Source organism: Variovorax sp. IB41 (assembly GCF_016405905.1).
Taxonomy (GTDB): Bacteria; Pseudomonadota; Gammaproteobacteria; order Burkholderiales; family Burkholderiaceae_C; genus Variovorax.
On sequence record NZ_JAEFCB010000002.1, the window covers coordinates 1 to 110,778 of the forward strand.

Genomic DNA, 110,778 nt, shown 5'->3' on the forward strand with positions numbered 1-110,778 from the left:
AGGCCGTCGTCGCCGAGCACGCCGCCGAGGAGACCGCCTTCGCCGCCGAGCAAACCGCCCAGCAGGCCATCGTCACCCAGCACACCGCCGAGCAAGCCGCCGTCGCCGAGCAGTCCGCCCAGCAAACCGTCGTCACCCAGCAACTGCCCGACCAGGCCGTCGTCGCCCAGCAGTCCACCCAGCAAGCCGTCTTCGCCCAGCAGGCCCTCGAGCACCTGGCCGACCACGCCGTCGTCGCCGATCAGTCCGTCCACCAGGCCGTCGATGCCCAGGCCCGTGGTCACGCCGCCGAGCAGGCCGTCGCTGCCGAGCACGTTGTCCAGGATGTTGCCGAGCGCGTCGGTCAGGTAGTCGACCTGGCCGATCAGCGAGCCGACCAGCGCGTCGGTCAGTCCGTTGCCCAGCAGGCCGTCGACCACGGGGGTCAGGACGCCGCCGAGGTCGACCACCAGGTTATCGACGGCGTCGTCCACCGGATCGAATTCGTTCGGGTCGTTGGCCGTGAAGTCGTTGCCCGCGATCGGCGAGAGCACGTTGTCGACCAGGTCCGTCAGGCCATCGACCGTGGGCATCAGCGATCCCAGCGTGCCGGAGGAACTGGCCGCCGCACGGGCGGCCGCGCCGCTCGCGCCACCCAGGCCGAGGAGGTCGTCCAGCGCGCCGACCAGATGGCCGACGGCGCCGTCGCCTGGATCGAGCAGGTGGTCTGCATCGGCGTCGGCGTCTGCGTCCGCATCTGCATCAGCGTCCGCGTCGGCGTCGGCGTCTGCGTCGGCATCTGCATCCGCGTCCGCATCTGCGTCCGCGTCGGCATCAGCATCAGCATCAGCATCCGCGTCGGCATCAGCATCCGCATCCGCATCTCCGTCCGCATCCGCGTCGGCATCGGCATCCGCATCGGCGTCCGCGTCGCTGTCGCCGAGGCCCGGCGCGAGGAAGGAAACACCGCCGCCGCCGTCGCCGCCACCGCTCAGCGCGGCGCCCAGCGCAACGGCGCCCAGCGCACCGAGGGCGAATTCGCCCAGGCCGATGCCGCTGCCGCCCGCGGCCTTCTTGGTCACGGCCACGGCGGCTGCGTCCGCATCGCTGTCGGCCGGCGTGACTTCCAGGTTGCCCGCGGCCACATCGACATTCACTTGTTCCAGGCCGCCGGGCAGCTTGGTCGAGCCGATGGTGGCGTCGGTGCCGCCCTCGAAGACCCCCGCGAGCGGCGCCTTGTTGGCCGTCGAGCCGGGGAAGAGCACGTTGGCGTGGCCGCCGTCGGGAACGATCACGCGGTCGCCCGCCATCAGGGTCTGGGTGCCGTCCACCGGAATGCGCACGCCGTCGCGCACGACGACCGTGCCGGGCGTGGCGTTGGACAGCGAGCCCAGGCCCGCGGGCATCGAGGGCGAGGCCATCGCGCTCGAGCCCATGGGGGCGATCGGCGTGGTGCTGGCTTGCGCCAGGACCACGGGGGCGGCACCGTTCTCGGCCATGCCTGGGGTCGAAAGGATGGGTGCTTGGGGGGTGATCATGGGCGGCCTCCTCGAGGGAATAAGTGACTACGAAGCGCAACATGCGTGCCGCCTCCGCGCCTGCGCTTCGCCGCGCCACTGCCCGCGATCTATGTTGTTGATTTGAAAAGGTTTTTTCGCGCGGGGAGGGGCAAACCCGGGAAGGCGAAACAGGCTGCTTTCGCGATTCGTTACGTAACGCCGCGCGCTTTTCGCCCGGAACGCCGGCCGCGTTCATGGGCGATGAAACATGCCCGGCGCCCCGACCGTTCCGCTGGGCGGAAAAATCATTTGCGCCGCGGCGCTTCCGGCGGCGCGGTGCGCGGCCTACAGTCCGCAGCACCCCCCGAGACGGACAGTCACGCAGACAGCGACGGCAGCACAAGGAGACAGCCACGATGCGCAACCTCAACCAGGACAACATCACCCAGGCCGTGCTCGCGCGCCTGGCCGACACGCCCGACCCCCGGCTGCACGAGATCCTTACCAGCCTCGTGCAGCACCTGCATGCCTTCGCGCGCGAGGTGAAGCTCACCGAGGCCGAGTGGTTCCAGGGCATCCAGTACCTCACGGCCACCGGCCAGATGTGCGACGACAAGCGCCAGGAGTTCATCCTGCTGTCGGACGTGCTGGGCCTGTCGATGCTCACCATCGCGATGAACAACGGCAAGCCGGACGGCTGCACCGAGGCCACGGTGTTCGGGCCCTTCTACGTCGAAGGCGCGCCCGAGTACGCGCACGGCGACGACGTGGCCAACGGCGCTGCGGGCGAACCGTGCGACGTGTACGCCACGGTGCGCGGCCTCGATGGCGCGCCGGTGGCCAACGCGGTCGTTGACGTGTGGCAGGCCGACGAAGGCGGCCACTACGACGTGCAGCACGCGGGGCTCGACCACGCCGAGAACCGCGGGCGCCTGCGCACCGGGCCCGACGGCGCGCTGCATTTCAGGAGCGTGCTGGCCCAGGCCTATCCGATTCCGGTCGATGGCCCCGTGGGCGATTTGCTGCGCGCGACCAAGCGCCATCCGTGGCGGCCCGCGCACCTGCATTTCAAGATCGAGGCGCCGGGCTACGAAAACCTCATCACCCACGTGTTCCGCGAGGGCGACGAGTGGCTGGATTCCGACGCGGTGTTCGCGGTGCGCCAGTCGCTGGTCGCGCCGTGGAAGAAGCAGGCCGACGGCCGCTGGCGGCTCGATTTCGACTTCGTGCTGAATCCGCTGAAGCAGCCCGCCTGAAGCCGCAGCTTGGCCCGCGCCCCCGGCCTGCTACGCTCGCCAAGCCTGCCCCCTGACGGCAGGCTTTTTTCTGCGCCCCGTCACACCCCATGGCCTTTCCCCTCATCACCGATCCGCATTTCTATGCGGTCGCCGTCCCCGCCGTGCTGCTGCTGGGCATCAGCAAGAGCGGCTTCGGCGCGGGCTTCGGTTCGCTCGCGGTGCCCTTGATGGCGCTCGCGGTCACCGTGCCGCAGGCGGCCGCGATCCTCATGCCGCTGTTGCTGCTGATGGACGTGCTGGGGCTGGCCGCGTTCCGGCGCGACTTCGACCGGTCGCTGCTCAAGTTTTTGATTCCGTTCGGCCTCATCGGCACGGTGGTCGGCACGCTGCTGTTTCGCGTGCTGTCGGCGCACACGGTGGCGGGCATCGTCGGGGTGTTCACGCTGCTGTTCCTCGCGCAGCGGCTGGTGTTTCCGCCCAAGCCCGACGATCCGCTGCCCTCGCGCGGCGTGGGCGCGGCGCTCACGGTGGTCTCGGGCTTCACGAGCTTCATCGCCTACGCGGGCGGGCCGCCGATCAATGCCTACGTGATTCCGCTGCGGCTCAAGCCGGTGGTGTTCACGGCCACGATGGCGTACTTCTTCTTCGTGGTGAACCTGAGCAAGTGGATTCCCTACGCGTGGCTCGGCCTCATCGACTTCACCACGCTGGCCACCTCGGTGGCGCTGATGCCCCTCGCGCCGCTGGGCGTGTGGGTGGGCATCCGCATCGCCAGGCGCATCGATGCGACGTGGTTCTATCGGTTCGTGTACCTGGGGATGCTGCTCACAGGCCTGAAACTGGTCTACGACGGCTTCATCGGCTGAGGCCGGCCGCAGGCCAGGCACCTTCGTGAAACACCGAGGAACCGGCTTTGCCGGGCCTCAGGTGTTGCCCCCGGTAGGGGGTTGGCGAAGCGACACGAAGTGCGCGTAGCCTGGGGGCGAGCTCAGAGCTCGACGATCGACTTGAAGCCGCCGAAGATCATCCGCTTGCCGTCGAACGGCATCGTCTTCGGGTCCATCGATGCGATGCGCGGATCGGCCATCACCTTCTTGTTCACCGTGTCGCGGTGCTTGCGCGACTTGTAGACGATCCACGAGAAGGCCACGGTCTCGTCGGCCTTGAGCTTCACGCTCTGCGGGAACGAGGTGAGCTTGCCGGGCTTCACGTCGTCGGCGATGCACTCCACGTATTCGAGCGCGCCGTACTCCATCCAGACCTTGCCGGCCTTGCGCGCGAGCTTGCGGTAGGCCTCGACGTTCTTGGTGGGAATGGCAACGATGAAACCGTCTACATAGCGAGCCATGGGAGATCTCCTGAAAGAAAGATAAAAACGTTGGAGGAAAAACAGCGGCGGCTGCATGGCGTCGTGCACATCACGATGCCGATTCGCTCGCCGCCCCGCGGGGTGCCGCTTCTTCGTTGTTCTGCATCTGCATCTCGATCCGCGCCGGCGGTGCGGTGCGAAGCAGCAAGGCCCCGATCAAACCCGCCAGTGCCGCGAATACGGCGCCGACGAGAAATGCAAGGTTGTAGCCACCGGTGAGCGCGAGCGGCATCTGCGCGCCGGCCGCTTCCATCGAACCGGTGCGCGCCGCGGCGGCGCTGGCCAGCACCGCGAGGCCCAGCGCGCCGCCCATCATGAAGGCGGTGTTGACCACGCCCGAGGCGAGGCCCGAATCGGCCGGATCGACTTCGCTCATCGCCGCCAGCAGCACCGGGTTGAACGCCATGCCGGCACCCAGGCCCAGCAGCATCATCCCGGGCAGCACGTCGACGACGAAGCTGCCGTTGACCGGCGCGCGCGCGAAGAGCGCGAGGCCAATGGCCGCGAGCCACAGCCCCACCGCGAGCGGCTTGCGGATGCCAAAGCGCATCACCAGCTTGGCCGAGAGGCCGAGCGAGAACACCGCCATGATGATGTTGGCCGGCAGGAACGCCAGGCCGATCTGCATCGGCGTGTAGTTCAGCACCAGCTGCATGTAGAGCGCCGAGATGAAGAACCACGCGAACATCGCCGCCGCCCACAGCACGCCGACCACGTTGGCCACCGACACGCTGCGAAGGCGAAAGAGGCCCAGCGGCATCAGCGGATGCGCCACGCGCGCCTCGATGGCGATGAAGATGGCCAGCAGCACCACCGCCGCGCCGAGCAGGCCCAGCGTTTGCGTGGAGCCCCAGCCGGCCTCGTTGCCGTTGACCACGCCGTACACCGCGAGCATGAGCGACAGCGTGACGGTGACCGCGCCGGCCACGTCGAGCTTTTCGCCATGCGCCTGGCCGCGCGCGTTGGGCAAGAGCGCCACGCACAGCGCGTACACCGCCACGCCGATCGGCAGGTTCACCAGGAAGATCCAGTGCCAGCTCAGCGAGCTCGTGAGCAGGCCGCCCAGCAGCACGCCGATGCTGCCGCCGCCCGCGCAGACGAAGCCGTAGACGCCCATCGCCTTCGCGCGGTCGGCCGGCTCGGTGAACAGATTCATGATCAGCGAGAGCGAGACGGCCGAGACCACCGCGCCGCCCAGCCCCTGCACCGCGCGCGCGGCAACCAGCAGCACCTGCGAGTTCGCCAGGCCGCAGGCGAGAGACGCGACGGTGAAGAGCACGAGGCCGATGAGGAAAAGCTTGCGGTGGCCGTACAGGTCGCCCAGCCGGCCCCCGAGCAGCAGGAAGCCGCCGAAGGTCAGCATGTAGGCATTCACCACCCACACGAGCGAGGTCTCGGTGAAGCCGAGGTCGGTGCGGATCGAGGGCAATGCCACGTTCACGATCGTGGTGTCGAGCACGATCATCAGGACGCCGAGGCAGAGCACCATCAATGCGAGCCAGCGCTTCCGGTTGTCGAGGGTTTCGGTCATGGAGTGGTTTCCTGAAAATTCGCCGATGCGGCGTTCTGCTTTTTTTAGACCAGGGGCTTGCCGCCGTTGATGAGCCAGGGCGTGCCGAAGCGGTCGGTCACCATGCCGAAAGCTTCGACCCAGAAGGTCTTCTCGAAGGGCATGGAGACGGTGCCGCCCTCGGCGAAGGCATCGAACACGCGGCGCGCTTCGGCGACGGTGTCCAGCGTGAGCGCGACGCCGAAGCCCTTCATGCCTTCATAGGGCTGGCCGGGCATGGTGTCGGAGGCCATGAGCATGCCTTCGCCGTAGGCGAGCGAGGCATGCATGATCCGCTTCTTGACGTCGGCCGGCATCTCTTCGGTGTCGGGCGCTTCGCCGATGGTCATCATCATCTGCATGGTGCCGCGAAGCGTCTTTTCGTAGAAGCGCATGGCTTCCTGCGCGTTGCCGTCGAAGGTGAGGTAGGCGTGGATGGGGGACATGATGGTTTCCTTTGGAATGCGGTTGAGGTGATTACTTTTCGGTGGCTGTCTTGAGGTTGGCAAGGCCCGTTTCGAAGTCCTTGCCGATCATCTGGTCCATGTCGAAGAAGATGCCCATGAGCTTGGCGATGTAGGGGCTCGGGCCGTGCATGGCCCAGGTGACCTCGGTGGCGTCGCCCTGCGGCGCGAGCGTGAACTCGGCGATGTTGTGGCCTTCGAAGGGCTTGATGAAATCCAGCTTGATCGCGACCTTCGAGGAAGGCGACGATTGCGCGATTTCCATCTTGCCCGCGCCCGCCTTGTCGTTGCCTTCCCAGGCGTAGGTGGCGCCCTGTCCGGCCGCAGCGCCGCCGAAGCTGCGCTTCATGGCCGGGTCCAGCTTCTCGTAGGGCGACCACTCGCCCCAGCGGTGGAAGTCGTTGATCAGCGGAAAGATCTTCTCGGCCGGCGCGGCGATGCGCGCCGTGCGCTCCACGCGGAAGGTGTCGGGCCGGGTGGCCGCGTAGATGAGCACGATCGCGATCAGCGCGAGGATGACGAGGACGATTTTCTTGAACATGAAGTGACTCCTGGGGCAGGGCGGGCGGATGGCTGTAGGGGTTACTTCGCGGCGTCCACCACCATCAGCCAGGCCACGCCGAAGCGGTCGGCCAGCATGCCGAAGCTGCTGGTGAAGAAGGTCGGCATGAGCGGCTGCATGACCATGCCGCCATCGGCCAGCGCATCGAACCACTTGCGGGCGTCGGCGTCGGTGGCGGCGGTGATCGACAGCATGATTCCCTTGAATTCCGGCTGGCCGGAGCACCGGCCGTCGGAGAACATCAGCTCGGTTTCGCCGACGCGGATCACGGAGTGCATCACCTTCTGCGGGTCGGGCATGGCGCCGGCGCAGCCATCGCCTTTTTCCATGCCGGCATCCGCGGGCGCCTCGCTGAATCGCATGAGCTGCACGACTTCGGCACCGATCGCTTTCTTGTAGAAGGCGATCGCTTCGTCGCAACGGCCTTCGAAGGACAGGTAAGACTGGACTTTCATGGCAATTCCTTTTCGCGGATGAGGTTTCGAGGTTTCACGGATGCGCAGCGGCTTCTGCGCGAATACGATGGAACTACTTTGTGTACACCGTCCACAAAGAATAGCAGGGATAATGGACACTGTCCACATGGAATTGCAATGAAGCTCAACAACGTCCCCGAAAGCCTGCCGCCCGCCCGCAGCACCTACCGCCACGGCGACCTGCGCCGCGCGCTGCTGGAAGCGGGCGTCGAACTGGCGCGCGACGGTGGGCCGGACGCGGTGGTGCTGCGCGAGGCCACGCGGCGCGCGGGCGTGGTGCCCAACGCAGCCTACCGCCACTTCGGCAGCCGGCAGGAGCTGCTCCTGGCGGTGCGCGCCGAGGCGCTCTCGGCCGCGGCCAAGGCGATGGAAAGCGAACTGGCCGTGCTGCATTTCGACCAGCCGCCCGCCGAATTCGCCCGCGCGCAGGTGCGCGCCATCGGCACGGCCTACCTGCGGTTCGCGCAGGCCGAGCCGGGCCTGTTTCGCACGGCGTTCGTGGTGACCGAAGAGGGGGAGGGAGAAGTGGGCCCGACGGCCGCGGGCGCGAGCGGCATGGGCCCGTTCCAGCTGCTCGGCGCGGCGATCGATCGCCTCGTGGACGCCGGCGTGCTCGATCCGGCGCGGCGCCCGAATGCCGAATTCCTCGCGTGGTCGGCGGTGCACGGGCTCGCGCTGCTCATCATCCACGGGCCTCTGCGCACGCTCGATGCGGAGACCACGCATGCGCTGGGGCAGCGGCTCATCGACATGGTGGAGCGCGGCCTGTAGCGGTCGCCCGCGATTTCAAGCCACGTCGAAATCAGAAAAAACCGTTCACGCTGAGCTTGTCGAAGCGCCGCGCAAGGCTTCGACAGGCTCAGCCCGAACGGTTCGTGCTCAACTCGAACGGTTGGTGTCAGCCCTAACGGTTGGTGTCAGCCCTAACGGTTCTTCTCGCTCAGAGATAGATCTTCTGCAGCAGCTTGATCAGCGTCTCGCGCTCGCGCGCCGTGAGCTGCGCGCTCGCATCGGCTTCGAGCTGCACCACAGCCTGTTCGGCCTCGCGCACCAGCGCTTCGCCGGCGGCGGTGAGATGCAGCCCCACCGCGCGGCCGTCGTGCGGATGCGGGCGGCGTTCGATCAGACCCCGGCTGTCCAGCGTGGCCACCAGGCTCACGAGGTTGGGCGGCAGGATGTCGAGCGTGGTGCACAGCTGCCGCGAGGTGGCGCCCGGGTTGTGCGCCAAGAGCGAGAGCACCGAGAAATCGATCTGCTTGAGCCCGTAGGGCGCCATGCGCTCCGAGAAGACGCCGCTGATGATCAGCCAGGCGCGGCGGGCGTTGTAGCCGACCAGGGTTTCGAGCACGCGGGCATCGAGCCGGTCCGAACGGCCCGATGCGGCGGCAACGGGCTCGTTCTTCGTGGAGGTTTTCTTGGCGGGAGCAGGCATGGCCCCGAGCGTAACCGGCCGTGGCGGCGCGGGGAATCTACCGCGCGACACCTTCGGCCGCGGCGTGCGACAGGGCGATGCCCTCGCAGGCGCGCTTGACGATGCCCAGGCGCATCTCGAATTCGGGCAGCACCCAGCGGCGGAACGCGGCCGCCGCGCGCACGCGTTCGGCCGAGGCGCCGCCCTCGGTCGCCTCGATGCGCGCCCAGGCCCACGCCATCATCGTGAGCATCACCACGCGCAGGTAGTCGTCGGCCACTTCGTAGGGCAGCACGGGGTTGGCGTGCGCGGACATGGCGATGGTCGTGCCGAGGTAGCGCAACTGCGCGAGCCGGCGCTGCACGTCGGCATCGGCCTCGCGCGATGCGTCGAGCGTGTCGCGCAACTCGAGCAGCACGGCCGACATGGCCGCGCCGCCATCGGGCAGCACCTTGCGCACCAGGAGGTCGATGGCCTGGATCTCGTTGGTGCCCTCGTAGATCATCGTCACGCGCGCGTCGCGCACCACCTGCTCGATGCCCCATTCGCGCACATAGCCGTGGCCGCCGAACACCTGAAGGCATTCGCTCGCGCCGTGGAAGGCCTGGTGCGTGCAGGCCGCCTTGAGCACCGGCGTGACCAGCGAGCACCAGCGCTGCGCGCGCTCGCGGGCCTTGGGGTTTGCGTCGTGCGCGGCGACGTCGAGCATCAGCGCACTGCGATACGCCAACGTGCGCGCGCCGTCGATCCACGCGCGCTGGGTGTCCAGGATGCGGCGGATGGCGGGGTGCTCGGCGATCAGGTCGGCTGGCTCGCCGCCGCGGCTCGCGGGCACGGCGCCGGGGGCGCGCATCTGGCGGCGCTCTGCGGCGTAGGCGTCGGCCTTCTGCCAGGCGGCGTCCAGCAGGCCGATGCCCTGCAACGCCACATGCAGGCGCGCCGAATTCATCATCACGAACATCGCGGCGAGGCCGCGGCCGGCCTCGCCGACCAGCCAGCCGGTGGCGTCGTCGAAGCGCATCGCGCAGGTCGGGCTGCCGTGCAGGCCCAACTTTTCCTCGATGCGTTCGCAGTGCACCGCGTTGCGCGTGCCGTCGGGCAGCAGCTTGGGCACGAGCGCGAGCGACAGGCCCTTCGGCCCGGCAGGCGCATCGGGCAGCCGGCACAGGACGAGATGGACGATGTTCGGCGTCAGGTCGTGCTCGCCGCCCGAGATGAAGATCTTGCTGCCGCTCACGCGCAAGCTCCCGTCGGCTTGCGGCACGGCGCGCGTGCGCACCTGGCCCAAGTCGCTGCCCGCGTGCCCTTCGGTCAGGCACATGGTGGCGAGCCATTCGCCGGTCGCGATCTTCTGCAGATAGCGGCTCTTGAGTTCATCGCTGCCGTGGTGCTTGAGGCAGGCGTAGGCGCCGTGCAGCAGGCCCGGCGCCATCGTGAGCCCGTGGTTGGCCGCGCTGAGCCATTCGTAGAGCACGGCCTCGAGCACCGAGGGCAGGCCCTGGCCGCCGTCTTCGGTCGCGGCGGAAAGCGCGGGCCAGCCGCCATCGACGAAGGCCTGGTACGCCTCGCGAAATCCCGGTGGCGAAATGACTTCGCCTTTGTCGAACCGGCAGCCGACTTCATCGCCCTCGCGATTGATCGGCGCCACCACCTCGCCGACGAAGCGCGCGGCCTCCTCGAGCACCTGCGATTGCAGCGCCTCGTCGACCTCCGCGAAAGGCGCGAGCGATTGCAGGCGCGCGGGCGCGTCGAGCACCGCGTTCAAGAGAAAGCAGACGTCGTCGGGACGGGGGCAGTAATCCATCGGCTGCTTCAGGACTCGGCGGTGAAGCCGATCTTCTTGACCAGCGGACCCCAGCGTTCGTATTCCGATTGCAGCGACTTCTTCATCTCGTCGGGCGAGGAGCCGTGCGCGATCAACCCGACCGACAGCAGGCCGTCGGCCACGGCCTTGTCCTTGAGCGCGGCCTGGATCGCGGTGCTCGCGGCATTGACGACGGGCGCGGGCGTCTTGGCCGGCGCGAAGAAGCCGAACCATTCGTCGGCCACGATTTCCGGAAAGCCCTGCTCGGTGAAGGTAGGCACATCGGGCAGGTAGGCCGGACGCTGCGCGCCCGAGGTGGCGAGCACGCGCAGCTTGCCGGCCTTGGCGAACGGCAGGCAATCGCCCGCGGGCGTGAGGCACGAGGCGATCTGGCCGCCCACCACGTCGTTGATGCCGGGCAGCGAGCCGCGGTAGGGCACGTGGCGCAGGTCCGCCCCGGTGCTCAGGCCCAGCAGCGCGCCCAGGAAGTGCGGCGTGGAGCCCGCGCCCGGCGAGCCGTAGCTCGCCTGCCCGGGGTTGGCCTTGGCCCAGGCGATGTAGTCCTTCAGCGTCTTCACGCTGGCCGGCACCATCGGGCCGACGGCCAGGCCGTGCGTCATCACGGCGCCGATGGAGATCGGCGCGAAGTCTGGAATCGCGTACGCCAGCTTGGTGTAGATGTGCGGATAGATCGACAGCGCCGAAGCCTGCGCGAGGCACAGCACCGAGCCGTCGGCCGGCGAGGTCTTGAGCGTGTCGAGCGCGATGCGCCCGCCCGCGCCGGGCTTGTTCTCGACCACCGGGTTCGTCTTGGTGAACGGCGTCTCGCCCACCTTGTCGGCCACGCGGCGCGCCACGCTGTCGCCGGCGCTGCCGGCCGGGAAGCCGTAGTAGATCTTCACCTGCTGCTGCACCAGCTGGGCGAGCGCGGCGAGAGGGTGCAGGGCACCGATGGCGGCGGTGCCGCCGAGCAGGTTCACGAACTGGCGTCGGGTGGTCATGGTTTGTCTCCTGGTTTTGCTGCTGGGGCTGGAATCAGCGAGGCGCCATGCGCAGGGCGCCATCGAGGCGGATCACTTCGCCGTTGAGGTGGCCGTTCGTCACGATGTGGCAAGCCAGCTCGGCGAACTCCGAGGGCTGGCCCAGGCGCGGCGGGAACGGGATCGACGCGGCCAGCGATTGCTGCACGGCCTCGGGCAATTCGAGCAGCAGCGGCGTGGCGAAGAGGCCGGGCGCCACGGTGCACACGCGGATGGCGTGCTGCGCGAGGTCGCGCGCCATCGGCAGCGTCATGCCGACGAGGCCGCCCTTCGAGGCGCTGTAAGCCTGCTGACCGACCTGCCCGTCGAAGGCCGCGACCGAGGCGGTGAAGAGCATCACGCCCTTCTCGCCGTTGGGCAGCGCGTCGAGCTTGGCGCAGCGCGCCGCGAACAGGCGCGCCATGTTGTAGCCGCCGATGAGGTTGATGTTGACCACGCGCGCGAAGTCTTCGAGCGGCGCCGGGTTGCCGTCCTTGCCGACGATGCGCTTGGCGCTGCCGATGCCGGCCACGTTCATCAGGATGCGCGCGGGGCCGTGCGCGGCCGCGGCCTTGTCGAGCGCGGCGGTGACGCTGTCGGTGTCGGTGATGTCGCAGGCGCATGCAACGCCGCCGATGTCCGCGGCCACCTTCTCGGCGAGCGCGGCGTTGCGGTCGAGCACCGCGACCTTCGCGCCCAGGCGGGCGAGCTCGCGCGCGGTGGCTTCGCCCAGGCCCGATGCGCCGCCGGTGACGAGGGCAGCTTGTCCTTCGATCTTCATGTGTGTGTCTCCTGGAGAAAGTTAGCGGGGCGTCAGCGTGAAAGGCAGCGTGCCGGCGTGCATCGCCTCGGCGAGCGCCGCGCGGTGCTTGAGCACGGCGCGCTGGTTGATCGAGCCCTTGTCGGTCACTTCGCCCTTGTCGATGGAGGGCGGCTCAGCCATCAGGTGCAGGCGCGCGATGCGGTTCGCGCTGCCGGTGCCCATGGCGGCCAGGTCGTTGGCCACCTGCTGGAAGTGCGCCTGCACCGAGGCGCTTTCGAGCACCTGCTGCATCGTTGCGTCGGCAGCCAGGCCCGCGAGCTGCCGCACCTTCTGCGTCGGGAAGATCAGCGCGCCGACTTCCTTCAGGTTGATGCCGGTCAGCACCGCGTCCTGCACGTAGGGTGCGCCGGCCGCGATGATCTTCGCGCGCAGCGGCCCCACGCTCACGAAGGTGCCGGTGGCGAGCTTGAAGTCTTCGGCGATGCGGCCGTCGAAGCGCAGGCCCCGGTGGATGTTCGCGTCGTCGATCCACTTCACCGCATCGCCGGTCGAGAAGAAACCTTCTTCGTCGAAGGCCTCGGCCGTGGCATCGGGCGCGCGCCAGTAGCCGGGCGTGATGTTGGGGCCGCGGTAGCGCACCTCGGTCTTGCCGTCGACCTCGATCAGCTTGAGCTCGATGCCGGCCGCGGGCAGGCCGATGTCGCCCGACTTCACTTCGGGGCCGGTCACGTAGAGCGCGAACGGGCCCGACTCGGTCATGCCCAGGCCCGTGCCCATCACGATGCGCTCGCCGACTTCGGCCTCCTGCGTCTTGTGCAGGCTGTCCCAGATCGGCTGCGAGAGCGCCGCGCCCGAGTAGAAGAACATCTTCACGCGCGAGAGGAGGTTGCGCCGCAGCACCGCATCGCTTTCCATCGCGTTGGCGATCGCCTCGAAGCCCGTGGGCACGTTGAAGTAGATGGTGGGCGCGATTTCGCGGAGGTTCCGCAGCGTCTCGGCCATGCCCGCCGGCGTGGGCTTGCCGTCGTCGATGTAGAGCGTGCCGCCGTTGTCCAGCACGATGCCCACGTTGTGGTTGCCGCCGAAGGTGTGGTTCCAGGGGAGCCAGTCGACCAGCACCGGCGGCTCGTCGCCCAGCGCGGGAATCGACTGGCGCAACTGCTGCTGGTTGGCGCACCACATGCGGTGCGTGTTGATTACTGCCTTGGGCATCTTGGTGGAGCCCGAGGTGAAGAGGAACTTGGTGATGGTGTCGGGGCCGGTCGCGCGCATCGCGGCGTCGATGGCGGGGGTCGCGGGCGTGGCGGCCAGCGCGCTGAAGGGCGTGGTGGCGCGGCCTTCGATGGCGCCCTCGGCGAGCACGACCTCGGTGCCGGCCGGCACGGCCGCTTCGATGGCGCGACCGTAGCGCGCGGCATCGGCGGCGAACACGAGGCCCGGCGTGAGCGTGTCCAGCACGTGGCGCAGCTTCTCGAAGTCCTGGCTCACCAGCGAGTAGGGCGGCGAGACGGGGCAGTACGGCACGCCGGCATAGAGGCAGCCGAGCGCGAGCAGCGCGTGCTCGATGCCGTTCTCGCTGAGGATCGCGACGGGGCGCTCCGCATTCAGGCCGCGGTCGAGCAGCGCCTGCCCGATGCCGCGCGCTTCCTGCAGCGCCTGCGCATACGACACGCGCAGCCACTCGCCCGTGCTGCCGTCGGCCAGCCGTTCGCGGCGGGCGATGAAGGTGCGGTCGGGCGCGTGTTCGGCCCAGTGCGCGAGGCGGTCGGTCATGCGCTCGCGGTAGGCGTCCAGCTGCGTCTCGGCCTGCAGATACTGCGTGCCCGGCGCGCCGTCGCGCAGCACCGCGCGGGTCACGCCGAAGGCGAGCGGGCGGTAGCGGATGGCGGTCATCCCTTGCTCACTTTCGCGCCGCGGCCTTCGAGGAAGTCGCGCACGCGCGCCTTCGCCTCGGGCGCGGCCTGCACGATGCCGGACATCAGCGCCTCGGTGAAGAAGCCGTGGTCGGCCGACTGCTCGGCGATGCGCGGCAGCGCGTGCATCAGCGCGTAGTTGGTCAGCGGCGCGTTGGTGGCGATGCGCTTGGCGAGCTCGAAGGCCTTGTCGAAGGCCGCGCCCTCGTCGACCAGGTACTGCGCGAAGTTGGCGCGCTCGCCGTCTTCGGCGTTGTAGACGCGGCCGGTCATCATCATGTCGGTCATGCGGGCCACGCCGATGAGCTTGGGAATGCGCACCGAGCCGCCGCCGCCCACGAAGATGCCGCGCGAGCCTTCGGGCAATGCATAGAAGGTGGAGCGATCGGCCACGCGGATGTGGCAGGCGCTCGCCAGTTCGAGCCCGCCGCCGACCACCGCGCCGTGCAGCGCCGCGACCACCGGCACCGGGCCGTGCTGGACCACGTCGAGTGCCGCGTGCCACAGGCGCGAGTGCTGCATGCCCTGGCCGGCGTCGCGCTCCTTCAGTTCGCTCAGATCGAGGCCGGCGCAGAAGTGCGGGCCTTCGCCGTCGAGCACCGCGGCGCGCACGGTGGAGGGCAACTGCTCGAAGGTGTCGCGCAACGCGAGGATCAGGCCGTCCGACAGCGCATTGCGCTTGGCGCCGCGCGCGAGGCGAACGATGGCGACGTCGTCGCGAATGTCGAGTTGGAGGTCTGGAGTGGTCATGATGTGTTGGGGGTTGCGTTCGATTATGGTTATGAGAAATAATCAATTCAAGGCATTTGAGCCCGCCGAATACTAGGGACTTACCCGTACTGGAGACAAAGAGATGGACCACCGGAACCTGATCGCCATCGACATCCACACCCACGCCGAAGTGAGTTGCTGGAACCCGTTCGACAACTATGGCGAGGAGTACGACCGCGCCGCCGACAAGTACTTCGGCTCGAGCGGCCGCCCCACCATCGCCGAGAGCGTGGCGTACTACCGCGAGAGAAAGATCGGGCTGGTGATGTTCATGGTCGATGCCGAGTCGAACATGGGCCGCCGCCGCATCCCGAACGAGGAAATCGCGGAGCACGCGAAGAACAACAGCGACATGATGATTGCCTTCGCCAGCATCGATCCGCACAAGGGAAAGATGGGCGCGCGCGAGGCGCGCAGGCTCATCGAGGAATACGGCGTGAAGGGCTTCAAGTTCCACCCGACGGTGCAGGCCTTCCACCCCTACGACAAGATGGCCTGGCCGATCTACGAGGTGATCGCCGAATACGGCTTGCCGGCGATCTTCCACACCGGCCACAGCGGCATCGGCTCGGGCATGCGCTGCGGCGGGGGCCTGCGCCTGGAGTACAGCAACCCGATGCACCTGGACGACGTGGCCATCGACTTCCCCGACATGCAGATCGTCATGGCCCACCCCAGCTTCCCCTGGCAGGACGAGGCGCTGAGCGTGGCCACGCACAAGCCCAACGTGTGGATCGACCTTTCGGGCTGGAGCCCGAAGTACTTTCCCAAGCAACTCGTGCAGTACGCCAACACGCTGCTGAAGGACCGCATCCTCTTCGGCAGCGACTACCCGCTGATCACGCCCGACCGGTGGATGAAGGACTTCGAAGTGGCGGGGTTCAAGCCGGAGGTGATGCCCGGAATCCTGAAGGGCAATGCGGTCCGGCTGCTGAAGCTGGAAGGCTGACGAAGAGAAGGTCGATACCGAGAAGGCGGCCTACGAATCCGCCTCTTCCTTCTCGTCGATCCGGTCCCAATCGCGCCCCGAGCGCCGCTGCCGCTCCTCGCGCTCACGCGCCATCTGCTCCTCGAACTGCTGGCGGCCTTCCTTGTTGGCCGCGATCAGCTTGGCGCGGTCCTTGTAGTGCGGGTAGATCTCGTCGCTCAGCTTGATATTTCGCGTGCGGAACCGCATCGTCGATTCGCGCGCCTCGTGCGCGGGCCAGCCCAGCGCCTCGAGCGTGGCGCGGGCGCTGCGCAGCGACGACTCGAACACCTCGCGCTCGATGTCCTTCACGCCGCGGTCGCGCAGCTGGAAGAGGTGGGTCACGTTACGGGCCCGCGCGATGATGCGGGCCTGCGGGAAGTTCTCGGTCACGAGATCGACGATGTCGAGCGACTGCTCGATGTCGTCCACCGCCACCACGATGGCCTTGGCCGAGCCGGCACCCGCGGTGCGCAGCAGATCGAGCCGCGTCGCATCGCCGTAGAACACCCGAAAGCCGAACTGGCGCAGGCCCTCGACGGTGTCGGCGTCGTGGTCCAGCACCGTCACGCGCAGGCCCTGCGACATCAGCATGCGCCCGACGATCTGCCCGTAGCGGCCGAAGCCGCAGATGAGCACCTTGGCGTCCTGCTGCTCGGAAATTTCTTCCATCTGCGGGCCGTTGTTGCGGCTGTAGCGCGGCAGCACGAACTTGTCGAGCAGCACCAGCAAGAGCGGCGACAGGAGCATCGACAGCGCCACCGCGCCGATCAGGAGCGACGTGATCTCGGGCGGCAGCACGTCGGGCCCCGCCGCCTGGAACACCACGAACGCGAATTCGCCGCCCTGCGCGAGCAGCAGCGTGAACACCGGCCGCTCCTGGTAGGCCAGGCCCATCGCCTTGGCGAGCGCGTAGATCACGACCAGCTTGATGACCATGAAGCCGATCACCAGCGCGGCCATCACCCAGGGGCTCGCGATGAGCACGCCGAAGTTGATCGACATGCCCACGGCGATGAAGAAGAGGCCGAGCAGCAGGCCCTTGAAGGGCTCGATGTCGGTCTCCAGCTCGCGCCGGTATTCGCTTTCCGCGAGCAGCACGCCGGCAAGGAAGGCGCCCAGCGCCATCGACAGGCCCACCAGCTGCATCAGCGCCGCGATGGCCACCACCAAGAGCAGCGCCGCGGCGGTGAAGATCTCGGGCGTGTCGCTGCGCGCGATCCAGCGCAGGATGGGGCGCAGCAGCAAGCGGCCGCCCAGGATGATGCCGGCGATCACGCCGACGATCTTGAGCGCCTCCAGCGCGCGGTCCAGGCCGCTGAGCGATTGCTCGGCGGCGGTGGCGCCGGCCAGGAGCGGCAGCAGCGCGAGGATCGGGATGGCCGCCACGTCCTGGAACAGCAGGATCGAGAAGCCGGCCTGGCCGCTGGGCGTCTTGAGCAGGTTGCGCTCCCCGAACACCTGCAGCGCGATGGCGGTGGACGAGAGCGCAAGGCCCAGCGACGCCACCAGCGCCACGCGCCAGTCGGCACCGATGGCCCAGCCCGCGGCGAACAGCACCGCGGCGCAGCTGAGCACCTGCGCGGCGCCCCAGCCGAAGATGGGCCGGCGCAGGTTCCACAGGCGCTTGGGTTCGAGTTCGAGGCCGACGAGAAACAGCATCAGCACCACGCCGAATTCGGCGAAATGCAGCACGTCCTCCACGCTGGACACGAGGCCCAGCCCCCAGGGGCCGATCGCGATGCCGGCCACGAGGTAGCCGATGATCGAGCCGAGCCCGAGGAACTTCGACAGCGGCACCACCAGCACAGCGGCGCCCAGGTAGATCAGGCTGCTGGTCAGCCAGGCGGGTGCGTGTTCCATGCTCAGGCCGTGCCTTCCCGGTGGTTGTCGTCGTTCTTGGGTTCGTTGGCGGCGGACATGGCGGCGATGCCCCGGCTCATCGCGGAATGGAAGGTGCTGGCCACCACCTTGCCCATGTCGTCGGACTCGGCGGGGCGGTCGGCCTCGGGCACGGGGCAGGCGATGCAGGCGTCGATCTCCTCGATCTCGGGCCAGTCGGGGTAGCTGCCCAGGCGCTGGGCGTAGGTGTCGACATGCGCCGTCACCTCGGCCTCGTCGGCGCTGCGCGCGCCATAGAAGACGAGCGGCGGCAGAAAGCGCATGCCGCAGAGCGCGGCGGTCTGCTCGTAGGGCGGCAGGAAGGCGTCGAAGAAATAGCGGTGGTAGCTCTGCGGGTGGTAGCTCGGCTCGGGGCTGCCGGTGGTGGCGACCAGCCAGAAGTCCTTGCCCTGCAGGGCGGTGCCGCCCGGGCCGTAGGCCCAGCCGTAGGTGAGCACGTCGTCGACCCAGAGCTTTTGCAGCGCCGGCATCGAATACCACTGGATCGGATGCACCAGCACGACCAGCCGGGCCTTGGCGAGCCGGGCCTGCTCGGCCTCCACGTCGATGGCGAAATCGGGGTAGCTGCCGTAGAGGTCGTTGACCTCCACGCCCGGCACCGCGCGCGCAGCGGCCAGCATGCGGCGGTTGACGCGCGAGTCGCGCCAGTGCGGATGGGCCGCGATCACGTAGATGCCGCCGCTGTCGGCGGCAGGGTTTCCCGGAAGTGTTGTTGTCGTCATGCCGCGAACATAGCGCAACCGGCGGCGATTTACCGGCCCCAAAAGGGCGAGGCACTACGATGCTGCCCTGATCCAGCTCTGGAGGAGATTCCCATGCCGGTGGTTCTGGTCGCCAACCCCAAGGGTGGCGTTGGCAAGTCGACGATCGCGACGAACATCGCGGGCTACTTTGCGAGCCGCGGCCATGCCGTGATGCTGGGCGATGTGGATCGCCAGCAGTCCTCGCGGCTCTGGCTGGGTTTGCGCCCGCCGATGGCCCGGCCGATCTCCACCTGGGAAGCCTCGGGCGACAGCGCCGTGGTGCGGCCCCCGCGCGGCACGACGCACGCGGTGCTCGACACGCCCGCGGGCCTGCACGGCTGGCGCTTCAAGGAGGTGCTGGCGCTGGCCGACCGGGTGATCGTGCCGCTGCAGCCGAGCATCTTCGACATCTACGCGACGCGCGATTTCCTGGACCGGCTGCTGGAACAGCGCAAGGCCGACAAGACCAAGATCGGCCTGATGGGCATGCGCGTGAATGCGCGCACGCTGGCGGCCGACCGGCTGAACGAATTCATCGCCGGCCTGGGCGTGCCCGTTCTGGGCGAGCTGCGCGACACGCAGAACTACGTGCAGCTCGCGGCGCGCGGGCTCACGCTGTTCGACATCGCGCCGGGCCGCGTGCAGCGCGATCTCGAGCAGTGGCAGCCGATCTGCCAGTGGCTGGACTGAACCCGCGGTTTTCCCTAGCCCGGGTTGTCGCAAGCCCGACAGCCGCGCCCGCATCCTCGGCACCAGAATGCCCCGCATGACCAAAAAGACATTCCAGACCCTTCAGGATCTCGCCGCCTGCGTCGGCCAGGAAGTCGCCGTGAGCGACTGGATCACCATCACGCAAGAGCAGGTCAACCAGTTCGCCGAGGCGACGGGCGACCACCAGTGGATTCATGTCGATATCGAGCGGGCCAAGGCCGGGCCTTTCGGCGGGCCGATCGCCCACGGCTTCCTGACACTCTCGCTGCTGCCGAAATTCTTCGAGGTGGCGATCGACGTGGTCGAGTCGCGCATGGGCGTGAACTACGGGCTGAACCGGGTGCGCTTCATGTCGCCGGTGCCGGTGGGCAAGCGCCTGCGGGCGCGCATGAAGCTGCTGACCGCGGAGGCGATTCCCGACGACGGCCTCCAGATGACCTGGGAAACCGCCATCGAGCTCGAAGGCGCGGCCAAGCCGGCCTGCGTCGCCGAGTCGGTGGTGCGCCGCTACCGCTGAGCGCGCGGCTTTCTTCTTCTTTCTTACATCCGGCGGTCGGTCACTTCGCCATAGGTGGCGGCGCCTTGGCGCGTGATGCCCAGGGCGCTGGCGCGGACCGCGGCGCGGTCGGTGCTGCCGTTGGTCTGCTGGGCGACGCCGGTGCCGCCGTTGCCGATCTTCAAGGGCTGGCGGGCCTGGGCCTGCACATCGGCGCGCGAGAGCGTCGACTGGAAGGGCGCGGGCGGCAGCGGGTTCTGTTCACCCTGGAAGGCCTGGGCACCGGTGCTGAGGGCGAGCGTGGCGAAGGTCGCGAGGGCAATCGACTTGGCATTCATGATGAAACTCCTTGAGGCAATGCGTTGAGGGACTCGATGCCGGAGCGGGTGCAGTAGCTGCTTTTCGCGCCGGCATGACATCCATACGCTTGGCCGCGCCGACCGGATGCGCCCTTGTCGCCCGAAGGGTCAGCTGAATCCGTTTTGCCGCCAGGCTTCGAACACCGTCACCGCCACGGCATTGGAGAGGTTCAGGCTGCGCTGGCCTTCCCGCATCGGCAGCCGCAGGCGCTGGGGCTCGGCGAAGCCGTCGCGCACCGCGGGCGGCAGGCCGCTGGTCTCGGAGCCGAACACCAGCCAGTCGCCAGGCTGGAAGCGCACGTCGTGCACGGCGCGCGTGCCGCGGGTGGTCAGGGCGAACATGCGATCGGCGGCGGGGCTTTCCGCATCGATCAGCGCCTGCCAGTCGGCGTGGCGCTTCACCTTGGCGTACTCGTGGTAGTCGAGCCCGGCGCGGCGCAGCAGGCGGTCGTCCATCGAGAAGCCAAGCGGCTCGACCAGGTGCAGCGTGCAGCCGGTGTTGGCCGCGAGCCGGATCACGTTGCCGGTGTTCGGCGGAATTTCGGGGTGGACCAGGACGATATGGAACATGCGCCGATTGTCGGCGGCGCGCGTGGGGCGGTCAGCGCGGCGGGTCGGTGCGGGCCAGGACCACCGCGGTGATGTGCGCGGCGCCGGCCAGCCGGAGCGTTTCGGCCGCGGCGAACAGCGAGGCGCCGCTGGTCATCACATCGTCGACCAGCACGACGCGCTTTGTGCGCACCTTGTCCGCGCGCAATGGCTCCACGGCGAAGGCGCCGCGCAGGTTGCGCAGGCGCTCGGCGCGCGCCAGGCCGCTCTGCGCCGGGGTTTCGCGGGTGCGCAGCAGCAGCGTCGCGTCGGTCTTGGCCGGTGCCATGCGGCGCGCGAGCTCGAGCGACTGGTTGAAGCCGCGCTCGCGCAGCCGGCCGGGCGCGAGCGGCATCGGCAGCACGATGTCGCACTGCTCCAGCGCCGGCTCCACCCAGGGCGCGCTGCGCAGCAGCGTTGCGAACGGGCCGGCCCAGCCGGCATCGCCGCGGAACTTGAAACGCGCGATGGCATCGGGCCAGGGCCATGCATAGGTGCAGGCCGCAAGGCAGGCGTCCAGCGGCGGCGGGTGCAGCACGCAGTCGCCGCAGCGGGCGACGCCGTCGGGCACCGGCAGGGCACAGCCGCCGCAACGCGCGGCCGGCGGCGCGAAGCGCGCGACGCAGGCATCGCACACCGGTTGCGAAGGCCAGGCGCGGCAGACCTCGCACTGGCTGGGCAGACGCGCGAGTCCCGCAAAGAGTGAGGTGAAAGGCCTCAGGGCCCGGTGGCTGAACATGGGCTCAATATACTCACGGCCCCATGGCCACCGACCCCGCAAGAAGACCGCCGACCATCGATCCCACGGCGGCCGCACGCTGGCGCCGGCTGGCGCCCGCCGAGGGCTCGCCGTGGCTGCACGAAGAAATCGGCCGGCGCATGGAAGACCGGCTGCAATGGATCAAGGCGCAGCCCCGCACCTGGGCCGATTGGGCGCCCTTGCGCGGCGGCCTCGAGGCGCACGAACTGGTGGCGCGCCGCTACCGCGATGCGGCTTCCTATGTGATCGAACCCGAACCGTCGCTGGCCGGCAAGACCGGCGAGGCGCTCGCCGCACCCTGGTGGAGCGCGCGCCGCTGGCAGGGCGGCAAGGCCCGGTTCGATGCGCCGCCCGAGGACGGCGTCGACCTGCTCTGGGCGAACATGTCGCTGCACATGGCGGCCGACCCCGAGGCGCTGATCTCGCAGTGGCACCGGCTGGTCGCAACCGACGGCTTCCTGATGTTCTCGTGCCTGGGCCCCGACACCGTGCGCGAACTGCGCGCGCTGCATGCGCGCCTGGGCTGGCCCGCGGCCGGCCACGAATACACCGACATGCACGACTGGGGCGACATGCTGGTGCACGCCGGCTTCGCCGAGCCCGTGATGGACATGGAGCGCATCGTGCTCACCTGGGCCACGCCCGAGGCCGCGCTGGCCGAGCTGCGCACGCTCGGGCGCAACCTGCATCCGGCGCGCTTTGCGGCGCTGCGCGGCAAGACCTGGCACAAGGCGCTGAAGGGCGCGCTGCCCGAACTGGCGCCGGCCGAGGGTGGCAACGGCCACATCGCGCTGACCTTCGAGGTCATCTACGGCCATGCCTTCAAGCCGGCGCCGCGCGTGTCGCTCGCGGCCGAAAGCGCGGTGTCGCTGCGCGAGATGCGCTCGATGCTGCAACGAGGTCGGCCAGGCGCCTGATTGCCTAGTAGTAGTGACCCGTAGGCGTCCCAGGTGCCCCACGGGGGCCTCGCGAGCGCCGGTATCTACCCGCTACAATCCGCCGTTGCGTGAAACTCGCGGGTATTGTCCCGCGATCGAGGGCCTGTCGGATCCCGTTTGTACGAGGGCGTACGAGGGAGTTGGCGACCATCGACGCACCGATTTGCTGAACTCGCCCGTGTCGAATTCCGTGTTTCGTTTTGCCACCGTTTCAGGCCAGAGCATTCACTGGTTCCTGAAGCGGAACTGCTCGGTGACCCCGAGCCAGCTGGGCTGGCTCTACGCGTCGCTGTGCGTGGTATCGCTCGGTATCGGGACGGTGTTCTGGCTGCACGGTGCGCCGCTGGTGCTGCCATTCGCCTGGCTCGAGCTGGCCGCGGTGGGTTTCGCATTCATGCTGTACGCGCGGCATGCGACCGATGGAGAACGGATCGCATTGCAGGGCGGACGGCTGGTCGTGGAGCTCGAGGACGGTGGGCGCTACGAACGCACGGAATTTCTTCCGCACCAGGTGCGGATCGAACCGCAGACCAGCGATCGCTCGCTGATCGAGGTCTCGGGGCAGGGTCGATCAGTCAGGGTGGGGCGCTATGTACGCCCGGAGTTGCGTGCGGCACTGGCGCGCGAGATTCGCATGGCGTTGCGTGGCGCTTGAAGCGGCTTGCGCAGCGTTGCACGGTTGGGTTTGTCGAAAAAATTGAAGAAACGTGAACACGATGAAGAGCATTTGGCGCAACAAGTACAGGCCGGCGAATCTGTTGCTGGCGGCCGGCGCGGCTTTCAGCAGCGCGGCGCACGCAGTCAACGATCTGCCCGGCGGCCCTTCGGTTCGCCAGTTGAATCTTCCGGTCGGTGTGACCAAGATCGCGCAGGAGCAGCATCTGCTCCACACGATCATGATGATCCTGTGCACGGTCATCTTCGTCGCCGTGTTCGCGGTCATGTTCTATTCGATCTGGAAGCACCGCAAGTCGGTGGGCCACAAGGCCGCGAACTTCCATGAATCGGTGGTGGTCGAGGTCATCTGGACCATCGTTCCCTTCCTCATCGTGATCGTGATGGCGCTGCCCGCCACCAAGGTGCTGGTGGCCCAGAAGGACACCACCAACGCCGACCTCACGATCAAGACCACCGGTTACCAGTGGAAGTGGGGCTACGACTACCTGAACGGCGAAGGCGAGGGCCTGGCCTTCATCTCCACGCTGGACAGCTCGCAGCGCGCGATGTCCGATGCCGGCGCCAAGGGCGTGATGCCCGACGACTACCTGCTCAAGGTCGACAACCCGCTGGTGGTGCCGGTCAACAAGAAGGTGCGCATCATCACCACCGCCAACGACGTGATCCACGCGTTCGCCGTGCCGCAGCTGGGCTTGAAGCAGGACGCGATTCCCGGCTTCGTGCGCGACACCTGGTTCCGCGCCGAGAAGGTGGGCGACTACTACGGCCAGTGCCAGGAACTGTGCGGCAAGGAACACGCCTACATGCCGATCCACGTGAAGGTGGTCTCGGCAGGCGACTACACGACGTGGGTTGCCGCCAAGCGCAAGGAAGCCGCGGCCAAGCTGGACGACCCGACCAAGGTCTGGGCGCTGCCCGAGATGCTGGTGCGCGGCGAGAAGGTCTACGCCGCCAACTGCGCCGCCTGCCACCAGGCCAACGGCAAGGGCGCGGGCCCGATCAAGCCGCTCGATGGCTCGCCCAAGGTGACCGACGCCGACCACAAGGTGCAGCTGACGGTGCTGCTCAACGGCCAGAACAACGGCGCGATGCCTTCCTGGAAACAGCTGAGCGACACCGACCTCGCGGCCGTGGCCACGTACACCAAGAACAGCTGGTCGAACAAGACGGGCCAGCTGGTGCAGCCGGCCGAAGTGCTGGCCCTGCGCGGCAAGTGATACGGCAGCGCCCCGCGAAGAAGAAATTGCAAGGAACAACGAAATGAGTGCAGTCCTCGACCCCCACGGTCACGCCCACGGCGACCACGCACACGACGGCCACGACGAGCATCACGCAGCGCCCACCGGCTGGCGCCGCTGGGTCTTCGCGACCAACCACAAGGACATCGGCACGCTCTACCTGCTGTTCAGCTTCACGATGCTGATGGTGGGCGGCATCCTGGCCCTCCTGATCCGCGCCGAGCTGTTCCAGCCCGGGCTGCAACTGGTGAACCCCGAGCTCTTCAACCAGTTCACCACCATGCACGGCCTGATCATGGTGTTCGGCGCCATCATGCCGGCCTTCGTGGGCTTCGCGAACTGGATGATCCCGCTGCAGGTGGGCGCCTCCGACATGGCGTTCGCGCGCATGAACAACTTCAGCTTCTGGCTGCTGATTCCCGCGGCGCTGATGCTGGTGGGTTCGTTCTTCATGCCCGGCGGCGCACCGGCCGCGGGCTGGACGCTCTACGCGCCGCTCACGCTGCAGATGGGCCCCTCGATGGACGCCGGCATCTTCGCGATGCACATCATGGGCGCCTCCTCGATCATGGGTTCGATCAACATCATCGTGACCATCCTGAACATGCGCGCTCCCGGCATGACGCTGATGAAGATGCCGATGTTCTGCTGGACCTGGCTCATCACCGCCTACCTGCTGATCGCCGTCATGCCCGTGCTCGCAGGCGCCATCACGATGACGCTGACCGACCGCCACTTCGGCACCAGCTTCTTCAACCCCGCCGGCGGCGGCGACCCGGTGATGTACCAGCACATCTTCTGGTTCTTCGGCCACCCCGAGGTCTACATCATGATCTTGCCGGCCTTCGGCATCATCAGCCAGGTGGTGCCGGCCTTCGCCCGCAAGAAACTCTTCGGCTACGCCTCGATGGTGTACGCCACCTCGTCGATCGCCATCCTGTCGTTCATCGTGTGGGCGCACCACATGTTCACGACCGGCATGCCGCTGACCGGTCAGCTGTTCTTCATGTACGCGACGATGCTGATCGCGGTGCCCACGGCCGTGAAGATCTTCAACTGGATCGCCACGATGTGGCAGGGCTCGATGACCTTCGAGACGCCCATGCTGTTCGCGGTCGGCTTCATCTTCGTGTTCACGATGGGCGGCTTCACCGGCCTCATCCTGGCGGTCGCGCCGATCGACACGCAGTTGCAGGACACGTATTACGTGGTGGCCCACTTCCACTACGTGCTGGTGGCCGGCTCGCTGTTCGCCATGTTCTCGGGCTTCTACTACTGGGTGCCCAAGTGGACCGGCGTGATGTACAACGAGACGCGCGGCAAGGTGCACTTCTGGTGGTCGCTGATCTCGTTCAACGTGACCTTCTTCCCGATGCACTTCCTGGGTCTCGCAGGCATGCCGCGGCGCTACGCCGACTACCCGATGCAGTTCGCCGACTTCAACGCGCTCGCGTCGGTCGGTGCCTTCTTCTTCGGTTTCGCGCAGGTGTACTTCTTCCTCTTCATCGTGCTGCCGACCATGCGCGGCAAGGGCGAGAAGGCTTCGCAGAAGCCGTGGGAAGCGGCGGAAGGCCTGGAGTGGGAAGTGCCCTCGCCGGCACCGTTCCACACCTTCGAGACCCCGCCCAAGCTCGATCCGACCGCCACCAAGGTGATCGGTTGATCGACGGCACGACGATGACGACACCCGAACAAAGAAAGAACAACCGTCGCATGGGGCTCACGCTGGCCTCCATCGCGGTGATCTTCTTCATCGGCTTCATCGTGCGCATGGTCTTCTTCAGCGGTCGCTGACCGCCCACCGAACGGGAGCAGCATCCATGAGTCTCGGCCAACGCATCCGCCGCGCCAATGTGCGCATGGTCGGCAAGCTCGCCGTCGTGACCTGCGGCATGTTCGCCTTCGGCTACGCCCTGGTGCCGATGTACCGCGCGATCTGCGAGATGACCGGCATCAACATCCTGGCGCTCTCCGAGCTCGAGGTGCCGGGCGGCGCGAGCGGCGGCAAGAACGTGCGCGTGCCCGACAACACGCAGGTCGACATGACCCGCACGATCAAGGTCGAGTTCGACTCCAACGTGCGCGGCGGCCTCTGGGACTTCAAGCCCGCGGAGCGGACCATCGAGGTGCACCCGGGCCAGCTCAACACGGTGATGTACGAGTTCCAGAACGTGCAGAACCGCCGCATGGCCGCGCAGGCCATTCCGAGCTACGCGCCGCAGCAGGCCGCGCCCTATTTCAACAAGCTCGAGTGCTTCTGCTTCAACCAGTACACGCTCGATCCGGGCGAGAAGAAGCAGTGGCCGGTCGCGTTCGTGATCGACCCGAAGATCTCCAAGGACGTGAAGACCATCACGCTGTCGTACACCTTCTTCGAGGTGGGCGGCAAGACGCCAGCGGCGCCGGTGGCCGCAGTCACGAGCACCGCCAATGAGCCGCGCTCGTGATGGCCGCTGCGCCATCGAACAAGCCGAAGGCCACGCTGTGGGACACGGTGAAGGCGGTGGGCTGGTCGTTCTTCGGCGTTCGCAAGAACAGCGCCTACCGGGAAGACCTGGGCAAGCTGAATCCGTTGCACATCATCGCGGTGGCATTCGCCCTGGTGATCGTCTTCGTCGTCGGGCTGGTGCTGCTGGTGCGGCATGTGGCTGGCACGGCCTGAAGAAAACCCACGACACACTGAATCCATTGAATCGAGAGAAGAAAGAAAGCCAGGAGCTGATATGAGTTCAACCACCCACGGCACCACGCCCTACTACTTCGTGCCCGGACCATCGGCCTATCCGGTCATGGCGGCGACCGGCCTGTTCTTCGTGATCCTCGGTGCGGCGCAATGGATCAACGGCCACGAATGGGGCGCCTGGTCGCTCGCGGCCGGCATGCTCGGCTGGCTCGGCACGCTCTTCGTGTGGTTCCGCGCGGCCATCGGCGAGAGCGAAGGCGGCCAGTACGGCCACAAGGTCGACCTCTCGTTCCGCTGGAGCATGAGCTGGTTCATCTTCTCCGAAGTGATGTTCTTCGGCGCCTTCTTTACTGCGCTCTGGTGGGCCCGCACCCACTCGCTGCCGGCACTCGGTAGCCTGGACAACGCGATCCTCTGGCCGGACTTCAAGGCCGTGTGGCCGAGCGTTGCCGCCGGTGCGACTGCATCGCCGGCCGACATCGTCGAGCCGTTCCAGACCGTGGGTCCGTTCTGGCTGCCCACCATCAACACCGCGCTCCTGCTGAGCTCAGGCGTGACGCTCACCATCGCCCACCACGCGCTGCGTGCCGGCCATCGTGCGCAGACCATCCGCTTCATGTGGCTCACCGTGCTCCTGGGCGTGATCTTCCTGGGCGTTCAGGGCTACGAGTACCACCACCTGTACACCGAACTGAACCTGAAGCTCAGCTCGGGCACCTACGGCTCGACCTTCTTCATGCTCACCGGCTTCCACGGCCTGCACGTGTTCATCGGCATGCTGATGCTGCTGTTCATCACGCTGCGCCTGCAGAAGGGCCACTTCACGCCCGAGCGCCACTTCGGCTTCGAGGGCGCGGCCTGGTACTGGCACTTCGTGGACGTGGTGTGGCTGGGTCTCTACATGCTGGTCTATTGGCTTTGAGCGAAGAACCTCGCGGCATTCCAGAAAAAAGGCGCCGTAAGGCGCCTTTTTCATGGTTCTCGTGGAACGAGCACCATCTACTTGCCGAGCGGGAGCCCGGTGGGCTGGATGTAGCCGAGTTTCCAGGCGAGCAGCATGCAGAGGAACAAAAACACCGACAGGCCGATCCGAAAGGTGAGCGCGCGCGCCATGCCGCCGCTCTTGGCGCGCCCATTGCGCCCGTCCTTCAGCATGAAGTACAGCGCAAATCCGAGGCTCGCGAAGATGCCCAGGAACACCAGGGCGACGAAATATTTCATGACCCGCATTATCGGCCGCACGCCCCGTCCTCTCCAGTGATCCCTGAACCCCTGAACAGCGAAGCGCCGCGCCGCCCTGGCCGCTTCTGGCTCGTCACCATCGCGGCCGTCCTGACGGTGGCCGCCACCGTCTCGCTGGGCCGCTGGCAGCTCTCGCGCGCCGCGCAGAAAGAAGCGCTGCAGGCCAGCATCGACGCCGAAAAGCAGAAGCCCGCGCTCGACCAGGCCGAGTTCCTGGCACTGCCGCAGGCCAGCGATTCGCTGCACCGCCCGGTGCGCCTGCGCGGCCTCTGGCTCACGCCGCAGACGGTGTACCTGGACAACCGCCAGATGCACGGCGTGCCCGGCTTCTACGTGCTCACGCCCTTCGCCCTCGAAGGCACCGAGCAGACGGTGATGATCCAGCGCGGCTGGGTGCAGCGCAATTTCGTCGACCGCACGAAGCTCGGGGCGGTCGAAACGCCGGCCGGCATCGTCGAGGTCACGGGGCTGATCGAGCCGCCGCCGAGCCACCTGCTCGAGCTGGGCACACCGTCGGGCGCCGCCGCTTCGGCGCCCGCTCTGGCGGCATCTGCTGCCGCGCCAGCACCGGCCGCCGAGGGGTCTTCGTCCATCCGGCAAAATCTCGACCTGGAGGCGTTCCGTGCCGAGACCAAGCTGCCGCTGCGAACCGATGTGTCGCTGCAGCAGACCGGGCCGGCCTCCGAGGGCCTGCAGCGCGACTGGCCGGCCCCGGCGCTGGGCTTGGAGAGGCACTACGGTTACGCATTCCAGTGGTTCGGCCTCTCGGCCCTCGTCGTCATCCTCTATGTCTGGTTCCAATTCATCACCCCCTTCCGCCGCTCGCGGCGCCGTGCACGCGATGAACGCCGCCTCTGACGAACCGCTGGGCCTGACGGTGCATTCGATGCCGTCGCCGAACCAGGCGCTCGACGGCGCCGAGGGCCGGCGCACGGTTGTCGGACGCTGGAAGATGATCGCGGTGCTGCTGATGTGCGCGGCGCCCGTCATCGCGTCGTACTTCACCTACTACGTGATCCGCCCCGAGGGCCGCAGCGTCTACGGCGAACTGATCAACCCGCAGCGCGAACTGCCCCGGCTGACCGCCACCGACCGCAACGGCGCGCCGGTCGACGTCGCCACGCTCAAGGGCCAGTGGCTCCTGGTCGCGGTGGCCGATGCCGCCTGCGACGCGCTGTGCGAGCAGCAGCTGTACCTGCAGCGGCAACTGCGCGAGAGCCTGGGCCGCGAGAAGGACCGCATGGACCGCGTCTGGCTCGTGAGCGACGCCGCCCCCATCCCCGAGCGACTGAACAACGGCCTGCATGGCGCGACGGTGCTGCGCGTGCCGGCCGACCAGTTGGCCAAGTGGCTCGCCCCCGTTTCCGGTCACGCCCTCACCGAGCACCTCTATGTGGTCGACCCGATGGGCAACTGGATGATGCGTTTCCCCGCGCGCATGGACGCCGCCGGCGCGAGCCGCGCCAAACGCGACATCGATCGCCTGCTGCGCGCGTCCTCGTCGTGGGATGAACCCGGCCGCTGACTTGCCCATGACGGACACGAGCTCCCTGTACGACCTCGCACCGATCGCCTGGCTGATGGCGGCCGGCGTGCTGATCGCGCTCGGGCCGCTCATCTGGGTGTGGCGCCGCAACGCGGGGCACGGCCCGGCGCGGCGGTTGCATGCGCTGACGGTGCTCACGCTGTTCCTCACCTTCGACCTCACGCTCTTCGGCGCCTTCACGCGCCTGACCGATTCGGGCCTGGGCTGCCCCGACTGGCCCGGCTGCTACGGCAATGCCAGCCCGGTCGGCGCGCGGCACGAGATCGCGATGGCCCAGTCGGCCCAGCCGACCGGGCCGGTGACGCACAGCAAGGCGTGGGTGGAGATGGTCCATCGCTATCTGGCGACCGGCGTGGGCGTGCTGATCCTGACGCTGGCCGGTGCGACCTGGATCGTGCGGCGGCGTCAGTCGCGCCAGCCCGCGGCGCCGACGGATGGCGACCATGCCACGCTCAGCGCATGGTGGCCGGCGGCGACGTTGGTCTGGGTGTGCCTGCAGGGCGCTTTCGGCGCGATGACCGTCACCTGGAAGCTCTTCCCCGCGATCGTCACGTTGCACCTGCTCGGCGCCGTCGTGCTGCTCGCGTTGTTATGCATTCAGGCGGTTCGCTATCGACAGGTTGCCGCAGACCGTTTGCCGACCCCGGTATCGCCGATGCTGCGCAACGGCCTGATCGCGACCACCGTCTTGCTCGTGCTGCAGATCGCGCTCGGCGGCTGGGTCAGCACCAACTACGCGGTGCTGGCCTGCACCCAGTTCCCGACCTGCCAGGGCAGCTGGTGGCCGCCGATGAATTTCGCGCAGGGCTTCGAGATCTGGCGCCACCTGGGCGTGACCGGCGGCGGCCAGCCGCTCGATTTCTCGGCGCTCACCGCCATTCACTACGCGCACCGGTTGATGGCCTACGCGGTCTTCGTCGCGCTCGGCGTGCTCGCCTGGCGCCTGCGCCGCAGCGACACGCTGCGCCCGCAGGCCCATTGGCTGGCCGGCCTGGCGCTGCTCCAGCTCGCCACGGGCCTGGGCAACGTGCTGCTCGGCTGGCCGCTGGCCGCAGCGGTGCTCCACACCGGCGGTGCCGCGGCGCTGGCCGTGGTGCTGACCTGGGCGCTGTGCGAGAGCCGCCGCGAGGCCGCCGCAACGGCCACGGCGCGTGCCGACGACAATGCACGCGGTACCTCCACGACCCCCACCTCGAAGAAAGCCCCTGCGTGAGCACCCCGATTCCCGTTCAGCACACCAGCACCGCGAACGTGCTGCGCCAGTTCTACGCGCTGACCAAGCCGCGCGTGGTGCAGCTGATCGTGTTCTGCGCGCTGATCGGCATGGTGCTCGCCGTGCCCGGACTTCCCTCGTGGTTCGACGTGCAGCGTGCCGTCCTCGCGTGCATCGGCATCTGGCTGGTGGCCGGCGCGGCGGCGGCGTTCAACTGCCTGGTCGAGAAGGGCATCGATGCCAAGATGAAGCGCACCGCCTGGCGGCCCACCGCGCGCGGGCAGCTGAGCGACATGCAGGCGCTGGTGTTCTCGGCCCTGTTGTGCGCGGCCGGGTCGGCGCTGCTTTGGTTCACGGTCAACCCGCTCACGATGTGGCTGACCTTCGCCACCTTCGTCGGCTATGCGGTGATCTACACGGTGATCCTGAAGCCGCTGACGCCGCAGAACATCGTGATCGGCGGCGCCTCGGGCGCGATGCCGCCGGTGCTGGGCTGGGCCGCGATGACGGGCGACGTGGGCCCCGAGGCGCTGATCCTCTTTCTCATCATCTTCCTGTGGACGCCGCCGCACTTCTGGGCGCTCGCGCTCTACCGCGTCGAGGACTACCGCAAGGCGGGCCTGCCGATGCTGCCGGTCACGCACGGCAACGAGTTCACGCGGCTGCAGGTGCTGCTCTACACCTTCATTCTTTTCGCGGCGTGCCTCATGCCCTTCATCTACGGCATGAGCGGCTGGCTGTACCTGGCGGTCGCAGTGGCCGTGAGCATCGGTTTCACGGGCTATGCGTTCGCGCTCTGGCGCAACTACTCCGACACGCTCGCGCGCAAGACCTTCCGGTTTTCGCTGATCCACCTGAGCGTGCTGTTCCTGGCGCTGCTCGTGGATCACTACCTCCATTGAATTGAACACTCCTCGTCCCATGAACAAGCGCAACGCTCTGAAACTGATCGCCGGCGGCCTGGCCGTGGCAGCGCTGGGCGTGGGGCTCGCGGCCTGCAGCGAGACCAAGCAGAGCTTCAATGCGGTCGACATCACCGGCGCCGACTACGCCAGGGACTTCTCGCTGAAGGACGCCGACGGCAAGGTCCGCACCATGGCCGACTTCAAGGGCAAGGCAGTGGTGCTGTTCTTCGGCTACGCGCAATGCCCCGACGTCTGCCCGACCACCATGACCGAGATGGCGCAGGTCAAGCAGCAGCTGGGCAAGGACGGCGACAAGCTGCAGGTGCTGTTCGTCACCGTCGATCCGGCGCGCGACACGCCCGAGGTCATGAAGGCCTACATGGGCGCGTTCGACCCGAACTTCGTCGCGCTGATCCCGACGGCCGACGAGCTCGTCGCGACCGCCAAGGACTTCAAGGTCTACTACAAGAAGGTGGACGGCAAGACGCCCACCAGCTATTCGATGGACCACTCGGCCGCCAGTTTCATCTACGACCCGCAGGGCCGGCTGCGGCTCTACGCGCGCTATGGCGCGGGCGTGCCGTCGATGGTGTCGGACCTGAAGACGCTGATCGGTTCCTGAGGAGGCCGGCCCGTGGACGCTGCTGCTGCCGCTGGCGTGGTCGTCGCATCGGTCGATCACCTGAAGGCGCGCAAGGGCGCCTTCCGCATCGCGCTCATTCCGCCCGAGGTGCTGCGCGCCCTCAACGACGGGCTGCTCGAGACGGTCAATCTCAACGAATTCATGGCGCTCGAGTTGCCGCAGCTGGCGCGCAGCATCGCGGGCCATGTCGGGCTCGATGGGGCAAGCGAACGGTTGGCCGACACCATCGCCATGCTCGGCGCCTTCAAGCCGATGCAGCGGCACACCCACATCGCCCGCGCGCTCTATGACCTGACAGCGCTTCATGCCGAGCGCGATGCCGTCGCGCACCGGCTGGCCACGCATGCGAGCGACGTGGCGCGCTGCTGGGCGGCGCAGTGGGTCACCCTCTCCGGGCTGCCTTTGCCGGCACAGCTCGAAGCCGTGCGCCGCTTCGCCGCCGATTCGCATTTCGGCGTGCGCGAGATCGCCTGGATGGCGGTGCGCGACGCGGTCATCGCCTCGCTGGATGAGGCGCTCGCGCTGCTGCAGCCGTGGGTGTTCGATGCCGACCCGAACATCCGCCGCTTCGCCAGCGAACTCACGCGGCCGCGCGGCGTGTGGTGCGCGCAGATCGAGGCGCTCAAGGCCGAGCCCTGGCGTGCCTTGCCGCTGCTCGAGCCGCTGCGGGCGGACGGCAGCCGCTATGTGCAGAACTCGGTGGCAAACTGGCTCAACGACGCGAGCAAGACGCAAGGGGAGTGGGTCGACAAGCTCTGCAAGCGCTGGGTCGCGGAATCGGACACCGATGCGACGCGATACATCGCGAAGCGGGCGTTGCGGACGCTGTCCAAAGGCCCATGAAAAAAGCCCGGCAGTGCCGGGCTTTTTGCTGGATGGAAGAGGGTGGCTTACGCGTAGTCGGCCAGTGCCTTCTTCATCTTCTTCATCGCGGCGACTTCGATCTGGCGGATGCGCTCGGCGCTCACGCCGTACACCGCAGCCAGGTCGTGCAGCGTCATGCCGCCCGAGCCGTCGTCGTTCACCTTGAGCCAGCGCTCTTCGACGATGCGGCGGCTGCGGTCGTCCAGCGCTTCGAGCGCGGTGGCGATGCCGTCGCTCGACAGGCGGTCGCGCTGCTGCGATTCGAGCAGGGCAGTGGGTTCCTGCGTGGCGTCGGCCAGGTAGGCGATCGGGCCGAAGGCTTCGTCGCCATCATCGGACGGACCCGGATCGAGCAGCACGTCGCCGCCCGACAGGCGGGTTTCCATCTCGAGCACTTCCTCGGGCTTGACGTTCAGCCGGGTCGCCATCTGCGACACCTCGTCGGGGCTGAGCGTTTCGCGGTGCGTGCCGTTGTCGGACGCAGCCGAGTCGGCCTTGAAGCCCTGCTTCATCGAGCGCAGGTTGAAGAACAGCTTGCGCTGGGCCTTGGTCGTCGCGACCTTGACCATGCGCCAGTTCTTCAGGATGTACTCGTGAATCTCGGCCTTGATCCAGTGCATGGCGTAGCTCACCAGCCGCACGCCCTGGTCGGGGTCGAAGCGCTTCACGGCCTTCATGAGGCCCACGTTGCCTTCCTGGATCAGGTCGCCGTGCGGCAGCCCGTAACCCAGGTATTGGCGGGAAATGGAAACCACGAGGCGCAGGTGCGAGAGGATCAGCGCGCCGGCGGATTCGAGGTCGTTCTGGTCGCGCAGCTTGCGAGCGAAGCCCTGCTCTTCTTCGAGCGTGAGCAGCGGCAGGCGGTTGGCGGCCGAAATGTAAGCATCCAGGTTGCCCAGCGGGGGGACCATCGACCATGGATTGGCGACGGCCAGCTGGTTGGCAGAGACTCCAGACAGCGTTGTCATCAGGGGAAACTCCTTTGTGTTGGCCATATTAGCACTCGGTTAGAGGGAGTGCTAAACCAAGGGTTCCCCTGGGTTTGTATCGGCTTGATAGTCAAAAACTACTACTTCAGTCGCCTGCCAGCCTCTTCGGAGGCTGCCGGACGCCCCGAAGTTTCGCCCGCTGGGCGGGCGAAGCCTCGATGGCCTCGAAGAAAGACGAGATCAGCCGGCTCTCGCGCCGCTCCCGCAGGCAGCACACGTGGATGTGGGTGGAGACGACATCGCCCTCGATGGGCACGGGCCTCAGCCGCGGATCGGGCACGTATTCCGACTGCGAGACCGTGCCGATGCCCAGCCCGCGCGCAACGGCCTCCCGCAGCGCCTCGCGGCTTCCGATTTCCATGGCGACCTGGACCGTCACGCCCTCTTTGAGCAATGCGTCCTCCAGCGCCTTGCGGGTGGTCGAGCCGGGTTCGCGCATCAGCAGCGGCTGCCCGGCCAGCTCCTTGAGCGCGATGGACTCGCGCTTGGCGAACGGATGCCCGACGTGCACGAACGCGATCACCGGATAGCGCGCATAGAGCTGCATGTGATAGCGCTCGTCGGGGAAACGGCTGGCCACCACGCCCACGTCGCTCACGTATTTGTCGAGCGCGTCCAGCACGACTTCGGAGTTGCCGAGGGTGACCGAGATCTTGATGCGCGGGTGCACCGCGTGGTACGCCTCGATCATCTCCGTGACATGAAAGGGGCCGACCGCGCCCACCTTGAGCGAGCCCCGGCGCAGCTTGCCGCTGTCGTCCAGCAGCGAGCTCATGTCGCCTTCGAGCGCGATCATCCGCCGCGCCAGCGGCAGCATCTCCAGGCCCAGCGCGGACAGTTCCACGCGCCGGCCCCGGCGGTGGAACAGCTCGGCGCCATACGCCCGCTCCATCATCTGGATCTGCGAATTCAGCGTGCTGTGGCTCATGCCCAGCGTGCGCGCGGCAGCGGTGAAGCCGCCGTCGTGGGCGACCGCGATGAATGCGCGAATCTGGTTGAGCGTCACTGGGAGGGGCCTTCCGGGTCAGCGGGTCGTGTGGAAGCGCGCCATGATGCCGGCCGATCGTGATGCCCGTGTGTAGGTCCGCATCCGTCGCGGCCGGCCCACGGCCGATCCATGGCCTATGCGGCCGCCACGCCCATGGCCGGATCGCTCACGCCGTCCTTGCCCGTCTCCAGCCTTCCTGCGAAGCGCCGCTCGAAGCCGGTACCCATCTCCAGCGTGAAGTCATACCAGCTGTGGGTGTCCGCCAGGCTCCACGAGGGCTCCACCTGCATGCCGGGCGAGACGGTGTAGGTCCAGGGGCCGTCGCCGCGGTACGCGTTGGCTCGCACCGTCACGGTCGCCGGGGCATCGCCCATGTTCATCACCGTGAGGTAGACCGAATTGCGCTCGGGGTCGTAGCACACGCGCACCTCGGGGTTCGGCCCGCTCGCGAGCGCCGTGAGGTCGCCCTTGAAGTGCCGGTGGTAACCGTTCGGACCGAGCACCCAGAGGCTGTACTTGCCCGCGTTGTCCGCCATCGCCTTCCACGCGTCGGAGATCATCTTGCCGCCCTCCACGGTGTAGCGCTTCGGGTAGCGCGTGAGGTTCAGCTCGTCGTACACGTGGAACACGGCGCCCTGCGCGCCGGTGTTGCTGAAGGTGAGCCACACCTGGCCGCCCACGAGGTCGACGTTGGCGCTGGTGTGCAGGCGGTAGGGGAGCGCCCGCGAAGGCCGCATCGCGAGCGGCTGCGACGGCAGCGGCACCGAGCCCGCCGCGGGCACCGGCACGCCGGGCGAGGCCACCTGCTGCGTATAGGTGGCGTCGGCCTGCGCCCGGGTGGGCGCGGGCACCAGCGCGGGCCGCGCGCCATTCGGGTTGCGGAAGTCGAAACACGACATCAGGTCGCCGAACGCCGCGCGGCGCCACGGGCTGATGTTGGTCTCGCGCACGCCGAAGCGCTGCTCCAGGAAGCGCAGCGTCGAGGTGTGGTCGAAGGCCTGGGAGTTGACCCAGCCCCCCACGCTCCACGGCGAGATCACCAGCATCGGCAGGCGCGAGCTCGCGCCGAAGGGCCGGCCGTCGGGCGTGCGCTGGCTCGAGTCGCCGGCCGGCGCGGGCATCGTGTAGTACTCGTTCGCGACGTCCACCGTCGACTTGCCCTCCAGGCTGCCGTCGGGGTTGCGCCACGGCGGCGCGGGCGGCGGCACGTGGTCGAAGAAGCAGTCGTTCTCGTCGAAGTTGATGATGAGCACCGTCTTGCTCCAGACCTCCGGATTGGCCGTGAGCATGTCCAGCAGCGTCTGGATGTACCAGGCGCCCTGCTGCGGCACCGACATGCTCGGGTGCTCGCTGTAGGCGCCGGGCGCGACGATCCAGCTGACCTGCGGCAGCGTGCCCGCGGCGATGTCGTCGGCCACGGCCTGCAGGAAGCCGCCGTCGGGCATGGTGTTGCCAAAGCCCTTGTACAGCGGCGACTGCGCCTCCATCGCCGGCGTGTACGTCGCGTTCGGCGAACCTTGCGCGCGCAGTTGCTCGTCGACGGCGCGGTACGACGCGAATGCGACGAGCTGGTTGTTGTTGCTGTTGTTGCCCGGGCGGTTGTAGACCTTCCAGCGCACGCCGGCCGCCTGCAGGCGCTCGGGGTAGGTGCTCCAGTTCAGGCCGTCGCCCGAGGGGCCCAGGCCCCCCCAGTTGGCGTTGGTCACGCAGGCGCGGCCGACCACGTTGGCGCCGTTCGTGCCGCTCCACAGGAACATGCGGTTGGTGAAGGTGCCGGTATGGATCGACGTGTGGTACGCGTCGCAGACCGTGAAGGCATCGGCCAGCGCGAAGTGAAAGGGCAGGTCCGACTGGCGCAGGTGGCCCATCGAGATCTTGGTGTTCTTGGCCTTGGGCCACGCGGCCATGCGCCCGCCGTCCCAGGCGGCCTGCTGGTCGCCCCAGTCGTGCGCGCCGCCCACGCGCAGCGCGTTGCCCTTGGTGGCGTCCAGGTAGAAGGGCTGCACGGTGTCGGCCGTGCCCTGCTGCAGCCACACCGGCTTGCCCGAGGCCATGGGGATGGTGAAGCGGTCGCTGAAGCCGCGCACGCCGGGCATGGTGCCGAAGTAGTGGTCGAAGGAGCGGTTCTCCTGCATCAGGATGATGACGTGCTCCACGTCGTTGATGGTGCCCGTCGCGTTGTTGGCCGGGATGGCCAGCGCGCGCTGGATGGCGGGCGGAAAGGGCCCGAGCGCGGCGGCGGCCGCGGCGGCGCGCAGGAGCGCGCGGCGATTCAATGAGGTCATGATGGCTGTGGTCTGCGTTGGGGTGGGGGCTTCGCCGGCGCCGTCACGGCGCGCAGTCGAGCCGCGAATTGGGAACGGGCGCATCGGCGCCGGCCTGCGCGCCGTTGCCGGGCGCGGGCGCCGCGACGATCGGGACCTGCGGCCCCGCGGTGCCGTCGCCCGTGGCGGCGGATGCGGCAGGAGGTACCGCCGGCCACGACGGGCCCGCGCTGCCGCCACCGCCGCCGCAACCGGCGGCGAGCGCGCACGCGATGCAGGCTGCCAGCACCGCTTTCGCGGCACCGCCGAATCCGGAAGGGAAATTCGTTGTCATCGTGCGTCCCTCTCAGTTGGCCGGCAGCGTCGACAGCGGCTTGTTCGACAGGAAGATCGACTGCAGCTCCGCGTCGGTCAGCACGCGGTTCCACATCGCCAGGTCGCCCAAGTGGTGCTGGTAGGTCGGCGCGGTCGCGCACTTGCCCGCGAAGTACGGCGGCGTCACCGTGCCGTTGCACTTGTTCATGAGGAAGGTGCCCGTGCCGTCGTCGCCGATGCCCCACTGTGGGAAGGGCGAGAGCTTCGTGAGGTCCACCGAGCCGGTCGACTTGCCCGTCGCCACGCGGTTGGTCGTGCCCGTGACCGGGTCGAACACGTACATGTTCATCGTCTTGGCCACGCCGTCGACCGAGAAGGCGATGTACACCCAGCGGTTGACGGTGATCTGCGTGTAGGGGCCGGTCGGTCCGTCCGCCCGCACGCCGCCGCCCGAGCCGATGTTGAACGCCACGCCGCACTGGTTGCCCGAACTGGCGAAGAGCCCGATCGCCACGCCTGCATTGCCGCCGCTCACGTAGCTCTTGTTGGAGACGATCGTCACGTTGTTGGTCGCCACGCACGACGGCGTCTTGAACCAGAGGCCGATGGTGAATTGCGGCGCGGTGCCCTTGGAAATGTCGAAACCGTCGGCCGGAACGAGTCGGTAGCCCTCGACGCCTGCGGTGGTGACGAAGTTGGTGTCGACCAGGAGGCCGTTCGTGCCCGGGAACGGACCTGGCACGACCAGGCCGGCGGCCGCGGGCAGGTCGCTCGCGGCCGGGCCCATCGTGCTGTGGCCCATGGCATCGACCGGCGGCAGCGTGGCGCTGAACGGGTAGTAGGAAACCAGGCCGTTGCGCAGCGTCGGCGCCAGCGGCACCGGCGGCACGTACGAGAGCCGCGGCGACAGGATGGACCGGGATGCCGCCGCAGCGCCGTCACCGGCCTGCACCGTGTAGTCGAACTGGAAGGTCCCCTTGGCCGCGAGCACCTGCGCGAGCTGGCTGTCGGTGTACGAGGCGGTGCCGGCCGGCAGGTTCGCGGCGATGACCTGGCCGTCGCGAAGGACGGTGATCGCGCCCGCCGAGGGCGCCACCCAGCTCAGCGCGACGGCCACGGTGGCGGAGTTGTCGTCGATGACCGAGGCCGCGAGCCGCGAGACGGGCTGCGCGCCGGTCAGCCGGCCGCCGTCCATGGGGCGGGCCTTGGCATCCGGCAGTGCGTCCAGGTGGCCGAGCAGCGTCGGCGCCAAGTCGGCGATGCTGGGGAACGCGTAGAGCTCGGCCAGTTGCTGCGGCACTTCGGCGCCGACGCCCATCGCCGCAATGTTCGCGGGCTGGTTCAGGCCGATGAAGGTGCTCGATTCGGGCACGAGCGGCAGGCCGTCGTCCTGGCTGTTCGCGCTCAGGCCGTGGTTGCCGGTCACCACGATGAGCCAGCGGTCGTTCGGATGCTTTGCGGCGGCGGTGGCGACGAGGGTGCCGACCGCCTTGTCCAGCGTGGCGAGCGTGCCCGCGTACTGGGGCGAGCCGATGCCGAAGTCCAGCGCCGCGTCCTTGGTCGCGCGGTACTGCGCCAGCACCATGGCGTAGTCGCCGCCGATGAGTCCGGCCGCCTGCGTGGTCACGCAGTCGGTGGCGGCCGCGTCCCTGGAGCAATCGGCCAGCGTGTCGAGGTAGCCGCTGTCGTGGTCGGAGGACAGCAGCTGCGCCAGCCCGGCCGAAGCCACGGCGGCGCCGTTCGCCGCGGCGTGCTTCGCCTTGGCCATCTGGAACACGGTGGCGCCGCGGATCGCCTGCTTGGGCGCCTCCGACATCACCTGGTGGCGCGCGCCCCAGGTGCCGGTCAGCAGCGTCGCCCAGCCGGGCATGTCCAGCGTGGGCTGCTGGCTCGGCGTGCCGGCCATGCCGCCGCTGTAGGCCAGGCGCGGCGTGAGCTTCGCGAGGTTCGGCAGCGTGCCCGCGGCGATGCCGCTGCGCACGGCGGCGTAGGTTGCGCCGTCCAGGTCGATGACCAGCGTGCGGTTCGCGGCGGGCGGTGTGCCGCCTGGGGGCACATCGGTCGGGGCGTCAGGCGCCGCGCCCGCGGGCGGCACGATCGGCGGGAGCGAAAAGCCGGCGCCGCCGCCGCTGCCGCCACCGCAGCCGGCGAGGACCGCGGCCAGGGTCACGGCAAGCGCGAAGGCGCGCGTGGATGTGGTGATGCGCCGGCGCGGGCCGCGCGCAGTTTCATGGGCCCGAGGCGCCTGCATGGCGGCGCCCGGAACGGGGTAGGGTGAACGTTGCTCGACAGACATTTTCGGCGGCCTCTGGTGATGGGGTGGCCGAATTACAGAAGAGCGGGGTGACGTGCCAGAGACGAAAGCCCACGGGTTTTTCGAGGGTCCTGTCGGTTTTTTCGTCAGGTCGGGCCGTCAGGGCGCGGCGTCGAAGACGCCTTTGCGCAGCGTCAGCGCCAGGTCGAAGAAGGAGGCCAGCACGCGGCTTTCGCGCCGAACCTGGAGGCAGTAAAGATAGGTCTGCGTGACCGCGGGATCGCCCTCGATGCGCACGGTGCGCAGCCGCGTGTCGGGAATGAATTCGGCCTCGGACACCGCGCCGATGCCGATGCCGCGCGCGGCCGCTTCGCGGATCGCCTCGCGGCTGCCGATTTCCATTGCGAGCCGGGGCCGCACGCCCGCGCGCTCGAACGCCTCGTCGAGCGCGCGCCGCGTGCTGGAGCCGCTTTCGCGTTGCAGCATCGGCTGCCCGTGCAGCTCCTCCAGCCGGATCTGCCCGCGCCCGGCAAACGGATGATCGCGGTGCACGAAGAGGATCAGCGCATGCCGCGCATACGGCGTGGCGCTGAACCCGGGCGCCTCGTGGAAACGGGCCAGCACGCCGATGTCCACGGCGTATTCCTCCAGGTCCTTGAACACCGAGGACGAGTTGCCCATGCGGATCGACACATCCAGGCGCGGGTAGCGCTTGCGGTAGGCATCGACCATCTCGATCACGTGAAAGGGCCCGACCGCGCCCAGCTTGAGCTCGCCCGACTGCAGGTTGCCGCTGTCGTGCAGGAGGTTGTAGGCGTCCACCTCGAGCGCCGCCAGCTGCCGCGCGACCGGCAGCAGGCGCTCGCCGACGCTGGTGAGCTCGATGCGGTGGCCCTGGCGATGGAACAGCACCACGTCGTGCTGGCGCTCCAGGGCCTGGACCTGGGTGGTCAGCGTCGGCTGGCTCAGGCCCACGGCCCGCGCCGCCGCGCTGAAGCTGCCGTGCTGGGCCACGGCAAGGAAGGCGCGAAGTTTGGTGGCTGACATCCATAGATTATTTGAATGGACATGTGACAAATCCGTGATCGATTTGATATGCCGGTGTCACATGGCGTTCTTAGCCTTGGGGTAGCCGCCAGCCCGGTTCCTTCCATCCCACCCCCTCCGCAACCCTCCCACCTTCCCGAGCTCCACCATGAACACCCTCTCTCGCCTGCGCAGAAGCCTGATCGCCCTGACCCTTTCCGCCGTGGCCACGCTCCCGGCCCTGGCGGCACAGCCCCTGACCATCGGCCTCATCCCGGCCGAGGACTCGCAGGCCATGATCGAGAGCAGCCGCCAGGTGCTCGACAGCCTGCAGCAGCAACTGGGCATGCAGGTCAAGCCGTTCGTGGCGACCGACTACAACGGCGTGATCGAGGCGCTGCGCTCCAAGAAGCTGGACGTGGCCTACCTCGGCCCGTTCTCGTACGTCCTGGCGCACGACGTCGCGAACGTGGAAGCCTTCGCGGTCGCGGTCACCAAGAAGACCGGCCAGAGCTCCTACAAGAGCGTGATCATTGCGCGCAAGGACAGCGGCATCGCCAAGCCCGCCGACCTGAAGGGCCGCACCTTCGCCTTCGTCGACCCGACCTCCACGTCCGGCCACCTGTTCCCCAAGTCGGGGCTGCTGCAGGCCGGCTACGACCCGGAGAGCTTCTTCGGCCGCGTCATCTTCTCCGGCTCGCACGACGCCAGCATCCTGGCCGTGGCCAACAAGAAGGTCGATGCCGCCGCGGTGGCCGACCGCATCCTGGCGAGCGCCATCGCCAAGGGCCAGGTCAAGCAGGACGAGCTGGAGATCGTCTGGTCGTCCAACCCGATCCCCGAATCGCCGATGGTCTGGCGCAAGGACCTCGATCCGGCGCTCAAGGCGAAGATCGCGAAGGCGCTGGCCAACGTCAAGGACCTGCCCTGGGGCGACCAGGGCGTGCTCAACGGCTTCCAGCCCACCGACGACGCCGCCTACAACGTGATCCGCGACACCGCCAAGGTGCTCAAGCTGGATCTGCGGAGCATGAAGTGATCCGCATCCGGCAACTCACCAAGCGGTACGGCGACAACGCCGTGCTGCGCGGCGTGGACCTGGAGGCGGCCGCGGGCGAGTTCGTCGTGGTGCTGGGCGAGTCGGGCGCCGGCAAGTCGACCCTCTTGCGCTGCGTGAACCGCCTGGCCGTGGCCGACGGCGGCGAGTTGAACGTCGACGGCATGGACGCCGTGCAGTGCGCGGACACCCGCGCGCTGCGCCAGCGCGTGGCGATGATCTTCCAGCACCACAACGTGGTGCCCCGGCTGAGCGCGCTGAAGAACGTGCTGACGGGCCGCCTGGGCGCCGTGTCGACCCTGGCCTCGGTGCTGCACTTCTTCAGCCGCGCCGACATCGCGCTCGCGCACGAGTGCCTCGCCCGCGTGGGCCTGGCGCACAAGGCGCATGCGCGCACCGATTCGCTCTCGGGCGGGCAGATGCAGCGCGTGGGCATCGCGCGCGCGCTCGCGCAGCAACCGCGGGTCATCCTGGCGGACGAGCCGGTGGCCAGCCTCGATCCGCAGACTTCCCGCAAGGTGCTGCAGTACCTGCGCGATGCGTCGCGCGACCTGGGCATCACCGTGCTGTGCAACCTGCACCAGGTGGACTACGCGCGCGAATTCGCCGACCGCATCGTCGGCCTCGCGCAGGGCCGCGTCGTGTTCGACGGCGCGCCCGAGGCCATGGGGCAGGGCGACATCGATCGCATCTACATGCCGCCACCCGCCAACGACGCCAGTGACATCGGCGATACCAGGGATGCGGCCAGCCCGGTTGCCCGGCCCCTGCAGCTGATGGCCCGCACCGAAGGATGACCATGAAGAATCCATCGACCTCCTACGCCTGGACCGGCCCGGTCCCCGAAGGCCGCCGCAGCTGGTTCAACCTGATCGTGGGCGCGGCCATCGTGGGCTGGGCGCTGCAATGGAGCGCGAGCGGCGCCCAGCTCAGCTGGTCGGAGCTCGCGGCGGGGCTGCCGCAGATCCTCGACTTTCTCGGCCGCACGCTGCCGCCGGACCTGAACATCCTGAGCCGCCTGGTCGCCCCCGCGCTCGAGACGGTGCAGATCGCCGTCTGGGGCACGCTGCTGGCGGTGCTGCCGGCGATTCCGCTGTCGTTCCTGGCCGCCCGCAACCTGCAGAGCAACCGCTGGGTGTACCAGAGCACCCGGCAGGTGCTGAACGTGGTGCGCAGCATCAACGAGCTGATCCTCGCGCTGGTGTTCGTCTCGGCGGTGGGCCTGGGGCCATTTCCCGGCGTGCTCGCGCTGGCGCTGCATGGCGCGGGCATGCTGGGCAAGTTCTTCGCCGATGCCATCGAGGAGATCGACCAGGGGCCGCTCGAGGCGCTGCGTGCGACGGGCGCGCGTCCGCTGCAGGTCATCGTCTACGGCGTGATCCCGCAGGTCGTCACGGCCTGGATCGCGGTGGTGCTGTATCGCTTCGAGGTGAATCTGCGCTCGGCCACGGTGCTGGGCATGGTGGGTGCGGGCGGCCTCGGGTTCGAGCTGGTGAGCAGCTTGAAGCTCTTTCGCTACCCCGAGACGGCCACCTGCATCATCGTGATCACGGTGATGGTGGTGGTGGCCGACACGCTGTCGAGCCAGCTGCGCCATCGCATCCAGCGCAGCGGGCGGCACTAATTGCCCGGCGCTCGCGCGCATTTTTCTTTTTTCTCTTTACAGCTCGCGGCCGCGCCCGGCCGCGGTGCGAGCTTTTCCCAACGAAACATGTGGACCTACTACAACCCCGTCAACGTGACCGCCGGCTGCGGCTCGCTGAAGGAACTGCCCGTGCGCCTCGGCCAACGCCGCGCCATCCTGATCGCGTTTCCCGAGGCGCCCGGGCTCGGGCTCGTCGATCGCATCCGTGAGCTGCTGGGCGACCGGCTCGTGGCCGTCGAGACCGACGTGCGCCCCAATCCGGACGTCGAATGGCTCGCGCCCATGTACGAGCGGCTGTGGCGCGATCATGCGGACGTCGACTGCGTCATCGCGCTCGGCGGCGGCAGCGTCATCGACTGCGCGAAGGTCATGCTGACGCGTCCGGCCGGCGGCGGGTTCGGCGAACTGCTGGCGATGATCGAAGGCGCGCCTGCGCAGCCGGCGTCGCGCGGACAGCACCGCCAGCTCCTGGCCATTCCGACCACCGCCGGCACCGGCAGCGAGGTGACGCCATGGGCCACCGTGTGGGACCAGGCGCGCGGCCGCAAGCTCTCGCTCCAGCTGCCGTGGACCTGGCCCGAGGCGGCCATCGTCGATGCCGACTTGATGCTGAGCCTGCCGCACGCGGCCACGCTGGCCAGCGGGCTCGATGCGCTCTCCCATGCGCTCGAATCGCTGTGGAACGTGCACCGCAATCCGGTGTCCGCGAGCCTGGCCGTGAGCGCCGCGCGCAGCATCATCGCGACGCTGCCGCAGCTGCTTGAACAGCCGCACCGGCCCGACCTGCGCGAGCGCCTCGCAACGGCCGCGCTGCAGGCGGGCCTGGCGTTCTCCAACACGCGCACCGCGCTGGCGCATTCGCTGTCGTACGACATCACGCTCAAGCACGGAACGCCGCACGGCATCGCGTGTTCGTTCAGCCTTCCGCGGATCATGGAACTGGCGGCCGGGCGCGATCCGGCGCTCGACGGGCTGCTTCTCTCGGTCTTCGAGGTCGCGCGGATCGACGACGCGGTCGCGTCGCTGTCCGCATTCCTGCAAGACCTGGGCGTCAGCGTGGACCCCTTGGCCTACGGCATCCCCGAGGCGGACTGGAACGATCGCATCGCAGCGGCGCTGGCGGGCGCGCGGGGCCGCAACTTCATCGCCGTCGCCTGAAGCCGGCCGGCAGCTACCAGCGGATGCCCATTTTCAGGAACAGCTTGGACAGCACGAACAGCGGCCCGACCCACAGGTACTGGAGGTCTTCGAAGAACGACGGCTTCTTGCCTTCGATCTTGTGCCCCACGAACTGGAAGATCCAGGCCACCACGAAGATCGCGGCCGAGACCGGCAGCACGAGGCTGCCCATCGCATGCACCAGCGCCAGGGCCAGCGCGGTGAGCACCAGCATGGTCACGAGGAAAGCCGGCGCGCGCAGCAGCGCGTAATAGACAAGGCTCGCGGCCACGAAAACATAGGCCACCCACGGATGAATCGCAAAAAGCAGCCCGACGATGCTCAGCATGATCGCGGGGATGGCGATGTAGTGGATCAGCTCGTTGGTCGGATTGCGGTGGCTTTCCTCGTAGTGCGCGAGCAGCCGGTCGACCTTGCGGTCGCTCGTGGCCAGCGGGGCGGCGGCGGTGTGAATCATGGTGAGTCTCCTGAAGCGCCGTTCGATGCGGCGAGACTTCGATGGTGCCCACGGCACCCGGGGATGGCAAGTGCGCCAGGCGCTACTGAAAAAGTAGCAATTCCGCTCCGCTGGGCGCGCCTTGTCATGACTTAGGGCACTGTCGCCGGCGGATTGCGCAGCTAAGATCAAACGCGTGGCTCCCTTCGATTCTTCTTCCACGCCGCCGCCCGAGACTGCGGGGGCGGGCCTGCCGGTTCGCGCGCCGACCGCGATCCTGGTCGTGGACGACCACGACCTGCTCCGCCTGGGGGTCTGCGCGCTGGTGCAGGCGCAGGCCAGTTCGTCCGGCGCGCACATCGAGGTCTTCGAGGCCGCCAACGTGGCCGATGCCCTCGCGCTGTACGAAACCCACCAGGCGGCGATCGGCCTCGTGCTGCTCGACCTGGCGTTGCCCGACACCCACGGCCTGAGCGGCCTGGCCGAGTTCCGGCGGCGTTTTCCGGCGGCGCGCATCGTGGTGCTCTCGGGCACCGGCAACAGCACGCTGGCGCAGGGCGTGCTCGCCCTGGGGGCCAGCGCCTTCCTGCCCAAGTCGGCCGACCTCAAGGAGGTGGTGAGCTTCATCCGCGCCTGCGGCCTGCTCGACGCCGAAGCCGCCGACACCTCGCGGCCCGCCGTGCCCAAGGCGCTCACCGGCTACGCTGAATTCGCCCATGCCAGCGCCTGGCAGGAGCTCACGCCGCGCCAGATGCAGGTGCTGCAGTGGGTGCTCGAAGGCAAGGCCAACAAGGAAATCGCCCAGCTCGCCAACCTGAGCGAGGGCACGGTGAAGAACCACGTCTCCACCATCCTGCTGCTGTTCGGCATGCGCTCGCGCGCCCAGTTGATCAGCACGCTGCACTAAAGAAGCCGTGCCGACCGTGGCGTCCAGCGGCCCGTCGGCCGACCACACCCTCGGCCAGCGGGTCCTGCGCGAGCACGTCGCCTCGGTCTACGACACCTACCGCATCTCCACGCTGACCCACATGGCCTTCGTGGTCGTGTTCGGCAGCATCATCTATTCGCAGCTGAAGAACCCGAGCCTGCTGTTCTGGCTGGCGGGCCTGCTGGGCGCCGACATCTACGTCTTCTTCACGCCGCGCTGGACGCCCCTTCGGCCCGCGCGGGAAAGCGCGTACTGGGCGCGCAAGATCTCCCGCATGGTCACGCTGGTGAGCATGATCACGGCGGTGGTGCCCTGGCTGGTGGTGCCGTACAACAACCTGCCGATGACCTCGCTGCTGATGGCGGTGATCGTGGGCAGTTGCTCGCGGGCGGCGCAGTCGCTCTGGCCGCTGAAGTCGGCGCTCTTCGGCTACACGCTGCCGATGTCGCTCGGGCTCATCACCGCGCTGGCGTGGCAGGGCGACGGCCTGCATCTTTTCCTCGCGGCGGCCGGCGCGGCCTACCTGCTGCTGACGCTGCGCGCGGGCATCGGGCAGCACAAGCTCCTGACCGAATCGCTCATGCTGCGCTTCGAGAACGAGGCGCTGGCCGCGCGCCTGGGCGAGCAGATCGCCGCCACCGAGCGCGCGAGCGAAGAGAAAACCCGCTTCCTTGGCACCGCCAGCCACGACCTGCGCCAGCCGCTGCACGCCATCGCGCTCTTCGGCGCGGCACTGGAGAACGAGCTGCGCGACCGCCCCGAAGGCCGCAACGCCGAGCGCCTGATGCGCGCGGTGAATGCGCTGGGCGCGTCGCTGGACACCATGCTGGACGTCTCGCGGCTCGATGCCGGCGTGATCACCGCGGTGCCGCAGCCGGTGCAGCTGGACGTGCTGTTCCTGCCGCTCAACCACACCTTCTCGGCCCGCGCCGAGCACAAGCAGCTGCAGCTGCGCGTGCGCGCGAGCGGCCTGTGGGTGCACAGCGATCCGCAGCTGCTGCACCGCATGCTCTCCAACCTGATCGACAACGCGCTCAAGTACACCGCGCATGGCGGCGTGACGGTGATGGCGCGCGAGCGCGGCGATTCGGTGTGGGTCGAGGTGCGCGACTCCGGCATCGGCATCGCCCCCGAGCAGTCGGGCCGCATCTTCGAGGAGTTCTACCAGATCAACAATCCGGGCCGCGACCGCTCGCGGGGGCTGGGCATTGGCCTGTCGATCGTGCAGCGGCTGTCGCGGCTGCTCGGGCATCCGGTGCAGATGCATTCGCGCCCGGGGCGAGGCACCCACTTTCGCGTCGTGCTGCCGGCCGCGCATGCACTGTCCAGCGGGCTGGTGCCGGCTTTTCCGTCCGACGCCGGCGAAGCGCAGGCAGCGTTGCGCAAGCCCGCGCCGGCGCTGCCGGGCCGCGTGCTGCTGCTGGACGACGAACTGGAAATCCGCGAGGCCATGACTGGCCTGCTGCGCTCCCATTCAATCGATGCGCACGCCGTGGCCAACGAGGCCGGCGCCGCCGCGGCCCTGCAATGGGCTCGCCGCGAGGGGCGGCCCTTCGACCTGCTGCTGTGCGACTACCGCCTGGCCGATGGTGCCGACGGCCTGGACGCCGGCCTGCGCCTGAGCCAGGGACCGGGGGGCGAGGGCGCCGTCGAAACCCCGCTGCTGCTGATCACCGGCGAGACCTCGCCCGCCCGCCTGCAGCGCGTGCGCGAATCGCAGGTGCCGGTGCTGTTCAAGCCGGTCGTCGCGGCCGCGCTGTTCCAGGCGATGGCCGAACTGGCGGCGCCGAAGCCGGCTTCGCCGCGCCAGCCGTCGATGCTTGAAAACATTGGTAGTCATTGAGTCCCCGTCGCCTGATCGATCGCCGGATCGATCGGCCCACGACATGACTTTCGGCACTGGTGAGCGTCCGCTGCGCCGAATATCTTCACTGCATTCCGCGCGACGCCTTCGGTAGCGTGCGGAGCAAGAACAAGGGGGAAGGGAGAGAAGAAGAAAGTGAGAAGCGGCCCCGGCGCAAGCGGGGGCCGCTTTTTTTTCGACTGGGATCAGCGACGTCAGCCGAGGTCAGCCGAAATCAGCCCAGGAGCGCCTGCGCGAATTCGCGCGCGTTGAAGGTCTCCAGGTCTTCGAGCTTTTCTCCCACGCCGATGAAATAGACCGGAATCGGCCGCTCGCGCGCGATGGCGCACAGCACGCCGCCCTTGGCCGTGCCGTCCAGCTTGGTCACGATCAGGCCGGTGAGGCCCAGCGTCTCGTCGAAGGCCTTGACCTGCGCGAGCGCGTTCTGCCCGGTGTTGCCGTCGATCACCAGCAGCACCTCGTGCGGCGCGGTGGCGTCGGCCTTGGTGACCACGCGCTTGATCTTCTTGAGCTCGTCCATCAGGTGCAGCTGCGTCGGCAGGCGGCCGGCGGTGTCGACCAGCACCACGTCCTTGCCGCGCGCCTTGCCGGCGTTCACCGCGTCGAAGCTCACGGCCGAGGGGTCGCCGCCCTCGTTGCTCACGATTTCCACCGTGTTGCGGTCGGCCCAGACCAGCAGTTGCTCGCGCGCTGCGGCGCGGAAGGTGTCGGCCGCGGCCAGCAGCACCGAGGCGCCTTCCGTGGCCAGGTGTTTGGTGAGCTTGCCGATGGAGGTCGTCTTGCCCGCGCCGTTGACGCCGGCCACCATGATCACGGTGGGCGTGAACTGGCCGATGACCAGCGGTTTCTCGAGCGGGCGCAGCAGATCGGCGATGGCCTCGGCCAGCAGCACCTTGACCTGCGCCGCGTCGGTGGCCATCTGGCGCTTGACGCGGACCTTCAGGTCGTCCAGCAGGTATTCGGTGGCCTTGACGCCGGTGTCGGCCATCAGCAGGGCGGATTCGAGCTCTTCATAGAGCGCATCGTCGATCTGTGCATTGACGAACACGGCCTGGATGCCGGTGCCGGTCTTGCGCAGGCCCGTCTTGAGCTTGTCGAACCAGCCTTGGCGCTCGGGCGGCGCGGCCGCTTCGACGACGGCGGGTGTCGGGGCAGGGACGGGCGCAGGGGGCGGAACCGGAGCCGGGGCAGGCGTTGGAACCGGCGTTGGCGCGGGCGCTGGAATCGATGTGGGGGTGGGGATTGGAGCCGGGGCGGGCGCCGGCGATGCCACCGGGGCCGGCGCGGGGACCACCACCGCAGGCACTTCGACCGGTGCAGGCACGGGCGCTTCGGCTGGGGGCTTCCCGCCAAACCAGCTCGAAGGCGAGAACACCGAGCGCGCGGGGGCGGCCTCGGCAACGGGTGCAGGGGCGGCGGGCGGAGCGACGGGCGGGGTCGGCGCCGGCGCGACCGGGGTTTCGGCAGGCGGTTTTTTCTTGAAGAAACTGAACATCAGGAGCTTTTTACAATCCGACCCATTCTATGAAACACCTCTCGCCACGCAGTGCTGCGTCTGGTGCGGTGCTGGCGGTGGCGCTGATGGCGTCCGGGGCCATGCCTGCGCAGGCCCAGTCCACACCGGCCCCCGCCGCATCTCCAGCCGCCACCGCGGCCGCGCCGGGCCCCCAGCAATTCACCCTCGCGAACGGCATGACGCTGATCGTGCAGCCCGACCGGCGCGCGCCGACCGCGGTGCAGATGGTCTGGGTGCGCGTCGGCTCCATGGACGAGGTCGACGGCACCTCCGGGGTCGCACATGCGCTCGAACACATGATGTTCAAGGGCACCAAGGACATCAAGCCCGGCGAGTTCTCGCGCCGCGTGGCGCAGCTGGGCGGGCAGGAAAACGCCTTCACCACCCGCGACTACACCGGTTATTACCAGCAGATTCCCGTCGGCAGCCTCGAGCAGATCATGAAGCTCGAATCCGACCGCTTCGCCGGCAACCAGTGGCCCGACGACGAGTTCAAGCGCGAGATCGAGGTCGTCAAGGAAGAGCGGCGCCTGCGCACTGAAGACCAGCCCCGCGCGCTGCTCGGCGAGCAGCAGAACGCCGCCGTCTTCACCGCCTCGCCCTACCACCGCCCGGTGGTCGGCTGGATGAGCGACCTGGACGCGATGACGCCCGCCGACGTGCGCGACTTCCACAAGCGCTGGTACGTGCCCGCCAACGCGGTGCTCGTGGTGGCCGGCGACGTCGATGTGGCCAAGGTGCGCGCGCTCGCCGAGAAGTACTACGGCCGCATCCCCTCCGGCGCGGTGCCCGCGCGCAAGCCGCGCGTCGAGCCGGCGCAGCGCGGCATCCGCCGCCTCGAATTCAAGGCGCCCGCCGAGCAGGCCTACGTGTCGCTCGCCTACCGCGTGCCGCAGCTGGCGAACATCGACGACACGAACAGCGATTCGTGGGCGCTGGTGGTGCTCTCGGCCGTGCTCGACGGCTACGCCGGCGCGCGCCTGGACCGCGCGCTCACGCAAGGCCCCGATCGGGTGGCCGATTCCGCCGGCGCCTATTCGGGCTTCATCGGCCGCGGCCCGCAGCTCTTCGTGCTCGACGGCGTGCCTGCCGCCGGCAAGAGCGCCGAAGTGGTCGAAGCCGCGCTGCGCGCCCAGGTGGCCCGCATCGCGAAGGACGGCGTCGGCGAGGCCGAACTGGCCCGCGTCAAGACCCAGTGGGTGGCCAGCGAAACCTACAAGCGCGACTCGGTGATGGCGCAGGCGCGCGAACTGGGCAGCAACTGGGTGCAGGGCCTGCCGCTGGACGCGAGCGAGCGCATCGTCGCCCGGCTGCAGGCCGTCACCGCCGCGCAGGTGCAGGCCGTGGCCGCCAAGTACTTCGGCGACGACCAGCTCACGGTGGCCACGCTGCGTCCCTTGCCGCTCGAAGCCAAGCCCCGCGGCCGCGGTTTCGCGGCACCCGCAGGCGAGCTGCGCTGAAAGATCCGGAACACATGATGACTCTCAAGAAACTGGCCAAACTGGCGCGTGGCGCCGTGTTTGCAGGTACCGCCGTCCTCGGCCTCGGTAGCGCACAGGCTGCACTCCCCATCCAGCACTGGACGCTCGCCAACGGCGCCAAGATCTACCTGGTCGCGACCAACGCGCTGCCGATCGTCGACGTGCAGGTCGACTTCGACGCCGGCAGCCGCCGCGACCCGGCGCCGCAGGCAGGCCTGGCCAGCGTGACTTCGGCGATGGTCGAGAAGGGCGTGCGCGCCGGCAAGAACGGCGAGCCCGCGCTCGACCAGAATGCCCTGGGCGAAGCCTGGGCCGACCTGGGCGCGAGCTTCGACGTGAGCGCGGGCACCGACCGCATGAGCTATTCGCTGCGCACGCTCTCCGACCCGGCGCTGCTCGGCAAGGCCGTGGCCCTCGCCTCGCGCGAGATCGGCGAGCCCTCGTTCCCCGACGACGTGTGGCTGCGCGAGCGCGAACGCATCAACGCCGCCATCAAGGAGGCCAACACCAAGCCCGCGACCATCGCCGGCCGCGCGTTCGCCCAGGACGTCTACGGCGCGCACCCCTACGGCCAGGAAATCACCGAGGAAACGCTCGCCCGCATCGACACCGCCACCATGCGCCAGCGCTACCAGGCGCTCATCGTGCCGTGCCGCGCCAAGCTCAGCATCGTGGGCGCGGTCACGCGCGCCGAGGCCGAGTCGGTGGCGACCACGCTGCTGTCGCGCCTGCCCGCGGCCGACAGCTGCGCGCCGCTGCCCGCCATCGCGCCGGTGGCCGCGCTCGCCGCGCCCAAGGACGAGCGCATTCCGTTCGACTCCGCCCAGGCTCACGTCTTCATCGGCCAGCCCGGCTACCCGCGCAAGGACCCCGACCATTTCGCGCTCAACCTGGGCAACTACGTGCTGGGCGGCGGCGGTTTCGTCTCGCGCCTGACCAACGAGGTGCGCGAGAAGCGGGGCCTGACCTACAGCATCTACAGCGGCTTCGCGCCGGGGCTCGACGCGGGCGCGTTCCGTATCGGCTTCCAGACCCGGCCCGACCAGGCCGAAGAGGCGGTGAAGATGTCGCGCGAGGTGCTCGCCAAGTTCGTGGCCGAAGGCCCGACCGAGAGCGAGCTGAAGGCCGCCAAGGACAACCTGATCGGCGGCTTTCCGCTGCTGCTGGACAGCAACCGCAAGCTGATCGGCAACGTCGCGAACATCGCCTGGCACGACCTGCCGCTGGACTACCTGGACACCTGGACCACGCGCATGAACGCGGTCACGGCGGCCGAAGTGAAGGCGGCGTTTGCGCGCAAGCTGCAGCCGGAGCGGATGGTGACGGTGGTGGTGGGCGGGAAGTAACGGCTATGCCAGCGCGTGCGGGCCGCTCGTCGCGGCCGCACGCACCGCCGCGCCGAGCCGCTTGAGCAACTGCGGCGCCGCGCGCGCCTGCTGCCAGTAGAGCGGCACCGGCAGCGTCGACCCCGGCACCAGTTCCACCAACGTCCCCTCGCGGATCGCATCGGCCACCATGCTGGCCGGATGCATGCCCCAGCCCATGCCCGCGCACGCCGCCTCGACGAACGCGTTCGGCGATGGAATCCAGTGCCGCGGCGTCTCGACGTTGCGGTGGCAGATGCGGCGCACCCAGCGCGCCTGCAGGCGGTCCTTGCGGTCGAACACCAGGCTCGGCGCGCTGGCCAGCGTCCGCGCGCCCACGCCTTGGGCGAAGTGCCGCTTGACGAATTCGGGGCTCGCGGCCGCCACGTAATGCATCGTGCCGAGCGCCTCGCTGTTGCAGCCCGCGACCGGCTGCGCCAGCGCGGTCACGGCCGCGAGCACCGCGCCGCTGCGCAGGCGCTCGGCCGTGTGGTCCTGGTCGTCGACCGTGAGGTCGAGCAGCGTGGCTTCTTCCTGCACGGCGAAGGCGGCCGCCGCGGCCATGAACCAGGTCGCGAGGCTGTCGGCGTTGACGGCCACGCGCACCGTGACGCGCTCGTCCGCCTCGCCGCCCATGCCGAGGGCGGGGAGGGCATCGCGCAGCTCGTGCTCCAGCATGCCCACGCGCTCCACATGCCGGCACAGCTGAAGGCCGGCCTCCGTGGCGACGCACGGCTGGCCGCGCACCAGCAGCGCGCCGCCCGTGCGCTCTTCGAGCAGCTTCACGCGCTGCGAGACGGCCGAAGGGGTGACGTTCAGCGCGCGCGCGGCGCGTTCGAAGCTGCCTTCGCGCACGACGGCGGCCAGGGCGTTGAGGGCGGCGTAGTCGAGCATCGTGATTTAGCCAAACTGAATGGAAGTTAGGAGGTTTAGTTTGAGTTAATCCGCGCCGAGCGGCAAGCTCGCACCATGTCTGCCGAATTCGCCACCACCGCCTTCCTCAACGGGCTCTTCATGAGCCTGGTGCTCATCGTCGCCATCGGCGCCCAGAACGCCTATGTGCTGCGCCAGGGATTGCGGCGGGAGCATGTCGCTGCCGTCGTGCTGTTCTGCGCGGCCAGCGACGCGGTGCTGATCGGCGCCGGCGTGGCCGGCATGGCAGAGGCGCTGAAGGGGCGGCCGATGCTGGCGACGGTGCTCGCGGGGCTCGGCGCGGCGTTCCTGTGCGCCTACGGCCTGCGCGCGCTGTGGCGTTCGCGCCAGCCGGGCGCGCTGCAGGCGACGGCGCAGGGCGTCTCGCTCTCGCGCGCGGCCGTGGTGGCGCAGGCGGCGGGCTTCACGCTGCTGAACCCGCATGTCTACCTGGACACGGTGCTGCTGGTGGGCAGCGCGGGCGCGCAGTACGCGGGCTCGCTCAAGGTCTGGTTCGTCGCGGGCGCCTCGGTGGCGAGCGTGCTGTGGTTCACCGCGCTGGGCTTCGGCGCGCGGCTGCTGGCGCCGGTGTTCGCGCGTCCGCGGGCCTGGCAGATGCTCGATGCGCTGATCGGCGGCACCATGCTCGTGCTGGCCGCGATGCTGGCGCGGCGTGCGTTGACCGGGGCCTGATCGGCCGCCGGTGCGGCGGCGTTAAGCTCGCCGCATGCCCCAGAAAAAAGCCACCGCAGCTCCCCGTCCGCCCGCAGCCAAGCGCCCTGCGCGGCCCAGCGAGGTCCGCATCATCGGCGGCCAATGGAAACGCACCCGCCTCGCGGTGGCCGACAAGCCCGGCCTTCGCCCTACGCCCGACCGCGTGCGCGAGACGCTCTTCAACTGGCTCGCGAGCCTGGCCGGCGCGGGCGGCGGCGAGCTGCCGGGCTGGCATTGCCTGGACGCGTTCGCGGGCACCGGCGCGCTGGGCCTGGAAGCCGCCTCGCGCGGCGCGGCCAACGTGCTGCTGTGCGAGCAGGACGCTGCGCTGGTCGCGCAACTGCAGGCCACCAAGACCAAGCTGTCGGCCGAGGCCGTGCGCATCGAGCGCGGCAACGGCGTCACGGCGCTGGAGCGCACCACGGCCGCGAGCCTGCACGCCGTCTTCCTCGATCCGCCTTTCGAGAGCGCGGCGCTCTATGAGCCGGCCCTGCGCGCCGCGGCGCGTGCCCTGCGCCCCGGCGGCGTCGCGTACCTGGAAGCGCCCCGCCAGTGGAACGACGAGGAACTGGCCGCCTTCGGCCTCGCAAGCTTTCGTTACCTGAAGGCCGGCGCGGTGCATGCCCACCTGTTGCGGCTGGCCTCGGGGGGGACTGCATAATCCGCCGAACAAGCCGCACCGGCTGCATGAGGAAGAAGCAACCATGGCCAGCAACGTCATCGCGGTTTATCCGGGCACATTCGATCCCATCACCCTCGGTCACGAGGACGTGGTGCGCCGTGCCACCCAACTCTTCTCCAAGGTGATCGTCGCCGTCGCGGCGGGCCATCACAAAAAGGCGCTGTTCACCCTGCAGGAACGCATGGACATGGCGCGCGAAGCCGTCAAGCCCTACAGCGACCAGGTCACTGTCGAGAGCTTCTCGGGCCTCTTGCGCGACTTCGTGGTGGCGCGCGGCGGCAAGGCCATGGTGCGGGGCCTGCGCGCCGTGACCGACTTCGACTACGAGTTCCAGCTCGCCGGCATGAACCGCTCGCTGATGCCCGATGTCGAGACTGTGTTCCTCACGCCCAGCGACAAGTACCAGTTCATCTCCAGCACCTTTGTGCGCGAGATCGCGATGCTCGGCGGCGAGGTCAACAAGTTCGTCTCGCCCAACGTCGAGCACATGCTGGCCGCCAAGGTCCGCAGCCTCGGCCGTGAATAGGCACTCCCCCAGGCTTCGCGCACTTCGTGTCGCTTCTCCTTCCCCCTCGCCGGGGGCAACACCTGCGGCCCGGCAAAGCCGGTTCCGCGGTGTTCCACGAATGGCGCCCGCCGCGCCCGTCTCACCCAGATGACCGATAAATCTCCGCCACCCCGCCTGCATCTGCTCGGCGATGCAGCGCTCCTGTGCGAGTTGCCGGCACCGGCCACGCTGGTGCAGCAGCAGCGCATCTGGGCACTGGCCGCGCAGGCCCGCGAATGGCCCGGCGTCGGCGAGGTGCTGCCGGGCATGAACAACCTCACGCTCACCTTCGACCCCACGGCGATCGAGCTCGATGCGCTCATGGCGCAGGTGCTCGCCGCGTGGCCGAAGCTCTCGGCCAAGGCCGTGGAAGGCCGGCTGGTCGAGATTCCGGTCGCCTATGGCGGCGAGCACGGCCCGGACCTGGGCGATGTCGCGGCCCACACCGGCCTCACGCCGGCCGAGGTGGTGCGGCGCCACAGCGCGGGCGAGTACGTGGTCTACCTGCTGGGCTTTCTCCCCGGCTTCGCTTTCGTGGGCGGCCTCGCGCCCGAGCTCGCCACGCCGCGCCGCGCGGAGCCGCGCACCGCGGTGCCCGCGCGCTCGGTCGGCATCGGCGGCGAGCAGACCGGCATCTATCCGCTGGTGTCGCCGGGCGGCTGGCAACTGATCGGTCGCACGTCGCTCGAGATGTTCGATCCGGCGGCCGAATCGCCCACCCTGCTGCGCCCGGGCGACCGCGTGCGCTTCGTCGTCGAGAGCGTAGAGACATGATCGTCGTCCAGAAGCCCGGCCTGCTGGCCTCGGTGCAAGACCTGGGGCGGCACGGCCATCGCCAGCTGGGCATCTGCCCGGGTGGCGCGCTCGACGTGCTGGCGCTCACGCTCGCGAACCGGCTGGTCGGCAACGCCGACAGCGCCGCGGGCCTCGAGCTCACGATGGGCGGCTGCGAACTGCGCTTCGAGACCGACACGCGCATCGCGCTGGCCGGCGACGACTTCGGCGCGCAACTCGACGGCGTGCCGCTCTGGCCCTGCTGGAGCGTACCGGTGGCCGCGGGGCAGGTGCTCAAGCTCCAGGGCGCGAACGCGTCCGGCGCGAAGAAGGCGGGCCTGCGCAGCTGGCTCGCGATTGCGGGCGGCATCGACGTGACGCCCGTGCTCGGCTCGCGCAGCACCGATCTCAAGGCCGGCTTCGGCGGCCACGAAGGCCGCGCACTGCGCAAGGGCGACAAGCTGCCGCTGGGCGCCTCGCGGCTCGATGCGGCGCAGCGCACCCGCAAACCCTTCGGCCTGCGCGGCCCCGACTGGGGCCCGGACGAAGCCGATGCGGCCATCGCCCTGCGCGTGCTGCCCGGCCCCGAATTCGAACTGTTCACGCTCGCCGCGCGCGAGGTGCTGTGGGGCGACCGTTGGCGCATCACCTCGCAAAGCAACCGCATGGGCAGCCGGCTCGCGGGCACTGAGCTCAAGCGCAAGCGCGCGGGCGACATGCTCTCCTCGGGCGTGATCCCGGGCACGATCCAGGTGCCGCCCTCGGGCCAGCCGATCATCCTGATGGGCGATGCGCAGACCACGGGCGGCTATCCGCGCATCGGCGTGGTGATCCGCGCCGACCTGTGGAAGCTCGCGCAGGCGCCGCTCAACGGCAAGCTGCGCCTCGTGCAGGTCGACATAGCAGGGTCGCTCGCCGCGTGGGCCGAGCAGCAGCGCTACCTCGCGCAAGTGGCACAAGGCCTCGCCGTGGCAGGCTGGCCGGGCGCGGCCTAGGGCCTGTTCACCCTACGCAAGGGGTCGCGAAGCTCGCCACAGCCCGTCCATCAAGGCGCGTGACGCCGTGCGTGCGTCTGCACGCACAAGGAACGCAACGCCGAGGGGCGGGCTGTGGCGAGCTTCCCTCCGGGTTGCTTCGCAAAGGGGCTGTCTGCGGCGTTGCCCGCGCTTGCAAGGCGCAAGCCTTGCTGCGCACGGGCGCCTTGCACACAGCCCCTTTGCGAAGCAACGCGACCCCTTGCGTAGGGTGAACAGGCCCTAGACTGTGCAAGCGCACCGCCAGCGGGCCGCGCCGGTGCAGTCCCGCTGAAGAAGAAGGAACCTCCCCATGCACATCGACCTCAATGCCGACCTCGGCGAAGGCGCGGGCAGCGACGAAGCGCTGCTGGGCCTCGTGAGCTCCGCCAACATCGCCTGCGGCTGGCACGCGGGCGACGCCAAGACCATGCGCCAGTGCGTGCGCTGGGCCATCGAACACGGCGTGGCCATCGGCGCGCACCCCAGCTTTCCCGACCGCGAGAACTTCGGCCGCAGCACCATGCACCTGCCGCCCGACGAGATCGTCTCCAACGTGCTCTACCAGGTCGGCGCGCTCGCCGCGATCGTCAAGGCCGAAGGCGGCCAGCTCGCGCACGTGAAGGCGCACGGCCAGCTCTACAACCAGGCGGTGAAGGAGCCCGAGCTCGCCGATGCGCTGTGCGAGGCGGTGCGCCGCTTCGACCCGTCGCTCAAGTTCTTCGGGCTCGCCGGCAGCAACATGATCGATGCCGCGCGCCGCGCCGGTCTCACGCCCGTGGAAGAAGTGTTCGCCGACCGCGGCTACATGCCCGACGGCAGCCTCGTGCCGCGCAGCCAGCCCGGCGCGCTGATCGAGAGCGAGGAGCAATCGATCGCGCAGACCCTCGCGTTCGTGCGCGACCACCAGGTGACGGCCATCGACGGCAGCACCGTGGCGGTCAATGCGCAGACCGTGTGCCTGCACGGCGACGGCGCGCATGCGCTGGCCTTTGCGCGGCGCATCCGGGAGCGCCTGCAGGCCGAAGGCATCGCCGTGCGCGCGATGGCGTGAGCCGAATGAGCAAGACCGAAGCGAAACGCACGAACGTGCTGCTGACCGGCTTCGATCCGTTCGACCGCGAAGCCATCAACCCGTCATGGGAGGCCGTGCGCGCCCTGGACGGCTGGAAGACCGGCGGTGCGACGGTGCACGCGCGCCAGATGCCCTGCGTGTTCGGCGACGCCATCGAAGCGCTCGCCAATGCCATGGACGAACTGAAGCCGCAACTGGTGCTCTGCATCGGCCAGGCCGGCGGACGCTCGGAGATCACGCCCGAGCGCATCGCGATCAACATCGACGACGGGCGCATCGCCGACAACGCGGGTCATCAACCGATCGACCTGCCGGTGGTGGCGGGCGCGCCTGCTGCCTATTTCTCGACGCTGCCGATCAAGGCCATGGTGCGCGACCTGCGCGCGGCCGGCATTCCGTCGTCGGTGTCGAACAGCGCGGGCACGTTCGTCTGCAACCACATCTTCTACGGGCTGATGCACCGCATCGCGACGCATCCGGTGGCAGGCCTGCCAGGTTTGCGCGGTGGCTTCATCCACATCCCGTACCTGCCCGAGCAGGCGGCGCGCTTTCCCGGCGCGCCGAGCATGTCATTGGCCACGATGACCGAGGCGCTGCGCATCGCGGTCGCCACCGCGCTCGCGGTGAAGCAGGACGTGGCCGAGACCGGCGGCCAATTGCACTGATGCGGCACTGATGCGGCACTGATGCGGCACTGATGCGCTGAGCCTCTTCAGGCCGACGCGAAGGTCTTCGCGAGCCAGGCGTTCAGCGCCGCATTGACGAAGTCGGGCTTCTCCATCGTCAGCATGTGGCCGCATTGCGGCACCCACACCACCTCAGCCTCAGGCAGCAGCGCCGCCATCTCGCGCGTGTGCTCGGGCGGCGCGAGCTTGTCGTCGTCGCCGCACATCAACAGCACCGGCGCGCGCAATGCGGCCAGGTGCGTGCGCGCATCGGGGCGCCGCATCACCGCGCGGTTCTGGGCGATGAGCTGGTCCGTGCCGGCATCCAGCACGATGTCGAGATAGCGCTGCACCAGCGCCGCGTCGCCGGCTTGCGTGGGATGAAAGGCGAAATAGACATTCGCCTCGATCACGTCGCGCGCCTCGCCGCGCTCGAAGAGTTCGATGGCGCCCTCGCGCAGCGTGAACATGTCGGGCGTCTCGGGCCGCGCGCTGGTGCCCAGCAGGGCGAGCCCGGCGATGCGTTCGGGCGCCTGGCGGGCCGCTTCCATCGCGACCATGCCGCCCATGGAGGCGCCGCAGAGCACCAGCGGCCCCGCGTGCTCGCGCAACACGGCCGCGGCCATGGCCTCGATGGAATCGTTGCGCGTCTGGACGTCGCTCACGCGGGCGTCGAAGGCGGGGGGAAGGGCAGGCCGCTGGGCCTCCCAGAGGCGCTCGTCGCAGGCGAGGCCGGGCAGCAGGACAAGGTGGGGCATGAGGCGATTTTGCGCGATCGCGGCAAGCCCGCGAACGGCATAGGCTTGATGGCCGGCACCCGCGCCGGGCGCGCCCCGGCATACTCGCGGCCATTGCGAGTGCATGGTGCGAGTGCATGGCGCGTGTGCATGGTGCGCGCGCGTTTCTGCGCTCATGTCGAGGACAAGAAAATGAACCTGGTTCAACGCGTGCAGGACATCCTGCTCAAGCCCAGGGCCACCTGGCCCGTGATCGACGCGGAGCCGGCCGATGCCGCCTCGCTCTACAAGAACTACGTGATGATCCTGGCGCTCATCCCGGCGGTGGCGAGCTTCATCGGCCTGTCGGTGGTCGGCCTCGGCGTCTTCGGCGTCAACTTCCGCGTGCCGGTCGTCGCGGGGCTGGCCAACATGGTCGTGGGCTACGTGCTGTCGCTGGTGATGGTGTTCGTGCTCGCTCTCATCATCGATGCGATGGCGCCGACCTTCGAGGGCACCAAGAGCCAGGTCAGCGCACTCAAGCTCTCGGCCTATTCGAGCACCGCGGCCTTCGTCGGCGGCATCTTCAGCCTGCTGCCTTCGCTGTCGGTGCTGGGCGCGGTGGCCGCGCTCTACGGCATCTACCTCCTGTACCTGGGCCTGCCGGTGCTGATGAAGTGCCCGGTCGACAAGGCCATCGCGTACACCGCGGTGGTGGTGGTCTGCGCCATCGTCGGCGGCTTCGTCATCGCCTGGGTGCTGGCGCTGCTCACGCCGTCGCCCGCGCGCGTCGGCATGGGCACGGGCCTGGGGCTTGCAAGCCAGGCGGTGGCAGTTGTGCAACAGCTGGCGGCCGCAAAAGCCTGAGCGTCACGCGCACGGTGGAAAATGGGCGGCAATGCCAACGCCCAAACCCGACACCACCACCGACATCATCCTGATCCGTCACGGCGAAACCGCCTGGAACCGCGAGCTGCGATTCCAGGGGCATGCGGATGTGCCGCTCAACGACATCGGCCATGAACAGGCGCGCCGCATCGGCCTGCGCCTGGCGGGCGAAACGGCACAGCACCTGATCAGCAGCGACCTCATGCGCGCGCAGCAGACGGCCGCGCCGGCGGCGCTGCAGCTGTCGCTGCCGGTGGTCACCTCGGCGGCGTTGCGGGAGCAGTACTTCGGCATCGTCGAGGGCATGCGCTCCGACGAGATCCAGAGCCTGCACCCGCGCGCGTGGGAAGAGTGGCTGGAGTTCCGCGAAGACCACGCCATGCCCGAAGGCGAGACGGCACGCGAATTCCATGCGCGCATCGTCGCGGCGCTCGGCACCATCGCCACCGCCCACAAGGGCCAGCACCTGATCGTCGTCACCCACGGCGGCGTGCTCGACATGGTGTGGCGCACCGCCAAGGGCCTGAGCCTGAGCGGCCCTCGCCAGAGCGACATTCCGAATGCGGGCTTCAACCGCATCCGCATCGCCGACCCGGCGGCGCCCGATGCGATCGAGATCGTCGAGTGGGCCGACACGCGCCACATGGCCGACCTGCCGCCGCAGCCGACCTACGACCAGACGCGGCACCTCAAGAGCAAGGGCTGAGGCCCCGCGCGCTCAGGCCCTTGCCGGAATGACGCCGACGGCGAGTTGCCCGAGGCCAAGGCGCGCATAGACAGCCCCCGCCTGCCGCCGCAGCCGCAGCGACTCGGGTTGGCCATTGAGCTGCTGCTGCAGGATGCCCTGCGCCGCGGCGAGCGTCGACTCGCTGCCCGCGCGCACCAACGCATCGAGGTACACCTGCTCGAACAGATCGCGCTGCGCGTGGCTGCCGCCGATCTCGATCATGCGCGGCAGCGCGACGCCGAGCCCTTCGATGGCGCCCGCGAAATCGCCGCGCGCATGGGCCACGAGCCCGTGCGCGGCCGGCACGCAGACGCGCTGCCACGCCGCGCGCGTCGAGCGCGGTGCATTCGGCGCGAAGGCCTCGATGTTGCGCAGCAGGCCATCGGCCTCGGGCCGTCCGGCGCGCGCGAGGCCGTAGAGGTATTGCAGGTCGAGAAAGGGCAGCACATGGTCCGCCTGCCGCTGCAGCAGATACCCGGCCACGTCGTTCCAGCGCCCGCCCACGTCGATGCCCGCGAGCTCCAAGCGCGCGAGCAGCGACACCGCGCCGATCTGGTCCTGCGAGTAGTCCTTGACCACGCCCCACGCATGCTCGTCGTACACCGCGAGCGCCTCGGCGTCGCGGCCCAGGTCGATGAGGAACAGCGCCACGTGCCACCAGTTGTGCGTGACCATGAAGGAGTTCAGGCCGATCCAGGTGTCGCTCACGCTCTCCATGAACGCCAGCCCCTCGGCGAGCCGCCCTTCGGTGAGCATCACGTGCGCGAGCGCGTGGTGCGCCCACGGCTCCTTGCGGCACATGGCGATGGCCAGGCGGGCGCTCGCCTCGGCCTCGCGCATCAGGTGGCACTGCTCGTAGCCGAAGGCGGCCATGCCGTGCACGTAGGGCACGTCGGCCGCCGAAGGCAGCACCGCGAGCGCGAGCCGCAGCATGCCGGGGCAGTCGCCGGTGTTGAAGCAGTGGTACTGGCCCAGCTTGACCGAGACGAGATCGCGCGGAAATTCGCGCGCCTGCGCCGCATGCAGTTCGATGGCGCGGGCGATGTCGCCATCGGCCCATGCCTCGATGACCGCGATGTAGCGCTGCTCGCGCGGCGTGGCGCGCGCGGCGCCGGCACGGGCCTTCGCGAGAAACGGCCGCGCATTCGCCACGGCGTCGCGCGATTCGGCGAACAGGTGCAGCGTCGCGCAGTACGCCTGCACGATCGGGCTCTGGTCGGTGTCGGCCAGCGCGATGAGGTTGACGGCGCGCGACTCGGTCGAGACGAAGCCCATGACGAAGTCGTCGACCAGCGCGAGGCTGGCAGGGTTGTCCAGGGTGAGCGGATTGCCGAGGCTGTCGGCGGCGTACGGGGTGGCGGAGGGCATGGCGGCATGGTGCCATGCCCCCGGGACACCGTGAAGGGCTTCAGACCCCGGCTTGCTGGTGGCGGTACTCCTGGGTCTTTCCGCCGTAGCCGTAGGCCGCGCCGCGCGCGTCGATCACGTGGATGTACGACACCTCGTGCAGGTCCGGCCGGATCTTCGCCATGGCCGCGTGCACCTCGCGCAGGTAGCGCGCCTTCTCGGCCTTGGTGTTGGTCTCGTCGGTGATGCTGATGTCCAGGTGAAAGGCCGACTTGCCCAGCGACGCCAGCGTCTGGCCGCCGATGAACCACGTGTCGGCGGCGATGTACTGCACCGTGATGGCGATCACCGGCAGCTGCTTGCCGAGCACGCTCTGGGTGAGCTCGGCGACGGCATCGACCGTCTTGCGGGTGAGGCCGGCGTCGGCTTCGCCGGAGAGGTGGACAACGATGTGGGGCATGGTGGACTCCTGTGGAATGAATGAACGATGGGGTGATTGTGGGAGTCCGATGGTCATCGGAAAAGCGGGAAGATATGATGGCATCCATCGGTTCAACGGATGGATAGCGCCATGCAGACCTTCGACCTCGAACAACTTCGCACCCTGGCCGCGGTGATCGACGCGGGCAGCCTCACGGCCGCCGCGCCGCGCGTGTTCCTCTCGCAGTCGTCCGTCAGCGAGCAGATGCGCAAGCTCGAGGAGCGCGCGGGCCAGTCGCTGCTCACGCGCAGCAAGGCCGGCGTCGCGCCCACCGAGGCGGGCACGCGGCTGCTGGCGTATGCGCGGCGCATCCTCGCGCTCAGCGACGAGGCGTTCCGCGACCTGCGCGGCGAAACCCTGCAGGGCGAACTGCGGCTGGCCGTGACCGACTACTTCCGTCCCGGCGATCTCACGCAGCTGCTCGGGCGCCTGGGCGAGAGCTATCCGCGGGTGCGGCTGAACGTGAGCATCCTCAAGAGCGACGCGCTGCGGGCCGCGTATGCGCATGGCGACTTCGATGTGGGCCTGGCGATGGACATCGTGGGTGCGTCGTCGTCGTCCTCGGCGCAGGGCGCCAAGGCCTCGCTCATCCGGCGTGAATCGCTCGCGTGGCTGGGCGCCACCGGCCTGCGCGTGGCGCGGGGCGAACCGGTGCGGCTGCTGGCGCTGCCGGACACCTGCTCGCTGCACCAGTTCACCGTGGCGCTCTTGCGGCGGCGGCGCGTGCCGTATGTGCTCGCGCATGTGGCCTCGGGCGTGGCGGGGTTGCAGTCGGCACTGGCCGCGGGGCTGGGCGTCGCGTGCCTGAACGAATCGGCGGTGTGCGAGGGCGTCGCCCGGCTGGCGGCACCGCACGGCCTGCCGGCCTTGCCCAAGGTCGCATTCCAGTTCCTGCCCGGGCGCCGGGGCGAGACGGCGTTCGTGACCCGCGCCCGCGAGATGCTGGCCAGCCATCTGGTGTGAAGCCGCCGGGGTGGCGCGGGATTTGCGTCACCCCCGCCATGGACGCGCCACCACCCACCCACCTGCCGGATCTGCTGCGCCATTCCCGTTTCGATGACGCGCAGGCCATCTTTTCGGGCACCTTGTTCGTCGCCATCGCGATGATGCTGTTCGGCCAGGCGGGTCTCCTCACGGGCGGCACGGCGGGCGTCGCGTTCATCCTGCACTACGCGACCGGCGTGAGCTTCGGCAAGCTGTTCTTCCTGGTGAACCTGCCGTTCTACTGGTTCGCCTGGCGCCACATGGGCCGGGCCTTCACGCTCAAGACCTTCTTCGCGATCGCGCTGCTCTCGGTGATGACCGACTGGGCGCCGCGCTACCTGTCGATCGATTCACTGCATCCGGCGTTTGCCGCGGTGCTCGGCGGCTTGTTGCTGGGCACGGGTTGCCTCTTCCTCGCCCGCCATCGCGCGAGTCTCGGCGGCGCGACGGTGCTGACGCTGTACCTGCAGGAAAAGCGCGGCTGGCCCGCCGGCAAGGTGCAGATCGGCATCGACTGCACGGTGGTGCTGCTCGCGCTGTTCGTGATTCCGCCGCAGCGCGTGGGGTGGTCGGTGCTGGCGGCGGTGGTGATGGGGCTCTTCCTGTGGATCAACCACAAGCCGGGGCGTTACGCGGCGACCTGAATTCGAGGGCTCTTGTTCGGGGCGTGTGCACAGGCCACCGGGTACTCCCCTCCGCGAATGTCCCCCGGGGCTTCGCCCCTCCTCCTTGATTTCGCTGCGGGGAGCACCCGGCACCCTGCGCACTTGGGCACGCTCTGGGTGAACCGCGATCAACGAGCGCACTGAAGCGCTCGCGCTGGCGGTGGGCCCTGTTTCGCGAAATCAAGGAGGAGGGCGAAGCCCGGGGGACATTCGCGAAACAGGGCCCACCGTCGGCGTGAGTGCAGCCCTGAACAACGCGATGTCCTAGCCCCCAGGCACCACCGGCCAAGGCCGCTGCGCTTCGCGAATCTGCTCGAACGCACGCGACACGCGCAGCACGCCGAGGTCATCGAAGCGGTGCCCCGCGATCTGCAGCCCGATCGGCAACCCGCTCGCCGCATACCCGCAGTTCACCGACGACGCCGGCTGCTCCGACATGTTGAAAGGCACCGTGAAGCCGATGTGTTCCAGCGGCCGCAGCGGATCGTTGGTCGGCGAGGGCGCCTCGGCCGCCGCGGGCATGTTCGGCGACACCGGCGAGATCACGTAGTCGAAGCGCGCGCACGCCTGCACCGCCGCCACGCGCGTCGCATGGAACTGGCTGAAGCTGCGAAACACATGCTCGCCGCTGAATTCGGCCGCGCTCTCTGCCCATTCGCGGATGTAGGGCAGCACCTTGGCGCGCTGGTCGGCGCGCAGGGCTTTCATGTCCACGAGCGAGCGCATGCGCCACAGGTGGTCCATGCCGTCGAGCATGGCCTGCGACATGAAGGGCTGCATGGTCTCGACGACCGCGCCGGCTTTCTCGAAGAGGCGCGCGGCGTGCTCGACCGCCGTCTGGATCTCCGGCTCGACCGCCAGGCCGCAGCCCGCGTCGAGCAGCAGCCCGATGCGCAGGCCCCGCAGGTGGTCGGGCGACACGTCGAAGGCCGCCCAGTCGATGTCCTGCGCCGGCAGGCTCATGCTGTCGCGCGCATCGGGTTTCGAGAGCGCCTGCATCATCAGCGCGGCATCGCCGACGGTGCGGGTCATCGGCCCGGCGGCGCGGCCCATGTAGGGCGGATCGATCGGGATGCGGCCCAGGCTCGGCTTGAGCGTGAAGATGCCGCACCAGCTCGCGGGCAGGCGCAGCGACCCGCCGATGTCGGTGCCCAGGTGCAGCGGACCGTAGCCGGCCGCGGTCGCGGCGCCCGCGCCGGCGCTGGAGCCGCCCGGCGTCTTGCCCAGGTCCCAGGGGTTGCGCGCCAGCTTGTGGAAGCTCGAGAGCCCCGAGGACAACATGCCGTAGTCCGGCATGGTGGTCTTGCTCACGATCACCGCGCCGGCTTCCTTCAGGCGCGCGGCCGGCGGTGCATCGACAGTCGCCGGCTTCAGGTCGACGGCGGCGGTGCCCGCGGGCATCGGGTCGCCGCGCGTGGCGATGTTTTCCTTGATGGTGGCCGGCACGCCGTCGAGCGGGCCGAGCGCATCGCCGCGCTGCCAGCGGGCCTCCGACGCGCGCGCCTGGTCGAGCGCGGCCTCCGGGCGAAAGAGCCAGGTGGCCTGCAGGTGCGGCTCCCAGCGCTCGATGTGCGCGATCACAGCTTGCGTGACCTCGACCGGCGAGAGCCGCTTGTCGCGGTAGGCGGCCGAGAGCTCTTGCGCGGAGAGTTCGTTCAACGGTGAGGAGGACACGTCGATCCCTATCCCCAGGACAGGGCGGAGAGGTCGTTCACGAAGATCGGGTTCTCCTTCCAGAGGCCCTTGACGTTCTTCTTGGCGATCGTCGGGAACTGCGGCTGGTACAGGAAGCCGTTGGCCGCGTCGGTGGCCAGCATCTTCTGCGCGTCGCCCAGCAGCTTGTTGCGCTCGGTGGCGTTGGCCGTGGTCTTGATCTTGTCGAACAGCGTGTTGAAGGCCTTCGACTGGTAGCCCCAGTAGTAGTCCGACTTGGCGTAGTTGCCCAGGTCGAAGGGCTCGACGTGCGAAATGATCGACAGGTCGTAGTCCTTGTTGCCGTAGGTGCCGCTCAGCCACTGCGCCCACTCGACGTTCTGCACCTTCACCACGATGCCGATCTTGGCGAGCTGGGCCACGATCACCTCGCCGCCCTGGCGCGCGTAGGGCGGCGGCGGCAGCGTCATCTTGAGTTCGAGCGGCGTCTTCACGCCGGCTTCGGCCAGCAGCTTCTTGGCCTTCTCGATGTCGAAGGGGTTGACGCCCGTGGTGTCCACGAAGCCCGCCGCGCCCGGCACGTAGTGGCTGCCGATGGCCACGCCCAGGCCATCGGCGGCGCCCTCGATCACGGCCTTGCGGTCGATGGCCGCGAGGATGGCGCGGCGCACGCGCACGTCGTCCAGGGGCTTCTTCTGGTTGTTGATCGACAGGATGGTCTTGGCGCGCGAGCCCGCCAGGATCACCTGGAACTGCGGGTTGGCCTTGAACTGCGGCACCACGCGCGTGCCGATGCGGGTGAACACATCGACGTCGCCCGCCATCAGCGCGGCGGCTTGCGCGGCGGTGTCGGCGATGAAGCGGAAGGTCACCTTGTTGATCTTGGCGGTGGCGGGGCTGCGAAAGCCCTCCCATTTGCTCAGCGTGAGCGAGGAGCCCTTGGCCCAGCTGTCCAGCTTGTAGGGGCCGGTGCCGACGGGCTTGGTGGCGTTGGCGTCGGCGCTCTTGGGCTCGACGATCACGGCCGTGGCCTGGCCCAGCACGAAGGGCAGGTCGGGGTCGATTTCCTTGTTGATGACCACCACGGTGTAGTCGTCCACCGCCTGCGTGGCGAGGTTGGCGAAGGTGCGCTTGTCCTTGTTGGTGCTCTTCTCGCCGCCGGCGCGGTCGAACGAGAACTTGACGGTGGCCGCGTTGAAGGGCTCGCCGTTCTGGAACTTGACGCCGCGCCGGAGCTTGAAGGTGTAGGTCTTCAGGTCGGGCGAGACTTCCCAGCTCTCGGCCAGGAGCGGCGTGACGCTGCCGTCGGCGTTGATCTTGGTGAGCGTCTCCAGGATGTTGTACTGCACGATCTCCGCGATGGCGGCGGCCGCGCCGGCCGTCGGGTCCAGGCCCGGCGGCTCCAGCGCCATGCCGATCACGATGGCGTCCTTCCGCCCTTGGGCCATGCCGGCCAGCGGGGTGGCCAGCGCGACGGTGGCGCCGGCGGTGGTGAGGAGGGTGCGACGGTTCAACATACTTGGGTATCTCCGGAAAACGGCAAGGGTCGAATGACTGGTTCGGCGCCCACCGTGCCCCGAAGGGAGGCGCGGCGCCACGAAAGACAAGGCACGCAGCACGAAAGATGCCACGTGCGCGGCGGATCATTCTCTCGCAGCGGGTGGCCCGGCGAATGGCTCCGGGAGCGGTTTTTCCTCGGGACGTACCCGGATGCCGGGGCCTGGCGCATGCCCTTCGCCAGGCCGTTTCGTCAGGCCCAGTACAGGGCGGCGATGTCGTTCGCGAAGATCGGCGCGTCCTTCCAGAGGCCGCGCAGGTTGCGCCCCGCCACCGTGATGAACTGCGGCTGGAACAGGAACACGTTGGCCGCGTCCTCGGCCAGGAGGCGCTGCGCATCGCCGAGGTACCGGAGGCGCTCGGCCGCGCGCGGCGCGTTGCGCGCCTTGTCGAAGGCCTCGTTGAACTTCGCCGACTGGTAGCCCCAGTAGTACTCGGGCTTGGTGTAGTTCACCAGGTCGAAGGGCTCCACGTGCAGGATCAGCGAGAGGTCGTAGTTCTTGTTGCCGTAGGTGCCGCTCATCCACTGCGCCCACTCGACGTTCTGGATCTTCGCGACGATGCCCACCTTGGCCAGCTGCGCGGCGATGAGCTCGCCGCCCTGCCGCGCATAGGGCGGGGGCGGGAGCACCAGCTCCAGTTCGAGCGGCGTCTTCACGCCGGCCTCGGCCAGGAGCCTCTTGGCCTTCTCCACGTCGTAGGCGTTGATGCCCGTGGTGTCGATGTAGCCCGGCGCGCCCGGCACGTAGTGGCTGCCGATCGGAATGCCGCGCCCGTCCGCTGCCGCCTCGATGACGGCCTTGCGGTCGATGGCCGCGGAGATGGCGCGGCGCACGCGCACGTCGTCCAGGGGCTTGCGCTTGTTGTTGATGGCCAGGATGGTCTTGCCGCGCGAGGCGTTGAAGACGACCTGGAAGCGCTTGTCGTTCTGGAACTGCGGAAGGCTCCGCGACACCGAGGCATGCGGGAACAGGTCGACGTCGCCCGCGAGCAGCGCGGTGGTCTGCGCGGCCGGCTCCGAGATGAATCGGAAGCTCACCTTGCGGATCTGCGCAGCCTCGGCGTGGCGATAGCCGTCCCACCTGGCGAGCACGATGGTCGAGCCCTTGGCCCAGTTGTCCAGGCGGTAGGGGCCGGTGCCGACGGGCTTGGTGGCGTTGGTCTCCACCGTCCTGGGCTCCACGAGGATGGCCGATGCCTGGCCGAGCAGGAACAAGAGGTCGGGCTCGATCTCCTTGTTGATCAGCACCACGGTGTGCTCGTCGAGCACCTGCGTCGCGATGTTGGCGAAGGTGCGCTTGTCCTTGTTGGTGCTGTTGGCCGCGGCTGCGCGGTCGAACGAGAACTTCACGCTCTGCGCGTTGAAGGCCTCGCCGTTCTGGAACTTCACGCCGCGCCTGAGCTTGAAGGTGTAGGTCTTCAGGTCGGGCGAAACCTCCCAGCTCTCGGCGAGCAGCGGCGTCACGCTGCCGTCGGAGTTGATTTTGGTGAGCGTCTCGAAGACGTTGTAGAGCACCACCTCGGAGATTTCGGCGCCGGCCTTTGCGGTGGGGTCCAGGCCCGTGGGCTCGAGCGTGAGGCCAATGACCAGCGAATCTTTTTTCTTTTGCGCGAAGGCATCGAGCGGCAGTGCGAGCGGGGCCAGGGCGGCGGCGCCGGTGGCGAGCAGGGTGCGTCGTTGGAGCATGAAGCGGTGTCCTCTGTGTCCTCGGGAAGAGGGGGCAAGCATCATCCGCGAGACGGGTGCCATCGCGCAACCAGATGCTTATGACCCACTCATCCTACGAAGAGAGCGCGGCGCTTCGGTGTCAGGCCGCGAGCAGCGTGCCGCCGGTGGGCGTGCGCGGCACCGCGTCCAGCAGCGTGCGCGTGTACGGGTGCTGCGCGTGGCGGAACAGCTCGCCCGGCGGGCCCTGTTCGACGATGAGGCCCTTCCATACCACGCACACGTCGTCGCACAGCTGGTTGACCACCGCGAGGTCGTGGCTGATGAGCAGGTAGCTCACGCCGAACTGCTGCTGCAGGTCCTGCATGAGGTTGAGCACCTGGGCCTGCACCGAGACGTCGAGCGCGCTCACGGGCTCGTCGGCGACGATGAGCTTGGGGCGCGTGATGAGCGCGCGTGCGATCGCGATGCGTTGTCTTTGCCCGCCCGAGAACTCGTGCGGGTACTTGTCCATGTCGGTGGTGCGCAGGCCGACGGCTGCGAGCGATTCGGCGGCGCGTTCGCGCTGTTCCTTGCGCGATGCTTCGGCCAATGCTTCGAGCGGTTCGGCAACGATGCGAGCGACGGTCTGGCGCGGATCGAGCGAACCATACGGGTCTTGAAAGACCATCTGGAAATCGCGACGTGCGGTGCGCAGTTCGCTCTTCGGCAGCGTGTGCAGGTCGCGCCCGAGCAGCTTCACGTTGCCCGAGGTGGGCGTGTCGAGCGCCATCACGAGGCGCGCGATGGTCGACTTGCCCGAGCCCGATTCGCCGACGATGCCGACGCTGCGGCCGGCTTCGACCTTGAAGCTCACGCCGTTGAGCGCCTTGACGGTGGGCGGCGGGCCGAAGAGTTTTTCGCGCGGCAGGTCGTAGTGACGCACGAGGTCGGTCACCTCCAGCAGCGGCGAGGCGAGGGTGGATTCACTCATGGGGCAACGGCGGCTTCCACCGCGATGTCGTCGAGCCGGATGCAGCGCACCGCATGGTCGTGCGGCAGCATCGCGGGCGCTGGCCGCGTGATGTGGCACGCGTCGATCGTGTAGCCGCAGCGGCCCGCGAAAGGGCAGCCCCTGGGCAGGTCGACCAGCTCGGGCACGCTGCCGCGAATGGTGGCCAGGCGCACGCCGCGCGGCGCGCCGAGCGCGGGTCGCGCAGCGAACAGGCCTTGCGTGTAGGGGTGCGCGCGGCGGGCGAACACAGCTTCGGTCGGGCCGCTCTCGACCACGCTGCCGCCGTACATCACGAGCATCTTGGAGACGGTCTGCGCGATCACGCCCAGGTCGTGCGAGATCAGGATCAGCGCCATGCCGCGCTCTTGCACCAGGCTCTGGATGAGCTCGAGGATCTGCTTCTGGATGGTCACGTCGAGCGCGGTGGTGGGCTCGTCGGCGATCAGCAGGTCGGGGCCGCAGGCCAGCGCCATCGCGATGCCGATGCGCTGCCGTTGCCCGCCCGAGAACTGGTGTGGGTACGCATCGAGCCGCGAGGCGGCATCGGGAATGCCCACGCGCTCCAGCAGCGCCAGCACTTCCTTGCGCGCCTCGGCTTTCGAGAGACCGCGGTGCAGCCTGAGCGGCTCGCCGACCTGGCGCACGATCGTGTGCACCGGGTTGAGCGCCGTCATCGGCTCCTGGAAGATCATGCCGATGCGGTTGCCGCGGATCTGGCACATGTCCTTTTCGGCGCGGCCGACGAGCTCGGTGTCGTCGAAGCGGATGCTGCCGGTGACCTTCGCGTTCGAGGGCAAAAGGCCCATGAGCGACATCACGGTGATCGACTTGCCGCAGCCCGATTCGCCCACGATGCCGAGCGTTTCGCCGCGCTCCAGCGTGAAGTCGATGCCGCGCACGGCCTCGGCCGGGCCGCGCTGCGTTTGCAGTTCGATGTGCAGGTCCTTGGCTTGGAGGAGAGGCATGTCGCTCACCTTGCGCGCGCAAGGCGCGGGTCGAGCAGATCGCGCAGGCCGTCGCCCAGCATGTTCAAGCCCAGCACCGCCATCGCGATGGCCATGCCGGGGAACACGGCCAGGAGCGGCGACTGGAACATCATCGTCTGCGCTTCGCTGAGCATGCGGCCCCATGAAGGTTGCGGCGGCTGCGTGCCCAGGCCCAGGTAGGAGAGGGCGGCTTCGGCGAGGATCGCGATGGCGAAGCGGATCGTGATCTGCACGATCAGCACCGCGGAGATGTTCGGCAGCACGTGCTGCATCGTGATCGAGAACGCGCCCTTGCCGCAGGCGCGCGCGGCAGCGATGTACTCGCGCGACCAGATCGCGTTGGCCGAGGCGCGCGTGATGCGCGCGAAGGTCGGGATGTTGTAGATGCCGATCGCCACGATGGCATTGACGATGCCGGCGCCGAACACGGCCGTCATCATGATCGCCGAGAGGATCGCGGGGAATGCGAGCGAAAAGTCTGTCAGCCGCATGATGGCTTCCTCGACCCAGCCGCGCTTCGCGGCGGCGAGCAGGCCGAGCGCGGTGCCGACCACGAGGCCGATGCCCACCGCGATCACGCCCACGAGGATGGACGCGCGCGCGCCCACCAGCAGCAGCGAGGCGACGTCGCGGCCGTAGGTGTCGGTGCCCAGCCAGTGCGCGCCGGTCGGCGGCTTGAGCTTGTTGGCCATGTCCATCTCGTAGGGCGACCAGGGCGTCCAGACGAGCGAGAGGGCGGCGGCCAGCAGGAGCAGCAGCGTGAGCACGCCGCCGATGACGAAGCTGCGATGGTGCAGCGCGCGGCGCCAGAAGCCCGGCACCTTGAGCGCGGCGGCGCTCGGGACGGCGACGCTGCTGCTCATATGTCGCTCGCCTTGATGCGCGGATCGATCACGGCATAGAGCACGTCGACCACGAAGTTAACGATGACCACGAGCGCGGCGAGCAGCATCACGCAGTTGCGCACCACGATCAGGTCGCGGTTGCTGATGGCCTGGAAGATGAGGCGGCCGAGACCCGGGAGGTAGAACACGTTCTCCACCACGATGGTGCCGGCGAGCAGTTCGGAGAACTGCATGCCCATCACCGTGATGACCGGGATCATCGCGTTGCGCAGCACGTGGGTCCACAGCACCATGCGCTGCGACACGCCCTTGGCGCGCGCGGTGCGCACGAAGTCTTCGCGCATCACCTCGAGCACGGCCGAGCGCGTGATGCGCGCGAGGATCGCCGCCTGCACCACCGCGAGCGACAGCGCCGGCAGCAGCAACGACTTGAGGCCCGCGAAGATGCCTTCGCCCCAGCCCTCGAAGCCGCCGGCCGAGAACCACTGCAGCTGCACCGAGAAGACCAGGATCAGCATGATCGCGAACCAGAAATTCGGGATCGCGATGCCGACCTGCGCCATGCCCATGAGGCCCACGTCGCCCAGCTTGTTGTGGCGCGCGGCCGCGGTCACGCCCACCAGCAGCGCGATCACCACCGTGAGGGCCATCGCCATCATGGCGAGCGGCACGGTGAGCGCGAGGCGCTCGAGGATGAGGTCGAGCACCGGCGAGCTGTAGGCGTAGCTGTCGCCCAGGTTGCCGGTGAGAAGGCCCCCGATCCAGTGCCAGTAGCGCGTCCACGCCGGTTGGTCCAGGCCCAGCTTGGTGGCCAGCGCCGCGACGGCATCGGGCGAGGCGTCGGGGCCCATGAGCATCTGCGCGGCGTTGCCGGGCAGGATCTCCAGAACGAGGAAGACGATGACCGAAGCGCCGATCAACGTGCCGATCAGCGTGGCGAGGCGCTTGAATAGAAACAGACTCATGGGGCGGGGCGCAGCATAACCCGAGTGCTGCAACAAATGTGCCGTGAATGTGGCCTTTGTCATTCACGGACGGGTGGCCCGGCCGGTCCGCCGATAATCGGGGGATGGCCCTCATGATCACCGACGAATGCATCAACTGCGATGTCTGCGAGCCCGAGTGCCCGAACGATGCGATCTACATGGGCGCGGCGTACTACGAGATCGATCCGCACAAGTGCACCGAATGCGTCGGCCACTTCGATGAGCCGCAGTGCGTGCAGATCTGCCCGGTCGCGTGCATTCCCCTGAACCCCGAGCACGTGGAAAGCCGCGAGACGCTGATGCAGAAGTACCAGCGCCTCACGGCGATCAAGGTGACGGCGGTTTCGCCTTCTTCTTAAGTCGGCGTCTGAGTCGCGGGACTTCCGCTTCTTTTTCTTCGCCGGGGCGTCGCTGCCCGACTTGCTGCTTGGCCCACCGCTGTTGAAGCTCATGGTGGATTTGCGCGGATCGCCGGCCGCCTTGGTGGCGCGTTCTCTCGCTTGCTGCTCGGACAGGGCCATGCGCCGTTCGGCCAGTGCGGCACTTCTGGCTTCCCTTGCCGACTGGCGATCGCGGTCATAGGCCGCTTTCTCCTGCGAGAGGCGGGAGTGCTCCAGCTTGTCGGCCTGCGCGCTGTTGCGCTTCGCGCCGGCTTCGGCAGCGCGCCGGTCTTCATTGCTGCGCGGATCGTCGACCTTTACCGCCTTGCCGCCTTCGCAGGGGCGGTCCGAGTAGGTGCTGCCGCATCGCCAGGTGTTTGCGCTGGCGGAACAGGCACAGGACGCTATCAAAAGCAGAGCGATCCCGAATTTCCCCGCCCTCGTTTCTCTTTTTCTTCTCGTCTTCATTTTTTATTTCTCTCCCTCCTGCGCTCCGGTTGCCGGCTAGGTGGCGGCAGGCGTGCCCCCGTCGCCGGGCTCCCGCCGCGGCGGTTTGGGCCGGGGCGGTTTGCTCGTGTGGATGACCATGGTCGCTTTCTCCATCTCGCCGGCCACGAGCGCGGGCGCGGCATGCAGCGTGCGGACGATGGCGTCCTCGATCAGTTCACGTTGTTCTTTCAGCGGTTTCTTGAGCACCCAGTTGACGACCTCCGACTTCACGCCGGGATGCCCGATGCCCAGGCGCAGGCGCCAGTAATCGCCGGTGCCCAGTTGCGCGTGGATGTCGCGCAGGCCGTTGTGGCCGGCATGGCTGCCGCCGAACTTGAGCTTGGCCTGGCCGGGCACCACGTCGAGCTCGTCGTGCACGACGAGGATTTCCTCGGGCGCGATCTTGAAGAATCGCGCGAGCGATGCCACCGACTTGCCCGAGAGGTTCATGAAGGTCTGCGGCTCCAGCAGCCAGACGCTCTGGCCGCCGATGCTCGCGCGTGCCGCGAGTCCGTGGTAGCCGCGCTCGGGCACGAGGTTGAGTTTCCAGTCGCGCGCGAGGGCGTCGATCCACCAGAAGCCCGCGTTGTGGCGCGTGGCTTCGTACTCAGGGCCCGGGTTTCCGAGGCCGACGAACAGCTTGATCATGGCGGGAATTATGTCGCCGCCCCCAAAGCAAAAGGCCCGCACGAGGCGGGCCTTTTTGCAGGGGACGGGAAGAATTACTTCTTCAGAATCACTTCTTGGCGGCGGGCTTGGCCGTCTTGGCGGCAGGCTTGCCACCGGCAGCCGGTGCGGCGCCTTCGGCAGCAGCTGCGCCTTCGGCGGCGGGTGCTGCTTCTTCGGCGACCAGCGGCGGCACGGCCGACACGATGACGGGGTTCGTCTTGCCGTGGCTCACGAACTTCACGCCCTTGGGCAGCTTGATGTCGTTGACGTGCAGCGTGGCGTTCTTCGTGAGACCGGAGAGGTCCACTTCGATGAACTCGGGCAGGTCGGACGGCAGGCAGCTGATTTCCAGCTCGGTGATCACGTGGTTCACCAGGTTGTGCGCGGTCTTGACGGCTTCGGACTCTTCTTCACCCTTGAAGTGGAGCGGCACCTTCATGTGCAGGCGGGTCTTGGCGTCCACGCGCTGGAAGTCGATGTGTTGCACCAGCTGGCGGAACGGGTGGTACTGCACGTCGCGCAGCAGCACTTTGCTGGTGGCGCCGCCGAGTTCCATTTCCAGAATCGACGAGTGGAAGGCTTCCTTCTTGAGGGCGTGCCACAGCGCGTTGTGATCGATTTCGATCAGCTGGGGCTGGCCTTCACCACCGTAGACGATGCCGGGCGTCTTGCCCGAGATGCGGAGACGGCGGCTCGCACCCGTGCCCTGCTTGGCGCGCTCAAAAGCGACGAATTTCATAACTAGCTCCTGTGAGAGTCCACCGCGACCAGTGCGACTCCGGTTCAAAAAGGCCTCTTCGAAAAGAAGCCCGCTCTTTGGCTCTCAGGTCAGAACAGGTTGTCCTGGTCCGAGAACAAACTCATCACCGACTCGCCCTTGGCAATGCGCTGGATCGTCTCGGCGATCAGCGGTGCCACGGAGAGCTGGCGGATCTTTCCGCATGCGAGGGCCGCATCGGAAAGGGGGATGGTGTTGGTCACGACCACTTCGTCCAGGGCCGTGCCCTTGGTGATGCGCTCGATGGCCGGTCCCGAGAAGATCGGGTGCGTGCAGTAGGCGTAGACGCTCTTGGCGCCGCGCTCCTTGAGCACTTCGGCCGCTTTGACCAGCGTGCCGGCCGTGTCGATCATGTCGTCCATGATCACGCAGTTGCGGCCGTCGATTTCGCCGATCACATTCATGACCTCGCTGACGTTGGCCTTCGGGCGGCGCTTGTCGATGATGGCGAGGTCGCAGTTCAGCTGCTTGGCCAGCGCACGGGCGCGAACCACGCCGCCCACGTCGGGCGAGACCACGATCAGGTCTTCGTAGTTCTTGGCGCGCAGGTCACCGAGGAGCACTGGCGAGGCGTAGATGTTGTCGACCGGAATGTCGAAGAAGCCCTGGATCTGGTCGGCGTGAAGGTCCATCGTGAGCACGCGCTCGACGCCGACGGTTTCCAGCAGGTTGGCCACCACCTTGGCCGAGATCGGCACGCGGCTCGAGCGCGGGCGGCGGTCCTGGCGGGCGTAGCCGAAATAGGGAATCACGGCGCTGATCCGCTCGGCCGATGCGCGCTTGAGCGCGTCGACCATGATCAGCAGTTCCATCAGGTTTTCGTTGGTCGGAGCGCAGGTGGACTGCACCACGAACACGTCGCGTGCGCGGACGTTCTGGTTGATCTCGACAGTGACTTCTCCGTCGGAGAAGCGACCGACGCGTGCGGCGCCCAGCGAGGTGCCGAGGTTGTGCGCGATTTCCGCGGCGAGGCCAGGATTGGCATTGCCGGTGAAAACCATGAAATCAGGGTGATTAGCCTGCATGAGCGCGTCCCGGCAGTGCGAAATTGGCTTCGAGGAAGCCGCCAAAAGGTTTTGAGTCGTGGCGGCCCGTGGGCTGCCGATTATTGCAGCGGGTGTGCTGCAGAAGAAACACTGCGGCCATCAGGCCGCAGTTTTTAAAAGCACTGCGGGGGTTAGACCGCAGTTTCAAAAGCACTGCGGGGGTTAGACCGCAGTTTCAATAGATTTGGCAGGGGAGAAAGGATTCGAACCTTTGCATGCTGGAATCAAAATCCAGTGCCTTAACCAGCTTGGCGACTCCCCTACACGGGTCGACGGTTTGCACCATCAACCGATATATGTCGCGTCGGACCGAACAAACGATCCGACCATTTTTCAAGCTGCCCAACCTACCAGAGGATGAACAGCCAGGTTGCTGCATTGACGAACCTGCCAGCCCGCGGGGGCTTCGACCAGTTCCGCTTCATGCGGCCCTTGCGGCAATTTTGCGAACACCGAACTTCCGGAGCCGGTCATCCGGGCCTTCAATCCTTGGGCACCGAGCCATTCGATGGCATCGGTGACCGCGGGGCAAAGTCGCTGGGCAACCGGCTGCAGGTCGTTGTGGCCGAAGTCGAAAACCTGGTTGCCTAGGTTTGGGGCTTCAAGCTGTTCGCTATCTGCAGCAAAGCCCGAGATTATAGCAACAGGAGTTGAGCGTTCAAGATCATCCGCTGAAAAAATTAAGCGGGTATCCAATCCTTCGGTCGGCTTGACCACGGCGAAGCGCGCCGGCGGCAACGTGACGGACCTGATTTCCTCGCCGATGCCTTCGACCCACGCATGGCGTCCGCCGAGGAAGAAGGGCACGTCGGCACCCAGCTTCAGCCCGATCTGCGCGAGCCGCGACAGGGGCAGGTTCAGGTTCCACAGGCGATTGAGCGCCAGCAGGCACGTGGCCGCATCGGACGATCCGCCGCCCATCCCCGCCTGGGCCGGTACATGCTTTGCAACCCCGATGTGCGCGCCATGTCCGGGCGCGGCGTGCGCCTGCAGCGCGCGCGCGGCGCGCAGGACGAGATCGTCGGCGGGCAGTTCGGTCGTGAGGTCTTCGCGCGTCAGCTGGCCGTCGCGCCGCAGTTCGACGTGCAGCGTGTCGCACCAGTCGATCAGCATGAAGACCGACTGCAGCAGGTGGTAGCCGTCGTCGCGCCGGCCGGTGATGTGCAGGAACAGGTTGAGCTTGGCCGGTGCGGGAAGGTCGTAGAGGGCCTTCATGACCGTTCGAACACGATGCGCAGGTCCGCCCGGGGGCTCGGGGATTCGCGCGTGGCCTGCAGGCGCCCGTTCGCGAGTTGGCCCAGGTCGGGGCGCCAGCCGGGCACGCTGTCGTTGCGCCCGGCGAGCCAGCCGAACAGCGCGCCGACCGGGATCGCCGCGCCGGTGGCGGCTTCGATCAACGCGTCCAGGGAATCGAAGTGGCGCGTGTCGCTGCCGTTCTTCAGCAAGGCCTCACCCGGGGCCCAGTGCAGCTGGGCCAGGGTGCTGCCGATCGGCGTCGTCAGTGTGAGGTCGCCGGCTTCGGGCGAGCCGCGCAATTCGAACAACGCGGAAAAGGTCTGCACCGGTTCGCTGTCGATGCGCAGCGACATGCGGCCGCTCCAGCTGTCCGCGCCTCGCGGCGCCGAGGAGCCGCCCGTCAGCTGGGCGCAGCCCGCTATCAAAAGAAGAGCCGCTCCGCCCGCCGCCAGAAAAGCGCGGCGACCGGCGGACTGCCCGCAGGCGATAACCGTCACGGTTTGACGCGCAGGCGCTTGAGCGTTTCCTGCAGGGTTTCGTTCTCGGCGTCGCTCAAGAGCGCTTCCTTCCAGATCGTCACCGCGCGGTCCTTCTGGCCGATGCTCCACAGCACTTCGCCGAAGTGCGCGCCGATCTCGGGATCGGGCCGCGTCTTGTAGGCCGCCTCGAGGATGCGGATGGCCTCGGCCGTGTTGCCCATCCGGAACTCGACCCAGCCCAGGCTGTCGGCGATGAACGGGTCTTCCGGCGCCAGCTGCACCGCCTTCTGGATCAGCGTGCGCGCTTCGTCCAGCCGGATCTTGCGATCGGCGAACGAGTAGCCCAGGGCGTTGTAGGCGTTCTGGCTCTCGGGCTTGAGCTGGATCAGCCGGCGCAGCAGCCGCTCCATGTCGTCCAGGCGGTTGAGTTTCTCGGCCACCATCGCCTGGTCGTAGACCAGGTCGCTGTCGTCGGGCGCGGCCGTGGAAGCCTGCGCCAGCATGTCGTAGGCGGCCTGGTATTGCTTGGCGTCGCGCAGCAGCTGCACTTCGGCAAGGAATTTCTGCTTCTTGTCCTCGGGCGTGCGCTCGGGCAAGGCGCGGATGACTTCGCGTGCCTGCGGCAGCTTGCCCTGGCGCGCCAGCAGGCCCGCGCGGCGGGTCTGGGCGACGGTGAGATCTTCGGTGCTGTCGATGCGCGCAAGCCAGCGCTCCGCACCCACGAGGTCCTTGCGTCGTTCCGCCAGTTGCGACAGGGCGAGGTAGGCCTGCGTCACGCCGCGCTGGCGGTCGGAGGCGTCGTCGGCGTTCTTGGCGTCCTTGCCCTGGTTGGCGGAGAGGTCGATGTACCGCTTGAAGGAGGTTTCTGCCGCGCCGTCCTGTTTGGCCTGCATCTGCAGGCTGCCCAGCAGCAGCCAGGGCTCGGGCAGTTCGGGCCGCGCCGTGGTGAGTGCCTGCAACTGGGTCTGGGCGTCGCCGTAGCGCCGGTTCTCGACCAGCACGCGCGCATAGGCGACGCGCAGTTCGGGCGTGGCCTTGGTGTTGCTGGCCAGGTAGCGCGTGACGATCGGCTCGGCCAGCGGCTGGCCGGGATCGACCATCTCGAGCGCCAGCGCGGGCGGCGCGTCGGAGGCCGGATCGATTTCCTGCCCCTTGCGCGCGGCCTCCAAGGCGCCGGACGCGTCCCCGGCATTGAGGCGCAGCCGGCCCACGGTGGCCCAGGCCAGGCCGCCGGTCGTCGGGCTCTTGAGTTCGTCGACCAGTGCCCGCTCGACCACCGAGGCGGCCAGTTTCTTGTCGGAAGCGCGCGAGTAGTTGCGTGCAATCACCGCCATCAGGAGCGGTCGTTCGATCTGCGAAGTGGCCGCCACCTCGGCGCGCAGCGGCTCGACCGTCTCGCCGATGCGGTTCAGCGCGATCAGGATCTGCAGTTCGATGCGCCGTGCATCGCGCGACGTGGGCAGGGTCTCCTGCCAGGCACGCGCGGCTGCCAGGGCGGCATCGCCGGAACGCGATTGCAGCGCGATCTCGACGGCCCGCTGGAACAGCTTGCCGTCGCGCAGCCGCCGTGCCGAGTTGAGCACCAGCGCATAGCCGGAGCCGGGATCGCCGGAGCGGGCGGTCAGCTCGCCCATCAGGATTTCGTAGAACAGGTCGGCGGTCAGCGCCGACGGTTGCGCAGCGGGTTCGCTGGCGGGCTTCGGCGGCGTGACCCGGGGCCGGACCGCGGGCCTGGGCGGCGCGTTGCGCTCGATGATGGGCGCCGGGCTGTTGGGGGCGGCGGGATCGGAGGTTTGCGCGTGCACCGCGCAAGCCAGCAGCACGAGAGATGCGGCCGCCGCAAGGCGGTGTCGGCGGGGCGATGGAATCATCGAATCATGATAATCGAGGCTTTTGAACGAGCGTCGCGTGGGGCTACGTCTTCGCCGGAGTTTTACTTTCATGCCTGAGTTACCCGAAGTCGAAGTCACCCGCCGCGGTTTTGCCGACCGCATCGCCGGCGCGCGCATCGACGCCGTGCGCATCGGAAAACCATTGCGCTGGGCCCTGATGGTGGTGCCCGAGGCACTGGTCGGGCGGCATGTGCGCGAGGTGCGGCGGCGCGGTAAATATTTGTTGATCGACCTGGACCGGGGCTTGCTGCTGCTGCACCTGGGCATGTCGGGCAGCCTGCGCTTCGATGCGGCGCTGCCGCCGCCCGGCACGCACGATCACTTCGACCTCGTCACCGACCGCGGCACCCTGCGGCTGAACGACCCGCGCCGCTTCGGCGCCGTGGTCTACGTGGACGACGAGGCTGCGCCCTGGGCCATCAAGCTGCTCGGTGGCCTGGGCATGGAGCCGCTGGGCGACGCCTTCGACCTCGATGCCTTCCACGCGGGCCTGCGCAAGCGCAAGACGGCCGTCAAGCAGGTGCTGCTGGCGGGCGACGTGGTGGTGGGGGTGGGCAACATCTATGCATCGGAGGCGCTGTTTCAGGCCGGCATCCGCCCGACCCTGTCGGCCGCGCGCATCAGCCGGCCGCGGGCCGCCAAGCTCCATGCCGCGGTGCGCGAAATTCTCGCCAGGGCGGTCGAGAAGGGCGGCAGCACGTTGCGCGACTTCTCCAACGTGGACGGCCAGAACGGCTATTTCCAGCTCGAAGCCACCGTTTACGGGCGGGCCGGCGAGCCGTGTCGGGTCTGCGCAACGCCGATCCGGCTGCTGCGCCAAGGGCAGCGCTCCACTTATTTTTGTCCCAATTGTCAAAAGTAGAGGGTTCCGCTTGCGATTGAATGCCCCGAAAACAGGCGCTACGCAGTTTGCGATGCTATATTTGTAAGCTCTTTCTTACATATTTCCCTTGAGCCGCTCTTTCAACCAACAACTCGATCAGCACGGTGCGTGGCGGAGCAACTTCGCCCATCGGCTGCAGTGGCTGTCCCGCTGGCTGACCGAGAACGAGCTGCTCGACCAGGCCGTGGCCGAGCGCCTGCGGGGCCTGGAACTGCAGATCCGCACCAGCAAGGTGATGGTCGCGTTCGTGGCCGAGTTCTCACGCGGCAAGTCGGAGCTGATCAATGCGATCTTCTTTGCCGACTACGGGCGCCGCATCATGCCCGCGAGCGCGGGACGCACCACGATGTGTCCGACCGAGCTGGGCTACGACCCGGCCATCGCGCCCAAGCTGCGGCTGCTGCCGATCGAAACCCGCCTGGAGCCGCATTCGCTGACGCATTGGCGCGAAAAGTCGACCCGCTGGACCGAGATCCCGATCGAGGTCGGCAACGCCGAGCAACTGGCGCAGGCCATGGGCAAGGTGGCCGAAGTGCGCTGGGTGAGCAAGGACGAGGCCCGTGCGCTCGGCTTCTGGAATCCCGAGACGCCCGACGACAACCCGGTGCAGGACGCCGAAGGCCGCGTCGAAATCCCGCGCTGGCGCCATGCCGTGCTCAACATGCCGCACCCCTTGCTGGAGCAGGGGCTGGTCATTCTGGACACCCCTGGCCTGAACGCGATCGGCGCCGAGCCCGAACTCACGGTGAGCCTGATTCCGCAGGCGCACGCCGTGGTCTTCATCCTGGGCGCCGAGACCGGCGTGACGCGTTCCGACCTGTCGATCTGGCGCGAACACCTCATCACCGAGGACGAAGGCGGCGACACGCGCTTCGTCGTGCTCAACAAGATCGACACGATGTGGGACTCGCTGAGCACCCACGCGCAGATCGAATTGCAGATCGAGCGCCAGCGCGACAGCGCGGCCCGGCTGCTCGACGTGCCGCTCGCGCAGGTGCTGCCGGTGTCCGCGCAGAAGGGCCTGCAGGCGAAGATCCAGCACGATGCGCGCCTGCTTGAAGCCAGCCGCCTGCCCGCGCTCGAAGCCCTGCTGGGCGAAGGCGTGCTCGGCAAGCGCGAGACCATGCTGCGCCTGGCCGTCGATGCCGGCATGACCGCGCTGCGCACCGAGGCCGAACGCATCCTGAAGGTGCGCCAGCGCGACCTGTCGGAGCAGGCGCTCGAGCTGCAGGGCCTCCGCGGCAAGAACGTCTCGGTGATCCGCCACATGCGCTCGCGCATCGACCAGGAACACGCCGAGTTCGAGGGCAGCAACACCCGCATCCTGGCGTTGCGCTCGGTGCAGGGCAAGCTGCTGCGCGAGGTGTATGCCGTGCTGGGCCGCACCGCGCTCAAGGCCGACATGGTGCGGCTGTCGGCCGCGCTCAAGCGCCCCGGCATCAAGCTCAATGTGCGTAAGGTGTACGGCGAGACTTTCGATTCGCTGCGCAACAACCTGCGCGAAGTGCAGGCGACGACGGCCGAGATCCAGTCGATGCTGCACGCCACCTTCCGCCAGCTCAACGCCGAGCAGGGCTTCACCCTGCAGGCGCCGGCCGAGCCCGATCTCACGGGCTTCGAGCAGGAGTTGAGCCAGATCGAGCGCAGCCACATTCATTACCTGGGCGTGGGCAATTTGCTCAAGCTCGCGCAGGCCGATTTCTGCGACAAGCTGGTTCGCGCGCTGGCCAGCCGGCTGCGACTGGTCAACGAGGCCGCGATGACCGAGGTCGAGCGCTGGAGCAAGGGCGCGAGCGCGCAAATCGATGCGCAGCTCAAGGAGCGTCGCCGCAACTTCAGCAAGCGCATCGAGGCGATCGAGCGCATCCAGAACGCGGCAGGCAATCTTGACGAGCGGCTGCTCGAGTTGGCGGCGCAGGAAACCAACCTCGCCGAGCTGCATGCCCGCCTGCGTGAATTCACCTCGCTGATCACGCAGCAAGGCAAGCCGCAGGCCGTTGCTGCGACCCCCTTCAGCGAGTTGCGTGCGGCCTGAGCGTTCCGCTTCCACGGCGGCAGCCGCTTTGCAGATGCCGCCCGATTTCGCCGCGCAGATCGTCAGCTGGCAGCGCAGCCACGGGCGCAGCGCGCTGCCGTGGCAGAACACGCGCGATCCGTACCGCGTCTGGCTGTCGGAGGTGATGCTCCAGCAGACGCAGGTCACGACGGTGCTGGGCTACTTCGCGCGCTTTCTCGAACGTTTTCCCGATGTGAAGGCACTGGCCGCGGGCACCGAGGACGAGGTGTTCGGGCTCTGGAGCGGCCTCGGCTACTACAGTCGCGCGCGCAACATGCACCGCTGCGCGCAGGAAGTCGTCGAGCGATTCGGCGGCGAATTTCCGCACACCGCGGCGGAGCTGGTGACCTTGCCCGGCATCGGCCGCTCCACCGCGGCGGCGATCGCTGCGTTCTGCTTCGGCGAGCGTGTGGCGATCCTCGATGGCAATGTGAAGCGCGTGCTGACGCGCGTGCTCGGATTCGGCGGCGACATGTCTTCTTCCGCGCAGGAGCGCGCGCTGTGGGACCAGGCAACGCAGCTGCTGCCGCCCGCCGAAGAGCGCGAAGCGATCGCGAGCTACACGCAGGGGGTGATGGACCTCGGCGCCACCGTCTGCCTGCCGCGCAAGCCCAGCTGCATGATCTGCCCGGTCAACAAGACCTGCGTGGGCCTGCGCGAAGGATCGCCCGAGCGCTATCCCGTCAAGACCCGCAAGCTCAAGCGCAGCGCGCAGTCGCTCTGGGTGCTGCTGGCGCGCGATGCAAAGGGGCGCGTCTGGCTGGAGAAGCGGCCGGCCAAGGGCATCTGGGCCGGGCTGCATTGCCTGCCGGTGTTCGACAGTCGCGACGACCTGCTCGCGGCGCTGCCACCCGCCGCACAGCGCAGCGCGGAAGATCTCCCGCCCTTCGTGCATGTGCTGACCCACAAGGACCTGCACCTGCATCCGGTGCTGCTGCAAGGCGTGCAACCTCAGGGCGACGTTGCGCGCTGGGTCGAGGCAGAGGAGTGGGGCCGGCTCGGCCTGCCCGCGCCCGTGCGCAAGCTGCTGGAGAACAGCGGCGCGGCCTAGCGCCGAGGGCCTAGGGCCTAGTTCGCGTCGAGCTCGCGGTGCCGCTTGAGCGAACCCCAGCGTGCGCCGAAGGTGTGCGCCAGTTGCTCGACAAGAAACACCGAGCGATGCTGCCCACCGGTGCAGCCGATGGCCACCGTGACGTAGCTGCGATGGTCTCGCGCCAATGCGTCGAGCCAGTGCGACAGGAACTGCTCGATGTCGTCGTACATGCGCGCCACGTCTTCGTGCTCCCGCAGCCATTCGATCACCGGCGCGTCGCGGCCCGTGAGCGGACGCAGCGCGGGCACGTAGTGCGGGTTGGGCAGCATGCGCACGTCGAACACGTAGTCCGCATCGAGCGGCACGCCACGCTTGAAGGCGAACGATTCGAAGACCAGCGTGAGCGCGCTCTGCGGCGCGGAAATCAGCGCCTTGATGTAGCTCTGCAGCTGCGCCGGGCGGATGAGGCTGGTGTCGATCACGTCGGCGCCGTCGCGCAGGTCGGCCAGCAGTTCGCGCTCCAGTTCGATGGCCTGCACCAGCACGCGGTGCTGCTCGGGCACGTCGGTGCGGCCTTCCTGGCGCGACAGCGGATGGCGGCGGCGGGTTTCCGAATAGCGGCGCAGCAGCGCGTCGGTGGTCGCATCGAGGAACAGCGAGCGCAGCGAGACGCCATCGCGGCGCAGCGCCTCGAGCTGCTGTGGAACGATCGGCAGCGACACGCCGCTGCGCACGTCCATCGCGATGGCCACGCGCGTGGCCTGCTGCTCGTGCTGCAGCGCGATGAACGAGGTCAGCAGTTCGGGCGGCAGGTTGTCGACGCAGTAGTAGCCGGCGTCTTCCAGCGCATGCAGCGCCACGGACTTTCCCGACCCCGACATGCCGGTGATGAGCACGAGGTCCAGGTTCATGGCGCGGTCGCCGAGGTCTTGTGGCCGAGCATCTCGCGGGCGTGCGCCAGCGAGGTCTGCGAGACCTTCTCGCCGCCCAGCATGCGGGCGATTTCGTTGGCGCGGGTGTCGTCGTCGAGGCGCGACACGCCGCTCTCGGTGCGCGGGCCGTCCTTGCCGGCACCGGCCGTCTGGCGCTTGGCCACGACGAGGTGATGGTCGGCGCAGGCGGCCACCTGCGGCAGGTGGGTCACGGCCAGCACCTGGCGGTCGCGACCGAGCTGCTTCATGAGGCGGCCGACGGTTTCGGCGACCGCGCCACCGACGCCGGCATCGACCTCGTCGAAGATCAGCGTCTGCGCGGCGCCGAGCTGGCTGGTCGTCACGGCAATCGCCAGCGCGATGCGGGAGAGCTCGCCGCCCGAGGCCACCTTGCCGATCGCGCGCGGCGTGCTGCCGGTGTGGCCGGCCACGAGGAAGGCGATGTCTTCCAGGCCCGCGCGGCTGGGCTGCGCCAGCGGCTGCAGTTCGACCTCGAAGCGCCCGCCCTGCATGCCGAGGCCCTGCATGGCTTGCGTGACGGCCTGGGCCAGACGCGGCGCGGCCTGCTTGCGGGCCTTGCCGAGCGCCTTGGCTTCTTTGAGGTAGGCCTGCTGCGCGTTCTGCTCGGCGCGCTCCAGGCCATCGAGATCGCTCTGCGCATCGAGCGCCTGCAGCTCGGCCTGCCAGCCGGCCAGCAGCGCGGGCAGCTCGCCCGGCGTGCGCTTGTAGCGGCGCGCGAGCGACATCCACAGGCCCATGCGCTCGTCCAGTTCGGCCAGGCGCTGCGGATCGGCCTCGGCGTCGCGGAGGTACCCGTGCAGGGTGTGGGCGGCGTCCGAGGCCTGCGCCACGCAGGAGGCGAGCACCTCGCCCAGCGCGCGGAATTCGGGTTCGATGTGCTCGCAGTTCTGCAGCAGCGTCGCCGCGCGCGAGAGTGCGGAGAGGGCGCCGTTGTCGTCGTCCTCGAGCGCCTGGCTCGCGCCCTGCGCCGCGTCGATCAGCGCCTGGGCGTTGGAGATGCGTGAATGGTTGGTCGAGAGCTCTTCCCACTCGTCGGCGCCGGGCGCGAGCTTGGCGACCTCGGAGATCTGCCACTGCAGTCGCTCGCGTTCGCGCTGCAGCGAGTCTTGCGCCGAGCGCGCGTGTTCGAGCGCGGAGAGGGCCTGGCGCCAGCCTTGCCAGGCGGCGTCGAGCGCGTCGGTGCGCACGCCCGCGTAGGCGTCGAGCAGGCCGCGCACGGCCTCGGGGCGCGTCAAGCTCTGCCAGGCATGCTGGCCATGGATGTCAAGCAGGCGGTCGCCCAGTTCGCGCAACTGCGTGGCGGTGGCCGGGCTGCCGTTGATCCAGCCGCGGCTGCGGCCCTGCAGGTCGACGGTGCGGCGCAGCAGCAGCGCGTCGCCGGCTTCGAAGCCGCCTTCGTCGAGCCAGCTGTCCAGGGCCGGGTCGGCGTCGAATTCGGCGCTCACGTCCAGGCGCTCGGCGCCTTCGCGCACGGCGCCTGCGTCGGCCCGGTTGCCCAGCGCCAGTTGCAGCGCATCGATCAGGATGGATTTGCCCGCGCCGGTTTCACCGGTCAACACCGTGAACCCGCCGGACAGGTCCAGTTCGAGTGATCGCACGATCACGAAGTCGCGCAGTGCGATGCGTCGCAGCGCCATGTCAGGAGCCCCCTTCGTTCCAATGAAGTTTCTTGCGCAGCGTGTCGAAATAGCTCCAGCCCCTCGGGTGCAGGAAGCGCACGCGGAAGTCGGAGCGGCGCACCACCACGCGATCGCCGATCGCCAGCGAGGCCAGTGACTGCATGTCGAAATTGGCGCTGGCGTCGCGCCCGCCGACCAGCTCGATCACGATCTCGTCGGCATCGGGCAGCAGCACGGGGCGGTTCGAGAGCGTGTGCGGCGCGATCGGCACCAGCACCCATCCGGGCACGGCCGGATGAAGCAAGGGCCCGCCGGCCGACAGCGCGTAGGCGGTCGATCCGGTGGGCGTGGCGATGATCAGGCCATCGGCGCGCTGGTTGGCCACGAAGTGGCGGCCGACCGACACGCGCAGTTCGACCATGCCGGAGGTGGCGCCGCGGTTGACCACCACGTCGTTCATGGCGAGCGCATCGAACACCGAGACGCCGTCGCGCATGACCTGCGCGTGCATCAGGCTGCGATGGTCTTCCTCGTATTCGCCGGCCAGCATCGGGATGAGCGTGGCCTGGTAGTTGTCCAGCGGGATGTCGGTGATGAAGCCCAGCCGGCCGCGGTTGATGCCGATCAGCGGGATGCCGTAGCTGGCGAGCTGGCGGCCGATGCCGAGCATGGTGCCGTCGCCGCCGACCACCAGGCCGAGGTCGCAGCGCTGGCCGATTTCCTCGACCGAGAGGGCCTCGTAGCGCGCATGGGCGGGGGCGCCGGCGTCTTCCTCTTCGCAGGTCGAGCGCTCGACGAAGACCTTGCAGCCCTGCGATTCCAGGAAGGTGCCGATGGTCTCCATGACGCCGTCGCGCGCATCGGCCTGCGCTCTGGCGCCGGAAGCCTGGTATTTGCCGATCAGGGCGACGTGACGGAAGCGGGAGGTCATATCTCACAAATTACAACACTAAAATCTTTCAATGCTGGACGACCGTGCCAAGTTGCTGCTCAAGACGCTCGTCGAGCGCTACATCGCCGACGGGCAACCCGTCGGGTCACGCACGCTGTCGCGTTCCGCGGGGCTGGATCTGTCGCCCGCGACCATCCGCAACGTCATGTCGGACCTTGAGGGGCTGGGGCTGATCGCCAGCCCGCACACCTCGGCCGGGCGCATTCCGACCCACCGCGGCTACCGCCTGTTCGTGGACACCATGCTGACCGCGCAGCGCGAGCAGATGAGCACGCCGAGTCTCGCGCCCGACCAGCCGCAGAAGGTGATCGCCAATGCGGCGAACATCCTGTCGAACCTGTCGCAGTTCGTCGGCGTGGTGATGGCGCCGCGCCGCGCCTCGGTGTTCAAGCAGATCGAGTTCCTGCGGCTGTCCGAGAACCGGCTGCTGGTGATCATCGTCTCGCCCGATGGCGACGTGCAGAACCGGGTGATCTTTCCGGAGGCCGACTATTCGCAGTCGCAACTGGTCGAAGCCTCCAACTACATCAACGCGCACTACGCGGGCCTGACGATCGAGCAGGTGCGCGATCGTCTGCGGTCCGAAGTCGAGAAACTGCGCGGCGAAATTGCCGCGCTCATGCAGGCGGCGGTCCAGGTGAGTTCCGAAGTGCTGACCGAGGCGCAGGAAGACGACGTCGTGATCTCCGGCGAACGCAACCTGCTCGCGGTGACGGACTTCTCCAGCGACATGGGCCAGCTGCGCCGCGCCTTCGAGCTCTTCGAACAGAAGGCGCAGCTGATGCGATTGCTCGACGTGTCGAGCAAGGCCGAGGGCGTGCGCATCTTCATCGGCGGCGAAAGCCAGGTGGTGCCGTTCGAGGAGCTCTCCATCGTCAGCGCCAACTATGAAGTCGACGGGCAGGTGGTGGGCACGCTGGGCGTGATCGGGCCGACACGCATGCCCTACGAGCGCATGATCCAGATCGTCGACATCACGTCGCGGTTGGTGAGCAATGCGCTGAGCCACCGCAAGTAGGCTGCCGCGGCGAATAGAATCGTGGCCCAGTGGGCCGTTAGCTCAGTTGGTTAGAGCAGCGGACTCATAATCCGTTGGTCGATGGTTCAAGCCCATCACGGCCTACCAACACTGCATTTTCAACTTTCGATCATGCAGGCCCAGAAGGCGTGAAAAACGCATGCTATAATTGCAAGCTGTGCGGCTGTAGCTCAGTTGGATAGAGTACTTGGCTACGAACCAAGGGGTCGTGGGTTCAATTCCTGCCAGCCGCACCACTCTCTTGATGGCCTAGAAGGTTTACCTTCTAGGCCATTTTCTTTTGGGGCGCCGCCTGCCCGAGTTCAGATCAAGAGTCGATGCGCGCTTGGCTGCTGTTGCCCCAGCGTCGGGGCGCTAAAGTCCCGGTCATGAACACTCGAATCACGCGGCTCGCATGCCAACTGCTCCTGCTGCTGTCGGCAGCGGGCTCAGCGGCTGCGGGGACCATTGCATGTGTGCCGAGCCCGGGCGGCGCGGCCGGCTCTTTCCATTGGATTCGCCGCATCGCCATCGACGAGCACTCGCGAACCGTCAACATGGACATCGTGCGCTCCAGGACGAAGGACTCCGAGACCATGGGCAAGATGCGCGCCGAGCTGGTGAACATGGAGGGGACATCCTCCGGCGAGCCCGTCTATCTCTTCAACTCCATTCCCGCAGCCGGGGAGGAGGTCACGAGCCTCTTCAAGCTTTTCAAGGCCGGCGAGTGGCAACTGGCCAGGGTGGGGGTTGTCTTCGTCAACAAGGTGCCTGCCTTGCGAAGTGTCGAGCCGACCCTGTCGTTCGACTGCAAGCGGTCGGACCTGGGTTGATGCCGCACCGACAAACCGCATTTCCTCTTCAAAGGGCTCTTCGTTGAACAAGGCATTCACCAAGGAAACCGACAACGACGCGGATGACGACGGTGCCGACGGCGCGGCGCCGCCACTGCCGGCCGGCAGCAAGAACTACATCACGCCGTCGGGCTACGCACGGCTGCGCGACGAGTTGCTCCAGCTGATGGACGAGGAGCGCCCGAAGGTCGTCGAGGCGGTGCACTGGGCCGCCAAGAACGGCGACCGCTCGGAAAACGGCGACTATCTCTACGGCAAGAAGCGCCTGCGCGAGATCGACCGGCGCATTCGCTTTCTCACCAAGCGCCTCGAAATCGCCGAGGTCACGGATCCATCGGTGCACCATGGCAGCGACCAGATCTTCTTCGGCGCCACGGTCCGCTATGTCGACGAGACGGGCGACGACGAGCGCACCATCACGATCCTGGGCATCGACGAAGCGGACAGCGCCCAGTCGCAGGTCAGCTGGATCTCTCCGATCGCGCGCGCCTTGCTCAAGTCACGCGAAGGCGACGTGGTGAAGCTCGTGACACCGGGCGGAGCGCATGAGGTGGAAATACTGTCGGTGAGTTATCCGGCGCCGCGTCCGACCGCGGACTGATCGACGCCGGGCGCAGCCCGCTTTTCTTCAGGGCGCTGGAACGGTCCGCGCCGCGGTCAGCACTGACGCGGTCCGCCGCGCGGCGCGCAGCACGGCGTCGAGGTGCGTGCGATCGCGCACGGCGATCACGAAGCGAAGGTCCGTCGAGTCCTGCGGGGTCTCGTCGGCCATTTCCACGTGTGTGATGTCTGCTTCCGCATCCGCCAGCGTGGCCGCCACGCGCGCCAGCACGCCCTTGTCGTTGCGCACGGTGATCACGACGCCGGTCTCGAAGGCGCGTGTGGGCTCGTCCGCCCATTCGACGGCGAAGAACCGTTCGCTGTCCTTGTGGCGCAGCCGTTGGCCGACGCCACAGTCCTCGGTGTGCACCACCAGGCCTTCGCCATGGCCGAGGTAGCCGACGATCTGGTCGCCCGGAATCGGGCGGCAGCACAGCGCAAAGCGCACTGAGGAGTTCTCGCTGCCGTCCAGCGTGACCGCGCCCTGCGACACGGTTTCGTGCGAGATGAAGCGCTCACGGCTCAACAGCAGGGCGTCGGGGCGCTCGCCCAGTTCGGCGAGCAGCGCCATGAGCCGCTTGGCGACGATGCTCGCGATGCGCTTGCCCAGGCCGATGTCGGTCAGCAATTCCGCGCGATTGCGGTTGCCGGTGAAGCGCAGCAGCTTTTCCCACAGCGCCTGGTGCTCCTCGTCGTCGTCGGGCAGCTTGCCGAGGCCTTCGGCACGCAGCGCTTGCGCGAGCAGCTTTTCGCCGAGGCCTTCGGACTCGGCATGCGCCAGCGTCTTGAGGTAATGACGAATCTTCGAGCGCGCCCGGCCCGTTCGGACGAAGCCGAGCCAGGCGGGGTTGGGGGTCGACACCGGTGCGGTGATCACCTCGACCACATCGCCGTTCTTGAGCTCGGTGCGCAGCGGCACCTGGTCGCCGTTGATGCGCGCGGCCGAGGTGTGGTCGCCGATGTTGCTGTGGATGGCGTAGGCGAAGTCGACCACCGTCGCGCCGCGCGGCAGCGCCATGATCTGGCTCTTGGGCGTGAAGACGTAGACGGCATCGGGGAACAGGTCGACCTTGACGTGGTCCCAGAACTCCGCGGCGTCGCGCGTCTCGTCCTGGATGTCGAGCAGGGACTGCAGCCACTTGGTGCCCAGCCGATCGTTGCTCGCGCCGTTCGGCTCGGCCGCCTTGTAGAGCCAGTGCGCCGCCACGCCGGATTCGGCCACGACGTGCATCGCCTCGGTGCGCAGCTGGAACTCGACGCTCACGCCGGCCGGACCCACCAGCGTGGTGTGCAGCGACTGGTAGCCATTGAGCTTGGCGATCGCGATGTGGTCCTTGAACTTGCCGGGCAGCGGCTTGTACATCTGGTGAAGGATGCCCAGGCCCGTGTAGCAGGCGATCACGTTCGGCACGATCAGGCGAAAGCCATAGATGTCGGTCACCTGGGCGAAGCTCAGGTGTTTTTCTTCCATCTTGCGGTAGATGGAATAGAGCGTCTTCTCGCGCCCCGCGATTCGCAGCGTCATGCCGGCAGAGGAGAAGGCGCCTTCGACTTCTTTCTGCACCTTCTGGATCAAGTCTCGTCGTCGCCCGCGTGCCTTCGCCACCGCTTTCGATAGCGTCGCGTAGCGCCAAGGCTTGAGGTGCCGGAACGACAGTTCCTGCAGTTCGCGGTAGGTCTGGTTCAGGCCGAGGCGGTGCGCGATGGGCGCGTAGATCTCGAGCGTTTCGCGCGAGATGCGAGCCCACTTTTCACGCGGCGCGTCGGCCAGCGTGCGCATGTTGTGCGTGCGGTCGGCCAGCTTCACGAGGATGACGCGCACATCGCGCGCCATGGCCAGCAGCATCTTGCGGAATGACTCGGCCTGGTTTTCTTCGCGGGTGTTGAACTGCAGCTTGTCGAGCTTGGTGAGCCCGTCGACCAGTTCGGCCACCGGGGCGCCGAAGCGCTCGATCAGCTCGGGCTTGGTCACGCCGCAGTCTTCGATGGCGTCGTGCAGCAGCGCCGCCATCAGCGCCTGGGCATCGAGCTTCCATTCGGCGCATTGCGCCGCCACGGCGATGGGATGGGTGATGTACGGCTCGCCGCTGTTGCGCAACTGGCCCAGGTGGGCTTCGTCGGCGAAGCGGTAGGCGCGGCGTACGAGTTCGGTGTCTTCGGCGCCCAGATAGTCCAGGCGCGCGGTCAATGCAGCGAAGCTTGCGGCAGCCGCATTCAGTGCCGCCGGGCTCGGCTTCGGCACGCCCGTGGGGGCTTGGGACTGATGTTTGGCAACCGCGCTCATGGCTACCACTTTAGCGTGACCGCTCTGTAGACGCGTCCAGGCATAAAAAAAGCACCGCTTTGCGGTGCCTTTTCGTTGCAGGGCTGCGTCAGATCAGCCCGGCACCTTCTTGAGCATTTCGATGCCGATCTTGCCTTCCGCGATTTCGCGCAGGGCCGTGACGGCGGGCTTGTTCTTGCTCTCGATCTTGGGCGCGTGGCCCTGGCTCAGCATGCGCGCACGGTACGTGGCAGCCAGCACGAGCTGGAAGCGGTTCGGAATCTGAAGCAGACAGTCTTCGACGGTGATGCGGGCCATGATGAGTATCTTTCGGTCGGTGAGCAGGAGATCAGGGGATGTTCAGTGCGGCAAAGGTGTCGGCACGTGCACGGCGCTGTGCGGAATACCGAAGCCGCTGAGCGTGGACAATCGCCTTGAGATCAAAAAGCGCCCGCTCGAATAACTCGTTGATTATAACGAAGTCGAATTCCCCGGCCCTGGCCATCTCTTCGGCGGCGTTTTTCAGCCGCAATTCGATGACCGAGGCGCTGTCTTCGCCGCGCCGCTCGAGCCGGGAGCGCAATTCTTCCCAGCTGGGCGGCAGGATGAAGATCATCACCGCGTTGGCAAAGGTCTTTCGGATCTGCAGCGCGCCCTGGAAGTCGATCTCGAGGATCACGTCCGCCCCCTGGGCGATCCGCTCCTCGATGGCCTTCTTGGAGGTGCCGTACCGGTGCCCGTGCACATGGGCCCATTCCACGAAGCCGTCGGCCGCGATCAGCGCGTCGAATTCGGGCGGCGAGGCAAAAAAGTACTCGCGGCCGTGCTTTTCCTGCCCGCGCGGCGGCCGCGTGGTGTGCGACACCGACGGCTGGACCGCCGAGTCGAGCTCCATGAGCGCCTTGACCAAGCTCGATTTGCCGGCCCCGCTGGGCGCGGCGACCACGAAGATGTTGCCGGGGTAATCCATTCTTTCGCTTGTCTTCTTCGTCATTCGATGTTCTGGACCTGTTCGCGCATCTGCTCGATCAGCACCTTCATGTCCACGCCGATGCGCGTGAGCTCCAGGGCCGCCGACTTGGAGCCCAGGGTGTTGGCCTCGCGGTGCAGTTCCTGGATCAGGAAGTCCAGGCGCTTGCCGATCTCGCCGCCCTTCTTGAGCAGCCGCTCGATCTCGTCCAGGTGCGAATTCAGCCGGGTGAGCTCTTCGGCCACGTCGATGCGGATCGCGAAGGCGGTGGCTTCGGTCAGCGCGCGATCCTGGGCGGCTTCGGGCAGCGTGCCGCCCGTGCCGGCGGTCAGGCCCATGGCCTCCTGCCAGCGCTCCAGGAAGCGGTTGCGCTGCTGTTCGACCAGCTGGGGCACGAGTGGCCCGGCCTGCTGCACCAGGGTGCGCAGCTGGGCCAGGTGCGCCTCGAGCATCTTGGCGAGCCGGGCGCCTTCGCGCTGGCGGGCCGACATCAGCGCCTCGAGCGCCTTGCCCGCCACCTCGATGAGGTCGGGGCCCCAGTCGCCGCGGGTGGCGCCGTCGCCACCGGCCAGGCGGATCACATCCGCCACGCTCAGTTCGCGTGCCCCGGGCAACCAGGCCTTGATGCCGTCCTGCACCCCGTTGAGCCGCTGAAGCAGCTTCACGGAAGGCTCGACGACGCCCGCCTGGGCGGTGTTCTCGATGGCCGCGCGCACCTCGACCTTGCCGCGCTTGAGCTTGCCCGTGAGCAGCTCGCGCAGCGCCGTCTCATGCTGGCGCAGCTCCTCGGGCAACTTGAAGGTGAGGTCGAGGAAACGGCTGTTGACCGAGCGGATTTCTACCCCGAGCCGGCCTGCGGCGGAAGGCCGTGCTTCGGCTTCGGAGTGGCTGCCTGCGGACCCGTTTTGGCCGCTGGCGTAGCCGGTCATGCTGTAAACTGGCATTGCGCCTCACTGTGGTTTTGCTTGCATGCACCGAGGCGTCGGTACAGCGTTCGCTTGCCGCACCATCGCCTTCGGGCGAAACTCCCGGATTATGTCAAAGGTCAAGCCTTCGCCCCTGTTGCCCGATACGGTCATTGGCGGTTACCGCGTTGTTCGCCGGCTTTCGGCGGGTGGTTTTGGCGTTGTCTATCTCGCCATCGACCCCAGCGGACAGCAGGTGGCCATCAAGGAATACCTGCCTTCCTCGCTGGCCACCCGCGGGCCCGGCGAGCTGCATCCGCAGGTGCCGCCCGAAAAACTGTCCCTCTACCGGCTGGGGCTCAAGAGCTTCTTCGAAGAGGGCCGCTCCCTCGCGCAGATCTCGCACGCCTCGGTGGTGAGCGTGCTCAATTTCTTTCGCGAGAACGAGACCGTCTACATGGTCATGAACTACCTGGAGGGCGCGACCCTGCAGGACTTCGTGGTCACCGCGCGCGACCTGAAGCGCCAGAAGGTCTTTCGCGAATCGACCATCCGCTCGCTCTTCGACGAGATCCTGCGGGGCCTTCGCATCGTGCACCAGTACAAGATGCTGCACCTGGACATCAAGCCGGCCAACATCTTCGTCACCGACGACGACCGCGCCGTGCTGATCGACTTCGGCGCCGCGCGCGAAGTGCTCAGCAAGGAGGGCATCTTCATCCGACCCATGTACACCCCGGGCTTCGCCGCCCCCGAGATGTACCGGCGCGATTCGTCGATGGGCCCCTGGACCGACATCTACGCCATCGGCGCCTGCATCTACGCCTGCATGCAGGGCTATCCGCCCAACGACGCGCCGCGCCGCATCGAGAAAGACCGCCTGAGCCTGTCGCTCTCGCGCCTTCGCGGCGTGTATTCCGACAACCTCATCGAGGTGGTCGAGTGGTGCATGTCGCTCGATCCGCTCTCGCGCCCCCAGTCGGTCTTCGCGCTGCAGAAAGAACTCAGCCGCGAAGGCGAGCGCCGCTACACCAAGCTCACCGTCGGCGAGAAGGTGCGGCTGTCGATCGACAACATCCGCTCCTTCGACAAGAAGAGTCTGCCCCGGGCTGCGGCCCCCACCACGCGCCCCGCTTGACATGAAATTCTCTGTCTTCCAGGTCAGCCGCAAAGGCGGACGTCTCAAGAACGAAGACCGCATGGGCTATTGCTACACGCGGGAATCGGGCCTCTTCGTGCTGGCCGACGGCATGGGCGGTCACCCCGAGGGCGAGGTCGCGGCGCAGCTGGCCCTGCAGACCATCGCCGCGCTCTACCAGCGCGAGGCGCGCCCCACGGTGAAGGACGTCAAGGGGTTCCTCGCCGAATCGGCCATGGCCGCGCACCAGCAGATCATGCGGTACGCGAGCCACAAGGCGATGCTCGACACGCCCCGCACCACCGTCGTCGCGGCGCTGCTGCAGGGCACGACCGCCACCTGGATGCACTGCGGCGATTCGCGCCTGTACGTCGTGCGCGACGGCCGCCTGCTGACCCGCACGCGCGACCACTCGCACGCCGAGCGCCCCAAGCCCCACGGCTCGGACATGCCGGTCAACCGCAACCTGCTTTTGACCTGCCTCGGTTCGCCGACCACGCCGCTGTTCGACATCGCGCCCCCGCTGCAACTGCAGCGCGGCGACCGCATCATGCTGTGCTCGGACGGCGTGTGGGGCGTGCTGGACGATGCGCTCATCGTGCACACGCTCTCCTCCGGCAAGCCCGTGTCCGATGCGGCCCCCGACCTCGCCGAGATGGCGCTGCGCAAGGGCGGCGCCCACAGCGACAACGTGACGCTCATCGCGCTGGAGTGGGAGATGTCCGAGACCCCGGGCGAAGACCGCGGCATTTCCACCGAGACCATCGACGACGGCGTGTTCGCCTCGACCATCCAGGCCGGCATGCCCTCGGACAGCGAGATCGACGACATGGACGAAGACGCCATCGAGCGCTCGATCGCCGAGATCAACGAAGCCATCCGCCGTTCAGCCGCCCGTAAAAGCTAGATGACCCCCAGTCTTCGCGCACTTCGTGTCGCTGCGCCAACCCCCTTCCAGGGGGCAACACCTGCGGCCCGGCAAAGCCGGTTCCGCGGTGTTCCCCGAACATGCCGCTGAAGAGCGGCTGGCTTTTTTTCCTTTTCGAGTTTCCACAATGACTGCTTTCACCCGAAGCGGCGGCCGTGCCGCCAACCAGTTGCGCCCCGTTCGCATGACCCGCGGCTTCACCATCCATGCCGAGGGCTCGGTGCTCATCGAATTCGGCCAGACCCGCGTGCTCTGCACCGCCTCGGTCGAAGAGCGCGTGCCCCCGCACAAGAAGGGCAGCGGCGAAGGCTGGGTCACGGCCGAATACGGCATGCTGCCGCGCGCCACCCACACCCGCAGCAGCCGCGAAGCCGCCAAGGGCAAGCAGACCGGCCGCACGCAGGAAATCCAGCGCCTCATCGGCCGCTCGATGCGCGCGGTGTTCGACCTCGCCGTGCTCGGCGAACGCACCATCCACCTGGACTGCGACGTGCTGCAGGCCGACGGCGGCACGCGCACCGCGGCCATCACCGGCGCCTTTGTCGCTGCGCAAGATGCCGTCAACAAGCTCCTCGCGGCCGGCACGCTGAAGGCCTCGCCGATCAAGGGCCACGTGGCCGCCATCTCTGTGGGCATCGTCGGTGGCACGCCGCTGCTGGACCTCGAATACACCGAGGACTCCAGCTGCGACACCGACATGAACGTCGTCATGACCGGCGCCGGCCACTTCGTCGAAGTGCAGGGCACGGCCGAAGGCGTGGCGTTCACGCGCGAAGAAATGAACTTGCTGCTCGGCCTGGCCGAGAAGGGCATCGGCGAGCTCGTGACGCTGCAACAGCAAGCGCTTCTCTCGAACTGAAATTCCACAGCTACTGACGCTCGCCAGCCCCGCCGGGCGTCACAGCCACTTTGATCGATCCATGAAACTGGTCCTGGCCTCCAACAACCAAGGCAAGCTCGCCGAACTCCAGCAACTGTTCGCGGCGCTGTCCGTCACCCTGGTGCCGCAGTCGGCACTGGGCGTGGGCGAGGCTGAAGAACCCTTCCGCACCTTCGTCGAAAACGCGCTCACCAAGGCGCGCCACGCGAGCGCCGCCACGGGCCTCGCGGCCATCGCCGACGACGCGGGCCTGTGCGTCGATGCCTTCGGCGGCCTGCCGGGCGTCGACACCGCCTACTACGCCACGCAATTCGGCTACGCCAAGGGCGACGCCAACAACGTGAAGGCGCTGCTCGAACAACTCGACGGCGTCGTCAACCGCCGTGCCGCGCTGGTCAGCACGCTGGTCGCGCTGCGCAGCCACGACGACCCCGAGCCGCTCATCGCCGTCGGCCGCGTGGTCGGCGAGATCGCGTTCGCGCCCATCGGCGACAACGGCTTCGGCTTCGATCCGGTGATGTACCTGCCCGCCTTCGGCAAGACCTTCGCGCAGCTCACGCCCGAGGTCAAGAACGCCAACAGCCACCGCGGCCGCGCCGCGCAGGCGATGCTCGCGCTGATGCGCGAGCGCTGGCTTTAGGCCGCAGATGGCCACTGTCTTCCCGATCCAGCCGGCGCAGTCCACAGGTGCGCCGCAGGCCAACGACGTGCTGCACTGGATGCGGCCCGGCCCGCTGCAGCTCGCGGCGCTGCCGCCACTGTCGCTCTACATCCACCTGCCGTGGTGCCTGCGCAAGTGCCCGTACTGCGACTTCAATTCGCACGAATGGCGCGCCACGAGCGCGGCCGATGCCGATGGCATCCCAGAGGCCGCGTACATCGATGCGCTCGTGGCCGACCTCGACGCGGCGCTGCCGCTGATCTGGGGCCGCACCGTCCATACCATCTTCATCGGCGGCGGCACGCCCAGCCTGTTCTCGCCGCAGGCCATCGACCGCCTGCTGGGCGATGTGCGCGCGCGCCTGAAGCTCGCGCCCGATTGCGAGATCACGCTCGAAGCCAACCCCGGCACCTTCGAGCGCAACCGCTTTCGCGCGTACCGCGCGGCGGGCGTCACGCGCCTGTCGGTGGGCGTGCAGAGCTTCAACGACGAGCACCTGACGGCGCTCGGCCGCGTGCACGACCGCGCCCAGGCCATCGCCGCGGTGGAGGAGGCCGCGAGCGCCTTCGACACCTTCAACCTCGACCTGATGTACGCGCTCCCCGGCCAGACGCTGGAGCACCTGGAGGCCGACCTCTCGCAGGCGCTGGCGCTCGCGCCGCCGCACCTCTCGGTCTATCACCTCACCATCGAGCCCAACACCTGGTTCGCGAAGTTTCCGCCGACGCTGCCCGAAGACGACATCGCCTACGCCATGCTCGACCGCATCACCGAGCGGACCGGCGAGCTCGGCATGTCGCGCTACGAGGTGTCGGCCTATGCGCGCGAGGGGCACCAGTGCGCGCACAACCTCAATTACTGGCAGTTCGGCGACTACCTGGGCATCGGCGCCGGCGCGCACAGCAAGTTGAGCTTTGCGCACCGCATCGTGCGGCAGGTGCGCTACCGCGAGCCCCGGCTGTACATGGAGAACGCGCGCGCGGGCGCGGCCGTGTCGCAGAGCGACGAGGTGTCGCTGGCCGACCTGCCGTTCGAGTTCATGCTCAATGCGCTGCGATTGAAGGCGGGCTTCACGCTGCCTCAGTTCAGCGAACGCACGGGGCTCGCAATGACGTCGATCCAGCGCGGGCTCGAAGAAGCCGAGCGCAAGGGGCTCGTGGCGCGCGACCTGTTCCGCGTGTGGCCGACCGAGCGCGGGCTGGATTTTCTGAGCGACCTGCAGACGCTGTTCCTGCCCGATGGCGATTGAACGGATCGAGGCCTCGGCCTCGGCATAAAATCGACGGTTCCGGAGAGTTGGGTGAGTGGTTTAAACCAGCAGTCTTGAAAACTGCCGACGTGAAAGCGTCCGTGAGTTCGAATCTCACACTCTCCGCCAGCAGGCCGCCTATCCGCTCGGCAATGCGCGCAGGGCAAGGCCTTGCCTCTTTATTGAATTCCCTCGGTATCTGACCCGGTCCACCTCGAACGTCTTGGGGTGCACAGACTCGCGGTCAGTTGAATTGCCTTGGTTCGGACAGACCGAAGATCGAATCGGCCCGGCGCCATCGCCGCCAATCAGTCCGGTCCCCCCAAATTCAGCGCACCAAATCCTGAAACCGGTAATAAGCCCCCACGATCGGAAGAAACCATGGCTTGCCGAAATGCCCCGGAATCGCGGGCCAGTCGAAATCGCGCCAGGGGTTCAGGTCGGCGCGGCCGTCCATCACCTCGGCCATGATCGCGCCCATGTAGGTCGACATGTGGGTTCCGTGCCCGCTGTAGCCCATGGAATAGAAAAGGCCGTTGCGCTCGCCGGCGCGTGGCAATCGGTCGCGTGTCATGTCGACCATGCCGCCCCAGCAATAGTCGATGCGCGTGTCTCCGAGCTCCGGGAAAACCTCTACCAGCGAGCGCTGCAGGATGGCGCCGCTCTTCATGTCCGACGCCGGGTTGGATGCCGCGAAGCGCGCGCGGCCGCCGAACAGCAAGCGGTTGTCGGGCGTGACGCGAAAGTAATTGACGAAGTTCTTCGTGTCCGTCGTCATTCGGCGCCGCGGCGTGAGGCGGTCGAGGACTTCGACCGGCAGCGGCTCGGTCACGATGATGAATGCGCCCACGGGCACGATGCGGCGGCGAAACCATGCCAGCGGTCCGATGGCCGATGTACCGGTCGCTAGCAGCACCTGCCTGGCGCGGACGCTGCCACCGGGCGTTTCGACCTGATGCGCCGATCCGGCCTGGCGCTTGAGGCCGACGACCGGCGCGTTCTCGTAGATGCGCACACCGCGCCTGGCCGCCGCAACGGCGAGGCCGTGGCCATAGCGGCCCACGTGCATGCCGGCGCTCTTGCCGAAGACCATGCCGCCGAAATACCGGTCGGACCCGATCTCGCTGCGCAGGTCTGCCCGCGTGACCATGTGGGTGTCCGGATCGCATTCCTTCGCCATCAGCGCCTGCGAGCGGGCCAGCTTGTCGTAGTGTTCCGGCTTGGCGGCGAGCTTGAGCTTGCCGACCCGTTTGAAGTCGCAGTCGATGCCTTCTTCGGCGATCAGCGACTCCACCTTGCACACGCCTGCGTCGAACGCGCGATAGAGCATGTTGGCGCGCTCCCGGCCGAGCCTCCCCGACAACGCGGCGTAGTCCTGCGCGAAACCGTTGTTGCACATGCCGCCGTTGCGGCCGGAGGCGGCACTGCCGATGGCGTCCGCATCGAACACCGCCACGCTCGCGCCTTTTTTGGCCAGCGCGATCGCTGCGGACAAGCCGGTAAAGCCTGCGCCGACCACCGCCACATCGACATCGCCGCTCGGCGCTTCGGTCTGCGCGGCGGTGAATTTGGGGGCGGTATCGAGCCAGTAGGGCATCAATTTCATGGCGTGGAGTCCATCGTCTCTGCGACGTGTGGGTGGGGAGGGCCGGGCGTCAGCCGAACGACTGGTTGGAAAGGGCGAACAGGCGCGCGTCCGCATCCGGATCGATCGAACGTGCCTGTGGGTTGCGCACCATGGGCACCGCGTGGCCGACGCAGGGCAGCCCCATTTCCGTGAGCCAGGCCGAAAGACCGCTGTCCCCGGTCACGTCGATGCGAAGGAACCGGCCGCGGGCTCGGGCGGCGAGTGCGGCGACGAGGCCCATCGCATCGGCGGCACTGCGCGCGCCCGATGCGACCACCGGGCCGATCACCACGCCGTGCCCGAACTCTCTCGCGCAGGCGTAGGCCGACACACCGTCGCCGCGCTCGACGACCATCGCCGTTCCGGTCGCGAACAACGCATCCAGCAATGCAGTCCGGTCCATGCCCGTGGCGGCCAGGTCCAGCCGGCGCACGCGCGCGTCGTCTGCTGCGCGCAGGGGCCGCACGCTCGCGGGCGTCGCGGCACGAAGGGCTTCCGCGGGCAGCACGGCCTGGTGCTGGAACACCTGTCCGCGTGCGACGAACCCGAGCTGCGCATAGAGCGCAAGCCCTTCCTCGGTGGCGTTCAGGAACACCGTGCGGTCGCGCGCCTCTTCGAGCAGCTTCCCCATCAAGGCCCGGCCCAGGCCTTGCCCCTGCATGCCGGGCTCGACGATGACCATGCCCACTGAGGCATGGCTGTCGCCATAGGGCCACCACATCGCCGTGCCCACCAGGCGGCTCGCGACTTCCGCCGCGAAGCCGCTGCCCAGACCGAAGGCGAAGCGCCAGTCGGCCTCGCGGTAGGGCCAGCCGAGCGCTGCGGATTGCCTGACCGCGTCCGGCAGGTGATGGCCGCGCAGCGCGGTCAGCTGCGGCGCCGTCTTCTGTGTCGAAGCGCTCGGGCCGCGCGGAGGTGCGAACGTCATGGCAACGCCTGGGCCTAGAAGTCCGAGACCTTGCCCCACGCCGACGACAGGAACCTGTCCGGGTGGTAGGGGCGCGGGTCCACGAGCGGTTCGGCGCCGCTCACGATGTCGGCGATCAGGTGGCCGGCCCCGGGGCCGATACCGAAGCCATGGCCGCTGAACCCTGCCGCCAGCACGAGCCCGGGCAGGTTCGTGATCTCGCCGATGCCCGGAACGCCGTCGGGCGTGCTGTCCACGTAGCCCGCCCAGGTCGCGGTGACTGTGCTGTCCGCCAGCGCCGGCATCAGTTCGACGGCGCGCTTGTACGTGAGGCGAACGGCCGATGCGTCCACCTTCGGATCGAGAACGCGCATGCGCTCCATCGGCGTGGGCTGGTCGAGCCGCCAGCGCGCGCGGCCTTCATGGCCCGAGCGAACGCCTTCCAGGCCGCCGGGTGCGAGGTTGCGCCATCGCCGCTGGAACATCGGCAGGAACTGCGTTGCAAAACGCAGAAGCTGCGGCGTCGGGTCCACGCGGCCGCGGCCGCTGATGGCCAGCGCGTACCGGCCGTCCTGGCGCCGCGTCATGGAGACGCCGGTCGTGTGCAGCGCAGGCGGAAGCTCCTTGCTGGCGGTGGTGACCGACAGCATCGTCTGCCGGATCGCCGCCTGCGGAAACCGGATGCCGTATTGGCGGCAGAACGAGGATGCCCACGCGCCACCCGCGAGCACCGCGACCTTGGTGCGGATGGTGCCGCGCTCGGTGACCACGGCCGAGAGCCGCCCGCCCTCGGTCTCCAGGCCGCGCGCGGCGCAGCCCTGGTGAATCGTGCCGCCCAGCTTCATCAAGGCGCGCGCCACGGCAGGGGCCGCGAGCGAGGGGTCCGCGGTGCCGTCGGTCGGCGAAAAGACACCGCCCTTCCACGGCTTGCCGGTCGCCCGGCCGTGGCGAGCGGCCTCCTGGGCGGTCAGCATGTGGGTCTTCACGTCGACGGTGCGCGCGAATTCTCCCCAGCGGGCCCAGCCGGCCAGTTCCTTTTCGCTGTTGCTCAGGTAGAGCAGGCCGCATCGGCGGAACCCGGTCATCTCGCCGGTTTCGGCGGTGAACTGTTCCCACAGGTCCAGGCTCCTGGTGGCCATCGGCAATTCGCGCGCGTCGCGGTTCTGTTGGCGGCACCAGCCCCAGTTGCGGCTCGACTGCTCGGCGCCCACGCGCCCTTTTTCGACCAGCGCCACCTTCAGCCCGCGCCTTGCCATGTAGTACGCGGCAAAGACGCCGATGATGCCGCCGCCGATCACGACGACGTCGGCGTGCGTGGGCAGCTCGGGGCTCGATTCGACGGGAACTAGAGGTACAGGCATGGAGATATCCGTAAGGGCTTCAGTGAAAGGCTGCAAGACAGCGGGGTTCCGCGCGTCCATCGTTCCCGGCGGCAAGCTCAGTCACCGAGGACTGCCTTGGTCTCCAGATATTCCTCGAGCCCGTGCACGCCGTATTCGCGGCCGTTGCCCGAGCGCTTGTAGCCGCCGAACGGCGCGCGGCTGTTCCACGCCGGGTAGTTGATGTGCACCTGGCCGGCGCGCAGTCGCGACGCCACGCGCCGTGCCCGCCCGGGGTCGCCCGACTGCACATGGGCGCTGAGCCCATAGACCGTGTCGTTGGCCATCGCGATGGCCTCGTGCTCGTTTTGGTAGGGCATGAGCACCAGCACGGGGCCGAAGATCTCTTCGCGCGCCACCCGCATCGCGGGCGTCACGTCGGACAGCACCGTCGGCCGCGCAAAGAAGCCGTGCGCGAGGCCCGCGGGCCTGCCGGGACCGCCGCAGACCAGCCTGGCGCCTTCCTCGATGCCGCTGGCGATCAGCGCCTGCACCCGCGCGTACTGCGCGGCGTTGGCGATCGGGCCCATCGATGTCTTCTCGTCGCGCGGGTCGCCCACCGCGATGCCCCCCGCCGCCGCCAGTGCCAATGCCTCGACCTCGGCCAGCCGCGATGCGGGCACCAGCATGCGCGTGGGCGCGCTGCACGACTGGCCCGCGTTGCGCATGCCCGCCAACACGCCCTTGGCCACGCCTTGCTCGAAATCGGCATCGTCCAGAAAGAGGTTCGGCGACTTGCCGCCCAGTTCCTGCACCACGCGCTTGACCGTCACCGCGGCCGCCTGGGCCACGAGCACGCCGGCGCGCGTCGATCCGGTGATGGAGATCATGTCCACATCGGGGTGCGCCGCCAGCGCCGCACCGACCACTTCGCCCGTGCCGCCGACCAGGTTGAAGACCCCGGCGGGCGTGCCCGCATCGTGCATCACCTGCGCGAACAGCTGCGCGCTGTAGGGCGACAGCTCGCTGGGCTTGAGCACGACCGTGCAGCCGGCGGCGATGGCCGGCGCGACCTTGGCGGTGATCTGGTACAGCGGCCAGTTCCATGGCGTGATCAGCGCGCACACGCCGATCGGTTCCTTCGAAATGGCGATGCCGTCTTTGCGGGACAGAAAGCTGTAGTGCGCAAGCACTTCCATCTGGGTGCGAACATGCGCGATGCCGAAGGGCACGTGGGCAGAGCGGGCGAACGCGATCGGCGCGCCCATCTCCGCGACGATGGCTTGCGCGAACCATTCCGCGCGCTCCTCCAGCAGCGCGAGGATTCGGCCCAGCAGCGCCAGCCGATCCTGGACGGTGCTTCGAGAAAACGTCTCGAACGCGCGCCGTGCCGCGGCGACGGCCAGGTCGACGTCGGCCGAGGAACCCGCCGCGACATGCCCGATGACCTCTTCGGAAAACGGATCGACGACCGCGATGCTTGCGGCACCGGCGCGGTCCTGCCAGCCCCCATCGATGTAGAGCCGGGTGTCGTCGCGCCTGAGGTGGTTAACTGCCATGCCAAACTTTCATTCGATGGAGCGTCCGGCCGCGGCCGGACAAACTTCGGTTCAAGCGATAACCCATACCTTGCGCACCGTCTCGATGGTGCGCCAGGTCCCGACATAGCCCGGCTTCATGATGAAGCAGTCGCCCGCCTTGAAGGTCGAGGGCGGCTGGCCCTGCTCGGTGATTTCCACCACGCCCGAAAGGATCAGGCAGAACTCCCACGCCTCTCCCTTGATGGAATGGTTCACGCCCACGCTCGACTCGAACACGCCCGCGCGCACCTTGCCGTCCTTGGCGCTGTCCACGTCCCAGTTGCGGCATACGACATCGCCCTCGATCACGCGTTCTGCCGGCGGGCGGTATTCGCGCGGCTCGCCGAGTTCGTCGAAGTTGAAAGGCACAAGAAGTCTGGACATGAGGAACCTTGTTCGCATGGATCGGATGGTGGCTCCATGCTAGAGAAAGCACTGCCGCGTTGGTGCTGAACCATGTACCCCGAAAAGCGTGAAATGCGTGTTTGCGAGTGCCCATCGGTGGATCGTGCCGGCACCGGAAAACGGGTGGCGTGTTCGCATGGCAAGGCACGCGGGCTCAGGCGATTTCACTGGCTTGCGCGGTCTTGTCGAACACGAGGCCGAATGAACGCCGATGGCCGACTCGAGCGCGCCTACAACCCGCCCTGGCACAGGTACTTGATGTGCATGTAGTCGTCCAGGCCGTGCACCGAGCCCTCGCGGCCATAGCCCGATTCCTTGACCCCGCCGAAGGGCGCCGCCTCGGCGGCCAGCGCGCCTTCGTTGATGCCCACGATGCCCGATTCGAGGGCCTCGGCCACGCGCCAGATGCGGCGCACGTCGCTCGAATAGAAGTACGCGGCAAGACCGAAGGGCGTGTCGTTGGCGGCGGCGATCACCTCGGCCTCGGTCTCGAAGCGCGTGACCGGAACCACGGGCCCGAAGGTTTCCTCGCAGCTGCATTCCATGCTGGCGTCGGCATTCACCAGCACGGTCGGCGCGTAGTAGTTGGGACCGTCGCAGCGCGCCGAACGCAGCCGCTCGCCGCCGACCGCGATGCGCGCGCCCCGGGCCACGGCATCGCGCACGTGGCGCTCGATCTTGTCGACGGCGCGCGCGTTGATCATCGGGCCGATCTGCGAGTCGGGCTCGCCGGCGGGGCCGACCTTCAGTGCGCCGACGCGCGCCGCCAGCTTGTCGACGAAGGCGTCGTGCACCTTGGCCTGCACGAACACGCGGTTCGGGCACACGCAGGTCTGGCCGCCGTTGCGGAACTTGGCGGCCATCAGGCCTTCCACCGCGGCGTCGATGTCGGCGTCCTCGAACACGATGAAGGGCGCATTGCCGCCCAGCTCGAGCGAGAGCTTCTTGAGCGTATCGGCCGAGGCGCGCGCGAGGTGCTTGCCCACCGGCGTGGAACCGGTGAAGCTGATCTTGCGCACGCGCGCATCGGCCAGCCACACGTCGACCACGTCGGGCGTGCGTTCGCGCGAAGCCGTCACGATGTTGAGCACGCCCGCCGGCACGCCCGCTTCCTGCGCGAGCTTCACGAGCGCGAGCGAAGTGAGCGGCGTGTCCTCGGCCGGCTTGCAGACCACGGTGCAGCCCGCGGCCAGCGCGGGGGCGATCTTGCGGGCGATCATCGCGGCCGGAAAATTCCACGGCGTGATGGCAGCCACAACGCCCACCGGTTCTTTCAGCGCGAGCATGCGACGGCCGCTCACCGGTGCGGGAATCACCTCGCCATTGGCGCGCGTGGCCTCCTCGGCGAACCATTCGACATAGCTGGCCGCATAGGCCACTTCGCCGCGGCCCTCGGCCAGCGGCTTGCCCTGTTCGCGCGAGATGAGGCGGCCCAGGTCCTCCTGGTGCGCGAGCATCAGGTCGTTCCAGCGCTTGAGGATCTGCGCGCGCTGCTTGGCGGGCACGGCGCGCCAGGCGGGGAAGGCGGCATGTGCCGCATCGACCGCGGCGCGCGCATCGGCGGCGGTGCCGTCGGGCACGCTCGCGAACACGGCGTCGGTGGCGGGATCGGTCACGTCGAGCCGGCGGGCATCGCTGGCGTCGCGCCATTCGGCGCCGATGAGATGGCGGCCCGGCAGCAGGTCCTGGCGTTGGAGAGTGAGTGGCATGGAATGAAGAGGTCGGTGAGGAGTTGGAGCAAGAAACGCTTCAGGCCGCGGCCACGCGCTCGGCAATGGCGATGCCCAGTTCCGTCGTGGAAGCCGTGCCGCCCAGATCGCGCGTGCGCGGCCCGTCGCGCAGCACCGCCTCGATGGCGCCCAGGATCGCGTCATGCGCGGCGCGGCCCGCGCCCTGGCCCTGCGTGAGAAAGTCCAGCATCAGCGCGCCGGACCAGATCATCGCGATCGGGTTGGCGATGTTCTGGCCGTAGATGTCGGGCGCCGAGCCGTGCACCGGCTCGAAGAGCGACGGAAACTTGCGCTCCGGATTGAGGTTGGCCGAGGGCGCGAGACCGATGGTGCCGGTGGTCGCGGGCCCCAGGTCCGAGAGGATGTCGCCGAACAGGTTGCTCGCCACCACCACGTCGAAGCGCGTGGGCTGCAGCACGAAGCGGGCCGAGAGGATGTCGATGTGCTGCTTGTCGATCGTCACTTCGGGGTACTCGCGGCCGATGGCATCGGCGCGGCCGTCCCACCACGGCATGCTGATCGCGATGCCGTTGCTCTTGGTGGCCACCGTCAGGTGCTTGCGTGCGCGGCCGCGGGCCAGCTCGCAGGCGTAGCGCAGCACGCGGTCGGTGCCGTGGCGCGAGAACACCGACTCCTGCACCACGATCTCGCGCTCGGTGCCTTCGTACATCACGCCGCCCAGCGACGTGTATTCGCCCTCGGTGTTCTCGCGCACCACCAGGTAGTCGATGTCGCCGGGCTTGCGGCCGGCCAGCGGGCAGGGCACGCCCTCGAAGAGGCGCACCGGGCGCAGGTTGATGTACTGGTCGAACTCGCGCCGGAACTTCAGCAGCGACCCCCAGAGCGACACATGGTCGGGCACGGTCGCGGGCCAGCCGACGGCGCCGAAGAAGAGCGCATCGACGCCCTTGAGCTGCGCCTTCCAGTCGTCCGGCATCATCTGGCCGTGCGCGGCGTGGTAGTCCGCGCTGGCCCAGTCGAAGGTGCGGCAGTCCAGCTCGAAGCCGAAGCGCTCGGCCGCGGCCAGCACCACGCGCAGGCCCTCGGGCATCACTTCCTTGCCGATGCCGTCGCCGGCGATCAGCGCAATGCGAAAGGTCGGGGTCATCTCGGTCCTTGTCATGGTGTGGCGGTCGCCGCGCGGTCCATCTCGTCGAGCCACCCGCAGCGCAGTTCGGGAACGGAGCGCGCCAGCAGCTCGTAGTAGGGGTGGTGCGGGCCGCGGTCGTAGTCGGCGCGCGCCACCTGCGCGAGCTTCTTGCCGTGCTGCATCACCACGATCTCGTCGCACACCGCGCGCACCGTGTGCAGGTCGTGGCTGATGAAGAGGTACGACACGCCCAGCTCGCGCCGGAGGTCCGCCATCAGGTCCAGCACCGCCGCGCCGACCACCGTGTCCAGCGCGGAAGTGACCTCGTCGCAGAGGATCAGGTCCGGATCGGCCGCCAGTGCGCGCGCCAGGTTCACGCGCTGTTTCTGCCCGCCCGAGAGGCCGCCCGGCAGGCGCCCGGCCACCGTCTGCGGCAGCTTCACCAGGTCCAGCAGCTCGCGGATGCGCTTGCGCAGCGGCTCGCCGCGCAGGCCCTTGTAGAACTGCAGCGGCCGCGCCAGGATGCGCTCGATGGTCTGCGACGGGTTGAGTGCCGTGTCGGCCATCTGGAACACGATCTGGATGCGGCGCAGCTCGTCGCGCTCGCGCTGCCGCAGCGTCGGCTTCAGTTCGCGGCCATGAAACAGCACGCTGCCATGGCTGGGCTCCAGCAGGCCCGCCACCGCGCGCGCGAGCGTGGTCTTGCCCGAGCCCGATTCGCCGATCACCCCGATGGCCTGCCCGCGGTAGAGCTTCAGGTCGATGCTTTCCAGGATCGGCTTGGCCGGACGCCCCTGCGCGTCCACTGGGCCGTAGCCGGCCGAGAGCTGGCGCACCTCGAGCAGCAGCTCGGGATCGTCGCTCGCGGCCTGGGCCGGTGCGCGCACCGCCGGCCGGGCGGCGGCCAGCAGACTCTTGGTGTAGTCGTCGACCGGCGCGGCCAGCAACTGCGCGGTCGCGTTCAGCTCCCGCATGGCGCCGTTGCGCAGCACCAGCACGTGGTCCGCCATTTGCGCCACCACCGCGAGGTCGTGGCTCACGTACACCGCGGTCGCGCGGCGCTCGCGCACCACGCGGCGAAAGGCGCGCAGCACCTCGATCTGCGTGGTCACGTCCAGCGCGGTGGTCGGCTCGTCCAGGATCACCAGGTCGGGGTCGCCGATCAGTGCCATCGCCGCCATCAGCCGCTGCAGCTGGCCGCCCGATACCTGGTGCGGATAGCGCGCGCCGATGCCTTCCGGGTCGGGCAGCGCGAGCTCGCGGAACAGCTGCACCGCCTTGGCCTCGGCCTCGGCCCGTTTGCACAGGCCGTGGATCACCGTGGGCTCGACCACCTGGTCCATGATCGTGCGCGAAGGGTTGAACGATGCGGCCGCGCTCTGCGCGATGTAGGCGACGGTGCGGCCGCGCAATGCGCGCTGCGCACGGGCATCGAGCGCCAGCACGTCGATGTCGCCGATCTGCACGCGGCCGGCCGCGATGCGGCAGCCGCTTCGCGCATGGCCCATGAGCGCGAGGGCGGTGGTGGTCTTGCCCGAGCCCGATTCGCCGATCAGCGCCAGCACTTCGCCGGGCCGCACCGAGAAGCTCAAGGAGTCGACCAGCGTGCTGCCGCCGGCCACGATGCACAGGCCTTCGACGGTGAGTGGGGCGCCCATCAGCGTGCTCCTCGTTCGCGCGCGGCACGGCCGGGCAGGTTGTCGATGACCAGGTTCACCGCGATGGTCAGGCTCGCGATGGCAAGCGCCGGCACGATCACCGAGGCGCCGCCCATGGCCAGCGCGCCGATGTTCTCGCGCACCAGCGACCCCCAGTCGGCCGCCGGCGGCTGGATGCCCAGCCCGAGGAAGCTCAGGCTCGCCAGCAGCAGCACGACGTAGACAAAGCGCAGCCCGAGGTCGGCCAGCATCGGGCCCAGGATGTTGGGCAGGATCTCGCGCAGCATGATGTAGAGCGTGCCTTCGCCACGCGTGCGCGCCACGGTCACGTAGTCCAGCGCATTGATGTTCACGGCCAGCGAGCGCGCCATGCGGTAGGCGCCCGGCACGTAGATGATGGCCGCGGTGACCACCAGCATCGCCACCGACGAGCCGAAGCCCGCCACCATGATGAGCGCGAACATCTTGCTCGGGATCGCGGTCAGCGTGTCCAGGCCGCGGCTGAGCAAGGTGTCGGTCCAGCGGCCGCTGGCGGCGGCCAGCAGCGCGAGCGTGGTGCCGGTGCCGCTGGCCAGCAGCGTGGCCAGCAGCGCGACGCCGATCGTGTAGCGCGCACCTTCGATGATGAGCGCCAGCATGTCGCGGCCCAGGTAGTCGGTGCCGAGCCAGTGCGCCGCGCTCATCGGCTCGAAGACGTTGGAAGTGCCCATCGCCGCCGTGCCGTGCGAGAGCAGCCACGGCCCCAGCAGCGCCGCGAGCAGCCAGAACAGCAGGACCGCCAGGCCCAGCAGGCCCGAGACGCCGAAGCCGCCGAGCCACGGCAGCATGCGGCGCCTGCGTTCCTGCGATGCGGGCACCACTGGCACCAGGGGCACCACGGGCGCCGCGGCACTCGCGGCGGCTGAAGAGGTGGAGGTTTCCATGAGGTTTCCTTCAGCGATGCCGCAGCCGCGGGTTGGCCAGGATGCCGAAGATGTCGGCCGTCGTCACCAGGATCAGGTAGGCGCAGCAAAAGATCATGGCGCAGGTCTGCACCAGCGGCATGTCGCGCTGCG

The 110,778-nt window shown here is 68.3% G+C and carries 110 protein-coding genes, 4 tRNA genes and 1 pseudogene (1 of these 115 only partly in view); 54 read left to right on the plus strand and 61 right to left on the minus strand.

Going from position 1 to position 110,778, the window contains the following annotated elements; genetic code table 11:
- Positions 1-1,517, minus strand: a pseudogene (locus JC881_RS06620) (hypothetical protein); the annotation flags it as partial.
- A 377-nt stretch (positions 1,518-1,894) separates the two neighbouring features.
- On the opposite strand from JC881_RS06620, the gene JC881_RS06625 reads away from it, so the two are divergent.
- Positions 1,895-2,734 (plus strand): intradiol ring-cleavage dioxygenase, encoded by an 840-nt coding sequence (locus JC881_RS06625; protein ID WP_198784916.1) that lies wholly within the window; start codon positions 1,895-1,897, stop codon positions 2,732-2,734.
- Positions 2,735-2,823: 89 nt separating this feature from the next.
- Positions 2,824-3,582, plus strand: a complete 759-nt coding sequence (locus JC881_RS06630) for a sulfite exporter TauE/SafE family protein (protein ID WP_198784917.1) — start codon at positions 2,824-2,826, stop codon at positions 3,580-3,582.
- A 122-nt stretch (positions 3,583-3,704) separates the two neighbouring features.
- Here the strand turns inward: JC881_RS06630 and JC881_RS06635 are convergent, their stop codons facing one another.
- The 5 genes from JC881_RS06635 to JC881_RS06655 form a co-directional block, all read right to left on the minus strand.
- Positions 3,705-4,064: a DUF1428 domain-containing protein gene (locus JC881_RS06635; RefSeq protein WP_198784918.1), complete on the minus strand. Its 360-nt coding sequence runs from the start codon at positions 4,062-4,064 to the stop codon at positions 3,705-3,707.
- A 70-nt stretch (positions 4,065-4,134) separates the two neighbouring features.
- Positions 4,135-5,616, minus strand: a complete 1,482-nt coding sequence (locus JC881_RS06640; protein WP_198784919.1) for a DHA2 family efflux MFS transporter permease subunit — start codon at positions 5,614-5,616, stop codon at positions 4,135-4,137.
- 44 nt (positions 5,617-5,660) lie between these two features.
- A complete protein-coding gene (locus tag JC881_RS06645; protein WP_198784920.1) occupies positions 5,661-6,080 on the minus strand; it encodes a VOC family protein in 420 nt (139 codons plus the stop codon).
- Positions 6,081-6,111: 31 nt separating this feature from the next.
- A complete protein-coding gene (locus tag JC881_RS06650; protein ID WP_198784921.1) occupies positions 6,112-6,639 on the minus strand; it encodes an SRPBCC family protein in 528 nt (175 codons plus the stop codon).
- A gap of 41 nt (positions 6,640-6,680) precedes the next feature.
- Positions 6,681-7,115: a VOC family protein gene (locus JC881_RS06655; RefSeq protein ID WP_198784922.1), complete on the minus strand. Its 435-nt coding sequence runs from the start codon at positions 7,113-7,115 to the stop codon at positions 6,681-6,683.
- Positions 7,116-7,253: 138 nt separating this feature from the next.
- On the opposite strand from JC881_RS06655, the gene JC881_RS06660 reads away from it, so the two are divergent.
- Positions 7,254-7,907, plus strand: a complete 654-nt coding sequence (locus JC881_RS06660; RefSeq protein WP_198784923.1) for a TetR/AcrR family transcriptional regulator — start codon at positions 7,254-7,256, stop codon at positions 7,905-7,907.
- A gap of 169 nt (positions 7,908-8,076) precedes the next feature.
- On the opposite strand, the gene JC881_RS06665 is transcribed toward JC881_RS06660, so the two are convergent.
- The 6 genes from JC881_RS06665 to JC881_RS06690 are packed head-to-tail and all read right to left on the minus strand — an operon-like array spanning position 8,077 to position 14,796.
- Complete coding sequence (locus JC881_RS06665) at positions 8,077-8,568, minus strand: MarR family winged helix-turn-helix transcriptional regulator (RefSeq protein ID WP_198784924.1); 492 nt, start codon at positions 8,566-8,568, stop codon at positions 8,077-8,079.
- Positions 8,569-8,605: 37 nt separating this feature from the next.
- On the minus strand, positions 8,606-10,351 hold the full coding sequence (locus JC881_RS06670; RefSeq protein WP_198784925.1) for an acyl-CoA dehydrogenase family protein: 1,746 nt from the start codon (positions 10,349-10,351) through the stop codon (positions 8,606-8,608).
- 8 nt (positions 10,352-10,359) lie between these two features.
- Positions 10,360-11,352 carry a Bug family tripartite tricarboxylate transporter substrate binding protein gene (locus JC881_RS06675; protein ID WP_198784926.1) on the minus strand — a complete coding sequence of 331 codons (993 nt, stop codon included), beginning with the start codon at positions 11,350-11,352 and terminating at the stop codon, positions 10,360-10,362.
- Between the two features lie 34 nt (positions 11,353-11,386).
- Positions 11,387-12,151 carry an SDR family NAD(P)-dependent oxidoreductase gene (locus tag JC881_RS06680; protein ID WP_198784927.1) on the minus strand — a complete coding sequence of 255 codons (765 nt, stop codon included), beginning with the start codon at positions 12,149-12,151 and terminating at the stop codon, positions 11,387-11,389.
- A gap of 21 nt (positions 12,152-12,172) precedes the next feature.
- Positions 12,173-14,026, minus strand: a complete 1,854-nt coding sequence (locus JC881_RS06685) for a feruloyl-CoA synthase (protein WP_198784928.1) — start codon at positions 14,024-14,026, stop codon at positions 12,173-12,175.
- Positions 14,023-14,796 carry a crotonase/enoyl-CoA hydratase family protein gene (locus JC881_RS06690; protein WP_198784929.1) on the minus strand — a complete coding sequence of 258 codons (774 nt, stop codon included), beginning with the start codon at positions 14,794-14,796 and terminating at the stop codon, positions 14,023-14,025. Before JC881_RS06690 ends, JC881_RS06685 begins: the two co-directional genes overlap by 4 nt.
- 103 nt (positions 14,797-14,899) lie before the next feature.
- On the opposite strand from JC881_RS06690, the gene JC881_RS06695 reads away from it, so the two are divergent.
- Positions 14,900-15,766, plus strand: coding sequence for an amidohydrolase family protein (locus JC881_RS06695; protein ID WP_198784930.1), 867 nt, complete (start codon positions 14,900-14,902; stop codon positions 15,764-15,766).
- Positions 15,767-15,796: 30 nt separating this feature from the next.
- Here the strand turns inward: JC881_RS06695 and kefC are convergent, their stop codons facing one another.
- Both kefC and kefF read right to left on the minus strand, forming a co-directional pair.
- On the minus strand, positions 15,797-17,647 hold the full coding sequence (kefC, locus tag JC881_RS06700; RefSeq protein WP_198784931.1) for a glutathione-regulated potassium-efflux system protein KefC: 1,851 nt from the start codon (positions 17,645-17,647) through the stop codon (positions 15,797-15,799).
- A 2-nt stretch (positions 17,648-17,649) separates the two neighbouring features.
- Positions 17,650-18,408 carry a glutathione-regulated potassium-efflux system oxidoreductase KefF gene (gene kefF / locus JC881_RS06705; protein WP_198784932.1) on the minus strand — a complete coding sequence of 253 codons (759 nt, stop codon included), beginning with the start codon at positions 18,406-18,408 and terminating at the stop codon, positions 17,650-17,652.
- A gap of 93 nt (positions 18,409-18,501) precedes the next feature.
- Between kefF and JC881_RS06710 the strand changes: the two genes are divergently transcribed.
- Positions 18,502-19,119: a ParA family protein gene (locus JC881_RS06710; RefSeq protein WP_198784933.1), complete on the plus strand. Its 618-nt coding sequence runs from the start codon at positions 18,502-18,504 to the stop codon at positions 19,117-19,119.
- Between the two features lie 67 nt (positions 19,120-19,186).
- A complete protein-coding gene (locus JC881_RS06715) occupies positions 19,187-19,657 on the plus strand; it encodes a MaoC family dehydratase (RefSeq protein WP_198784934.1) in 471 nt (156 codons plus the stop codon).
- A 23-nt stretch (positions 19,658-19,680) separates the two neighbouring features.
- Here JC881_RS06715 and JC881_RS06720 read toward each other — a convergent pair whose 3' ends face one another.
- The 3 genes from JC881_RS06720 to JC881_RS06730 all read right to left on the minus strand — a co-directional run bounded on the left by JC881_RS06720 (position 19,681) and on the right by JC881_RS06730 (position 21,322).
- Complete coding sequence (locus tag JC881_RS06720) at positions 19,681-19,974, minus strand: DUF4148 domain-containing protein (RefSeq protein WP_198784935.1); 294 nt, start codon at positions 19,972-19,974, stop codon at positions 19,681-19,683.
- Positions 19,975-20,103: 129 nt separating this feature from the next.
- Positions 20,104-20,565: a tRNA (uridine(34)/cytosine(34)/5-carboxymethylaminomethyluridine(34)-2'-O)-methyltransferase TrmL gene (trmL, locus tag JC881_RS06725; RefSeq protein ID WP_198784936.1), complete on the minus strand. Its 462-nt coding sequence runs from the start codon at positions 20,563-20,565 to the stop codon at positions 20,104-20,106.
- Between the two features lie 31 nt (positions 20,566-20,596).
- Complete coding sequence (locus JC881_RS06730; RefSeq protein ID WP_198784937.1) at positions 20,597-21,322, minus strand: ComF family protein; 726 nt, start codon at positions 21,320-21,322, stop codon at positions 20,597-20,599.
- Between the two features lie 23 nt (positions 21,323-21,345).
- Between JC881_RS06730 and JC881_RS06735 the strand changes: the two genes are divergently transcribed.
- The 8 genes from JC881_RS06735 to JC881_RS06765 all read left to right on the plus strand — a co-directional run bounded on the left by JC881_RS06735 (position 21,346) and on the right by JC881_RS06765 (position 27,802).
- A complete protein-coding gene (locus JC881_RS06735; protein ID WP_198784938.1) occupies positions 21,346-22,260 on the plus strand; it encodes a class I SAM-dependent methyltransferase in 915 nt (304 codons plus the stop codon).
- A 199-nt stretch (positions 22,261-22,459) separates the two neighbouring features.
- Complete coding sequence (locus JC881_RS06740) at positions 22,460-22,936, plus strand: DUF2244 domain-containing protein (protein WP_093439357.1); 477 nt, start codon at positions 22,460-22,462, stop codon at positions 22,934-22,936.
- 61 nt (positions 22,937-22,997) lie between these two features.
- On the plus strand, positions 22,998-24,176 hold the full coding sequence (coxB, locus tag JC881_RS06745) for a cytochrome c oxidase subunit II (protein ID WP_198784939.1): 1,179 nt from the start codon (positions 22,998-23,000) through the stop codon (positions 24,174-24,176).
- 43 nt (positions 24,177-24,219) lie between these two features.
- Positions 24,220-25,860 carry a cytochrome c oxidase subunit I gene (ctaD, locus tag JC881_RS06750; RefSeq protein WP_198784940.1) on the plus strand — a complete coding sequence of 547 codons (1,641 nt, stop codon included), beginning with the start codon at positions 24,220-24,222 and terminating at the stop codon, positions 25,858-25,860.
- Between the two features lie 14 nt (positions 25,861-25,874).
- Positions 25,875-25,991 carry a cytochrome oxidase small assembly protein gene (locus JC881_RS32315; protein WP_007836360.1) on the plus strand — a complete coding sequence of 39 codons (117 nt, stop codon included), beginning with the start codon at positions 25,875-25,877 and terminating at the stop codon, positions 25,989-25,991.
- 26 nt (positions 25,992-26,017) lie between these two features.
- Positions 26,018-26,644 (plus strand): cytochrome c oxidase assembly protein, encoded by a 627-nt coding sequence (locus tag JC881_RS06755; protein ID WP_198784941.1) that lies wholly within the window; start codon positions 26,018-26,020, stop codon positions 26,642-26,644.
- A complete protein-coding gene (locus JC881_RS06760; RefSeq protein WP_198784942.1) occupies positions 26,644-26,859 on the plus strand; it encodes a DUF2970 domain-containing protein in 216 nt (71 codons plus the stop codon). The genes JC881_RS06755 and JC881_RS06760 overlap by 1 nt, the downstream gene beginning before the upstream one ends.
- Before the next feature lie 61 nt (positions 26,860-26,920).
- Positions 26,921-27,802, plus strand: coding sequence for a cytochrome c oxidase subunit 3 (locus tag JC881_RS06765; RefSeq protein ID WP_198784943.1), 882 nt, complete (start codon positions 26,921-26,923; stop codon positions 27,800-27,802).
- A 77-nt stretch (positions 27,803-27,879) separates the two neighbouring features.
- Here the strand turns inward: JC881_RS06765 and JC881_RS06770 are convergent, their stop codons facing one another.
- On the minus strand, positions 27,880-28,110 hold the full coding sequence (locus JC881_RS06770) for a twin transmembrane helix small protein (RefSeq protein ID WP_013543416.1): 231 nt from the start codon (positions 28,108-28,110) through the stop codon (positions 27,880-27,882).
- 27 nt (positions 28,111-28,137) lie between these two features.
- Between JC881_RS06770 and JC881_RS06775 the strand changes: the two genes are divergently transcribed.
- The 6 genes from JC881_RS06775 to JC881_RS06800 are packed head-to-tail and all read left to right on the plus strand — an operon-like array spanning position 28,138 to position 33,272.
- The gene (locus JC881_RS06775; protein WP_198784944.1) at positions 28,138-28,980 is read left to right on the plus strand and encodes an SURF1 family protein; all 843 of its coding nucleotides are present in this window, start codon (positions 28,138-28,140) and stop codon (positions 28,978-28,980) included.
- Positions 28,964-29,647: a hypothetical protein gene (locus JC881_RS06780; RefSeq protein ID WP_198784945.1), complete on the plus strand. Its 684-nt coding sequence runs from the start codon at positions 28,964-28,966 to the stop codon at positions 29,645-29,647. The genes JC881_RS06775 and JC881_RS06780 overlap by 17 nt, the downstream gene beginning before the upstream one ends.
- A gap of 7 nt (positions 29,648-29,654) precedes the next feature.
- A complete protein-coding gene (locus JC881_RS06785; protein WP_198784946.1) occupies positions 29,655-30,881 on the plus strand; it encodes a COX15/CtaA family protein in 1,227 nt (408 codons plus the stop codon).
- Positions 30,878-31,783: a heme o synthase gene (cyoE, locus tag JC881_RS06790; RefSeq protein WP_198784947.1), complete on the plus strand. Its 906-nt coding sequence runs from the start codon at positions 30,878-30,880 to the stop codon at positions 31,781-31,783. Before JC881_RS06785 ends, cyoE begins: the two co-directional genes overlap by 4 nt.
- Before the next feature lie 19 nt (positions 31,784-31,802).
- A complete protein-coding gene (locus tag JC881_RS06795; RefSeq protein WP_198784948.1) occupies positions 31,803-32,408 on the plus strand; it encodes an SCO family protein in 606 nt (201 codons plus the stop codon).
- Positions 32,409-32,420: 12 nt separating this feature from the next.
- Entirely contained in the window at positions 32,421-33,272 is an 852-nt protein-coding gene (locus JC881_RS06800) for a DNA alkylation repair protein (protein WP_198784949.1), read from the plus strand.
- Positions 33,273-33,319: 47 nt separating this feature from the next.
- Here JC881_RS06800 and rpoH read toward each other — a convergent pair whose 3' ends face one another.
- The 6 genes from rpoH to JC881_RS06830 form a co-directional block, all read right to left on the minus strand.
- Positions 33,320-34,261 carry an RNA polymerase sigma factor RpoH gene (gene rpoH / locus JC881_RS06805; protein WP_198784950.1) on the minus strand — a complete coding sequence of 314 codons (942 nt, stop codon included), beginning with the start codon at positions 34,259-34,261 and terminating at the stop codon, positions 33,320-33,322.
- Between the two features lie 106 nt (positions 34,262-34,367).
- Positions 34,368-35,288: a LysR substrate-binding domain-containing protein gene (locus tag JC881_RS06810; protein WP_198784951.1), complete on the minus strand. Its 921-nt coding sequence runs from the start codon at positions 35,286-35,288 to the stop codon at positions 34,368-34,370.
- Positions 35,289-35,404: 116 nt separating this feature from the next.
- A complete protein-coding gene (locus tag JC881_RS06815) occupies positions 35,405-37,555 on the minus strand; it encodes a phosphocholine-specific phospholipase C (protein ID WP_198784952.1) in 2,151 nt (716 codons plus the stop codon).
- Between the two features lie 43 nt (positions 37,556-37,598).
- Entirely contained in the window at positions 37,599-37,868 is a 270-nt protein-coding gene (locus JC881_RS06820) for a hypothetical protein (RefSeq protein ID WP_198784953.1), read from the minus strand.
- Between the two features lie 12 nt (positions 37,869-37,880).
- Positions 37,881-40,145: an alkaline phosphatase family protein gene (locus JC881_RS06825; RefSeq protein ID WP_233101632.1), complete on the minus strand. Its 2,265-nt coding sequence runs from the start codon at positions 40,143-40,145 to the stop codon at positions 37,881-37,883.
- A gap of 117 nt (positions 40,146-40,262) precedes the next feature.
- Complete coding sequence (locus JC881_RS06830; RefSeq protein ID WP_198784954.1) at positions 40,263-41,150, minus strand: LysR substrate-binding domain-containing protein; 888 nt, start codon at positions 41,148-41,150, stop codon at positions 40,263-40,265.
- Positions 41,151-41,298: 148 nt separating this feature from the next.
- On the opposite strand from JC881_RS06830, the gene phnD reads away from it, so the two are divergent.
- The 4 genes from phnD (at position 41,299) to psrA (ending at position 44,989) form a co-directional block, all read left to right on the plus strand.
- Positions 41,299-42,168: a phosphonate ABC transporter substrate-binding protein gene (gene phnD, locus JC881_RS06835; protein WP_198784955.1), complete on the plus strand. Its 870-nt coding sequence runs from the start codon at positions 41,299-41,301 to the stop codon at positions 42,166-42,168.
- Positions 42,165-42,983 carry a phosphonate ABC transporter ATP-binding protein gene (gene phnC, locus JC881_RS06840; RefSeq protein WP_198784956.1) on the plus strand — a complete coding sequence of 273 codons (819 nt, stop codon included), beginning with the start codon at positions 42,165-42,167 and terminating at the stop codon, positions 42,981-42,983. The genes phnD and phnC overlap by 4 nt, the downstream gene beginning before the upstream one ends.
- A gap of 2 nt (positions 42,984-42,985) precedes the next feature.
- Positions 42,986-43,810 (plus strand): phosphonate ABC transporter, permease protein PhnE, encoded by an 825-nt coding sequence (gene phnE / locus JC881_RS06845; RefSeq protein ID WP_443083334.1) that lies wholly within the window; start codon positions 42,986-42,988, stop codon positions 43,808-43,810.
- An 87-nt stretch (positions 43,811-43,897) separates the two neighbouring features.
- Positions 43,898-44,989, plus strand: a complete 1,092-nt coding sequence (gene psrA, locus JC881_RS06850) for an iron-containing alcohol dehydrogenase PsrA (RefSeq protein WP_198784958.1) — start codon at positions 43,898-43,900, stop codon at positions 44,987-44,989.
- Positions 44,990-45,002: 13 nt separating this feature from the next.
- Here the strand turns inward: psrA and JC881_RS06855 are convergent, their stop codons facing one another.
- On the minus strand, positions 45,003-45,467 hold the full coding sequence (locus tag JC881_RS06855) for an Mpo1 family 2-hydroxy fatty acid dioxygenase (RefSeq protein ID WP_198784959.1): 465 nt from the start codon (positions 45,465-45,467) through the stop codon (positions 45,003-45,005).
- A 175-nt stretch (positions 45,468-45,642) separates the two neighbouring features.
- On the opposite strand from JC881_RS06855, the gene JC881_RS06860 reads away from it, so the two are divergent.
- The gene (locus JC881_RS06860) at positions 45,643-46,353 is read left to right on the plus strand and encodes a response regulator transcription factor (RefSeq protein ID WP_198784960.1); all 711 of its coding nucleotides are present in this window, start codon (positions 45,643-45,645) and stop codon (positions 46,351-46,353) included.
- 16 nt (positions 46,354-46,369) lie between these two features.
- Complete coding sequence (locus JC881_RS06865) at positions 46,370-48,217, plus strand: ATP-binding protein (protein WP_198785296.1); 1,848 nt, start codon at positions 46,370-46,372, stop codon at positions 48,215-48,217.
- 235 nt (positions 48,218-48,452) lie between these two features.
- On the opposite strand, the gene ftsY is transcribed toward JC881_RS06865, so the two are convergent.
- Positions 48,453-49,733 (minus strand): signal recognition particle-docking protein FtsY, encoded by a 1,281-nt coding sequence (ftsY, locus tag JC881_RS06870; protein WP_198784961.1) that lies wholly within the window; start codon positions 49,731-49,733, stop codon positions 48,453-48,455.
- A 29-nt stretch (positions 49,734-49,762) separates the two neighbouring features.
- Here ftsY and JC881_RS06875 point away from each other — a divergent pair, with 29 nt between their 5' ends.
- Together JC881_RS06875 and JC881_RS06880 are read left to right on the plus strand one after the other, a co-directional pair.
- A complete protein-coding gene (locus JC881_RS06875) occupies positions 49,763-51,214 on the plus strand; it encodes a M16 family metallopeptidase (protein WP_198784962.1) in 1,452 nt (483 codons plus the stop codon).
- Between the two features lie 14 nt (positions 51,215-51,228).
- Entirely contained in the window at positions 51,229-52,581 is a 1,353-nt protein-coding gene (locus tag JC881_RS06880) for a M16 family metallopeptidase (RefSeq protein WP_198784963.1), read from the plus strand.
- A 3-nt stretch (positions 52,582-52,584) separates the two neighbouring features.
- Here JC881_RS06880 and JC881_RS06885 read toward each other — a convergent pair whose 3' ends face one another.
- On the minus strand, positions 52,585-53,493 hold the full coding sequence (locus JC881_RS06885; RefSeq protein WP_198784964.1) for a LysR family transcriptional regulator ArgP: 909 nt from the start codon (positions 53,491-53,493) through the stop codon (positions 52,585-52,587).
- Between the two features lie 75 nt (positions 53,494-53,568).
- Between JC881_RS06885 and JC881_RS06890 the strand changes: the two genes are divergently transcribed.
- From JC881_RS06890 to pcp, 7 genes are all read left to right on the plus strand, one after another.
- A complete protein-coding gene (locus JC881_RS06890; RefSeq protein WP_198784965.1) occupies positions 53,569-54,204 on the plus strand; it encodes a LysE/ArgO family amino acid transporter in 636 nt (211 codons plus the stop codon).
- Between the two features lie 34 nt (positions 54,205-54,238).
- Positions 54,239-54,886 carry an RsmD family RNA methyltransferase gene (locus JC881_RS06895; protein WP_198784966.1) on the plus strand — a complete coding sequence of 216 codons (648 nt, stop codon included), beginning with the start codon at positions 54,239-54,241 and terminating at the stop codon, positions 54,884-54,886.
- 43 nt (positions 54,887-54,929) lie between these two features.
- Positions 54,930-55,433: a pantetheine-phosphate adenylyltransferase gene (coaD, locus tag JC881_RS06900; protein WP_042582798.1), complete on the plus strand. Its 504-nt coding sequence runs from the start codon at positions 54,930-54,932 to the stop codon at positions 55,431-55,433.
- A gap of 129 nt (positions 55,434-55,562) precedes the next feature.
- Complete coding sequence (gene pxpB, locus JC881_RS06905; RefSeq protein ID WP_198784967.1) at positions 55,563-56,228, plus strand: 5-oxoprolinase subunit PxpB; 666 nt, start codon at positions 55,563-55,565, stop codon at positions 56,226-56,228.
- Positions 56,225-57,223: a biotin-dependent carboxyltransferase family protein gene (locus tag JC881_RS06910; protein ID WP_198784968.1), complete on the plus strand. Its 999-nt coding sequence runs from the start codon at positions 56,225-56,227 to the stop codon at positions 57,221-57,223. Before pxpB ends, JC881_RS06910 begins: the two co-directional genes overlap by 4 nt.
- A 331-nt stretch (positions 57,224-57,554) precedes the next feature.
- Entirely contained in the window at positions 57,555-58,295 is a 741-nt protein-coding gene (gene pxpA, locus JC881_RS06915) for a 5-oxoprolinase subunit PxpA (protein WP_042582795.1), read from the plus strand.
- Positions 58,296-58,300: 5 nt separating this feature from the next.
- Positions 58,301-58,981 carry a pyroglutamyl-peptidase I gene (gene pcp / locus JC881_RS06920; protein ID WP_198784969.1) on the plus strand — a complete coding sequence of 227 codons (681 nt, stop codon included), beginning with the start codon at positions 58,301-58,303 and terminating at the stop codon, positions 58,979-58,981.
- Positions 58,982-59,028: 47 nt separating this feature from the next.
- Here the strand turns inward: pcp and JC881_RS06925 are convergent, their stop codons facing one another.
- Positions 59,029-59,895 (minus strand): alpha/beta fold hydrolase, encoded by an 867-nt coding sequence (locus tag JC881_RS06925; protein ID WP_332875206.1) that lies wholly within the window; start codon positions 59,893-59,895, stop codon positions 59,029-59,031.
- A 15-nt stretch (positions 59,896-59,910) separates the two neighbouring features.
- On the opposite strand from JC881_RS06925, the gene JC881_RS06930 reads away from it, so the two are divergent.
- Positions 59,911-60,564 (plus strand): Yip1 family protein, encoded by a 654-nt coding sequence (locus tag JC881_RS06930; protein ID WP_198784970.1) that lies wholly within the window; start codon positions 59,911-59,913, stop codon positions 60,562-60,564.
- Between the two features lie 31 nt (positions 60,565-60,595).
- A complete protein-coding gene (locus tag JC881_RS06935) occupies positions 60,596-61,291 on the plus strand; it encodes a histidine phosphatase family protein (RefSeq protein WP_198784971.1) in 696 nt (231 codons plus the stop codon).
- Positions 61,292-61,303: 12 nt separating this feature from the next.
- Here JC881_RS06935 and JC881_RS06940 read toward each other — a convergent pair whose 3' ends face one another.
- Together JC881_RS06940 and JC881_RS06945 are read right to left on the minus strand one after the other, a co-directional pair.
- A complete protein-coding gene (locus JC881_RS06940; RefSeq protein WP_198784972.1) occupies positions 61,304-62,680 on the minus strand; it encodes a tetratricopeptide repeat protein in 1,377 nt (458 codons plus the stop codon).
- A 40-nt stretch (positions 62,681-62,720) separates the two neighbouring features.
- Positions 62,721-63,119 carry a tautomerase family protein gene (locus tag JC881_RS06945; RefSeq protein WP_198784973.1) on the minus strand — a complete coding sequence of 133 codons (399 nt, stop codon included), beginning with the start codon at positions 63,117-63,119 and terminating at the stop codon, positions 62,721-62,723.
- Between the two features lie 111 nt (positions 63,120-63,230).
- Here JC881_RS06945 and JC881_RS06950 point away from each other — a divergent pair, with 111 nt between their 5' ends.
- Together JC881_RS06950 and JC881_RS06955 are read left to right on the plus strand one after the other, a co-directional pair.
- Complete coding sequence (locus JC881_RS06950; protein WP_198784974.1) at positions 63,231-64,103, plus strand: LysR family transcriptional regulator; 873 nt, start codon at positions 63,231-63,233, stop codon at positions 64,101-64,103.
- A 38-nt stretch (positions 64,104-64,141) separates the two neighbouring features.
- Positions 64,142-64,768 (plus strand): YitT family protein, encoded by a 627-nt coding sequence (locus JC881_RS06955; protein ID WP_198784975.1) that lies wholly within the window; start codon positions 64,142-64,144, stop codon positions 64,766-64,768.
- Between the two features lie 285 nt (positions 64,769-65,053).
- Here the strand turns inward: JC881_RS06955 and JC881_RS06960 are convergent, their stop codons facing one another.
- The 7 genes from JC881_RS06960 to JC881_RS06990 all read right to left on the minus strand — a co-directional run bounded on the left by JC881_RS06960 (position 65,054) and on the right by JC881_RS06990 (position 73,455).
- A complete protein-coding gene (locus JC881_RS06960) occupies positions 65,054-66,448 on the minus strand; it encodes an amidase (RefSeq protein ID WP_233101633.1) in 1,395 nt (464 codons plus the stop codon).
- A 23-nt stretch (positions 66,449-66,471) separates the two neighbouring features.
- Complete coding sequence (locus JC881_RS06965; protein ID WP_198784976.1) at positions 66,472-67,959, minus strand: ABC transporter substrate-binding protein; 1,488 nt, start codon at positions 67,957-67,959, stop codon at positions 66,472-66,474.
- Positions 67,960-68,192: 233 nt separating this feature from the next.
- The gene (locus JC881_RS06970; RefSeq protein ID WP_198784977.1) at positions 68,193-69,686 is read right to left on the minus strand and encodes an ABC transporter substrate-binding protein; all 1,494 of its coding nucleotides are present in this window, start codon (positions 69,684-69,686) and stop codon (positions 68,193-68,195) included.
- 121 nt (positions 69,687-69,807) lie between these two features.
- Positions 69,808-70,638: an ATP-binding cassette domain-containing protein gene (locus tag JC881_RS06975; protein WP_198784978.1), complete on the minus strand. Its 831-nt coding sequence runs from the start codon at positions 70,636-70,638 to the stop codon at positions 69,808-69,810.
- The gene (locus tag JC881_RS06980) at positions 70,635-71,624 is read right to left on the minus strand and encodes an ABC transporter ATP-binding protein (RefSeq protein WP_198784979.1); all 990 of its coding nucleotides are present in this window, start codon (positions 71,622-71,624) and stop codon (positions 70,635-70,637) included. The genes JC881_RS06975 and JC881_RS06980 overlap by 4 nt, the downstream gene beginning before the upstream one ends.
- Positions 71,625-71,629: 5 nt before the next feature.
- Positions 71,630-72,508: an ABC transporter permease gene (locus tag JC881_RS06985; protein ID WP_198784980.1), complete on the minus strand. Its 879-nt coding sequence runs from the start codon at positions 72,506-72,508 to the stop codon at positions 71,630-71,632.
- Positions 72,505-73,455, minus strand: a complete 951-nt coding sequence (locus JC881_RS06990; protein ID WP_198784981.1) for an ABC transporter permease — start codon at positions 73,453-73,455, stop codon at positions 72,505-72,507. Before JC881_RS06990 ends, JC881_RS06985 begins: the two co-directional genes overlap by 4 nt.
- 104 nt (positions 73,456-73,559) lie before the next feature.
- On the opposite strand from JC881_RS06990, the gene JC881_RS06995 reads away from it, so the two are divergent.
- Positions 73,560-73,835, plus strand: coding sequence for a YfhL family 4Fe-4S dicluster ferredoxin (locus JC881_RS06995; protein WP_198785299.1), 276 nt, complete (start codon positions 73,560-73,562; stop codon positions 73,833-73,835).
- A gap of 525 nt (positions 73,836-74,360) precedes the next feature.
- Here the strand turns inward: JC881_RS06995 and pth are convergent.
- The 7 genes from pth to JC881_RS07035 form a co-directional block, all read right to left on the minus strand.
- Complete coding sequence (pth, locus tag JC881_RS07005) at positions 74,361-74,993, minus strand: aminoacyl-tRNA hydrolase (protein ID WP_198784982.1); 633 nt, start codon at positions 74,991-74,993, stop codon at positions 74,361-74,363.
- A gap of 88 nt (positions 74,994-75,081) precedes the next feature.
- On the minus strand, positions 75,082-75,753 hold the full coding sequence (locus JC881_RS07010) for a 50S ribosomal protein L25/general stress protein Ctc (protein ID WP_198784983.1): 672 nt from the start codon (positions 75,751-75,753) through the stop codon (positions 75,082-75,084).
- 89 nt (positions 75,754-75,842) lie between these two features.
- Positions 75,843-76,817 (minus strand): ribose-phosphate pyrophosphokinase, encoded by a 975-nt coding sequence (locus JC881_RS07015; protein WP_013543366.1) that lies wholly within the window; start codon positions 76,815-76,817, stop codon positions 75,843-75,845.
- A 206-nt stretch (positions 76,818-77,023) separates the two neighbouring features.
- Positions 77,024-77,100 (minus strand) — tRNA-Gln (locus JC881_RS07020).
- A gap of 71 nt (positions 77,101-77,171) precedes the next feature.
- Positions 77,172-78,053 carry a 4-(cytidine 5'-diphospho)-2-C-methyl-D-erythritol kinase gene (gene ispE / locus JC881_RS07025; RefSeq protein ID WP_198784984.1) on the minus strand — a complete coding sequence of 294 codons (882 nt, stop codon included), beginning with the start codon at positions 78,051-78,053 and terminating at the stop codon, positions 77,172-77,174.
- Complete coding sequence (locus tag JC881_RS07030; protein ID WP_233101634.1) at positions 78,050-78,427, minus strand: lipoprotein insertase outer membrane protein LolB; 378 nt, start codon at positions 78,425-78,427, stop codon at positions 78,050-78,052. Before JC881_RS07030 ends, ispE begins: the two co-directional genes overlap by 4 nt.
- Positions 78,428-78,567: 140 nt before the next feature.
- Complete coding sequence (locus tag JC881_RS07035; protein WP_198784986.1) at positions 78,568-80,424, minus strand: tetratricopeptide repeat protein; 1,857 nt, start codon at positions 80,422-80,424, stop codon at positions 78,568-78,570.
- A gap of 70 nt (positions 80,425-80,494) precedes the next feature.
- Here JC881_RS07035 and mutM point away from each other — a divergent pair, with 70 nt between their 5' ends.
- The 3 genes from mutM (at position 80,495) to mutY (ending at position 84,435) form a co-directional block, all read left to right on the plus strand.
- A complete protein-coding gene (gene mutM, locus JC881_RS07040) occupies positions 80,495-81,307 on the plus strand; it encodes a bifunctional DNA-formamidopyrimidine glycosylase/DNA-(apurinic or apyrimidinic site) lyase (protein ID WP_198784987.1) in 813 nt (270 codons plus the stop codon).
- An 88-nt stretch (positions 81,308-81,395) separates the two neighbouring features.
- On the plus strand, positions 81,396-83,363 hold the full coding sequence (locus JC881_RS07045) for a dynamin family protein (RefSeq protein ID WP_198784988.1): 1,968 nt from the start codon (positions 81,396-81,398) through the stop codon (positions 83,361-83,363).
- 34 nt (positions 83,364-83,397) lie between these two features.
- A complete protein-coding gene (gene mutY, locus JC881_RS07050; RefSeq protein WP_198784989.1) occupies positions 83,398-84,435 on the plus strand; it encodes an A/G-specific adenine glycosylase in 1,038 nt (345 codons plus the stop codon).
- A 17-nt stretch (positions 84,436-84,452) separates the two neighbouring features.
- Here mutY and rapZ read toward each other — a convergent pair whose 3' ends face one another.
- The 3 genes from rapZ to JC881_RS07065 are packed head-to-tail and all read right to left on the minus strand — an operon-like array spanning position 84,453 to position 87,920.
- Positions 84,453-85,328 carry an RNase adapter RapZ gene (gene rapZ / locus JC881_RS07055; protein WP_198784990.1) on the minus strand — a complete coding sequence of 292 codons (876 nt, stop codon included), beginning with the start codon at positions 85,326-85,328 and terminating at the stop codon, positions 84,453-84,455.
- Positions 85,325-87,007, minus strand: a complete 1,683-nt coding sequence (gene recN, locus JC881_RS07060) for a DNA repair protein RecN (protein ID WP_198784991.1) — start codon at positions 87,005-87,007, stop codon at positions 85,325-85,327. Before recN ends, rapZ begins: the two co-directional genes overlap by 4 nt.
- 1 nt (position 87,008) lies before the next feature.
- Positions 87,009-87,920, minus strand: coding sequence for an NAD kinase (locus tag JC881_RS07065; protein WP_198784992.1), 912 nt, complete (start codon positions 87,918-87,920; stop codon positions 87,009-87,011).
- Between the two features lie 31 nt (positions 87,921-87,951).
- Between JC881_RS07065 and hrcA the strand changes: the two genes are divergently transcribed.
- The 5 genes from hrcA (at position 87,952) to greB (ending at position 90,414) form a co-directional block, all read left to right on the plus strand.
- The gene (gene hrcA, locus JC881_RS07070) at positions 87,952-88,959 is read left to right on the plus strand and encodes a heat-inducible transcriptional repressor HrcA (RefSeq protein WP_198784993.1); all 1,008 of its coding nucleotides are present in this window, start codon (positions 87,952-87,954) and stop codon (positions 88,957-88,959) included.
- Between the two features lie 31 nt (positions 88,960-88,990).
- Positions 88,991-89,067, plus strand: a tRNA-Ile gene (locus JC881_RS07075).
- A 72-nt stretch (positions 89,068-89,139) separates the two neighbouring features.
- A tRNA-Arg gene (locus JC881_RS07080) sits at positions 89,140-89,216 on the plus strand.
- A gap of 132 nt (positions 89,217-89,348) precedes the next feature.
- Positions 89,349-89,792, plus strand: coding sequence for a hypothetical protein (locus JC881_RS07085; RefSeq protein ID WP_198784994.1), 444 nt, complete (start codon positions 89,349-89,351; stop codon positions 89,790-89,792).
- 43 nt (positions 89,793-89,835) lie between these two features.
- Complete coding sequence (greB, locus tag JC881_RS07090) at positions 89,836-90,414, plus strand: transcription elongation factor GreB (RefSeq protein ID WP_198784995.1); 579 nt, start codon at positions 89,836-89,838, stop codon at positions 90,412-90,414.
- 27 nt (positions 90,415-90,441) lie between these two features.
- Here greB and JC881_RS07095 read toward each other — a convergent pair whose 3' ends face one another.
- The 4 genes from JC881_RS07095 to JC881_RS07110 form a co-directional block, all read right to left on the minus strand.
- A complete protein-coding gene (locus JC881_RS07095; protein WP_198784996.1) occupies positions 90,442-92,697 on the minus strand; it encodes a RelA/SpoT family protein in 2,256 nt (751 codons plus the stop codon).
- Between the two features lie 93 nt (positions 92,698-92,790).
- Entirely contained in the window at positions 92,791-92,994 is a 204-nt protein-coding gene (gene rpoZ / locus JC881_RS07100) for a DNA-directed RNA polymerase subunit omega (RefSeq protein ID WP_021009011.1), read from the minus strand.
- Positions 92,995-93,025: 31 nt separating this feature from the next.
- Positions 93,026-93,646 (minus strand): guanylate kinase, encoded by a 621-nt coding sequence (gene gmk, locus JC881_RS07105; protein WP_013543329.1) that lies wholly within the window; start codon positions 93,644-93,646, stop codon positions 93,026-93,028.
- 20 nt (positions 93,647-93,666) lie between these two features.
- Positions 93,667-94,590 carry a YicC/YloC family endoribonuclease gene (locus tag JC881_RS07110; RefSeq protein WP_198784997.1) on the minus strand — a complete coding sequence of 308 codons (924 nt, stop codon included), beginning with the start codon at positions 94,588-94,590 and terminating at the stop codon, positions 93,667-93,669.
- Between the two features lie 91 nt (positions 94,591-94,681).
- Here JC881_RS07110 and JC881_RS07115 point away from each other — a divergent pair, with 91 nt between their 5' ends.
- From JC881_RS07115 to JC881_RS07140, 6 genes are all read left to right on the plus strand, one after another.
- Positions 94,682-95,689 carry a serine/threonine protein kinase gene (locus JC881_RS07115; RefSeq protein ID WP_042582331.1) on the plus strand — a complete coding sequence of 336 codons (1,008 nt, stop codon included), beginning with the start codon at positions 94,682-94,684 and terminating at the stop codon, positions 95,687-95,689.
- A gap of 1 nt (position 95,690) precedes the next feature.
- A complete protein-coding gene (locus tag JC881_RS07120; RefSeq protein ID WP_198784998.1) occupies positions 95,691-96,596 on the plus strand; it encodes a PP2C family protein-serine/threonine phosphatase in 906 nt (301 codons plus the stop codon).
- Positions 96,597-96,744: 148 nt separating this feature from the next.
- Positions 96,745-97,476 carry a ribonuclease PH gene (rph, locus tag JC881_RS07125; protein ID WP_198784999.1) on the plus strand — a complete coding sequence of 244 codons (732 nt, stop codon included), beginning with the start codon at positions 96,745-96,747 and terminating at the stop codon, positions 97,474-97,476.
- A 61-nt stretch (positions 97,477-97,537) separates the two neighbouring features.
- The gene (locus JC881_RS07130) at positions 97,538-98,137 is read left to right on the plus strand and encodes a non-canonical purine NTP pyrophosphatase (RefSeq protein ID WP_198785000.1); all 600 of its coding nucleotides are present in this window, start codon (positions 97,538-97,540) and stop codon (positions 98,135-98,137) included.
- A gap of 7 nt (positions 98,138-98,144) precedes the next feature.
- Positions 98,145-99,407 (plus strand): radical SAM family heme chaperone HemW, encoded by a 1,263-nt coding sequence (gene hemW, locus JC881_RS07135; protein ID WP_198785001.1) that lies wholly within the window; start codon positions 98,145-98,147, stop codon positions 99,405-99,407.
- Between the two features lie 41 nt (positions 99,408-99,448).
- Positions 99,449-99,536, plus strand: a tRNA-Ser gene (locus JC881_RS07140).
- Positions 99,537-99,735: 199 nt separating this feature from the next.
- Here the strand turns inward: JC881_RS07140 and JC881_RS07145 are convergent.
- From JC881_RS07145 to JC881_RS07190, 10 genes are all read right to left on the minus strand, one after another.
- Positions 99,736-101,013 carry an NAD(P)/FAD-dependent oxidoreductase gene (locus tag JC881_RS07145; RefSeq protein WP_198785002.1) on the minus strand — a complete coding sequence of 426 codons (1,278 nt, stop codon included), beginning with the start codon at positions 101,011-101,013 and terminating at the stop codon, positions 99,736-99,738.
- Between the two features lie 49 nt (positions 101,014-101,062).
- Positions 101,063-101,962 carry a GNAT family N-acetyltransferase gene (locus JC881_RS07150; RefSeq protein WP_198785003.1) on the minus strand — a complete coding sequence of 300 codons (900 nt, stop codon included), beginning with the start codon at positions 101,960-101,962 and terminating at the stop codon, positions 101,063-101,065.
- Positions 101,963-101,976: 14 nt separating this feature from the next.
- Positions 101,977-103,302, minus strand: coding sequence for an NAD(P)/FAD-dependent oxidoreductase (locus JC881_RS07155; protein WP_198785004.1), 1,326 nt, complete (start codon positions 103,300-103,302; stop codon positions 101,977-101,979).
- A gap of 77 nt (positions 103,303-103,379) precedes the next feature.
- Complete coding sequence (locus tag JC881_RS07160) at positions 103,380-104,819, minus strand: aldehyde dehydrogenase family protein (protein WP_198785005.1); 1,440 nt, start codon at positions 104,817-104,819, stop codon at positions 103,380-103,382.
- Between the two features lie 51 nt (positions 104,820-104,870).
- Entirely contained in the window at positions 104,871-105,224 is a 354-nt protein-coding gene (locus JC881_RS07165; RefSeq protein ID WP_198785006.1) for a cupin domain-containing protein, read from the minus strand.
- A 251-nt stretch (positions 105,225-105,475) separates the two neighbouring features.
- On the minus strand, positions 105,476-106,954 hold the full coding sequence (locus JC881_RS07170) for an NAD-dependent succinate-semialdehyde dehydrogenase (RefSeq protein WP_198785007.1): 1,479 nt from the start codon (positions 106,952-106,954) through the stop codon (positions 105,476-105,478).
- Positions 106,955-106,994: 40 nt separating this feature from the next.
- Positions 106,995-108,083, minus strand: a complete 1,089-nt coding sequence (locus JC881_RS07175; protein ID WP_198785008.1) for a tartrate dehydrogenase — start codon at positions 108,081-108,083, stop codon at positions 106,995-106,997.
- An 11-nt stretch (positions 108,084-108,094) separates the two neighbouring features.
- The gene (locus tag JC881_RS07180; RefSeq protein WP_198785009.1) at positions 108,095-109,723 is read right to left on the minus strand and encodes an ABC transporter ATP-binding protein; all 1,629 of its coding nucleotides are present in this window, start codon (positions 109,721-109,723) and stop codon (positions 108,095-108,097) included.
- A complete protein-coding gene (locus tag JC881_RS07185) occupies positions 109,723-110,646 on the minus strand; it encodes an ABC transporter permease (protein WP_198785010.1) in 924 nt (307 codons plus the stop codon). Before JC881_RS07185 ends, JC881_RS07180 begins: the two co-directional genes overlap by 1 nt.
- Before the next feature lie 10 nt (positions 110,647-110,656).
- Positions 110,657-110,778 carry the final stretch of an ABC transporter permease gene (locus JC881_RS07190; protein WP_198785011.1) on the minus strand. The gene runs 835 nt beyond the window's last position, so the window shows 122 of its 957 coding nt (coding positions 836-957); its start codon lies beyond the right edge, outside the window; its stop codon occupies positions 110,657-110,659.

Bases quoted from the DNA above. Each gene is read 5' to 3' on its own strand.
- mutY (WP_198784989.1), top strand. From the start codon at position 83,398: ATGCCGCCCGATTTCGCCGCGCAGATCGTCAGCTGGCAGCGCAGCCAC.
- JC881_RS07095 (WP_198784996.1), bottom strand. From the start codon at position 92,697: ATGAGCGCGGTTGCCAAACATCAGTCCCAAGCCCCCACGGGCGTGCCG.
- ispE (WP_198784984.1), bottom strand. From the start codon at position 78,053: ATGAAGGCCCTCTACGACCTTCCCGCACCGGCCAAGCTCAACCTGTTC.
- JC881_RS06930 (WP_198784970.1), top strand. From the start codon at position 59,911: ATGAACCTGGTTCAACGCGTGCAGGACATCCTGCTCAAGCCCAGGGCC.
- JC881_RS06975 (WP_198784978.1), bottom strand. From the start codon at position 70,638: ATGAGTGAATCCACCCTCGCCTCGCCGCTGCTGGAGGTGACCGACCTC.
- JC881_RS07155 (WP_198785004.1), bottom strand. From the start codon at position 103,302: ATGCCTGTACCTCTAGTTCCCGTCGAATCGAGCCCCGAGCTGCCCACG.
- JC881_RS06630 (WP_198784917.1), top strand. From the start codon at position 2,824: ATGGCCTTTCCCCTCATCACCGATCCGCATTTCTATGCGGTCGCCGTC.
- JC881_RS06990 (WP_198784981.1), bottom strand. From the start codon at position 73,455: ATGAGTCTGTTTCTATTCAAGCGCCTCGCCACGCTGATCGGCACGTTG.
- JC881_RS06755 (WP_198784941.1), top strand. From the start codon at position 26,018: ATGAGTCTCGGCCAACGCATCCGCCGCGCCAATGTGCGCATGGTCGGC.
- JC881_RS06780 (WP_198784945.1), top strand. From the start codon at position 28,964: ATGAACGCCGCCTCTGACGAACCGCTGGGCCTGACGGTGCATTCGATG.
- JC881_RS06655 (WP_198784922.1), bottom strand. From the start codon at position 7,115: ATGAAAGTCCAGTCTTACCTGTCCTTCGAAGGCCGTTGCGACGAAGCG.
- JC881_RS06890 (WP_198784965.1), top strand. From the start codon at position 53,569: ATGTCTGCCGAATTCGCCACCACCGCCTTCCTCAACGGGCTCTTCATG.
- coaD (WP_042582798.1), top strand. From the start codon at position 54,930: ATGGCCAGCAACGTCATCGCGGTTTATCCGGGCACATTCGATCCCATC.
- JC881_RS06885 (WP_198784964.1), bottom strand. From the start codon at position 53,493: ATGCTCGACTACGCCGCCCTCAACGCCCTGGCCGCCGTCGTGCGCGAA.
- JC881_RS07030 (WP_233101634.1), bottom strand. From the start codon at position 78,427: ATGTCGCTGCGCATCGACAGCGAACCGGTGCAGACCTTTTCCGCGTTG.
- pxpA (WP_042582795.1), top strand. From the start codon at position 57,555: ATGCACATCGACCTCAATGCCGACCTCGGCGAAGGCGCGGGCAGCGAC.
- JC881_RS07120 (WP_198784998.1), top strand. From the start codon at position 95,691: ATGAAATTCTCTGTCTTCCAGGTCAGCCGCAAAGGCGGACGTCTCAAG.
- JC881_RS06650 (WP_198784921.1), bottom strand. From the start codon at position 6,639: ATGTTCAAGAAAATCGTCCTCGTCATCCTCGCGCTGATCGCGATCGTG.
- JC881_RS06970 (WP_198784977.1), bottom strand. From the start codon at position 69,686: ATGCTCCAACGACGCACCCTGCTCGCCACCGGCGCCGCCGCCCTGGCC.
- JC881_RS06820 (WP_198784953.1), bottom strand. From the start codon at position 37,868: ATGACAACGAATTTCCCTTCCGGATTCGGCGGTGCCGCGAAAGCGGTG.
- JC881_RS07180 (WP_198785009.1), bottom strand. From the start codon at position 109,723: ATGGGCGCCCCACTCACCGTCGAAGGCCTGTGCATCGTGGCCGGCGGC.
- pcp (WP_198784969.1), top strand. From the start codon at position 58,301: ATGAGCAAGACCGAAGCGAAACGCACGAACGTGCTGCTGACCGGCTTC.
- JC881_RS06815 (WP_198784952.1), bottom strand. From the start codon at position 37,555: ATGACCTCATTGAATCGCCGCGCGCTCCTGCGCGCCGCCGCGGCCGCC.
- JC881_RS06670 (WP_198784925.1), bottom strand. From the start codon at position 10,351: ATGGATTACTGCCCCCGTCCCGACGACGTCTGCTTTCTCTTGAACGCG.
- JC881_RS06640 (WP_198784919.1), bottom strand. From the start codon at position 5,616: ATGACCGAAACCCTCGACAACCGGAAGCGCTGGCTCGCATTGATGGTG.
- JC881_RS06625 (WP_198784916.1), top strand. From the start codon at position 1,895: ATGCGCAACCTCAACCAGGACAACATCACCCAGGCCGTGCTCGCGCGC.
- JC881_RS07145 (WP_198785002.1), bottom strand. From the start codon at position 101,013: ATGAAATTGATGCCCTACTGGCTCGATACCGCCCCCAAATTCACCGCC.
- JC881_RS06710 (WP_198784933.1), top strand. From the start codon at position 18,502: ATGCCGGTGGTTCTGGTCGCCAACCCCAAGGGTGGCGTTGGCAAGTCG.
- kefC (WP_198784931.1), bottom strand. From the start codon at position 17,647: ATGGAACACGCACCCGCCTGGCTGACCAGCAGCCTGATCTACCTGGGC.
- trmL (WP_198784936.1), bottom strand. From the start codon at position 20,565: ATGTTCCATATCGTCCTGGTCCACCCCGAAATTCCGCCGAACACCGGC.
- JC881_RS07175 (WP_198785008.1), bottom strand. From the start codon at position 108,083: ATGACCCCGACCTTTCGCATTGCGCTGATCGCCGGCGACGGCATCGGC.
- JC881_RS07165 (WP_198785006.1), bottom strand. From the start codon at position 105,224: ATGTCCAGACTTCTTGTGCCTTTCAACTTCGACGAACTCGGCGAGCCG.
- JC881_RS06985 (WP_198784980.1), bottom strand. From the start codon at position 72,508: ATGAGCAGCAGCGTCGCCGTCCCGAGCGCCGCCGCGCTCAAGGTGCCG.
- JC881_RS06785 (WP_198784946.1), top strand. From the start codon at position 29,655: ATGACGGACACGAGCTCCCTGTACGACCTCGCACCGATCGCCTGGCTG.
- JC881_RS06935 (WP_198784971.1), top strand. From the start codon at position 60,596: ATGCCAACGCCCAAACCCGACACCACCACCGACATCATCCTGATCCGT.
- JC881_RS06770 (WP_013543416.1), bottom strand. From the start codon at position 28,110: ATGCGGGTCATGAAATATTTCGTCGCCCTGGTGTTCCTGGGCATCTTC.
- JC881_RS06925 (WP_332875206.1), bottom strand. From the start codon at position 59,895: ATGAGCGCAGAAACGCGCGCGCACCATGCACACGCGCCATGCACTCGC.
- pth (WP_198784982.1), bottom strand. From the start codon at position 74,993: ATGATCAAGCTGTTCGTCGGCCTCGGAAACCCGGGCCCTGAGTACGAA.
- JC881_RS06980 (WP_198784979.1), bottom strand. From the start codon at position 71,624: ATGCCTCTCCTCCAAGCCAAGGACCTGCACATCGAACTGCAAACGCAG.
- JC881_RS06895 (WP_198784966.1), top strand. From the start codon at position 54,239: ATGCCCCAGAAAAAAGCCACCGCAGCTCCCCGTCCGCCCGCAGCCAAG.
- JC881_RS06950 (WP_198784974.1), top strand. From the start codon at position 63,231: ATGCAGACCTTCGACCTCGAACAACTTCGCACCCTGGCCGCGGTGATC.
- mutM (WP_198784987.1), top strand. From the start codon at position 80,495: ATGCCTGAGTTACCCGAAGTCGAAGTCACCCGCCGCGGTTTTGCCGAC.
- kefF (WP_198784932.1), bottom strand. From the start codon at position 18,408: ATGACGACAACAACACTTCCGGGAAACCCTGCCGCCGACAGCGGCGGC.
- rpoZ (WP_021009011.1), bottom strand. From the start codon at position 92,994: ATGGCCCGCATCACCGTCGAAGACTGTCTGCTTCAGATTCCGAACCGC.
- JC881_RS06665 (WP_198784924.1), bottom strand. From the start codon at position 8,568: ATGCCTGCTCCCGCCAAGAAAACCTCCACGAAGAACGAGCCCGTTGCC.
- recN (WP_198784991.1), bottom strand. From the start codon at position 87,007: ATGGCGCTGCGACGCATCGCACTGCGCGACTTCGTGATCGTGCGATCA.
- JC881_RS07150 (WP_198785003.1), bottom strand. From the start codon at position 101,962: ATGACGTTCGCACCTCCGCGCGGCCCGAGCGCTTCGACACAGAAGACG.
- JC881_RS06735 (WP_198784938.1), top strand. From the start codon at position 21,346: ATGGCCACCGACCCCGCAAGAAGACCGCCGACCATCGATCCCACGGCG.
- JC881_RS06695 (WP_198784930.1), top strand. From the start codon at position 14,900: ATGGACCACCGGAACCTGATCGCCATCGACATCCACACCCACGCCGAA.
- JC881_RS06720 (WP_198784935.1), bottom strand. From the start codon at position 19,974: ATGAATGCCAAGTCGATTGCCCTCGCGACCTTCGCCACGCTCGCCCTC.
- JC881_RS06830 (WP_198784954.1), bottom strand. From the start codon at position 41,150: ATGTCAGCCACCAAACTTCGCGCCTTCCTTGCCGTGGCCCAGCACGGC.
- JC881_RS07115 (WP_042582331.1), top strand. From the start codon at position 94,682: ATGTCAAAGGTCAAGCCTTCGCCCCTGTTGCCCGATACGGTCATTGGC.
- JC881_RS07015 (WP_013543366.1), bottom strand. From the start codon at position 76,817: ATGCAGGCTAATCACCCTGATTTCATGGTTTTCACCGGCAATGCCAAT.
- JC881_RS07085 (WP_198784994.1), top strand. From the start codon at position 89,349: ATGAACACTCGAATCACGCGGCTCGCATGCCAACTGCTCCTGCTGCTG.
- JC881_RS07170 (WP_198785007.1), bottom strand. From the start codon at position 106,954: ATGCCACTCACTCTCCAACGCCAGGACCTGCTGCCGGGCCGCCATCTC.
- JC881_RS06660 (WP_198784923.1), top strand. From the start codon at position 7,254: ATGAAGCTCAACAACGTCCCCGAAAGCCTGCCGCCCGCCCGCAGCACC.
- JC881_RS07010 (WP_198784983.1), bottom strand. From the start codon at position 75,753: ATGAAATTCGTCGCTTTTGAGCGCGCCAAGCAGGGCACGGGTGCGAGC.
- JC881_RS07185 (WP_198785010.1), bottom strand. From the start codon at position 110,646: ATGGAAACCTCCACCTCTTCAGCCGCCGCGAGTGCCGCGGCGCCCGTG.
- hemW (WP_198785001.1), top strand. From the start codon at position 98,145: ATGGCCACTGTCTTCCCGATCCAGCCGGCGCAGTCCACAGGTGCGCCG.
- gmk (WP_013543329.1), bottom strand. From the start codon at position 93,646: ATGGATTACCCCGGCAACATCTTCGTGGTCGCCGCGCCCAGCGGGGCC.
- JC881_RS06685 (WP_198784928.1), bottom strand. From the start codon at position 14,026: ATGACCGCCATCCGCTACCGCCCGCTCGCCTTCGGCGTGACCCGCGCG.
- coxB (WP_198784939.1), top strand. From the start codon at position 22,998: ATGAAGAGCATTTGGCGCAACAAGTACAGGCCGGCGAATCTGTTGCTG.
- JC881_RS06855 (WP_198784959.1), bottom strand. From the start codon at position 45,467: ATGATTCACACCGCCGCCGCCCCGCTGGCCACGAGCGACCGCAAGGTC.
- JC881_RS32315 (WP_007836360.1), top strand. From the start codon at position 25,875: ATGACGACACCCGAACAAAGAAAGAACAACCGTCGCATGGGGCTCACG.
- JC881_RS07035 (WP_198784986.1), bottom strand. From the start codon at position 80,424: ATGATTCCATCGCCCCGCCGACACCGCCTTGCGGCGGCCGCATCTCTC.
- JC881_RS06910 (WP_198784968.1), top strand. From the start codon at position 56,225: ATGATCGTCGTCCAGAAGCCCGGCCTGCTGGCCTCGGTGCAAGACCTG.
- JC881_RS06995 (WP_198785299.1), top strand. From the start codon at position 73,560: ATGGCCCTCATGATCACCGACGAATGCATCAACTGCGATGTCTGCGAG.
- phnD (WP_198784955.1), top strand. From the start codon at position 41,299: ATGAACACCCTCTCTCGCCTGCGCAGAAGCCTGATCGCCCTGACCCTT.
- JC881_RS06645 (WP_198784920.1), bottom strand. From the start codon at position 6,080: ATGTCCCCCATCCACGCCTACCTCACCTTCGACGGCAACGCGCAGGAA.
- JC881_RS07160 (WP_198785005.1), bottom strand. From the start codon at position 104,819: ATGGCAGTTAACCACCTCAGGCGCGACGACACCCGGCTCTACATCGAT.
- JC881_RS06730 (WP_198784937.1), bottom strand. From the start codon at position 21,322: ATGTTCAGCCACCGGGCCCTGAGGCCTTTCACCTCACTCTTTGCGGGA.
- JC881_RS06765 (WP_198784943.1), top strand. From the start codon at position 26,921: ATGAGTTCAACCACCCACGGCACCACGCCCTACTACTTCGTGCCCGGA.
- JC881_RS06680 (WP_198784927.1), bottom strand. From the start codon at position 12,151: ATGAAGATCGAAGGACAAGCTGCCCTCGTCACCGGCGGCGCATCGGGC.
- JC881_RS07065 (WP_198784992.1), bottom strand. From the start codon at position 87,920: ATGACCTCCCGCTTCCGTCACGTCGCCCTGATCGGCAAATACCAGGCT.
- JC881_RS06825 (WP_233101632.1), bottom strand. From the start codon at position 40,145: ATGTCTGTCGAGCAACGTTCACCCTACCCCGTTCCGGGCGCCGCCATG.
- JC881_RS06675 (WP_198784926.1), bottom strand. From the start codon at position 11,352: ATGACCACCCGACGCCAGTTCGTGAACCTGCTCGGCGGCACCGCCGCC.
- JC881_RS06795 (WP_198784948.1), top strand. From the start codon at position 31,803: ATGAACAAGCGCAACGCTCTGAAACTGATCGCCGGCGGCCTGGCCGTG.
- JC881_RS06635 (WP_198784918.1), bottom strand. From the start codon at position 4,064: ATGGCTCGCTATGTAGACGGTTTCATCGTTGCCATTCCCACCAAGAAC.
- phnE (WP_443083334.1), top strand. From the start codon at position 42,986: ATGAAGAATCCATCGACCTCCTACGCCTGGACCGGCCCGGTCCCCGAA.
- rph (WP_198784999.1), top strand. From the start codon at position 96,745: ATGACTGCTTTCACCCGAAGCGGCGGCCGTGCCGCCAACCAGTTGCGC.
- JC881_RS07110 (WP_198784997.1), bottom strand. From the start codon at position 94,590: ATGCCAGTTTACAGCATGACCGGCTACGCCAGCGGCCAAAACGGGTCC.
- JC881_RS06715 (WP_198784934.1), top strand. From the start codon at position 19,187: ATGCCCCGCATGACCAAAAAGACATTCCAGACCCTTCAGGATCTCGCC.
- rpoH (WP_198784950.1), bottom strand. From the start codon at position 34,261: ATGACAACGCTGTCTGGAGTCTCTGCCAACCAGCTGGCCGTCGCCAAT.
- hrcA (WP_198784993.1), top strand. From the start codon at position 87,952: ATGCTGGACGACCGTGCCAAGTTGCTGCTCAAGACGCTCGTCGAGCGC.
- JC881_RS06945 (WP_198784973.1), bottom strand. From the start codon at position 63,119: ATGCCCCACATCGTTGTCCACCTCTCCGGCGAAGCCGACGCCGGCCTC.
- JC881_RS07130 (WP_198785000.1), top strand. From the start codon at position 97,538: ATGAAACTGGTCCTGGCCTCCAACAACCAAGGCAAGCTCGCCGAACTC.
- JC881_RS06880 (WP_198784963.1), top strand. From the start codon at position 51,229: ATGATGACTCTCAAGAAACTGGCCAAACTGGCGCGTGGCGCCGTGTTT.
- JC881_RS06760 (WP_198784942.1), top strand. From the start codon at position 26,644: ATGGCCGCTGCGCCATCGAACAAGCCGAAGGCCACGCTGTGGGACACG.
- ctaD (WP_198784940.1), top strand. From the start codon at position 24,220: ATGAGTGCAGTCCTCGACCCCCACGGTCACGCCCACGGCGACCACGCA.
- pxpB (WP_198784967.1), top strand. From the start codon at position 55,563: ATGACCGATAAATCTCCGCCACCCCGCCTGCATCTGCTCGGCGATGCA.
- ftsY (WP_198784961.1), bottom strand. From the start codon at position 49,733: ATGTTCAGTTTCTTCAAGAAAAAACCGCCTGCCGAAACCCCGGTCGCG.
- JC881_RS06965 (WP_198784976.1), bottom strand. From the start codon at position 67,959: ATGTTGAACCGTCGCACCCTCCTCACCACCGCCGGCGCCACCGTCGCG.
- psrA (WP_198784958.1), top strand. From the start codon at position 43,898: ATGTGGACCTACTACAACCCCGTCAACGTGACCGCCGGCTGCGGCTCG.
- JC881_RS06940 (WP_198784972.1), bottom strand. From the start codon at position 62,680: ATGCCCTCCGCCACCCCGTACGCCGCCGACAGCCTCGGCAATCCGCTC.
- JC881_RS06690 (WP_198784929.1), bottom strand. From the start codon at position 14,796: ATGACCACTCCAGACCTCCAACTCGACATTCGCGACGACGTCGCCATC.
- JC881_RS06955 (WP_198784975.1), top strand. From the start codon at position 64,142: ATGGACGCGCCACCACCCACCCACCTGCCGGATCTGCTGCGCCATTCC.
- rapZ (WP_198784990.1), bottom strand. From the start codon at position 85,328: ATGAACCTGGACCTCGTGCTCATCACCGGCATGTCGGGGTCGGGAAAG.
- JC881_RS06875 (WP_198784962.1), top strand. From the start codon at position 49,763: ATGAAACACCTCTCGCCACGCAGTGCTGCGTCTGGTGCGGTGCTGGCG.